At 62.6% G+C, this 113671-nt stretch carries 106 protein-coding genes, 1 tRNA gene, 2 rRNA genes and 2 pseudogenes (1 of these 111 running past the window's edge); 45 read left to right on the top strand and 66 right to left on the bottom strand.

Features of this window, described 5'->3' with window-relative positions; translation table 11 throughout:
• From AB3G45_RS08750 to AB3G45_RS08735, 4 genes are all read right to left on the bottom strand, one after another.
• On the bottom strand, positions 1 to 245 hold the 5' portion of the coding sequence (locus AB3G45_RS08750; RefSeq protein ID WP_367830177.1) for an ATP-binding cassette domain-containing protein. The gene continues 565 nt to the left of window position 1, outside the view; only the first 245 of its 810 coding nucleotides appear in the window; it begins with the start codon at positions 243 to 245; the stop codon falls past the left edge of the window.
• Complete coding sequence (locus AB3G45_RS08745) at positions 242 to 1105, bottom strand: ABC transporter permease (RefSeq protein ID WP_367830176.1); 864 nt, start codon at positions 1103 to 1105, stop codon at positions 242 to 244. Before AB3G45_RS08745 ends, AB3G45_RS08750 begins: the two co-directional genes overlap by 4 nt.
• Positions 1102 to 2055 (bottom strand): ABC transporter permease, encoded by a 954-nt coding sequence (locus tag AB3G45_RS08740; RefSeq protein ID WP_367830175.1) that lies wholly within the window; start codon positions 2053 to 2055, stop codon positions 1102 to 1104. Before AB3G45_RS08740 ends, AB3G45_RS08745 begins: the two co-directional genes overlap by 4 nt.
• A gap of 114 nt (positions 2056 to 2169) precedes the next feature.
• Positions 2170 to 2700, bottom strand: a complete 531-nt coding sequence (locus AB3G45_RS08735; protein ID WP_367830174.1) for a MarR family winged helix-turn-helix transcriptional regulator — start codon at positions 2698 to 2700, stop codon at positions 2170 to 2172.
• A gap of 200 nt (positions 2701 to 2900) precedes the next feature.
• Between AB3G45_RS08735 and AB3G45_RS08730 the strand changes: the two genes are divergently transcribed.
• Positions 2901 to 3302 (top strand): VOC family protein, encoded by a 402-nt coding sequence (locus AB3G45_RS08730; RefSeq protein WP_367830173.1) that lies wholly within the window; start codon positions 2901 to 2903, stop codon positions 3300 to 3302.
• Positions 3303 to 3405: 103 nt separating this feature from the next.
• Here AB3G45_RS08730 and AB3G45_RS08725 read toward each other — a convergent pair whose 3' ends face one another.
• Positions 3406 to 3987 carry a hypothetical protein gene (locus tag AB3G45_RS08725; RefSeq protein WP_367830172.1) on the bottom strand — a complete coding sequence of 194 codons (582 nt, stop codon included), beginning with the start codon at positions 3985 to 3987 and terminating at the stop codon, positions 3406 to 3408.
• Between the two features lie 468 nt (positions 3988 to 4455).
• Between AB3G45_RS08725 and AB3G45_RS08720 the strand changes: the two genes are divergently transcribed.
• Positions 4456 to 4626, top strand: a complete 171-nt coding sequence (locus tag AB3G45_RS08720) for a hypothetical protein (protein WP_367830171.1) — start codon at positions 4456 to 4458, stop codon at positions 4624 to 4626.
• Between the two features lie 5 nt (positions 4627 to 4631).
• Here the strand turns inward: AB3G45_RS08720 and AB3G45_RS08715 are convergent, their stop codons facing one another.
• Together AB3G45_RS08715 and AB3G45_RS08710 are read right to left on the bottom strand one after the other, a co-directional pair.
• Positions 4632 to 5948: a DUF4038 domain-containing protein gene (locus AB3G45_RS08715; RefSeq protein ID WP_367830170.1), complete on the bottom strand. Its 1317-nt coding sequence runs from the start codon at positions 5946 to 5948 to the stop codon at positions 4632 to 4634.
• Positions 5949 to 5972: 24 nt separating this feature from the next.
• Positions 5973 to 7169 (bottom strand): glycosyltransferase family 4 protein, encoded by a 1197-nt coding sequence (locus AB3G45_RS08710; RefSeq protein ID WP_367830169.1) that lies wholly within the window; start codon positions 7167 to 7169, stop codon positions 5973 to 5975.
• Between the two features lie 200 nt (positions 7170 to 7369).
• On the opposite strand from AB3G45_RS08710, the gene AB3G45_RS08705 reads away from it, so the two are divergent.
• The 3 genes from AB3G45_RS08705 to AB3G45_RS08695 are packed head-to-tail and all read left to right on the top strand — an operon-like array spanning position 7370 to position 11072.
• Positions 7370 to 8596, top strand: coding sequence for a polysaccharide pyruvyl transferase family protein (locus AB3G45_RS08705; RefSeq protein WP_367830168.1), 1227 nt, complete (start codon positions 7370 to 7372; stop codon positions 8594 to 8596).
• Between the two features lie 46 nt (positions 8597 to 8642).
• Positions 8643 to 10115, top strand: a complete 1473-nt coding sequence (locus AB3G45_RS08700) for an oligosaccharide flippase family protein (RefSeq protein ID WP_367833541.1) — start codon at positions 8643 to 8645, stop codon at positions 10113 to 10115.
• A gap of 3 nt (positions 10116 to 10118) precedes the next feature.
• Entirely contained in the window at positions 10119 to 11072 is a 954-nt protein-coding gene (locus AB3G45_RS08695; RefSeq protein WP_367830167.1) for a glycosyltransferase family 2 protein, read from the top strand.
• Positions 11073 to 11075: 3 nt separating this feature from the next.
• Here the strand turns inward: AB3G45_RS08695 and AB3G45_RS08690 are convergent, their stop codons facing one another.
• From AB3G45_RS08690 to AB3G45_RS08665, 6 genes are all read right to left on the bottom strand, one after another.
• Positions 11076 to 12311 (bottom strand): polysaccharide biosynthesis/export family protein, encoded by a 1236-nt coding sequence (locus AB3G45_RS08690; RefSeq protein WP_367833540.1) that lies wholly within the window; start codon positions 12309 to 12311, stop codon positions 11076 to 11078.
• A gap of 12 nt (positions 12312 to 12323) precedes the next feature.
• Complete coding sequence (locus AB3G45_RS08685) at positions 12324 to 14489, bottom strand: GumC family protein (protein WP_367830166.1); 2166 nt, start codon at positions 14487 to 14489, stop codon at positions 12324 to 12326.
• A gap of 24 nt (positions 14490 to 14513) precedes the next feature.
• Positions 14514 to 15311, bottom strand: a complete 798-nt coding sequence (locus tag AB3G45_RS08680) for a LuxR C-terminal-related transcriptional regulator (RefSeq protein ID WP_367830165.1) — start codon at positions 15309 to 15311, stop codon at positions 14514 to 14516.
• Positions 15312 to 15418: 107 nt separating this feature from the next.
• Positions 15419 to 16072, bottom strand: coding sequence for a PIG-L deacetylase family protein (locus tag AB3G45_RS08675; protein WP_367830164.1), 654 nt, complete (start codon positions 16070 to 16072; stop codon positions 15419 to 15421).
• Positions 16069 to 16878, bottom strand: coding sequence for a sugar phosphate nucleotidyltransferase (locus AB3G45_RS08670; protein ID WP_367830163.1), 810 nt, complete (start codon positions 16876 to 16878; stop codon positions 16069 to 16071). Before AB3G45_RS08670 ends, AB3G45_RS08675 begins: the two co-directional genes overlap by 4 nt.
• Complete coding sequence (locus tag AB3G45_RS08665) at positions 16875 to 18170, bottom strand: methyltransferase domain-containing protein (protein WP_367830162.1); 1296 nt, start codon at positions 18168 to 18170, stop codon at positions 16875 to 16877. Before AB3G45_RS08665 ends, AB3G45_RS08670 begins: the two co-directional genes overlap by 4 nt.
• A 285-nt stretch (positions 18171 to 18455) precedes the next feature.
• Between AB3G45_RS08665 and rfbC the strand changes: the two genes are divergently transcribed.
• A complete protein-coding gene (gene rfbC, locus AB3G45_RS08660; protein ID WP_367830161.1) occupies positions 18456 to 18980 on the top strand; it encodes a dTDP-4-dehydrorhamnose 3,5-epimerase in 525 nt (174 codons plus the stop codon).
• Between the two features lie 54 nt (positions 18981 to 19034).
• Here the strand turns inward: rfbC and AB3G45_RS08655 are convergent, their stop codons facing one another.
• The 6 genes from AB3G45_RS08655 to gmd form a co-directional block, all read right to left on the bottom strand.
• Positions 19035 to 20324 (bottom strand): DUF4910 domain-containing protein, encoded by a 1290-nt coding sequence (locus tag AB3G45_RS08655; protein ID WP_367830160.1) that lies wholly within the window; start codon positions 20322 to 20324, stop codon positions 19035 to 19037.
• A gap of 41 nt (positions 20325 to 20365) precedes the next feature.
• Positions 20366 to 21436: an NAD-dependent epimerase/dehydratase family protein gene (locus AB3G45_RS08650; protein WP_367830159.1), complete on the bottom strand. Its 1071-nt coding sequence runs from the start codon at positions 21434 to 21436 to the stop codon at positions 20366 to 20368.
• 127 nt (positions 21437 to 21563) lie between these two features.
• Positions 21564 to 22907, bottom strand: a complete 1344-nt coding sequence (locus tag AB3G45_RS08645; protein WP_367830158.1) for a glutamate-1-semialdehyde 2,1-aminomutase — start codon at positions 22905 to 22907, stop codon at positions 21564 to 21566.
• Positions 22908 to 23048: 141 nt separating this feature from the next.
• Positions 23049 to 23708, bottom strand: a complete 660-nt coding sequence (locus AB3G45_RS08640; protein ID WP_367830157.1) for a LuxR C-terminal-related transcriptional regulator — start codon at positions 23706 to 23708, stop codon at positions 23049 to 23051.
• 374 nt (positions 23709 to 24082) lie between these two features.
• On the bottom strand, positions 24083 to 25045 hold the full coding sequence (locus AB3G45_RS08635) for a GDP-L-fucose synthase family protein (protein WP_367833539.1): 963 nt from the start codon (positions 25043 to 25045) through the stop codon (positions 24083 to 24085).
• 10 nt (positions 25046 to 25055) lie between these two features.
• A complete protein-coding gene (gene gmd, locus AB3G45_RS08630) occupies positions 25056 to 26126 on the bottom strand; it encodes a GDP-mannose 4,6-dehydratase (protein WP_367830156.1) in 1071 nt (356 codons plus the stop codon).
• A 247-nt stretch (positions 26127 to 26373) separates the two neighbouring features.
• Here gmd and AB3G45_RS08625 point away from each other — a divergent pair, with 247 nt between their 5' ends.
• The 3 genes from AB3G45_RS08625 to AB3G45_RS08615 are packed head-to-tail and all read left to right on the top strand — an operon-like array spanning position 26374 to position 30046.
• Entirely contained in the window at positions 26374 to 27636 is a 1263-nt protein-coding gene (locus AB3G45_RS08625; protein WP_367830155.1) for a glycosyltransferase family 4 protein, read from the top strand.
• Positions 27633 to 28868, top strand: coding sequence for a glycosyltransferase family 4 protein (locus AB3G45_RS08620; protein ID WP_367830154.1), 1236 nt, complete (start codon positions 27633 to 27635; stop codon positions 28866 to 28868). Before AB3G45_RS08625 ends, AB3G45_RS08620 begins: the two co-directional genes overlap by 4 nt.
• The gene (locus AB3G45_RS08615) at positions 28865 to 30046 is read left to right on the top strand and encodes a glycosyltransferase (protein WP_367830153.1); all 1182 of its coding nucleotides are present in this window, start codon (positions 28865 to 28867) and stop codon (positions 30044 to 30046) included. Before AB3G45_RS08620 ends, AB3G45_RS08615 begins: the two co-directional genes overlap by 4 nt.
• Here AB3G45_RS08615 and AB3G45_RS08610 read toward each other — a convergent pair whose 3' ends face one another.
• The 3 genes from AB3G45_RS08610 to AB3G45_RS08600 all read right to left on the bottom strand — a co-directional run bounded on the left by AB3G45_RS08610 (position 30047) and on the right by AB3G45_RS08600 (position 32722).
• Positions 30047 to 30640: a putative colanic acid biosynthesis acetyltransferase gene (locus tag AB3G45_RS08610; protein WP_367830152.1), complete on the bottom strand. Its 594-nt coding sequence runs from the start codon at positions 30638 to 30640 to the stop codon at positions 30047 to 30049. It lies immediately after the preceding gene.
• Positions 30641 to 30805: 165 nt separating this feature from the next.
• A complete protein-coding gene (locus tag AB3G45_RS08605) occupies positions 30806 to 31639 on the bottom strand; it encodes a glycosyltransferase family 2 protein (RefSeq protein WP_367830151.1) in 834 nt (277 codons plus the stop codon).
• A 9-nt stretch (positions 31640 to 31648) separates the two neighbouring features.
• Positions 31649 to 32722, bottom strand: coding sequence for an MraY family glycosyltransferase (locus tag AB3G45_RS08600; protein ID WP_367830150.1), 1074 nt, complete (start codon positions 32720 to 32722; stop codon positions 31649 to 31651).
• A 292-nt stretch (positions 32723 to 33014) separates the two neighbouring features.
• Between AB3G45_RS08600 and AB3G45_RS08595 the strand changes: the two genes are divergently transcribed.
• The 3 genes from AB3G45_RS08595 (at position 33015) to AB3G45_RS08585 (ending at position 36416) form a co-directional block, all read left to right on the top strand.
• Positions 33015 to 33728 (top strand): class I SAM-dependent methyltransferase, encoded by a 714-nt coding sequence (locus AB3G45_RS08595; RefSeq protein WP_367830149.1) that lies wholly within the window; start codon positions 33015 to 33017, stop codon positions 33726 to 33728.
• A gap of 216 nt (positions 33729 to 33944) precedes the next feature.
• Positions 33945 to 35117, top strand: coding sequence for a calcium-binding protein (locus tag AB3G45_RS08590; protein WP_367830148.1), 1173 nt, complete (start codon positions 33945 to 33947; stop codon positions 35115 to 35117).
• Positions 35118 to 35324: 207 nt separating this feature from the next.
• Positions 35325 to 36416, top strand: coding sequence for a glycosyltransferase (locus AB3G45_RS08585; protein ID WP_367830147.1), 1092 nt, complete (start codon positions 35325 to 35327; stop codon positions 36414 to 36416).
• On the opposite strand, the gene AB3G45_RS08580 is transcribed toward AB3G45_RS08585, so the two are convergent.
• The gene (locus tag AB3G45_RS08580) at positions 36383 to 37663 is read right to left on the bottom strand and encodes an O-antigen polymerase (RefSeq protein WP_367830146.1); all 1281 of its coding nucleotides are present in this window, start codon (positions 37661 to 37663) and stop codon (positions 36383 to 36385) included. The genes AB3G45_RS08585 and AB3G45_RS08580 overlap by 34 nt on opposite strands.
• 201 nt (positions 37664 to 37864) lie before the next feature.
• Between AB3G45_RS08580 and AB3G45_RS08575 the strand changes: the two genes are divergently transcribed.
• The 7 genes from AB3G45_RS08575 (at position 37865) to AB3G45_RS08545 (ending at position 42654) form a co-directional block, all read left to right on the top strand.
• Positions 37865 to 39373: a PAS domain S-box protein gene (locus AB3G45_RS08575; protein ID WP_367830145.1), complete on the top strand. Its 1509-nt coding sequence runs from the start codon at positions 37865 to 37867 to the stop codon at positions 39371 to 39373.
• The gene (fixJ, locus tag AB3G45_RS08570; RefSeq protein WP_367830144.1) at positions 39363 to 39989 is read left to right on the top strand and encodes a response regulator FixJ; all 627 of its coding nucleotides are present in this window, start codon (positions 39363 to 39365) and stop codon (positions 39987 to 39989) included. The genes AB3G45_RS08575 and fixJ overlap by 11 nt, the downstream gene beginning before the upstream one ends.
• Before the next feature lie 199 nt (positions 39990 to 40188).
• Positions 40189 to 40506, top strand: coding sequence for a type II toxin-antitoxin system HigB family toxin (locus tag AB3G45_RS08565; protein ID WP_367830143.1), 318 nt, complete (start codon positions 40189 to 40191; stop codon positions 40504 to 40506).
• Positions 40496 to 40876: a type II toxin-antitoxin system HigA family antitoxin gene (locus AB3G45_RS08560; protein WP_367830142.1), complete on the top strand. Its 381-nt coding sequence runs from the start codon at positions 40496 to 40498 to the stop codon at positions 40874 to 40876. Before AB3G45_RS08565 ends, AB3G45_RS08560 begins: the two co-directional genes overlap by 11 nt.
• A gap of 16 nt (positions 40877 to 40892) precedes the next feature.
• Positions 40893 to 41255, top strand: a complete 363-nt coding sequence (locus AB3G45_RS08555) for a recombinase family protein (protein WP_367830141.1) — start codon at positions 40893 to 40895, stop codon at positions 41253 to 41255.
• On the top strand, positions 41153 to 42070 hold the full coding sequence (locus AB3G45_RS08550) for a recombinase family protein (RefSeq protein WP_367830140.1): 918 nt from the start codon (positions 41153 to 41155) through the stop codon (positions 42068 to 42070). Before AB3G45_RS08555 ends, AB3G45_RS08550 begins: the two co-directional genes overlap by 103 nt.
• Positions 42067 to 42654, top strand: coding sequence for a DNA resolvase (locus AB3G45_RS08545; RefSeq protein ID WP_367830139.1), 588 nt, complete (start codon positions 42067 to 42069; stop codon positions 42652 to 42654). Before AB3G45_RS08550 ends, AB3G45_RS08545 begins: the two co-directional genes overlap by 4 nt.
• A 118-nt stretch (positions 42655 to 42772) precedes the next feature.
• Here the strand turns inward: AB3G45_RS08545 and AB3G45_RS08540 are convergent, their stop codons facing one another.
• The 6 genes from AB3G45_RS08540 to AB3G45_RS08515 form a co-directional block, all read right to left on the bottom strand.
• On the bottom strand, positions 42773 to 43213 hold the full coding sequence (locus AB3G45_RS08540; protein WP_367830138.1) for a DUF6527 family protein: 441 nt from the start codon (positions 43211 to 43213) through the stop codon (positions 42773 to 42775).
• Complete coding sequence (locus AB3G45_RS08535) at positions 43213 to 44388, bottom strand: ThiF family adenylyltransferase (protein WP_367830137.1); 1176 nt, start codon at positions 44386 to 44388, stop codon at positions 43213 to 43215. The genes AB3G45_RS08540 and AB3G45_RS08535 overlap by 1 nt, the downstream gene beginning before the upstream one ends.
• Complete coding sequence (locus tag AB3G45_RS08530) at positions 44363 to 44803, bottom strand: multiubiquitin domain-containing protein (RefSeq protein WP_367833538.1); 441 nt, start codon at positions 44801 to 44803, stop codon at positions 44363 to 44365. The genes AB3G45_RS08535 and AB3G45_RS08530 overlap by 26 nt, the downstream gene beginning before the upstream one ends.
• Positions 44796 to 45608 carry an IS21-like element helper ATPase IstB gene (istB, locus tag AB3G45_RS08525; protein WP_367829797.1) on the bottom strand — a complete coding sequence of 271 codons (813 nt, stop codon included), beginning with the start codon at positions 45606 to 45608 and terminating at the stop codon, positions 44796 to 44798. The genes AB3G45_RS08530 and istB overlap by 8 nt, the downstream gene beginning before the upstream one ends.
• A complete protein-coding gene (istA, locus tag AB3G45_RS08520) occupies positions 45598 to 47124 on the bottom strand; it encodes an IS21 family transposase (protein ID WP_367829875.1) in 1527 nt (508 codons plus the stop codon). Before istA ends, istB begins: the two co-directional genes overlap by 11 nt.
• Before the next feature lie 89 nt (positions 47125 to 47213).
• Positions 47214 to 47405 (bottom strand): hypothetical protein, encoded by a 192-nt coding sequence (locus AB3G45_RS08515; protein ID WP_367830136.1) that lies wholly within the window; start codon positions 47403 to 47405, stop codon positions 47214 to 47216.
• Between the two features lie 100 nt (positions 47406 to 47505).
• Between AB3G45_RS08515 and AB3G45_RS08510 the strand changes: the two genes are divergently transcribed.
• Genes AB3G45_RS08510 through AB3G45_RS08500 form a run of 3 tightly spaced genes read left to right on the top strand, consistent with a single transcriptional unit; the run spans position 47506 to position 50878 of the window.
• Positions 47506 to 49071, top strand: a complete 1566-nt coding sequence (locus tag AB3G45_RS08510) for a recombinase family protein (protein ID WP_367830135.1) — start codon at positions 47506 to 47508, stop codon at positions 49069 to 49071.
• Entirely contained in the window at positions 49071 to 49979 is a 909-nt protein-coding gene (locus AB3G45_RS08505) for a plasmid partitioning protein RepB C-terminal domain-containing protein (RefSeq protein WP_367830134.1), read from the top strand. The genes AB3G45_RS08510 and AB3G45_RS08505 overlap by 1 nt, the downstream gene beginning before the upstream one ends.
• Positions 49979 to 50878 carry a plasmid partitioning protein RepB C-terminal domain-containing protein gene (locus tag AB3G45_RS08500; RefSeq protein ID WP_035219763.1) on the top strand — a complete coding sequence of 300 codons (900 nt, stop codon included), beginning with the start codon at positions 49979 to 49981 and terminating at the stop codon, positions 50876 to 50878. Before AB3G45_RS08505 ends, AB3G45_RS08500 begins: the two co-directional genes overlap by 1 nt.
• 459 nt (positions 50879 to 51337) lie before the next feature.
• On the opposite strand, the gene AB3G45_RS08495 is transcribed toward AB3G45_RS08500, so the two are convergent.
• Positions 51338 to 51562 carry a hypothetical protein gene (locus AB3G45_RS08495; protein ID WP_035219765.1) on the bottom strand — a complete coding sequence of 75 codons (225 nt, stop codon included), beginning with the start codon at positions 51560 to 51562 and terminating at the stop codon, positions 51338 to 51340.
• A gap of 36 nt (positions 51563 to 51598) precedes the next feature.
• Positions 51599 to 51787 (bottom strand): hypothetical protein, encoded by a 189-nt coding sequence (locus AB3G45_RS08490; RefSeq protein ID WP_035219767.1) that lies wholly within the window; start codon positions 51785 to 51787, stop codon positions 51599 to 51601.
• 534 nt (positions 51788 to 52321) lie between these two features.
• On the opposite strand from AB3G45_RS08490, the gene AB3G45_RS08485 reads away from it, so the two are divergent.
• The 9 genes from AB3G45_RS08485 (at position 52322) to AB3G45_RS08445 (ending at position 59103) form a co-directional block, all read left to right on the top strand.
• On the top strand, positions 52322 to 52675 hold the full coding sequence (locus AB3G45_RS08485) for a helix-turn-helix transcriptional regulator (RefSeq protein ID WP_160788093.1): 354 nt from the start codon (positions 52322 to 52324) through the stop codon (positions 52673 to 52675).
• Positions 52672 to 53088, top strand: a complete 417-nt coding sequence (locus AB3G45_RS08480; protein WP_229341985.1) for a GNAT family N-acetyltransferase — start codon at positions 52672 to 52674, stop codon at positions 53086 to 53088. The genes AB3G45_RS08485 and AB3G45_RS08480 overlap by 4 nt, the downstream gene beginning before the upstream one ends.
• A gap of 38 nt (positions 53089 to 53126) precedes the next feature.
• Entirely contained in the window at positions 53127 to 53654 is a 528-nt protein-coding gene (locus tag AB3G45_RS08475; RefSeq protein WP_367830133.1) for an arsenate reductase ArsC, read from the top strand.
• Positions 53654 to 54712, top strand: coding sequence for an ACR3 family arsenite efflux transporter (gene arsB, locus AB3G45_RS08470; protein WP_230809299.1), 1059 nt, complete (start codon positions 53654 to 53656; stop codon positions 54710 to 54712). The genes AB3G45_RS08475 and arsB overlap by 1 nt, the downstream gene beginning before the upstream one ends.
• 2 nt (positions 54713 to 54714) lie before the next feature.
• Positions 54715 to 55137: an arsenate reductase (glutaredoxin) gene (arsC, locus tag AB3G45_RS08465; RefSeq protein WP_035219779.1), complete on the top strand. Its 423-nt coding sequence runs from the start codon at positions 54715 to 54717 to the stop codon at positions 55135 to 55137.
• A complete protein-coding gene (gene arsH, locus AB3G45_RS08460; protein ID WP_035219897.1) occupies positions 55112 to 55840 on the top strand; it encodes an arsenical resistance protein ArsH in 729 nt (242 codons plus the stop codon). The genes arsC and arsH overlap by 26 nt, the downstream gene beginning before the upstream one ends.
• Positions 55841 to 56226: 386 nt before the next feature.
• A complete protein-coding gene (locus AB3G45_RS08455) occupies positions 56227 to 57156 on the top strand; it encodes a bifunctional enoyl-CoA hydratase/phosphate acetyltransferase (protein ID WP_367830132.1) in 930 nt (309 codons plus the stop codon).
• On the top strand, positions 57153 to 58268 hold the full coding sequence (locus tag AB3G45_RS08450; RefSeq protein ID WP_117371525.1) for an acetate/propionate family kinase: 1116 nt from the start codon (positions 57153 to 57155) through the stop codon (positions 58266 to 58268). Before AB3G45_RS08455 ends, AB3G45_RS08450 begins: the two co-directional genes overlap by 4 nt.
• A gap of 109 nt (positions 58269 to 58377) precedes the next feature.
• Positions 58378 to 59103: a universal stress protein gene (locus AB3G45_RS08445; protein ID WP_117371526.1), complete on the top strand. Its 726-nt coding sequence runs from the start codon at positions 58378 to 58380 to the stop codon at positions 59101 to 59103.
• A gap of 21 nt (positions 59104 to 59124) precedes the next feature.
• On the opposite strand, the pseudogene AB3G45_RS08440 reads toward AB3G45_RS08445, so the two are convergent.
• The 4 genes and pseudogenes from AB3G45_RS08440 to AB3G45_RS08425 form a co-directional block, all read right to left on the bottom strand.
• A pseudogene (locus AB3G45_RS08440) lies at positions 59125 to 60874 on the bottom strand (heavy metal translocating P-type ATPase).
• Positions 60814 to 61005, bottom strand: a pseudogene (locus tag AB3G45_RS08435) (VIT1/CCC1 transporter family protein); the annotation flags it as partial. The pseudogenes AB3G45_RS08435 and AB3G45_RS08440, both read right to left, overlap by 61 nt.
• 95 nt (positions 61006 to 61100) lie before the next feature.
• Complete coding sequence (locus AB3G45_RS08430) at positions 61101 to 61652, bottom strand: cytochrome b/b6 domain-containing protein (protein ID WP_367833537.1); 552 nt, start codon at positions 61650 to 61652, stop codon at positions 61101 to 61103.
• Entirely contained in the window at positions 61652 to 61930 is a 279-nt protein-coding gene (locus AB3G45_RS08425; RefSeq protein ID WP_035219788.1) for a PepSY domain-containing protein, read from the bottom strand. Before AB3G45_RS08425 ends, AB3G45_RS08430 begins: the two co-directional genes overlap by 1 nt.
• A 144-nt stretch (positions 61931 to 62074) precedes the next feature.
• On the opposite strand from AB3G45_RS08425, the gene AB3G45_RS08420 reads away from it, so the two are divergent.
• The 4 genes from AB3G45_RS08420 (at position 62075) to AB3G45_RS08405 (ending at position 65219) form a co-directional block, all read left to right on the top strand.
• On the top strand, positions 62075 to 62392 hold the full coding sequence (locus AB3G45_RS08420) for a PepSY domain-containing protein (protein WP_367830131.1): 318 nt from the start codon (positions 62075 to 62077) through the stop codon (positions 62390 to 62392).
• Positions 62392 to 63051: a response regulator transcription factor gene (locus tag AB3G45_RS08415; protein WP_117371557.1), complete on the top strand. Its 660-nt coding sequence runs from the start codon at positions 62392 to 62394 to the stop codon at positions 63049 to 63051. Before AB3G45_RS08420 ends, AB3G45_RS08415 begins: the two co-directional genes overlap by 1 nt.
• Positions 63048 to 64412, top strand: a complete 1365-nt coding sequence (locus AB3G45_RS08410) for a sensor histidine kinase (RefSeq protein WP_367830130.1) — start codon at positions 63048 to 63050, stop codon at positions 64410 to 64412. Before AB3G45_RS08415 ends, AB3G45_RS08410 begins: the two co-directional genes overlap by 4 nt.
• 120 nt (positions 64413 to 64532) lie before the next feature.
• Entirely contained in the window at positions 64533 to 65219 is a 687-nt protein-coding gene (locus AB3G45_RS08405; protein ID WP_035219792.1) for a YoaK family protein, read from the top strand.
• Between the two features lie 211 nt (positions 65220 to 65430).
• On the opposite strand, the gene AB3G45_RS08400 is transcribed toward AB3G45_RS08405, so the two are convergent.
• The 6 genes from AB3G45_RS08400 to AB3G45_RS08375 form a co-directional block, all read right to left on the bottom strand.
• On the bottom strand, positions 65431 to 65814 hold the full coding sequence (locus AB3G45_RS08400) for a hypothetical protein (RefSeq protein WP_051795987.1): 384 nt from the start codon (positions 65812 to 65814) through the stop codon (positions 65431 to 65433).
• A gap of 399 nt (positions 65815 to 66213) precedes the next feature.
• Positions 66214 to 67236 carry an FAD:protein FMN transferase gene (locus AB3G45_RS08395; protein ID WP_367830129.1) on the bottom strand — a complete coding sequence of 341 codons (1023 nt, stop codon included), beginning with the start codon at positions 67234 to 67236 and terminating at the stop codon, positions 66214 to 66216.
• The gene (locus tag AB3G45_RS08390) at positions 67217 to 69424 is read right to left on the bottom strand and encodes a PepSY domain-containing protein (RefSeq protein ID WP_367830128.1); all 2208 of its coding nucleotides are present in this window, start codon (positions 69422 to 69424) and stop codon (positions 67217 to 67219) included. Before AB3G45_RS08390 ends, AB3G45_RS08395 begins: the two co-directional genes overlap by 20 nt.
• 12 nt (positions 69425 to 69436) lie before the next feature.
• A complete protein-coding gene (locus tag AB3G45_RS08385; protein WP_023513012.1) occupies positions 69437 to 69904 on the bottom strand; it encodes a DUF2271 domain-containing protein in 468 nt (155 codons plus the stop codon).
• A 268-nt stretch (positions 69905 to 70172) separates the two neighbouring features.
• A complete protein-coding gene (locus AB3G45_RS08380) occupies positions 70173 to 70688 on the bottom strand; it encodes a cytochrome b (protein ID WP_023513013.1) in 516 nt (171 codons plus the stop codon).
• Between the two features lie 54 nt (positions 70689 to 70742).
• Positions 70743 to 71180, bottom strand: coding sequence for a PepSY domain-containing protein (locus AB3G45_RS08375; RefSeq protein WP_023513014.1), 438 nt, complete (start codon positions 71178 to 71180; stop codon positions 70743 to 70745).
• Between the two features lie 104 nt (positions 71181 to 71284).
• On the opposite strand from AB3G45_RS08375, the gene AB3G45_RS08370 reads away from it, so the two are divergent.
• The 3 genes from AB3G45_RS08370 to AB3G45_RS08360 are packed head-to-tail and all read left to right on the top strand — an operon-like array spanning position 71285 to position 74579.
• Complete coding sequence (locus AB3G45_RS08370; RefSeq protein WP_024271189.1) at positions 71285 to 71944, top strand: response regulator transcription factor; 660 nt, start codon at positions 71285 to 71287, stop codon at positions 71942 to 71944.
• On the top strand, positions 71941 to 73269 hold the full coding sequence (locus AB3G45_RS08365; protein WP_367830127.1) for an ATP-binding protein: 1329 nt from the start codon (positions 71941 to 71943) through the stop codon (positions 73267 to 73269). The genes AB3G45_RS08370 and AB3G45_RS08365 overlap by 4 nt, the downstream gene beginning before the upstream one ends.
• 44 nt (positions 73270 to 73313) lie before the next feature.
• Entirely contained in the window at positions 73314 to 74579 is a 1266-nt protein-coding gene (locus AB3G45_RS08360; protein ID WP_023513017.1) for an MgtC/SapB family protein, read from the top strand.
• Between the two features lie 158 nt (positions 74580 to 74737).
• Here AB3G45_RS08360 and AB3G45_RS08355 read toward each other — a convergent pair whose 3' ends face one another.
• The 13 genes from AB3G45_RS08355 to AB3G45_RS08295 all read right to left on the bottom strand — a co-directional run bounded on the left by AB3G45_RS08355 (position 74738) and on the right by AB3G45_RS08295 (position 88896).
• Positions 74738 to 74977, bottom strand: coding sequence for a YdcH family protein (locus AB3G45_RS08355; RefSeq protein ID WP_023513018.1), 240 nt, complete (start codon positions 74975 to 74977; stop codon positions 74738 to 74740).
• Positions 74978 to 75012: 35 nt separating this feature from the next.
• On the bottom strand, positions 75013 to 75414 hold the full coding sequence (locus AB3G45_RS08350; RefSeq protein WP_023513019.1) for a hypothetical protein: 402 nt from the start codon (positions 75412 to 75414) through the stop codon (positions 75013 to 75015).
• Between the two features lie 316 nt (positions 75415 to 75730).
• Complete coding sequence (locus AB3G45_RS08345) at positions 75731 to 77710, bottom strand: cation-translocating P-type ATPase (protein WP_023513020.1); 1980 nt, start codon at positions 77708 to 77710, stop codon at positions 75731 to 75733.
• A 2-nt stretch (positions 77711 to 77712) separates the two neighbouring features.
• On the bottom strand, positions 77713 to 78408 hold the full coding sequence (locus AB3G45_RS08340; RefSeq protein ID WP_023513021.1) for a VIT family protein: 696 nt from the start codon (positions 78406 to 78408) through the stop codon (positions 77713 to 77715).
• Between the two features lie 306 nt (positions 78409 to 78714).
• Complete coding sequence (locus AB3G45_RS08335; protein ID WP_023513022.1) at positions 78715 to 79032, bottom strand: PepSY domain-containing protein; 318 nt, start codon at positions 79030 to 79032, stop codon at positions 78715 to 78717.
• A gap of 139 nt (positions 79033 to 79171) precedes the next feature.
• Positions 79172 to 79888: an ABC transporter ATP-binding protein gene (locus AB3G45_RS08330; protein ID WP_024271190.1), complete on the bottom strand. Its 717-nt coding sequence runs from the start codon at positions 79886 to 79888 to the stop codon at positions 79172 to 79174.
• Between the two features lies 1 nt (position 79889).
• Positions 79890 to 81092, bottom strand: a complete 1203-nt coding sequence (locus AB3G45_RS08325) for an ABC transporter permease (protein ID WP_023513024.1) — start codon at positions 81090 to 81092, stop codon at positions 79890 to 79892.
• Entirely contained in the window at positions 81089 to 82282 is a 1194-nt protein-coding gene (locus AB3G45_RS08320; protein ID WP_023513025.1) for an efflux RND transporter periplasmic adaptor subunit, read from the bottom strand. Before AB3G45_RS08320 ends, AB3G45_RS08325 begins: the two co-directional genes overlap by 4 nt.
• A gap of 118 nt (positions 82283 to 82400) precedes the next feature.
• Entirely contained in the window at positions 82401 to 83006 is a 606-nt protein-coding gene (locus tag AB3G45_RS08315; RefSeq protein ID WP_023513026.1) for a TetR/AcrR family transcriptional regulator, read from the bottom strand.
• A gap of 78 nt (positions 83007 to 83084) precedes the next feature.
• Positions 83085 to 86285 (bottom strand): efflux RND transporter permease subunit, encoded by a 3201-nt coding sequence (locus tag AB3G45_RS08310; RefSeq protein WP_160787989.1) that lies wholly within the window; start codon positions 86283 to 86285, stop codon positions 83085 to 83087.
• The gene (locus AB3G45_RS08305; protein WP_210234715.1) at positions 86282 to 87295 is read right to left on the bottom strand and encodes an efflux RND transporter periplasmic adaptor subunit; all 1014 of its coding nucleotides are present in this window, start codon (positions 87293 to 87295) and stop codon (positions 86282 to 86284) included. Before AB3G45_RS08305 ends, AB3G45_RS08310 begins: the two co-directional genes overlap by 4 nt.
• A gap of 65 nt (positions 87296 to 87360) precedes the next feature.
• Positions 87361 to 87564 (bottom strand): DUF2892 domain-containing protein, encoded by a 204-nt coding sequence (locus AB3G45_RS08300; protein ID WP_050746441.1) that lies wholly within the window; start codon positions 87562 to 87564, stop codon positions 87361 to 87363.
• Positions 87565 to 87603: 39 nt separating this feature from the next.
• Entirely contained in the window at positions 87604 to 88896 is a 1293-nt protein-coding gene (locus tag AB3G45_RS08295) for an NAD(P)/FAD-dependent oxidoreductase (protein WP_160787990.1), read from the bottom strand.
• Between the two features lie 123 nt (positions 88897 to 89019).
• On the opposite strand from AB3G45_RS08295, the gene AB3G45_RS08290 reads away from it, so the two are divergent.
• Both AB3G45_RS08290 and AB3G45_RS08285 read left to right on the top strand, forming a co-directional pair.
• Positions 89020 to 89328 (top strand): helix-turn-helix transcriptional regulator, encoded by a 309-nt coding sequence (locus tag AB3G45_RS08290; protein WP_050746442.1) that lies wholly within the window; start codon positions 89020 to 89022, stop codon positions 89326 to 89328.
• A 19-nt stretch (positions 89329 to 89347) separates the two neighbouring features.
• A complete protein-coding gene (locus tag AB3G45_RS08285) occupies positions 89348 to 89749 on the top strand; it encodes an ArsR/SmtB family transcription factor (protein WP_367830126.1) in 402 nt (133 codons plus the stop codon).
• A gap of 327 nt (positions 89750 to 90076) precedes the next feature.
• On the opposite strand, the gene mgtA is transcribed toward AB3G45_RS08285, so the two are convergent.
• Both mgtA and AB3G45_RS08275 read right to left on the bottom strand, forming a co-directional pair.
• Positions 90077 to 92662, bottom strand: coding sequence for a magnesium-translocating P-type ATPase (gene mgtA / locus AB3G45_RS08280; RefSeq protein WP_367830125.1), 2586 nt, complete (start codon positions 92660 to 92662; stop codon positions 90077 to 90079).
• A 33-nt stretch (positions 92663 to 92695) separates the two neighbouring features.
• A complete protein-coding gene (locus tag AB3G45_RS08275; protein ID WP_117371534.1) occupies positions 92696 to 93517 on the bottom strand; it encodes a universal stress protein in 822 nt (273 codons plus the stop codon).
• A 140-nt stretch (positions 93518 to 93657) separates the two neighbouring features.
• On the opposite strand from AB3G45_RS08275, the gene AB3G45_RS08270 reads away from it, so the two are divergent.
• On the top strand, positions 93658 to 94236 hold the full coding sequence (locus AB3G45_RS08270; RefSeq protein WP_367830124.1) for an N-acetyltransferase family protein: 579 nt from the start codon (positions 93658 to 93660) through the stop codon (positions 94234 to 94236).
• A 15-nt stretch (positions 94237 to 94251) separates the two neighbouring features.
• Here the strand turns inward: AB3G45_RS08270 and AB3G45_RS08265 are convergent, their stop codons facing one another.
• The 7 genes from AB3G45_RS08265 to AB3G45_RS08235 all read right to left on the bottom strand — a co-directional run bounded on the left by AB3G45_RS08265 (position 94252) and on the right by AB3G45_RS08235 (position 104369).
• On the bottom strand, positions 94252 to 95610 hold the full coding sequence (locus tag AB3G45_RS08265; RefSeq protein ID WP_367830123.1) for an MBL fold metallo-hydrolase RNA specificity domain-containing protein: 1359 nt from the start codon (positions 95608 to 95610) through the stop codon (positions 94252 to 94254).
• Positions 95611 to 95647: 37 nt separating this feature from the next.
• On the bottom strand, positions 95648 to 98023 hold the full coding sequence (locus tag AB3G45_RS08260) for a phosphoketolase (RefSeq protein WP_367830122.1): 2376 nt from the start codon (positions 98021 to 98023) through the stop codon (positions 95648 to 95650).
• A 330-nt stretch (positions 98024 to 98353) separates the two neighbouring features.
• Positions 98354 to 99121 carry an ATP-dependent Zn protease gene (locus AB3G45_RS08255; protein ID WP_117371538.1) on the bottom strand — a complete coding sequence of 256 codons (768 nt, stop codon included), beginning with the start codon at positions 99119 to 99121 and terminating at the stop codon, positions 98354 to 98356.
• Complete coding sequence (locus tag AB3G45_RS08250) at positions 99118 to 101079, bottom strand: AAA family ATPase (RefSeq protein WP_367830121.1); 1962 nt, start codon at positions 101077 to 101079, stop codon at positions 99118 to 99120. The genes AB3G45_RS08255 and AB3G45_RS08250 overlap by 4 nt, the downstream gene beginning before the upstream one ends.
• Positions 101072 to 101578 (bottom strand): hypothetical protein, encoded by a 507-nt coding sequence (locus AB3G45_RS08245; protein WP_160787995.1) that lies wholly within the window; start codon positions 101576 to 101578, stop codon positions 101072 to 101074. Before AB3G45_RS08245 ends, AB3G45_RS08250 begins: the two co-directional genes overlap by 8 nt.
• Before the next feature lie 163 nt (positions 101579 to 101741).
• The gene (locus AB3G45_RS08240; protein ID WP_367830120.1) at positions 101742 to 102839 is read right to left on the bottom strand and encodes a hypothetical protein; all 1098 of its coding nucleotides are present in this window, start codon (positions 102837 to 102839) and stop codon (positions 101742 to 101744) included.
• A gap of 336 nt (positions 102840 to 103175) precedes the next feature.
• A complete protein-coding gene (locus AB3G45_RS08235) occupies positions 103176 to 104369 on the bottom strand; it encodes a hypothetical protein (protein ID WP_206366714.1) in 1194 nt (397 codons plus the stop codon).
• Positions 104370 to 105050: 681 nt separating this feature from the next.
• Between AB3G45_RS08235 and AB3G45_RS08230 the strand changes: the two genes are divergently transcribed.
• The 4 genes from AB3G45_RS08230 (at position 105051) to AB3G45_RS08215 (ending at position 109887) form a co-directional block, all read left to right on the top strand.
• A complete protein-coding gene (locus tag AB3G45_RS08230) occupies positions 105051 to 105386 on the top strand; it encodes a hypothetical protein (protein WP_117371542.1) in 336 nt (111 codons plus the stop codon).
• Positions 105387 to 105939: 553 nt separating this feature from the next.
• On the top strand, positions 105940 to 106935 hold the full coding sequence (locus tag AB3G45_RS08225) for a hypothetical protein (RefSeq protein ID WP_367830119.1): 996 nt from the start codon (positions 105940 to 105942) through the stop codon (positions 106933 to 106935).
• A 179-nt stretch (positions 106936 to 107114) separates the two neighbouring features.
• A complete protein-coding gene (locus AB3G45_RS08220; RefSeq protein WP_367830118.1) occupies positions 107115 to 107954 on the top strand; it encodes a recombinase family protein in 840 nt (279 codons plus the stop codon).
• 79 nt (positions 107955 to 108033) lie between these two features.
• Positions 108034 to 109887: a recombinase family protein gene (locus AB3G45_RS08215; protein ID WP_367833536.1), complete on the top strand. Its 1854-nt coding sequence runs from the start codon at positions 108034 to 108036 to the stop codon at positions 109885 to 109887.
• Here the strand turns inward: AB3G45_RS08215 and AB3G45_RS08210 are convergent.
• The 3 genes from AB3G45_RS08210 to AB3G45_RS08200 all read right to left on the bottom strand — a co-directional run bounded on the left by AB3G45_RS08210 (position 109844) and on the right by AB3G45_RS08200 (position 113187).
• A tRNA-Met gene (locus tag AB3G45_RS08210) sits at positions 109844 to 109920 on the bottom strand. The two genes, AB3G45_RS08215 and AB3G45_RS08210, sit on opposite strands and share 44 nt — an antisense overlap.
• A 107-nt stretch (positions 109921 to 110027) precedes the next feature.
• Positions 110028 to 110142 (bottom strand): 5S ribosomal RNA (rrf, locus tag AB3G45_RS08205).
• A gap of 247 nt (positions 110143 to 110389) precedes the next feature.
• Positions 110390 to 113187: ribosomal RNA gene (locus AB3G45_RS08200) — 23S ribosomal RNA — on the bottom strand.
• Between the last annotated feature and the right edge of the window lie 484 nt (positions 113188 to 113671).

The following is a 113671-nucleotide window of genomic DNA, read 5'->3' as shown; positions in this document are numbered from 1 at the left end:
AGCGGGACGAGATCGCGGTCCCGCGCGCCGACGACCTGGTGGCCGTCGAGCCGGACGGAGCCGGACACGCGCATCGTCTCCGGCAGGAGGCCGAGCACGGCGAGCGCCGTCAGCGACTTGCCGGAACCGGATTCGCCGATGAGCCCCACCCTTTCGCCCGCCGCAAGCGCGAAGGAGACGCCGGAGACCAGCACCCGCGCGGCGGTGCGGATCTCCAGGTTTTCGACGGACAGCAGCGCGGTCACCGGCTTCTCCTGCGGGTTGGGTCGGCGACGTCGCGCAGGCCGTCTGCAAAGAGGTTGAGGCCGATGACCAGCGAGACCAGCGCGAGGCCCGGGGCTATCGCCCCGAAGGGCGCGGTATAGACGGAGGCCTGCGCCTCCTGCAGCAGCCGGCCCCAGGAGGCATTCGGCGGCGGCGCACCGAGCCCGAGATAGGAGAGCGATGCCTCCGCAATGACCGCAAGCCCGAACTGCAGGGCGAAGTTGACGATCAGCATCTGCCAGATGTTCGGCAGGACATGGATGCGCACGATGCCCGGCCAGCCGGTTCCGGCGACCCGCGCGGCCGTGATGTAGTCCATCGCCAGCACCCGCTTGGACAGGATGCGCGTCAGGCGCGCGACGATGGCCGAGCCGGCGATGCCGATGGCAAGGATCGCCGTCGCAAGGCTCGCCCCGTCGCTGGAGGCGACGATCAGCATGGCGAGCAGCAATGTCGGGAAGGCGATGAGGATGTCGAGCCCGGCGGCCAGCACGTCGTCGAGCGTGCGTGCGGCGAAAGCGGCGAGCACCCCGATGGAGACGCCGATCAGCGCCCCCAGCGCCACCGCGCCGCAGCCGACGAGAAGGGCGATGCGCGAGCCGATCATGATCTGCGTCATGAGATCGCGGCCGAGCCGGTCGGTGCCGGCCCAATGGGCAAGCGACGGCCCTTCGAGCCGTCCGCCCGCCATGTCCCCCACCCCGTAGGGCGTCCACAAAAGGGAAAGCAGCGCGACGGCCACATGCAGGCCGACGAGCAACCCGCCCACCGCCAGCGGCCAGGGGAGCGACACTTTCTGCGCGCCGCCGCTATCGGTCGCCATCGTTCCCTGCCCGCTCATGCGCCGCCTCCCGCGACCCGGCCGCGCAGGCGCGGATCGACGAGCCTTTGCAGGAGATCAGCAGCAAAGCCGACCAGAAGAACCAGCAGCGTGGAAACGAAGAGCACGCCCTGTACGTTGGGATAGTCGCGCTGCTCGATGCCGAGCAGCAGCATGGAGCCGAGACCCGGCAGGGCGAACACCCGCTCCACCACCACCGCGCCCAGCAGCGTCGAGGCCAGTTCGATGCCGAGGATGGAGATGACCGGCACCGCGCCGTTGCGGATGCCGTGGCGCATGAGCGCCTCGGAGAAGGTGGCGCCGAGGGCGCGGGCGGTGCGCAGGTAGTCGCTGCCCAGCACGTCCTGCGTCGCCGAGCGCACATAGCGGATCAGCCCGGCGGACATGACGATGGCGATGGTGGCGACCGGCAGGACGAGGGTCTGCAAGGCCGCGCCCGGCGTCTGCCAGCCGCGCGAGGGGAAGCCGCCGGAGGGAAACAGCCTGAGGTTCACCGCGAAGACCGTGACCAGCAGGATGCCGATCCAGAACACCGGCACGGCGATGCCGAACTGGGAGACGACGGCGATCAGCCCGCCGTACCAGCGGTTCTGCCGCACGACGGAAAGAATGCCGAGCGGCACGGCAAGGGCGATGGCGACGGCGAAGGCCAGCAGCGTCAGCGGCACGGTGACGACGAGGCGCTTGCCGATCTCGGCCAGCACCGGCGCGCCGCTGACGAAGGAATTGCCGAGATCGAAGCGGGCAAGGCTACCGGCAAAGCGCAGGAACTGCTCAAGAAGCGGCAGGTCGGAACCGACCTGCTTGCGCGCGGCCTCGATCTGCGCGGCGTCAGCGCCGACGGAAACGAGCGCATTGGCGGGGTCGCCCGGCAGGAGGCGCAGCAGAACGAACAGGATGACGGCGGCAATGACGACCGACAGCACGAGAATGGCGGTGCGGCGAAGCATGTAGGAAAGGATGGTATCTAGCCCTCGTGGAGACGCCGATCGACCATAGTTCAGGCGACGTTTCAAGTCGAGCATCCGATCCCGGGATTGCCAGGCTGCACGCCGGTCCGGTCGCTAGGACCTGCCCTCGATGTCGACAAGCAGCTTCCTCAGAAGCCCGGCAAGCACGCTGCGCTCCGTCGCATCCAGGGCCTCGAGGAATGCGAAGCCGTTCGTCACATGCGCCCGGCAGGCCTCCTCGACGCGCGAGAAGCCGGCGTCGGTCAGGGCCACCAGCAGGCTGCGCCCGTCCTGCTCCGACTTCTCCCGGCGCACGAGCCCGGCCTTTTCGAGCCTGTCCAGCCGGTGGGTGAGACCGCCGGAGGAGATCATCAGCGACGTATATAGCTGCGTCGGCGTCAGGCGATAGGGTGGCCCCGAACGGCGCAGGGTGGCGATCACGTCGAACTCGCCGCGGTCGAGGCCGAACCGCGCAAATATCGCCTCCATGCTGATACGGTGCAGGTTCGTCAGGCGGGACGCCCTGCCCAGGATTCCCATCGGCTCCGTATCGACGTCGGGCAATTCACGCGCCCATTGCCCGCGCAGGCGATCGACATGGTCGCCCTCAGCCGGATTTTCGTGTTGCATCGTTCCTGCCGCCATGCCGGCCTCCTTCGCCCTGCTATCGCTCGTCCACACATCCTGTGCCGCAAACGAGATATCTCGACAAGAAGATATTTATCTTGACGAGAAGATAAATCCGACATATATATCTTCTCATCAAGACATCTCGTCCGACGGGCAATCCGCGAAGGAGCCCCGGACCGCAAGCCGATGCACAAGACATCCAATGGAGAGCCGCGATGACGAAGACGATCTACATAAACCTGCCGGTGAAGGACCTTGCCGCCGCGACCCGCTTCTACGAGGCGATCGGGTGCAAGAGAAACGAACAGTTCAGCGACCACCAGGCCTCGAGCATGGTCTGGTCCGACACCATTACGTTCCATTTGCTAGTCGACGACTATTTCGCCACCTTCACGCCGAAGACGGTCGCCGACGCCCGTGCGACGAGCGAGGTTCTGCTCGCCTTGTCCCGCGACAGCCGAGAGGATGTCGACGCCATCGCCACGACGGCCGCCGCCGCCGGCGGCAAGGCCGACATTCGCGAGCGCGTCGACATGGGCTGGCTCTACAACCGGGCCTTCGAGGATCCCGACGGCCACGTATTCGAGGCGGTATGGGCGGACATGAGCGCGGCATAACCGGAATATGCAAGACAGGCGGCCGTTCGCCGGGCATGTCCCGGCGGGCAGGCCGCCCGGGAGCGAAGGCTCCCCTGCTTCCTCTCCCATACTCTGCGAACCCTCAGCCTCGTTCGAGGTAGAGCTGGCATCTTTGCTGGGTCGATTTGCCGGTGATCGTGTTGCCGTCGACAGCGACGATATAATCGAACGTATTCGCCTTGGCGGTGACGATGGTGTAGGCGGTCGGGGTCTCTTCGGTCGGCATCGGGCTGATCTGCGCGTCATCGACACCGGTGGCGGCGCCGGAAAATTCCCATTTGCCCTTTCCGACCCGACCGAACTGTTCGCTGACGGAAAAGGTGATGGTGAACTGGCGTCGGCCGCAGGAAACGTTGCCCACCCAAACGCCCTTGAAGTCTGCCTTCTCCGCGGAGGTTTCCGGCGCCGCGCCCGCCTTCCGGAGGTCCGAAATCTCCCCTTCGAGTTCGCGGATGATGGCGCGCAGGCGCGCGATCTCCTTTTGCGCATCTTCCTGCAGGGTTCTGGGGACATCCGGGCCGCCGACCTCCTGTGCCATGGCGCCGGTGACGGCGGACAAGGCGGCGAAAATGGCGAAAAGACCAGCAAGGCGCATCGGCTTGCCCTCCAGCAGCGGCCAAGATTGACGCATCCGCGCCGGCAAGTCGATCCTCTCCGAAAGCATGAACCTACCTCCTAAAGCGAGCTTGTCTCCCGGTGGCATTGCGTTACCCTCAAGGGCAGTCGGGCACCGCGGATGGACCGGGCCCGCCCTATTGCAAAGGCCGGGATCGTATGCCCGGCCTTTCGCTTTTCACGTCGATAAACTTGCGCGTGTAAGCCATTCGGTGAGGATTGAGACCCTTTCAGCCGCGTTGCCTCACCGGGCCGGAACCCTACGATAGGAACCGTTCAGTGATCTGGCCCCGTCAGAAATTCGGCTGAGCAGAGCTGCACCGGCATCCCCAGGTCCCCATCCTTGCCGGCGCGGTGGAGACCCGGAGGCACCCCTGAACTCGCCTTCCGGGTCTCTGTGTATTCCTCCTACGCCCGCTTCCCCCAAGGTGGTACGCCGGGCGCCGCCTCTCCTCCTCTTGTTCGGCTTTCGAATCCGGCCGGAAGGTTCATCCTGTTGCGGATGGAGGTATCTCTCATGGAGAAGAAAAAGCAGCGCAAGACCGCCTGCCCGCATGAACAGGGCGCGACCGACGGGGCGATGGAAAAGGCCGACAAGGGCGCCGCGACGCTGGCGGACCTTTTTCTGCGCTACCGGCGCGAAGGCTGGAGCGACAGCGAGATCGAAATGGGCATAGCCGGCCAGTGACCGCCTCACCGACGCCCTCTCACGAGAAGGAGCCAGTCGCGGGCCCCCGAAGCGTTGTGCAGGGATGGGGGGTGTAGCGTCCGGTCGTCTGCACCCAGCGTGGCCGAAAGGCGGAGACGGCCGGTTGAAGGGTCGTACCATTCGACGATCGGGTCCACGGCCGTGATTTCGCGCCTGTCGATCTCCACGGACGTCGCATCGTAGAGATAGGCAACGGCAAAGGATCCATCCTCGGCAAGGGCGGAAATCGCCGTCGCCGTCGGCAACCCCTTCGCCCCGAAGGCGGTGGCGGGCCTGAGCCGCCACCAATCCAGATCAGCGAAAAGCCCTGCGAGATGGCCGATGCTTTGCGCGCCGTCACTCGCCAGCGCCTTCCGCCAGTCCGAGGGAGCGTCGAAAAGCCCCGGCCCGCTGAAATGCCAGACGGGATTGTTGCCGTAGACCTGCCCGCTCGCCCCGGAGAGCAGCGCGCCATAGGCCATCTTGCGAATTTCCGAGGCCCCGACGCCATGCTCGTTTTCATAACGGGATTCGATGAGGAAAAACGGCCGGCGCGGGCCGGAACGATAGCGCGCCAGCGTGGCCGTGGCCGTGTCCTCATAGGTATAGACGGTGTCGAGCTTCAGCCAGCCGGCATCGCCCCAAAAGACGTCCGTCACCGTGTCGCGAATGCCGTGCACCGTCTGGAGGGCGCCGGGGCTGGTCTCCTCGATCCCGGCCGCCAGCGCCTCGACCAGAGCTTTGTCCGGCGGATCATAATCGCCGCCCTGCACCCAAACGATATTCGGGTAGCGGGCAAACCGTTTGCCGAGATAACGACCATAGGCCTTGAGCGCGTCGGGCCCGGCAGCGGCCATTTCGCCATACCAGCCCTGCGGGCCGCCATTGGCGCCCATATAGGCCGGGACCAGCAGGACCAGCATGTCCGCCGCGAGGGCCTTGTCGAGGATACGTTCGGCCGCGGCAAAATAGCGATCGTTCGGTTTCGCGAAATTCCCCGGTTCGAGGAAGGGGGCGTCGCCTTCGATGTTGCGAGGGGCGTTGCGGGCGAATTGATGCTCGATCAGCGAGACCAGCAGCGTGTTGAACCCGCGCGCCTTCCGGTCGGCGATATAGAATTCCGCCTCGTCAGGCGAAAGCTCCGCGATCATCGACCAGGCAGAATCGCCGGTGATGAGGAATGGCTTTCCCGCATTGTCCTGGAGATACCGACCATCGGGCGCGATGGCGAGGGGAAAGCGCGAGCCCTGCCCGCCCGCGCTTCCCGGCAGAAGCAGACAGGCCAGGAGGCAGGCACTAAGGGCGAGGCGGACGGGATGCATGGCGTTCTCCTTCGGCGGATGGCGTCAGACCGGCAGCCGCTCGAGAACCAGGCGCAGCCAGTTCTTCACCGGACGGGGGAGATAGGTCCTGAGGCCCGGGCGCAGCCCCTGCGGCAGCGACCAGGCTTCGATCGGCAAAGCCGGCGCGGTGGGCGGCGGGTTCGCCGCCGTCCGGCGAAGCACCTCGGCATAACGCATCGCCATGCGCGCCACCGTGAAACTCCCCGCCACCTTTGCGCGGGCGGCAGCGGACAACCGGCTGAGGCGGGAGCGGTCACCGTCCAGCGCGCATAGCAGATCGGCCGCCTTCTTCCTGTCGCCGACCGGAAACAGCAGGCCATCGAAACCATCGTCCACGACCATGTCCGTGACGCCGCGAAGGGCGGAGGCGACCGGCACGCAGCCTCCTGCCATCGCCTCCACCAGCGCCATGGGCGATCCCTCATAGCGTGAGGGCATCAGGAAGATGTCGTGCCTCGCCATCAGCGCCGGCACCGCCCGGGGACCGACGGCACCCAGGAAAGTGATCCGCGGCGAGGCGGGCAGCACGGCTTGCAGGCGCGGAAGATCCGGGCCATGGCCGACGACCGTCAACGTTGCGGTATCCGGCGCGCGGGCGAGGATCTCGGGAAGCCAGAGCACGCCCTTGGACGAATCGTCGATGCGGCCGAGGAACAACAGGCGAAGTCCTTCCGTGCGTGCCGCGCGCTCCTCGCGCTGGAAATCGTCGAGCGAAACGGCGTTCGGGATGACATGAATGCGGCCGGCCGGAAAACCGTGGCGTTCGACAAGATCGTCACGCGCCCGCCGGCAGACGCAGATGGTCGCGTGCACATGCGGCGCTATCGCGCACGCGGCGGCATAGGTGCCGGGCGTGATCGTGTGCACGACCATGAAGCGCAGGATTTCCGGCGGCAGATAACGCACGATATTGGTCTGGACCCGATCGCTGAGCACATTGACGACGACCCCGTCGAACCCTTCCGCCAGAAGGATATCCGCAAGGCGGCGGACCATCTCCCGCTCGTCCGGAAAACTGGCCATATCGAGGCTGGTGCCCAGCGCCGCCTCCTCCGCCAGCGCCGGATCGAAAGCGCCAGCCTCGTGGCGGAGCCCGAGCCAGCGCAGGTCCACGTCATAAGGTGCTAATCCTCGGCGCAGTTGCCTGAAGACGGTATAGGTGCCGCCGAGATGCGGGAGGACGAAATAGGCAAGCTTCATGGCCACCTCCATTCCCCTGTTCTCAAGCCTCGGGGGCGGCTTTGGAATCCGCACCTTCGGGCCGCTGCAACCCTCTTTTGCAAAAGCCCCCCATCGCCCTACTCCTTCCGGATGAGGCCGGGGGACGAAGAGCGACGTTTTCCACCCTCTCTGCGGGCGCGATAATCCGGCCGCTATCGCGCTCCGGATGGGACCTACGGATGAAGATCGGCCTCTTGGGACAGTTCGGATCCGGAAACTCCGGCAATGACGGCTCGCTGGAAGCCATGGTCCGCTTTCTGCACCGGGCCCGCCCAGAAGCCGAACTGCTGTGCATCTGCTCCAATCCCGCGAAGGTCCGCAACGACTTCTCGCTCAGTGTCGTCAGCATCCGCGGAAAAACGCTCGAGCGCGCGACCCGCAGCAGCAGGCTCTGGCGTCTGCCGGCCAGGCTCGGCGGCATGATCTCGATCTTTCACGCGCTGGCGGGCACCGACATCCTCGTCATTCCCGGCACCGGCATCCTCGACGATTTCCAGGAAACGCCCTTCGGCTGGCCGTTCATCCTCTTCTGGTGGTGCCTTGCCGCCCGGCTGCGCGGCATCCGCATCGCCTTCGTCAGCATCGGCGCGGGGCCGATCCACAATGCGCTGAGCCGCCGCTTCCTGAAGGCGGCGGTGCAGATGGCGCAATACCGTTCCTATCGCGACGATTTTTCCCTGAACTATGTCAGGAACATGGGCGTCGACGTTTCGCGGGACCTGCGCTTTCCCGATCTTGCCTTCAGCCTGCGCACCCCCGTGCGCGATCCCGTCCGGGACCGCCGGCCGGTCCACGCAGCCATCGGCATCGGCGTCATGCTCTATCGCGGCTGGAAGCGCAACCAGGCGGACGGTGACGCGATCTATCGCACCTATATCGACAAGATCTCGACGGTCATCATCCGACTGCTGGAGGATGGACATCGGGTCCATCTGTTCATGGGCGACAAGGCGGACGAGAAGACACTCGACGACATCTGCAACGGCCTGCCGTCCCGCCCTGCGGGCGCAAGCCACGCCTTCGTCTCGGCTGCACGCACGGCCTCGCTGGAAGAGGTGATGGAGGAAGTGAAGAAAGTCGATGTCGCCATCGTCTCGCGCTACCACAACCTGCTCTGCTCGCTGAAGACCGGCCGACCGACCTTTTCGCTCGGCTATGCGCAGAAGAACGACGAACTGATGGCGGAATTCGGCCGCGGCGCCTTCTGCCAGCATATCGAGAATTTCGACGTCACCGTCCTCATCCGGCAGGTGCGCGACGCCCTTGCCGATCTGGACAGCGCCGGCGAGGCGATCGAGCGGCACAATGCATCGATCCGGCAGGCGCTCGCCCGGCAGGAGGAATTGCTGCTGTCAAACGTGTTGCAGGAACAGCCCCTCCGGCACCGCACGACGGTGAGAACATAAACCCGCCGGCAGGCCGGGCCTGCCGATACCAGAAAGCGTGACCCGCATGGTTCGCCGCGCCTATCTCATGGCCTCGCTCGAGCAATATCTCGCGCTCATCATCAGTTTCGCGGTGCTGGCATCCGTGGCGCGCATCCTGACGCCCGGCGAGATCGGCGAGGCCGTCACCGGCCTTGCCATCGCGGTGGTCGCCTTTTCCACGCGCGAATTCGTCACGGCGGAATTCCTCATCCAGCGCCACGCCATCGACCGGGCGGCGCTGAGCACGTCGCTGACGCTGCAGGTCCTCTGCAGCACCGTCGTCGCGCTCACTCTCGGCCTTGCCTCGGGCGTCATCGCCCGGTTCTACGGCACGCCCGATCTCTCGTTTTTCCTGCTGCTGGCGGCGATTGCAGGCCTCACCGAGGCGGTCGCCCAGCCCGTCGTCGCGATCCTGCGCCGCAACCTCAGTTTCGGCGCACTCGCGGGCATCCGTACCGGTGTTTCCCTGGTCAGCGGGGCGACGACCATCCTGCTTGCCGCCCTCGGCTTCGGGCCGATCAGCTTTGCCTGGGGCATGCTGGCGGGAGCGGTGATGCTCGCCGGTCTTTCCCTCACATTCTCGCCGGTGCCGATCCGCCAATTCCTTCGCCCAAACCTTACGCGCTGGCGCGAGGTGCTGGCCTTCGGCGTGTTCAAGGGCGCGGCGCTGATGGTGGAGCGCATCCAGGAGACCGTGCCGCAACTGATCCTCGGCCGGCTTACGTCGATGACATCCGTGGCGCTCTACAACCGGTCGAACGCGCTGTGCGGCGTGCCGGATCGCATCATCATGTCCGCCTTCTACAGCATGGCCTTTCCGGCGCTGGCAAACTCCGTGCGGGAAGGCCAGGACATCGAGAAAACGTATTTCGGCGTACTCGCCTATCTCTCCGTGCTCTACTGGCCGGCCGCGCTGATGGTCGGCCTCATGGCGCCCGAAATCGTGCTCATCGTGCTCGGCCCGCAATGGGAGGCAGCCGTTCCGGTCGTGCGCATCCTGTCGCTCTCGGCGGTCTTCTGGGTGCCGGCGATCGTCACCGGGCCGCTTCTGCTGGCACTGGGGCACAATCGCGATTCCTTCCTCGCCAGCCTGATTTCCCGGGTGCTTGCCGCCTCGATCCTCTGTGCCGCCAGCCTCTACGGGGTGATTGCCATGGCGCTCAGCCAATTCATCGCGTTGCCGCTGCAAATGGTCGTCGCCTTCGCCTTCGTGCACCGCCATGTGCCCTTCTCGTTTCGCGCCTTGATTTCGGCGCTGGCGCCGAGCGCCGTCGTCACGCTTTTCGCCCTCGCCGGCCCCATCGCGCTGCTGGCGCTGAACGAACAACCCCAGTCGGCTCTCCTCACCTTCGCCGCCTCGGCCGTTCTTTCCGCCATCGGCTGGCTCGCGGGCCTGCACATCACCCGTCACCCCTTCCTGGTCGAAACGCAGATCGCGTTCCGCCTCGGCCGCAACCGCTTCGATCAGCTCCGGCGGTTCCTCGCCGCGGGGGCGTAAGCCATGGTGAGCGTCGATATCGTCATCCCGAACTACAATTACGGCCGCTATCTCGAAGCCTGCGTGACGAGCGCCCTGTCGCAGGACGTCGAGACCCTGCGCGTCCTCATCGTCGACAATGCTTCGACGGACGACAGCGTGGCCGTCGCCCGCCGCCTTGCCGCCGCAGATTCGCGCGTGGAATTGCTGCTCCGGCCGGAAAACCTCGGTCCCCATGCTTCCTTCAATGCCGGCATCGACTGGGCCAGCGCCGATTATTTCCTCCTGCTCTTCGCCGATGACTTTCTGGTGCCGGGGGCGCTCCGGCGGGCGACCGCGGTCATGGAACGGGATCGGACGATCGCCTTCTGCTACGGCCGCGACGTGCCGATCCGCGATGACGCACCGCTGCCCGATCTCCCGGCACAGCCCGCCCTGCCGCCGATCACGCTCTCCTCGGGCCGGGCCTTCATCGAACGGTTCTGCGATCTCGGCGTCTTCCATATTCCCGGGCCGTCCATTCTCGTGCGCACCAGCGTGCAGCACCGCGCCGGCCATTACCGGCCATCGCTTCCCCATAGCGACGATTACGAACTCTGGCTGCGGCTCGCCATGCACGGCACCGTCGCCTCGCTCGATTGCGTGCAGGCCGGCATCCGCACCCATACGGAAAACCGCTCGAAGGATCTGTGGACGCATCAGAGCGTGAACCTCCAGCATACGGTCGCCGCGGCGGAGAGCTTTTTCCACCACGAAGGCCGCTGGCTCGACGGTGCCGAGGCGCTGCGCAAACGCGCAAGGCGGGGCATCGCCCAGCGCGCCTACTGGTCGGCCATCTCCCATGCGATGCGGGCAAATCCGGAGGCGTTCCGGTTGCTCGGGCTAGCCTTCCGGCTTTCGCCCGCGACGATCTTCCTGCCGCCGCTCGGCTACCTGTTGCGCCGGCGGGACCGCATGCCGCGTCTCATGCTGCGGTGACGGTTACCGACGCGCGATCGCTTCTTCCGCAAGCACGATGCTCACGCGCAGGATATCGCCCGCCAATACGGGGTCGGTCTGGCCGACCTCGACTTCCTGATATTTGCCATCGACAAGCCGGATGGCGGAGAAGCGGAAGGCGATCTGGCGGCTGCCGTCCTTCTTCTGCAGGGCGATCCCGGCTTCGGCCATGGACTGCACGGTATAGGCCAATTTGCGGCGCAGGCGCAGGATATCGATGTTCACCTCACGCAATTCGCTCGCCGCATCGCCGCGGCGCTGGCCGCGCAGGGAAACCAGCCGGCCGTCGATGACCGTCAGGTTCTGCCGCGCCCGCGCCAGGAACGAGCCGAATTCCAGGACGTCGCGATTGGTCGAGGAGATTTCCCGCTGTTTTTCGCGAAGCTGGGTTTTCGAGGTGAGGCCGCGCTCCACCATGGCGCTGGCGACCTTGACGTCCTCGTTGAGAAGGGCGAGTTCCCCGTCCCGCAGCTTGCCGCTCTTTTCCAGCGTGTCGATCTCCTCGACAAAGCCGACCCTTTGCTGCTCCAGGCTGTTCAACTCGGTCTCGACGGCCTCGCGCCTCAGTTCGTACAGCGTGCGCTCCGCCTCCACGACCTGCTGGACGATACGGGCATCGGGCGTGCCGATCTCGTCGCGCGCCACGTAGGAAAACGGCCGCCCGTCGAGTTCGGCCTCGAGCCGCGCCCGCTTGACGTCCTGAGCAAGGAGCTGCACGCCGAGATCGGCATATTCCTGCCGGAGGCTGGCAAGGCGCGTGGAGCCGCTTTCGCCCTCGGCGATCGCCTCCTTCTGCCCCCCGCCGAGCGCGAACAGTTCGAGCGCGATCATGCCGGGGCGGAATTCGTATTTTCCGGGCTTCTGGACCTCGCCGACGATATAGACCGGTGCATAGATCTCCACCGCCACGGCGACGGACAGGTTGGCGACATGCACCTTCAGCCCGTCGTCGATGACCTTGCGGATGTCCTCGATGCCCTTTCCGGCCACCGGAAGATTGCCGAGCAGCGGGTAGCCGATCGTCCCGTCTGCACCGACGGGGAAGGAGCCGCTGAGGCCATTGTCGCCATAGACGGTTATGCGCAGCACATCGCCGCTCGCCACCGGATATTCCCCGCCGCGCGCCTCGCCGGTCAGAGCAAGCAGCAGGGCGCCGAGGACGGCGGCGAACCGCAGCGTGCCGCGCCTCGGTCCGGCAGTGGGAATAGCCTGTTCCATCTGTTTCAAGCCTCACAATCCCGCAATCGACGGCATGTCGACGGATGCATCGCTTCGTTTCCTGCTTTCGTTCGCGGCGTAAAGATCCGCCGTCGTGCTCGCTCGCCGGTTCAGCGTGCTGCGCGCAGCCTCGTTGACCACGATGCCATCAACGGCGACGCCGGCCGCCGCCAGCTTGCGCAGCGCCGCGGTGGTCTGCAAAGGCTCACCTCCGGCGGGAATGACGAAGACCGTCGTGCCGACCAGCGCGGACACGAGCAACGCGCCCGATCCGCTCGACACCGCCACGCAATCGACGACGACGGCGTCGTAATTGCGCTTGAGCGTGGCGAGCAGCCGGGCAAAGGCCTCATGGCCGAGAACATGCTCGACAGGCCCTTCCGCCACGCCCGCGCAGACGAGATCGACGCCGGAGACATCGCAGCGCACGACATCGTCGAGCGACGTGCCGTCCCGCCCCGCAACGAGGTCGACGACGGTGCGGGCCGGCTGGATCGAAAATTCCCGCGCCACCGCCGGAGCGGAGAGGTTCGCCTCCAGCAGCACGGTGCGCAGGCCCGTCGCGGCCAGTGAGCGGGCAAGACAGGCGGCAATGAACGTCTTGCCCTCGCGCGGCCCGGCCGAGGTGACCGAAAGCGTCAGCACGCCGCCCGTGCGGGCGGACAGTCTCAGACGCCCCTGAAGATCGGCAACGGCATGGGCGACGGGCGCATGGCCCTGGCAGATCAGTTTGGCGATGCCCGAGCGCTGGTGCTGCGACAATTCCGGAATGCGCCCGATGATCGGAACACCCGCAGCTCCCTCGTCGGGATGCGAGCGACGCAGGAAGAGCGAACGCAGTTCGAGAAGGACAGTAACGAACAGCCCTGCGGCAAGACCGAACAGACCCCCGCCGAGCAGCCAGGCCGGGCCATCCGGGCTCGTGCGCGAGGAGGAAGGCATGGCCCGCGAAATGATCCGGGCCTCTGCCATGGCAATGCCGTCCTGCTCGATCGTCTGCTTGTAGCGGGCGAGATAGCTCTCGTAGATCGCGCGGTTGGCGCTCGCCTCGCGGTCGAGCTGGTCGGCCTGGACGATCGCCCCGTTGGCGGCGGACATCTCCTTCTGCATCTGCCTGAGGCTTGCTTCCAGCCCGGCCTGCTGACGCTTGGAGACCTCGATCTCGTTGCGCAGGCTTTCGACGATCTGCGACACCTCCATCGAAATCTGCGCCTGGATCGTTTCGAGCTGCGACGTCAGTTCGGGGATTTGCGGATTCTTCACCGCGCCGCTTTCGCTGATCGTCGCAAGCGCGCGCTTGAGGCGCGCTTCCTCCGTGCGCAATTGCTGGATCGCCGCCGAATTCAGGACTTCCGAAAGGGCAAGGCTGCTTTCGCCCTCGGAGACGTCGAGCGCGGTTTCGAGCCGTGCGGTGGCGCCGGCGACCTGCGCCCTGAGCTTTGCCAGTTCCGTATTGAGGCCGCCGATCTGCTGCGACAGCAGCGTCGTGCCGTCCGATTTGACGATGCCGGATTTCTCCCGGAAGGCCGTGGCCGCATGTTCGGAACGCTCCAGCTCGCTGCGCAGGCTGACGAGGCGTGTGCCGAGCCAGTCGCTGACATGCCGCGTCGCCGTCGTCTGCACATCCACCTGGTAGTCGATGTAAGCTTCCGCATAGGCATTGGCGACGACGGCGACGAAATCCGGATTGATGCCGGTGAACGAGATATAGATCGTATAGGACCGCCCGTCATTGTTGACGCGCACGCCCGACAGGAGCTGTTCGAGCAGGACGCGGTCATCGATGACCGGATGGGCCGTCGATTTCGCACCGGCGCCCGCCTCCCCCGCCAGGCCCAACCCTCTGGCGACATCCACGCCCGCCTTCCGAAGCTGCACCAGGACCTTTTCGCCCATGGAGCGCGAGGTCATGATGTCGATCTCGGTGCGCAGCGCCGGGCTTTCCTGCGGCAGAGGCGAGATGACCGATTCCGTCGGAAGCGCCTGGAACTTGCGCACGTCGAGCGCCAGAACCGCCTCCGAGACGTAGCGCGGCGTCTGGTCGAGATAGCCGACCGTCGCGGCGGCAAGGCCCGCCGCGACGCAGGCGAGGATCAGCCATTTGCGATTCAAGATAGCCGCTATCGCCCGAGGAACGGCAAGTTCCTCGGAGAAGCCCGGGTTCCCCGACACGATCATGACACACGTCCTGTTGCGGGGCGCTCAGGCCCGGCCGAGATGGCGCCCGGCGTCGGGCAGGAGTTCGCCGACCTTGCAGGCGACTTCCGTGCGGTTTGTGGCGCCAAGCTTCTTCATGATGTTGCGAATATGGACCTTGACGGTGCTTTCGCACAGATTGAGTTCGCGGGCGATCATCTTGTTCGCCTTGCCGCGACGCAGTGCCTCGGCCACGGCCGTCTGGCGCACCGTGAAGGCGGAGCGGACGGCCTTGCGAGCAACGAAGCCGCCAAGCAGCCCGCGCATCGCAAGAACGCTGCTCGCCGGCACGAACTGGCCGCCGGCAATCGCCAGCCCGATCGCCTCGATGCACACATCGACATCGACGGAACTGGGAATGAAACCCTGCACGCCGAGATCGATGGCCTGCAGAACGTGGTCGAGAGTCTGACTGTTGGAGAGCACCACGACCGGCACCGGTTCCAGCGTCGTCACCAATTGGGTGATCTCCTGCCGGATCGCGGAATCCGTGATGTCGGTGCTGCCGATATTGATCAGCGCGACACGCAGCGTGCCGAGTGTCGCCTTGCATTGTTGCCAGCTTGCAAGGCCGGAAAAAGTAAAGATGCTGATACCGATATGATGCGAAACAAGACTATTTGCGAGACATTCCCTGTCCAGATTCCGTTTGTCGAATATAGCCAGATAGTCATTTGCTGCGTACTTCAGAGGTGGATCTTCAACCCGCTCGTTCACGGCTTCCCGCCGTTCGACGCCGAGCGAGTTCCCCGATCGAAAGATATCGATTGACTGCCTCTCCAAAAGTGATCCGTCTTTCGCCATGACAACCCTCACTAATCCTGGTTCGAAATATTTGCCCTGCGCTGATGTACCTCCAGCATATTTTTTCAAGCTTTATTAGCGTTAACGTTTCAGATCGGCAAATCAATCTACATGATCGCCAGTTTTCTTACCGAGAACGCCTCCGCGAAGAACGAGGGCGAACGGCATTCCATTCCGCGGATACGGGCGAGCCCTCGGAAAACATCCGCATGAAACCAGTCCTTTGATCTCTGCGTCGCAAAATGCTCCATAAGCAGATCGATCTTCCGCTCGATCATTCCCGGCAGGAGCGGCACGTAGGTATTGCGTTCGCAAAGATCGCCGTCCCATTTCGGGATTTCGTATTCCAGCACGAAATGATCGCGAAAGACGTTCGTGGTCAGCGCATTCAGCTCGCGATGATCCTGATGGGCATCGAAGCGGCTGTGCGTGAAAATCACGTCCGGCTCCATCCGGCCGCGCAGGCCGAGGAGGAACTGCTTGATCTCCCGGCTCTGGCTGGGAAAATAGCTGTCCTCGAAAGCGCAGACCTCCACCATCGTGGCCGCCGCCCCCTTGAGGAAGGCCGCGGCCGACCGGCGCGTCTCGGCCGCCCGCTCGGATGTCCCGCTCATCACGCACCAGTGGACGTCGAGTTTCACGCCGGCTGCGACAAGCCCCAGGATCGTGCCGCCGGCACCGATCTCGATGTCGTCGGCATGGGCGCCGAGGCAAAGGATCTTCAACGGTTGCCCGGCCGGGGCCATCGAAAGCACTTTCATGAGCCGCCTACCCTTCGAAGGCTGGAAACCTGGCCGCCCGGCACACGGCGCACCCACGGCATCTCGCCGCGCTCGACCATTTCTTCCAGCATCTGCCAGTCGCGCAGCGTATCCATCGACCGCCAGAAGCCTTCATGCTTGTAGGCCATCAGCATGTCGTCCTTGATCAGCCGCGCGAAGGGTTCGAGCACCAGCTCCTCGCCTTCGCGCATGTAATCGAAGATCTCGCTGCGCATCAGGAAATAGCCGCCGTTGATCCAGATCTCCGACGTATCGGAGGAGCGGAACTCCACCACGCGGCCCGTTTCGTCGATATCGGCGAGATGATAGGTCAGCGGCGGCCTGACCGCGAGGAAGCAGGCGATCTTGCCGCTGGCCTCGAAGCGGGCGACCATGTCGTCAAGATCGACATCGGTCAGGCCGTCGCTGTAGTTGGCGAGGAACATTCGCTCACCCTTGACGTGCTCGCGCACGGCCCACAGGCGCTCACCGATATTACGCCAGATGCCTGTGTCAATCAGGGCGACGCGCCACTGCTCCTGGACCTCGCCAAGAAGCTCGACCCGCTCGCCCGAGACCACGCAGTCGGAGAAGGTTTGCGGGCGGCAGTTGAGGAAGAACCCCTTGATCACATCCGCCTTGTAGCCGAGGCAGAGTGTGAAATCGTCATGGCCGTAGGAGGCGTAGTACTGCATCACATGGCGCAGGATCGGCTGCGTGCCGAGCGGGATCATCGGTTTCGGGATGCTTTCGGAATATTCGCGGATGCGCGTTCCCCGGCCACCGCAGAAAAGCACGACTTTCATGACCAGGCCTCCGAGGGATCGACGATGCTGACATCGGGGATGGGGACGATGAATTTCGCACCCCAGTGGCCGACATGGCGCATCTGGGCGACGATCTCGTCCTTCAGGTTCCAGGGCAGGATGAGGATGTAATCCGGCTTGTGCCGGTCGATCGCGTCGACGGGCAGGATGGGAATGTGCATGCCCGGCGTGTAGCGGCCATGCTTGTACGGATTGCGGTCGACGGTGAAATCCAGGAAATCCGTGCCGATACCGCAATAGTTGAGCAGCGTGTTGCCCTTGCCTGGCGCGCCGTAGCCGCAGATCCGCCCGCCCCGCTCCTTCACGCCGATGAGGAAGGACAGAAGGTTGCGTTTGGCCTTCCGGGCCCTTTCGGCAAAGGACGTGTAGGCCTCCACGGTGTGCAGCCCGTCACGTCGCTCCCGCCCTAAAAGCTCGGCGACACGCGGGCTGATCACGCCGCGCGCGCCGGCATGGCTAAGATAGACCCGCAGCGAACCGCCATGGGTCGGCAGTTCCTCGACGTCGAACACCTCCAGGCCATGCAGCCGCGCGGCGATCTGCACCGTGATCAGCGAGAAATAGGAAAAATGCTCATGGTAGATCGTGTCGAACTGGTTATACGCCATCAGCGTCGCGACATGGGGAAACTCCAGCGTCACCACGCCGAGCGGCTTGAGGACACGCTTCATGCCGGCGATGAAATCGTTGAGGTCGGGCACCTGCGCCAACACATTGTTGCCGACGATCAGGTCCGCCGTCTCGCCGGCCGCCACCATATCGTCGGCCAGGCGCTGCCCGAAGAAGGCGACCCTGGTCGGCACGTCGCGGGCGATGGCGGCCTTGGCCACATTGGCGGCCGGCTCGATGCCGAGCACGGGAATGCCACGCGCGACGAAATGCTGAAGCAGGTAGCCGTCATTGCTGGCGACCTCCACGACGAAGCTGTCGCGGCCAAGGCCGAACCGGTCGATCATCTCTTCGCAGTAGCGTTTGGCATGCGCGACCCAACTCGTGGAGTAGGACGAGAAATAGGCATACTCCTCGAAGATGCTTTCGCGGCTGACATACTCCTCCAACTGGACGAGCATGCACTCTTCGCAGACGCGCACATGCAGCGGATAGTATTCCTCCATGCGGCCGAGTTCGCCTTCCTGACGAAAACTCTCGCACGGCGGCGACATGCCGAGATCAACGACAGTATGCCGCAGCGGCATTCCGCATAAACGGCAGGTCGGCTTTACGGAAAGATCGGGAGAATAAGCAAGCGAAGGACTGACCTGAGAGTTCATCTACCGTCTCCACAGTACAGTTCGTTCGGATCCTCACGAAGATCCGAGCAGGGATACTTTTGAAATTGAAATCGTCTCTTGGCCCATTGTCAGATTAGGCGAGCAATCCTACACTTACGATACTGCCATGCGAACACACCCCCTGTCTGAAAGGCGTAGCATTACGATATGGTGGTAAGCTCATCTTAACTAGAGACAACTTGGAAAGAAAAAATACATCGGAAGTAGCACTTGGCAGCACCGCCTCATACGGCAGGATAACCGCGAACGGAGAGGCGTTTTGTAATGCAATTCACCCGGACTGATCTCGAAGGCGTATGGTTGATCGAATGCTCGCCGATCGCGGACGAGCGCGGCTCCTTTGCGCGAACCTTTTGCTTCGACGAGATGGAGCGGCACGGGCTGGAAAGCCGATACGTGCAGCACAGCCTGTCGCGCTCGCGCCAGAAACACACGCTGCGCGGCCTGCATTTCCAGAGCGAGCCGCATGGCGAAGGGAAGCTGGTCTCCTGCCTTGCCGGCGCGATCTGGGACGTCGCCGTGGACCTCCGTCCGCAATCGAAAAACTATCTGCGCTGGACCGCCGCCGAACTCAGCGCGGAAAACATGCACCAACTCTATATACCCAAGGGCTTTGCGCATGGTTTCCTGTCGCTGACCGAGGATGCCGCGGTCGGCTACCTGATCTCGACGCGCTATGAGCCGGCGGCAAGCCGCGGCGTGCGCTATGACGATCCGAAGATCGGCATAACCTGGCCGGCTGAGCCGGCTGCGATATCGGAGAAAGACCGGAGCTGGCCGGCGCTTTAGAGTGTTCCCGCATTTCCGGATGCAAAACCGCTTCGCACTTTTGCTGGAAATACTTTAGGCCGCCTCGGCGAGCAATCCGCTCTCCTTCAGTCGCGCGGCGGCATGGGCGATATCGCGGAACGAAAGACCGGAACGGCGGGCGATATCGAGCAGGGAATGCTCGCCATCCGCCAGATTGAGGACCCAGAGATAGCCCATCGTGACGTCCGAGGTGACCGTATGTCCGCCGGTCGCCGAATAGAGCCCTCGCCGCCCGAGCTGCGGCTCTCCCTTTGGCGAAAGGTTGAGCGGCACCCAGTCCGACTCCAGGACATCGACGATATCGAGCATCATCCGAAAGGAGGAGGCAAGGTGTTCCGGCCGCACGAAATCGAGGTTGTCCGCCGAGGTGTGATATTGCGGGAAGGTGCCGAAGGCACTGCGTTGCAGGAGGCCGATGGGGAGGTTGAAGCCCGGCGAACAGAACTGCCGTTCGTCGTAGCCGTAGGGGCTGAAATCCACCATCGCCGCCCGCCGGCCGTCACAGCGTACAGCCTCCATGACGCGGTCGATCGTCGCATCGCCGCGCCGGCTGCGTTTGTAGACCGGCCCGCCGCCATCGCCGATGCAGGAAACGACGAGGCCATGGTCGACGCACCGAACCCTCTCCTCGTTCGCCGCAAGCCAGCAGAGCGCCCCGATCGTGCCGGGCGCGAAGAGGAAGCGGTAGCTGAACCGATTGCGCCGCTGCGACAAGGCTTTCGCCAGCATCGTCAGCACGGCGAGGCCCGAGCAATTGTCATTGGCAAGCGAGGGGTGGCAGATGTGGGCGGAGAACAGCACCTCGCGCTCCGTTTCCCCCGGCAGGAAGACCTCGCCATAGGCAAGCGCGCCATCACGCAATTCCGTGTCGATGAAGACGTCGTAGTCTTCGTCGGGAAGCGCCAGGTAGTCGCGATGCCTCAGGCAGAAACCCCAGTCGCGACGATAATAGCTCGTGCGATAGGGGATGAGGTCCGGCTGGTCCGGCAGCGTGTGCAGGTGGGGCTTCAGTTCCTCGAACGACAGGCGGCGCGAGACAGGCTCGCTATAGCTCACGAGGTGAAGGTTGCAGGCGGCAAAATCCGCGACCGTCCGGCCGCTTGCCGTGCGCAGGGTGGCACAGCGCACGCTCCATTCCTGCGGCACCGTCCAGTCGAAGACCTGCGTGCCCGTCGGCACCTCCCGCACCGCCATATCGATATGCTCGCGAAGAATGGCAAGGGTCTGGCGTACGCCCTCGCCGGTGATGCTGCGGCAGATCGGAAAAAGCCGGACGACGAGCGCAAGAAGCGCCCGGCCGGGATCGGCCGTATCGTCCGGCAAGGCTCCGGGGCAAAATCGTGTGGCCTCGTCCATGGATTGTCTCAGGCCCGCGCCGTCCGGGGCGCAACGGCGTCGGCAACCGCCGGACGCCACCTGAGATCCGCATCGATCGCGCCGGTCTCGAGGAGGTCTCGGATCTGGCCGATGCGCTGGTAGCGCGGCCCTTCGAATTCCGCGAGGCTGAGGCCGGCGCTGGAATAGGCCGCATAGAGCTGGCGTGCGCCGGCCACGACGTCCCATTGCGGGCGGAACGCCGGCAGCACGCGGGCGATCTTGCCGAAATCGACACGATAGGAGCGCGCATCCGGCCCCGCCTCCGCCGCATATTCCAGCCGGCAGCCGGGAACGATCCTTGCGACGACATCGGCGATTTCGCGGATCTGGTAATTGTGTGCGGTCTGGCCGACATTGAACGCCTCATTGAAGACGCTTTTCACCGGGGCTTCCAGCGCAGCGAGGAAGGCGCGGGAAATATCCTCGACATGCACGATCGGCCGCCAGGGCGTGCCGTCCGATTTGAGGAGGATCAGGCGCTGCGTCACCGCCCAGGCGACGAGATTGTTGAGGACGATGTCGAAGCGCAGCATCGGCGACAGGCCGTAGGCGGTCGCCGGCCGCAGGAAGATCGGGCAGAACCGGGCATCCGCAAGCTCGGCGATATCCGCTTCCGCCCGCACCTTGGAGATGCCATAGGCCGAGACCGGGTTGAGCGGCGCGTCCTCGTCGACGAGATCGGCGCCGGCGAGGCCGTAATTGCTGCAGGAGGAAGCGAGGAGGAAGCGCGAGACGCCCGCCTGCTTGGCCGCCTTCGCAACCCGCACGCTGCCCCGATGGTTGATGTCATAGGTGACTTCTGGATCGAGATTGCTCAACGGATCGTTGGACAGCGCGGCGAGATGGATGACCGCATCGAAACCGTCGAGGTCGCGCGGCGAGATATCGCGCACATCCTTCAGCATGGAAGGCACATCGAACATCGCCCCGCCGGGCGCATAGCCGCAACGGCGATAGAGCCGGCTGTCATAGCCATGCACGTCATGGCCGGCGCGCAAGAGGAAGGGCACCATCACGGCGCCGATATAGCCCTGATGTCCGGTCACAAGCACTTTCATGTCCAAATCCCCCATCCGGTGTGGCGAAAATGGTAGGCGCGGGGGGACGGGATCGCGATTGAGGACAAAGACGACATCCCCTGCCGGAACGGTGCAGCCGGCGCGGCGCCCTACGTCTTTCGGCCGATCAGGCCTCCGGCGCGGGGCCGTTGTAGCGCCGGAAGACGACCGCCGAAGGCCGCCCCACGAGGTAGCGCTCCACTCCGTCCTCCAGCGCCTGGCGATAGACGCGCAGCGCCCCGTCGAAGGCATCGACGGTCTGGTCGATATCGTCGTCGCCATGCGAATAGCTGACCACCAGCGAGGGAGCGAGCACGCCGCGCCGGATCGTTTCCTGCAACAGCAAGGTGCGGAACGCTTGCGAGGGGTTTCCCACCCTGTCCCGCGTCCCGTAGGACAGGCAGGCCGGGTGCCCGGCGACGTTGACGTGACGTTCCAGCCCATGGCGGGCGATGACCTGGCCGAGCCCCGCCTTCAGCCGCAGGCCCTGGCTGCGCAGATGATCGATGACGGGTTCCTGCGCATAGACGTGCATCGTCGCCACCGCCGCGGCCATGGCATGCGTCTCGGCGCCATGCGTCGTCGACAGCAGGAAGACCCGCGGCTTTTCCACCTGCTCGATACCGCCGAGCATCATGTATTCGCGCTTGCCGGCAAGCGCCGAAATGGCGAAGCCGTTGCCCAGCGCCTTGCCGAAGCAGGAAAGGTCGGGCTCGACACCGTAATGCGCCTGCGCCCCGCCACGCGCCCAGCGAAGGCCGGTGATCATCTCGTCGAGGATGAACAGCGCGCCGTTCTCCTGGCAGAGGTTCCGCAGGCCCTGGAGATAGCCGGGCGCGGGGTCGTCGCCGCGCGAGGCTTCGAGGATCAGCGCCGCAATAGTGCCGGGATGGCGGGCGAAAAGCGCGCGCGCATCGTCAAGATCGTTGTAGCGGAAGCCGAGCGTCAGGTCGCGCACGGCCTGCGGAATGCCGGCATTCATCTCCGTCGTGCCGATGAACCAGTCGTCTGTCGAGAAGAACGGATGATCGCTGCAGCGCGCGATGAAATCCCGGCCCGTCGCGGCGCGCGCAAGCCGCACCGCCCCGGAGGTCGCATCCGATCCGTCCTTGCAGAATTTCACCATGTCGGCGGTCGGTATCATGTCGAGGAAGGTCGAGGCGCATTCGACCTCGATATGGGAGGGCCGCGTGAAATTGCAGCCGAATTCGAGCTGCCGCATGACGGCATCGAGCACATGGCGATAGGCATGGCCGAGGCCGACCGCCCGGTTGCCCATGCCGTATTCGATATAGCCGTTGCCATCGACATCCCAGACGTGGCAGCCGTAGCCGTTGACGATGAAGCCGGGGGAAAGAACAGGATACTGGTCGTCGCCCTTGGCATAGGTATGGGCGCCACCCGGGATCATCGAATGCGCTAGATCGCGCAGCCTGTTCGAATTGTCGAAATTCTGGATGAACCCGGCCATTGGCTATCCCCCGCTCGGTTCTCAAGACCTATCACCGCCGGGGAAGCGCGCCATCGGGGCACTTGGGTTAGACGGACTGCCCGATAGGAGTAGACCTATTCTACTTCCGCAATTGCGGACAAAACCGCTTCGCACTCTGCTCTAGTTGAACAGTTCATTCAGCTTGAAGATAACCTCCGTCCGATTATGGACCTTCAGCTTCTTCATGATGTTTCGGATGTGTACCTTGACCGTGCTTTCCCTGAGAGCAAGCTCATAGGCGATGATCTTGTTGGCCTTGCCCAGCTTGAGCATGGAAATGACCTCCTCCTCGCGGCTGGTGAAGACTTCGGCGCGCTTGCGCTCCTGCTGGTCGGCGACGGACATCAGCCGGCGCAGTTCCGGCAGGCTTTCGGTGGAGATGAAGATGCCGCCGGACAGCGCCAGCGAAATCGCCTTCACGCAGACTGCGATGCCGACCGCCGAGGGGATGAACCCTTTGACACCGAGGTCGAGCGCCGTCAGCACCTGGCGCAGGTCGTGATTGTCGGAGAGGATGATGACCGGCAGCTCGGGAAATTTCGCCACCAGCAAACGGATGGATTCCTCGATCCCGGATTCGGTGAAATCATGGCTGCCGAGGCTGATCAGCAGCCCGCTCGAATGCCCGGAATATTTCGCCATCCACGCGTCGATGGAATTGAACAGCACGATCGTCATGTTGAGACCGTGCGAGACGAGGCTTTGCGAAAGGCATTCGCGATCCAGTGCCCGCTCATCGATGATATCGAGCACGGGCGCCCGGTTGAGCATTGGCTTCATGGCGACAGACGAGGGAAAAGCAGAGGACGGGGCCAACCCGTTCACACCTTTTCCGGCACCTGACCCGACTATTCCCCTGACATCAGTCACAGTGAAACTCCTGGTACACTACGCGCACGTCTGAATCTTCTCTAGTCGCCCGGGGCGAGCACATTCAAAAGCGTGTACAACGTCCAAGGGTGACATCAAAAAAAAGCAACCCGCCGGCATCGTCCGCCACTGCCAGCTCCGGGGCTTTCCATTCTCGACTATACACCAACAAAATGCACTCAAGACAGATTCGGAAAATACTTAAAGATCACGATACTCTATTTAAGGCAACAGTGCCTTTATCAAGGTTCCGTCGTTGCTGGATTGCAACAATCGACCACACCTTATGGATAATCATGTCGTCCCTGCACACTGCGGCTCGTGCGCTTCCAGCGGTCGTACAACTCCTCTATACCTGCTCTCAGTCCGATGCGGTGCGACCATCCCAGCGCATGGAGTCGTGTGCAATCGAGCAGTTTTCGCGGGGCACCGTCCGGCTTCAGCGCGTCGAAAACGATGTGGCCGCGAAAGTCGACGACGTCAGCGATGAGGAAGGCAAGCTCGCCGATCGTGATTTCCTCGCCGGAGCCGACATTGATCGGTTTCGGGCTTTCATATTGTTTCATCAGGAACACGCAGGCATCGGCGAGATCGTCGACATGCAGGAATTCCCGCCGGGGCGTACCCGTGCCCCAGACGACGACACTGTCGCGATGGGCAATCTTCGCGTCGTGCATCTTGCGGATGAGCGCCGGGATGACATGGGAATGATCGAGATCGAAATTGTCGTTCCGCCCATAGAGATTGGTCGGCATGACCGAGATGAAGCGGCTGCCGTACTCCTCCGCATAGGCGGCGGCGAGTTTGATGCCGGCAATCTTGGCGATGGCATAGGCCTCGTTCGTGGGTTCGAGGCTGCCGGTCAGAAGCGCGTCCTCGCGGATCGGCTGCTCGGCATGCTTGGGGTAGATGCAGCTCGAGCCGAGGCACATGAGCTTCTCGATACCGAGTTCCGATGCAGCCTTCAGGACGTTGACGAGGATCAGCACGTTCTCCACGAGGAATTCGGCGGGATAGCGCGCATTCGCTGCGATACCGCCGACCCGCGCGGCAGCGATGAACACGGCTTCCGGCCGCGCCTTGCGCATCCAGCTTTCCGTATCGGCCTGGGAGATGAGGTCGACCTCGCTGCGCGAGACGGTGAGGAGATCGCAGTTTTCCCCCTGCAGGCGGCGCATCAGCGCCGAGCCCACCATGCCGCGGTGTCCGGCGACCCAGACGCGCTTGCCACCGAGGTCATAGGGCATCATCGCTCCTTCATCCATGGAGGTCATTGCGGCCCCTCTCCCTCATCATGACATTGACATCCGACATCACCATTTCCGTCACGAGATCGCTGAAGGAGATGGTCGGGCTCCAGCCGAGCCGCGCCCGGGCCCTGGACGGATCGCCGAGCAGGAAATCCACCTCGGCGGGCCGGAAGTAGCGCGGATCGATCTCGACGAGGCACTGGCCGGTCCGGCGGTCGTAGCCGACCTCGCCGGCCCCTTCGCCGTCCCATTCGACGGTGCGCCCGACGACATCGAAGGCGCGTTCCACGAACTCCCGGACGGTATGGACCTCCCCCGTGGCCAGCACGTAATCGTCGGGCACCTCCTGCTGCAGGATGCGCCACATGCCCTCCACATAGTCCTTGGCATGGCCCCAGTCCCGTTTCGCATCGAGATTGCCGAGATAGAGCTTGTCCTGCATGCCCCATTCGATCGCCGCGACGGCGCGCGTGATCTTCCGTGTGACGAAGGTTTCGCCGCGCCGCGGGCTCTCGTGGTTGAACAGGATGCCGTTCGAGGCGTGATAGCCGTAGGCCTCGCGGTAATTGACCGTCATCCAATAGGCGTAGAGCTTTGCCGCGGCATAGGGGCTGCGCGGATGGAAGGGCGTATCCTCGCACTGCGCCGTTTCGCCCAGACCGCCGAACAACTCCGAGGTCGAGGCCTGATAGTAGCGGCAGCGCCCTTCGAACTTGAGGATGCGCATCGCCTCCAGGAGACGCAGCGTGCCGAGCGCATCGGTATTGGCGGTATATTCCGGCGTCTCGAAGCTCACCTGGACATGGCTCTGCGCGCCGAGATTGTAGATCTCGTCCGGCTGGACCTCCTGGATGACGCGGCACAGGTTGGTCGCGTCGGTCAGGTCGCCGAAATGCATCTGGAAGCGCACGCCGGGCGTGCGCGGATCGACATAGAGATGGTCGACGCGGGCGGTGTTGAAGGACGAGGACCGGCGTTTCAGGCCGTGCACATGGTATCCCTTTTCCAGCAGCAACTCCGTCAGATAGGAACCGTCCTGGCCGGTTACACCGATGATAAGGGCTGTCTTGTCGCTCATGGTTCGCGTCTCCCTCTGCATGCGACAGTCGGCGACGGGGCGCCGGACCACAAGGTGACCGTTCGAGCAAGGAGACCGGTTCGCCCTCCTCCGATCAGACCTCGTCGCGGGAATGAAAGCCGAACGGCTATGCACCCTCTCAGGAAGGCGTAGGGCGGATAGGGGACAGGCATGCTCCCTAGCGCCTTTGGAGAGCTTGCCGGATGCGCCACGGCTGGCAGGATCGTCTCCAAACAGGGGCGGCGCCATGCGAGTGATCTTCGTCAATCGCTACTTCCATCCGGACCAGTCGGCGACCAGCCGGATGGTATCCGCACTGGCCTTCGGTCTTGCGAAACACGGCACCGACGTCGAGGTCATCGCCAGCCGCACCCGGCACGACGATCCGGACAACCTGCTTCCCGGCATGGAAGCCTGCGCGGGCGTCAGGATCGCAAGGCTTGCCACCACCCGTTTCGGCCGCCACACCCTGCCGGGCCGCGCGCTCGACTACCTCTCCTTCCATGTCATGGCCTTCTTCTGGCTGCTCAGCCATGTCGGGCGCGGCGACATGGTGGTGGTCTGCACCGATCCGCCGCTGATTTCGCTCGGCTGCGGCCTGCCGGTCCGCCTGCGCGGCGGGCACATGGTCAACTGGATCATGGACCTTTTTCCCGAAACCGCGGTGGAACTCGGCCTTTTCCGCAAGATGCCGTTCCTCGGCCGGCTCGCCGCCACCCTGCGCGACCGGTCCATCGCCCGCTCCCGGCTCAGCATCTGCCCGACCGAAAAGATGGCGGATTTCTTGCGCACACGCGGCCTGCCGGCCGAACGCATCAAAGTGCTGCATCACTGGTCGGATGCCGCCGAGATCCACCCGGTCGCCAGGGACGAGAACCCTCTGCGCATCGCCTGGGGCTACGGCGGGAAATTCGTGGTCGGCTATTCCGGCAATTTCGGGCGGGCGCACGAATTCACCACGCTGATCGATGCCGCCACCTTGCTGAAAGACAGGACGGACATCGCCTTCCTGATGATCGGCGGCGGTTACAAGCTGGCCTCGGTCGAGGCCGCCGTGCGTGAGCGAAATCTTACCAATGTAACATTCAAGCCGCTTCAGCCGGCAGACCGCATCGCCGAAAGCCTCGGCGTACCGGACCTGCATGTCGTCTCGCTGCTTCCCCATCTCGAACATTGCATCATCCCGAGCAAGTTCTATGGCATCCTCGCCGCCGGCCGGCCGACGCTCTTCATCGGTTCCCCCAAGGGCGGCGTCGCCGCCGTCATCGACGCCCATGGCTGCGGCGTCACGGTGGAGATCGGAAAGGCCGGGCAGCTCGCCGAAACGATCTCGGCGCTTGCCGCAGCGCCGCAGCGCGTGGCGGCCATGGGCGTGGCGGCAAGGGCGGTGCTGGAGGCGGACTATGCCTATGAGCGCGCGCTCGCGAGCTGGCGCAGCCTGTTTCTCGCGCTTTCCGGTGGCGAGCCGCTGCCCGTCCGCCCGCGCCTCGTGGAACAGGAGCCGTCATGAACGAGACGATCGTCGTCAGCCAGCTCGGCGCCCGCATGCACTATGCCGTGCCGAAAATCCTGGCGCGGGAAGGCCGGCTCGGCCATTTCTTCACCGATATCTGCGGCACCAAGAGCTGGCCCGCCCTCCTGCAAAAGCTGCCGCCCGGCCTGTTGCCGCAGGCGGTCAAACGCCTTGCGGGACGGGTGCCGAGCGGCATCCCGTCCGAACTCATCACGGATTTCCCGCTGTTCGGCCTGCGCTCCGGCATCCGCCGCCTGCGCATCGAAAACGCCATCGAGGAGACCTCCCACGCCGTCTGGGCGGGCAGCCGGTTTTCCAGCCTCGTCGCCAGCCGCGGCTTTCACGATGCCGCCGGCCTCTACGCCTATAGTGGCGACGCGCTGGAACAGATGCGCATGGCCAAGAGCCAGGGCCTGTGGACCGCCGTCGAACAGATGATCGCACCGCGAACCGTGGTGGAATCGATCATGGCGGAGGAGATGCGACGCTTTCCCGACTGGGCCGGCCCGCCGGCGCACAATCCCTTTGCCGACATCTTCGCCGAGCGCGAGCGCGCCGAATGGCAGCTCGCCGATTGCATCGTGTGTCCCTCTGAGTTCGTGCGCGACCACGTCGTCAAGGAAGGCGGACCGGCAGAACGCTGCATCGTCGTGCCCTATGGCGTCGATACCGAGGAGCGGTTCGGTCCGGCGGGCCGCACGCCAGGGCCGCTTCGCGTCCTCACCGTTGGGGAAGTCGGCCTGCGCAAGGGCTCGCCCTATGTGCTGCAAGCCGCCGAACGGCTCGGCGCCAGTGCCCGCATCCGCATGGTCGGACCCGACCGCCTGCCGCCGCCGCTGCGCCGCAGGATGGGCCGCTCGGTCGAATTGCGGGGCATCGTGCCACGCCGGGAGATCGCCGCGGAATATCATTGGGCCGATGTCTTCCTGCTGCCCTCGCTCTGCGAAGGCTCGGCCACCGTCGTCTACGAGGCGCTGGCCGCAGGCCTGCCCGTTATCACCACCTACAGCACCGGCAGCGTGGTGCGCGACGGCGTGGAGGGCCTTGTCGTGCCCGAGCGCGATCCGCAGGCCATCGTCGAGGCCATCCGCCATCTCGCCGAAAACGAGGACCTTCGCACGCAGCTCTCCGAAAACGCCCGCCGCACCGCACGGGAGCATACGGTCGAAAAATACGGCCGCCGGCTTCTCGACGTGCTCGTCCGCCTCCATCCCGGCCGGACGCCATGAAGATCGTACACGTCATCACCACGATGGATCCGGACAAGGGCGGACCGCAGGCGGTGGTGATGCGTCTTGCCGCCGCGCAGGCCGATCTCGGCCATAGTGTCCATGTCGTCAGCCAGGTGGATAGCAACGTCGCCGCCCGCATGGTCGCGCTCGGCCGGTTCATTCCCGGCTTCGAGCAGATCCGCTGGCACCTGCTGCCGCCGCCGGGGCGCGTCGAGGCGATCCTCTGCCGCCGGGCCCGTCCCCTCATGGCGCACGTCTTCGCCGATGCCGACCAGCTTCACCTGCACGGCGTCTGGGAACCCATCCTCGCCTCGGCCGCATCGATCGCAAGGCGCATCGGCCTGCCCTACTGCGTGTGCCCCGCCGGCATGCTCGACACCTGGAGCCTTGCGCAAAAGCCCTGGAAGAAGAAGCTGGCGCTGGCGCTCGGCTGCCGGAAGATGCTCGACAACGCCGCCTTCATCCACGCATTGAACCGCGACGAGGTGGAGTTGATGCAGCCCGTCGGCCTGCATGCCCCCGCCGAGATCATCCCCAACGGCGTCTTCGTGGAAGAGTTCGAGCAGCTTCCCCCGCCCGATCCGTTTCTCGACCTGATCGCCCGGCCGCCCGGCCGGCGCTACGTGCTCTTCCTCTCGCGGCTGCACTACAAGAAGGGATTGGACCTCCTGGCCCATGCCTTCCGGCAGGTCGCGGAGGAATGCCCCGACGTCGACCTCGTCGTCGCCGGGCCGGATGGCGGCGCGGAAGACGATTTCCGCACGCTGGTGCGGCGCTTCGGACTGGAGAAACGCGTGCTGATGGTCGGCCCGCTCTATGGCGAGACGAAATTGCAGGCGCTGGTCGCCGCCGCCTGCTTCTGCCTGCCGAGCCGGCAGGAAGGGTTCAGCATCGCCATCACCGAAGCGCTTGCCTGCGGCACGCCCGTCGTCATCACCCATGCCTGCCATTTTCCGGAAGTGGCGGCCGCCGGCGCCGGCGCCGTCGTCACGCTGGAGCCCGCGGATATCGCGGGCGGCATGATCGGGATCTTGCGAAACCGCGGCATGGCCGAGACCATGGGGCGGAACGGCCGCCGGCTGGTCTTCGAGAACTACACCTGGCCGCGCATCGCCCGCCTGACGACCGGTCTCTACGAAGCCTATTCGCAGGCCGATCCGCACGCCGCGGCCTGATCAGGCGTCGCCGTCCTCATGCCGGCGGCCGGCGACGGCGCGGGCGGGATTGCCGACATAGACCGTCCAGGGCGCCAGCGGCTTTGCCGCCACGCCCCGCGCGCCCAGCACCGCCCCCTCGCCCACCACCGTCCCCGGACCGACGAAGGCTTCGGCGGCGATCCAACTCCTGCGTTTGAGAACGATCGGACGCGAGACCAGCGGAAACGCCGCGCGATGGATATCGTGCGTGCCGGTGCACAGATGCGCGCGCTGGGAAACGATCGCCAGCGCCTCCAGCGTGACAGGCGCCACATTGTAGCAGATCACGCCCGGTCCCATCGAGGCGTTCGCCCCCATGGTGAGGTTGCCCGGCCACCAGATGGTCGTGGTGCCGTGCACGACGGCCGTCGGATCCAGCTTGGCACCGAAGAGGCGCAGCAGGAGGTTTCGCCAGGGATGGAACGGCGAGGGCGTCCAGGCCGCCAGGCACCGCCAGGCGATAAGCCAGGCGAGCCGCATCAGCCGGAACCGCAACGCAAAGGTCGGTCCGCCGAGCAGTGGAGACGCGCGGGCCCTATCGTCGAAGCGGCGATCGTCATAGCGGGATTTCATGGGTGAACGCACCTCCTCAAAAAACCCGACCGTCGGGAGCCGAAGCCTCGTTCCTCCCACTCCCGACGGCGGCCATAGGAGGCGGACACCTCCCTTGACCTTGGAGCATTTCCAGCAAAAGTGCGAAGCGGTTTTGCGTCCGGAAATGCGGCAAAACGCTCTGGGTCAGACCGGAAGGCCGCTTTCCCGCCGCCGCAGTTCCTCGGTCTTGATGACGATCATGTATTCGTAGGCCGCCAGCAGCCGGCAATAGTGGTAGCCTTCCTTGCCGTCGAGGAAGCCGCCGCGCACGACATACATGTAGATGAAGCGGGCGGCCGGGCGGAACGGCAGGCGCATGGCGAGCTCCTTCAGCGCCCGGCGGCGCGTCTCCGGCACCCGACTCAGCACATTGCGCCATGGCACGCGTTTTTCGCGCAGGCTTGTCACCGTCTCGCGCGCCTCGGAGGAGGAGTAGCGATTGTGCTTCTCGTACCAGGCGGTCATGCCCTTGTTGAAGCTGTAATGGATGAAATGTGCGGTGACGCGCCCCTCGGGCCCGTCGGAAAAGCAGCGCGAATGCGCCTCGCGCTCGTAGCGCACGCGGTCGGGCCGTACCAGCCGGGTGATCCAGGTCGGGTAGAGGCTGCTGTGCTTGATCCAGCGGCCCATGAACATGTTCTTGTAGCGGATGCGGAACGAAGCCTCCGGCCGCGTCGGGTCACGCGCGATCGCCAGCATCTCGTCGCGCAGGTCCGGCGGAGTGATCTCATCGGCATCGGGCGTATAGACCCAGGCATATTTGTAGTCGATCTCCTTCAGTCCATAGGTCCGCTGGCCGGATTCCGTATCGTGCGCCCGCTGGTAGACCCGGGCGCCGGCGGCCCGGGCGATCTCCACCGTCCGGTCCGTGCTGTAGGAATCGAGCACCACGATATCGTCGCACCAATCCAGCGAGGCAAGGCAGGCGGGCAGGTTCTTTTCCTCGTTCAGCGTCATGATGAGCACGGAAATCGACATGGCATGCGCTCACAGATTGAGGTTGATCGAAGGCCGCGCGATACGATGGAGGCGATGGCGCGCGGAGGCTTCGACGGAAAGCACGAACCCCGTATGGCCGAACACGACGAAGACGAGGCCGACCGTCATCACCGAGGCCGGCAGGCCGGCCATGACGCCGAGATAGCCGACGCCGCCGCACAGGAACGACACGGCGATGATCGTGTAGCTCGCCGCAGCCGGCGAAAGACCTGCATCGATCAAGAGGTGATGCAGATGCCGCCGGTCGGCCGACATGGGGCTTCGATGGTCGAGCAGGCGGCGCACCATCAGGCTCAGCGTATCGACGACCGGCACGACGACCAGCCACAGGAGGATCGGGAACGGCACCCCTTCTGCCCCATCCGAAAGGCGCAGGATCAGATAGGCGATGACCGCCCCGAGCGTCGTACTGCCGGCATCGCCGAGATAGACCGATGCCTTGGCGCACCAGGGGCTGCGCGCATTGAAGATCAGGAAGCCGCCGATTGCCGCAACCAGCATGGTGACGGGATAGACGAGCCCTTCCTCGCCGAGATGAAGCGCGAGCAGAACGATCCAGATCAGCGTGGCGGCGGCGCTGCCGCCGGCAAGGCCGTCCACGCCGTCCAACATGTTCCAGGCATTGACCAGCCCGACGATGAAGGTAGTGGAGAGAATGAAGAGGCCAACCGCCCCGCCGATCGCCTCTGTCGGCAGGAGATCGCCGAGAGCAAGTTGCTCGAGCCCCTCCGTGAGAATGAGGGCAAGTGCGATCAGCACCTGCGCAAGGAAGCGGGCACGCGCCGGCAGGGCAAATCGGTCGTCGGCTATGCCAAGACCGATGATCAGGACAACCGCCATCCAGAAACCGGGCCCGAGGCTCATCGGGCTGCCGAAAAGCGTGATGCCGGCAAAGGACAGGAAGATTGCGATGCCACCGCAAAGCGGTATGGCGCCTTCGTGGATCTTGCGATGATCGGGAAGATCGATCAGGCGCAAGGGAACCGCCAGCCGGCGCAGGAAAACGACAAGAAAGGCACTCAAGGCAAGGGAGGCTGAACTCTCAAGCAGCAGGAAAACCATCGGATCCCCCTCATTGCGACCATAACCCTTGGTCGCCACGATTTTTGGCCGGAAACAAGCATAGCGAGAGAGCGCGGGCGCTGAACATTTGGGCAAAGGGGGAAGGAAAGCATGCAAAACGCGCGAAGAAACCCGGCCGCCTCCTCCCGTCTACCCCCGTTTTCCACGCGCTCTCCGCCTTTTGGGCGAAGCCGGCGCCTGGATGGACGATACGGCGTAGGCCTGCCGCCCGGTCCCGCTGCATCCAATGGACAACTTGGCCCGTCCCGACCGGCGAAAGCATGCTCCGCGCATGGAAACGATCGAGAGCCAACGCACCTTCTGGAACATGTGGAACGCCGAAAACCGCGAGGCGAGCGTCGGCGAGATATCGCGTCGCCAGGCCGAGATCGTTCTCGACTGGCTGGGCGGCTTGCGCCGCAACGGTCTCGACATCATCGAAGTCGGCTGCGGCACGGGCTGGCTGTGTCCACACCTTGCCCGCTTCGGCCGGGTTACCGGAACGGATCTTTCCGATGACGTACTGCGGCGGGCGCAGGCCCGCTGGCCGCATATCCGTTTCGTCGCCGGCGATTTTGCCGCCCTGCCGCTCGCCGCGGAAGCCTATGACGTCGTGGTGAGCCTGGAGGTGCTGTCGCATATCGCGGACCAGCGGGCCTTCATTGCGCAGATCGCAAACCTTTTGAAGCCGGGCGGCCTCCTGCTGCTCGCCACGCAGAACAGGCCGGTCCTTGCCGGGCACTGCCGTATTCCGCCTCCCCAACCCGGCCAGTTGCGCAACTGGGTGGACCGGCATGAGCTGCAGGAATTGCTCGAAACCCGCTTCCACGTCGAACGCCTCGTCTCCGCCAGCCCCGTCGCCCACAAGGGCCTGCGACGCCTTCTCACCGGCCAACGGCTGAACAACGCCTTGCGAGGCATCGCCGGCACCCGCTGGCGCGATGTCATGGAACGTCACGACTGGGGCTGGACGCTGATGGCAATGGCCCGCAAGCCTGCACGTTGAGATGCCGGATAACGAGATGGTCTGCCGTCTCCGAACCAACACGCCTGCGCCTCTCGCACCAAGGCTCATCCAGTCGACTGTTCCCTGACGTCATACCTCCATCAATAGCATTAGAGTACTTCAAAGAGTTACATCGCTTACCCACTTATTCAATTGACCAAAATCAAAGAAAATTCTGAATTATTTCCAGTTACTAAGTAGTAACAGGAGGAACAGATGCCGACCTTTACAAGCGAAATTATCGGCTTTGCCGACGCAGGCGACTCCCGCAACAAGGTCATTGTCGATACGATCATCAATACACCCACGGCCACCGTCGGCGATGCAACCGTTTCGTTGGATTTCATCGGCGACTTCGGCGACCTGCATGGCATCGAAGCAAACGAGTGGTTCAGCGTGTCCATCGAAGGATATGCGCTGGGCGGACAGTTCCAGGCTCTCGAGTATCAGCCGACAACGGTTCCGTTCACCATAGCGGCCGTCGACTGGGCCGCCATTATTGCCGACGGAAAAATAGAAGTGACCTATACGATGGGTCCGGAAGTCGACAATCTTGCCGCCGCCGCCGAAGAGCTTATCCGGCTTGCCTTCACCTGGGATACGCCTGTCATCCACCATCCCCCATCAAAGCCCGATCCTCTCTTGTTGACCGGCACTTCCGGTAACGACGTTTTGCCTGGAACCGCCGGCGAGGACATTATTGACGGGGGAGATGGAAACGACATTCTTTTCGCCCGCGGCTCCAACGACACGGTGAAAGGCGGCCTAGGCGCCGACAAGATCGGTGGGGGAGATGGAAACGACAACCTGCAGGGCGACGAAGGGAACGACATAGTGTTCGGCGGCGACGGCGAGGACGAGATCCATGGCGGAGCGGGCAATGACGCCATTTTTGGCGGCTCCGGCAATGACGTCATCTACGGGGATGAAGGTGATGACAACGCCTGGGGTGGCGGTGGCAACGACCAGCTTAAAGGCGCCGGTGGAAACGACATGCTCGGCGGCCGCGACGGGAACGACAGTCTCTCCGGCGGAGCCGGCAAGGATGTGCTCTACGGGGGCGTCGGCAATGACCGACTTTTCGGCGATGAAGGCAGGGATATCCTCTTCGGCGGCGCGGGAAGAGATATTCTGAGCGGCGGCACGGGCAGCGACAGTCTCTCCGGCGGGGCGGGTGTTGATACCTTCATCTTCGCAGCAGGGGATGGCAACGACGTCATTACCGACTTCGAGGTCGGTATAGATCGCATCGAGCTCAGCGGGCAGACTTATAGCGTCTCGGCGAATGCGGACGGTTTCGCACTGCTGACGCTATCCGGTGGCGGCACGGTCCTTCTCGAAGGCATCATCATGGCAAACCTGACTGACGACTGGTTCCTATCAGCCTGACCCCATGGCCTCCGTGATGTTGGCGATGAACGAGGCAACGTTCCCGCGTTGCCTCGTCGCACGGCGGAACCGAACGAGGCTTTGCCATGTGGGTGAATGTAGCAGCAACGCAAAGAGCATAAGGCCCTATCCGAAAGGATGCGTCAAAGCCGCCGCGCAACGGCCATAGGATGCAGAAGAGGCGGCGCACCGACGGGCGGGGGCACAATGCGGATCGTCAACATCATGCAATGCACGGAACTCGGCGGCATGGAGCAATCCTCCTTCCGGCTCATGGCCGGGCTGCAGGGTCGAGGACACCGATGCTCCGTCGTTTCCCTCACGCCGCTGGGAAAACTCTCCCCGTATCTGGAGGCGGAGGGCATTGCGGCGCTCGGTCTTTCCTATCGCGGCAAACTCGGCTGGCGCAGCTTTCCCGATCTCCGGCGCGCCTTGAGAAAAGAAAGCGCGGATGCCCTGATCATGACCGGCAGCAACCTCCTTGCCATGCTCGCCCTCGGGCGTCTTGCGGCGGGCAGAAGGCTCCTGGCCATGCACTTCCACCACGGCGTCCGTCCGGCCTGGCAATGGCGCCTGTTCTATCGAATAGCCTGTCGTCGCTTCGACGCGATCAGCTATCCCTCGGATTTCGTTCGCACGGAGGCGGAGGACATCGCCCCCTTCGCTTCTCCCCTCTGCCACACCGTCCGCAACCCTCTCGCCGCCCCCGTACCGCCCGACCAAGCACAAAAGCAGCACGCACGCAAGGCCCTCGGATTACCCGCCGATGTGCCGCTTGTCGGCAATGCCGGTTGGCTTATCCCGCGAAAACGGTTCGACGTCTTCCTCGACGTCGCCGCCGGCGTGGCGAAGGCAATGCCGTCCGCAAAATTCGCGATCGCCGGAACCGGCCCGCAAGAAGATCGCCTGAGAGCGCATGCCGAGAATCTGGGCATCGCCGACCGGGTGATCTGGCTCGGCTGGGTGGAGGACATGCAGAATTTCCACCTGAGCCTCGACACGCTTCTCTTCAACTCGGATTGGGATGCCTGGGGCAACACGGCCGTCGAAGCCATGTCCTTCGGCGTGCCGGTCGTCGCCTCGGTGCTGAATGGCGGCCTCAAGGAAATCATCGACCAGCCGGCCTACGGCACGCTTCTCGATACCCACGACATCCCCCGCCTCACCGGTGCCGTGCTCACCCAGCTTCAAGGACGCGGCGGCCACACGGGCGCGAACGGCCGAAAACGCTCGATCGACATGAGCGATCCGATGCATATCGTGGATCAGGTTGAGATGCTGCTCAGGCTCGCCTGCTGAGGATGCCCCTCGTCACGCGCCCGAATGCGCGCGAAAAGGAGGCCCGGTACCATGAAGAACGAGATATGCACCCAGGCGATGACGATCTCGTTGGTGAAATGCGTCACCACCAGCATAGCCGGCATGACGGAGAGCATGTACAGCAGTTGCATGACGGTATTGCCACGCATCGCACGAGTATAAATACCCGCGAGCAGGGCTGCGACCAAAGCAAATTTCAAACAGCCAAAATAGGAGAATGACGAAAAGGCATCCATCATTCCCGTCGGTGTGGTGCCCGGCGCGGGTTTATAATCGATCGAATATTGCAATGGAGTGCGGATATAAAGGGAATCCTTGTACGCAGAGCCGATCAACTGCGCCGGGACATAGGAATGAACAAGCGTGTTCCAGTGCGTCACGCCGAAATCATAGGCATTGTTTTCGGAGACATAGGAAAGCGAAAAGGCGAGATTGCGGAATTCCGGACCGCCCTCCTTGAGCAGCTTGTGCCAGTTTTCCGCCGGGTTGATGTTGAGAACCGCCTGCCAGTCCGGCCGCCCGCCACCGTAGTAGGTAGCGTTGCGATATTCCCCGGCGGTCAGCAGGCCAATGACGGTAAAAAACAGGCTCGCGGCAACGACGAAGCGGGGCACGACGTAGCGCCGCTGAAACCACAGCGCGAGAGCGACCATCAAGGCCAGCTCTGCGGCGTCGCCGCGGCGCCCGGCGATCACGATGCGGTCGAAATAGAACACTCCGTCGAACAGGATGATCCAAAGTGCCATCCACGAACGACGGCGCGCAAAACAGAGAAGCGCGATCGCCAGCCCATAGGTGAGCAGCTTGGCGAAGAAGAGATAAGCGACCGCGGTGCCGGTCAGGAAGCCGCGCAGGCGCTGGTCGTCGTCGAGCTGGCCGAACTTATGGAAGAAATACGCGCCGGTCAGCGACAGCACGGCCGAATAGACAAGCAACCGCCCCTCGCTGAATGAAGGATCCCAACGGGTTCCGGACTGCCGACCGAGCGCCCAGCCGACCGCACACATCACGAGGCACAGCCAGGAAAAGAACACCGCCCGCGTCAAGGCGCCGTCCTGCGGCATGAAACGGTCGTCGATGAGACCGGGAATCTGCGGCAGGACGAAGGTCAGGAACATGGCCGCAGCAAGAAACGGAAAGCTGTAGAACCCGCCACGCCGCCAAAATCCGCCGGCCAGAAGGATCAGCGACGTCAACAGAAGAAGCACAGTGCAGATCCATACCATGGGCGGACCTCCGGCCGTTGGCATGGACATGATTGCGGGAAGACCGGGCCTGCACAACGCAGCCGTTCGACGTAGCGCCTATATTCCACGCCCCCAGTTAGAACATCTCCACCTTCCTTTCATGTCCGGTCGGCTGTATCTTTGAAACCGGTCAAACCTGTCCTCCCGATGACGCCCGGGTTGGCGTCGCGATGGAAAGCCATGCCGGTGCGCGATATACCCGGATTCCAGGGACGCCTCCTTCAGGCGATCTTTTCACGCCGCTTCGAAGGAACGGCCGGGTACAGATTGGCGCTGCTATCGGTGGCGAGCATTTTCGGCGTCCGCTGGCTGCTTCACGGCGTGCTGGGCAACACCGTGACGTTCATTCTCTTCATTCCCGTCATACTCATCGCCGCAATATTGGGCGGCATGGGGCCAGGTCTTCTCGCTCTCACGCTTTCAATCGTAGGTGCGACCTTTATCGCCGGCCCCAACGGGACAATCTGGCTTCAGGTCGGGGTCTTCGCTCTGGTCGGGCTGGCGATCACATGGATGGGCGAGATGCTGCACCACGCGCGCCGGGCCCTTGACCGAACGGAAAGGGCGCTCAGGATACGCGAAGCGCATCTTCGGTCGATTCTCGACACCGTGCCCGACGCGACTGTCGTCATCGACGAACAGGGGCTGATCACCTCCTTCAGCGCCGCGGCCGTGCGGCAGTTCGGCTACACGGAATCCGAGGTGATCGGCCACAATGTCAACATGCTCATGCCCGAGCCTTATCATCGCGAGCACGAAGGATACATCGAGCGTTATGTCACGACCGGCGAGAAGCGAATCATCGAGATCGACCGCGTGGTCGTGGGCCTGCGCAAGGACGGTTCCACCTTTCCCATGAAGCTCGCGGTGGGGGAGGTTCGGTCGGGTGGTGGCCGGTTCTTCACCGGTTTCGTTCACGACCTGACAGAACGCGAGAAGTCCGAGGTACGGTTGCGGGGAATCCAGAACGAGTTGGCACGGCTCGCGCGCCTCAACGAGCTGGGAGAGATGGCCTCCACACTAGCGCATGAGCTCAATCAGCCCCTCGCGGCCATTGCGAACTATTCGCAGGGCTGCGTCCGGCTGCTGGAGAGCATGGCGGAGGCGCCGGCCGCCCAAATGCGGGAAGCCCTGGAGGATACCGCAAGGCAATCGCTGCGCGCCGGGGAAATCATCCGCCGTCTACGCGAATTCGTCACCCGCGGCGAGACGGAGAAAGCCCCCCATGATTTGCGAAAGCTGATCGAAGAAGCCGGCGCGCTCGCGCTTTTGGGCTCCAAGGAACTCGGTGTCCGATCAGTTTTCGCTTTTTCGCCTGGTACCAAAGAAGTGCTTGTCGACCGCATCCAGATTCAGCAGGTTCTCATCAATCTGATGCGCAACGCCATCGAAGCCATGCGCGATGGCGAGCGCCGAGAACTCATAGTGCGCACGCTGCCGGATGGCCCCGATCAAGTAATCGTCGAAGTCGAGGATACGGGACCGGGCATCTCCGACGAGATCGCAGCCCGCCTGTTCCAGCCCTTCGTCACCAGCAAGGCAAGCGGCATGGGCATAGGGCTATCAATATCCAAACGTATCGTGGAGGCCCATCGGGGCGGTATTTCGGCGCGCCGCAACGAGAATGGGGGGACGACGTTCCGGTTCTCGTTGCCGATCGCCGGGCAAGGGGAGAAGCATGAAGCCTGACAGCTATGTCGTGCATATCGTCGACGATGAAGAACCGGCCCGCAAGTCACTGGCCTTTCTTCTCAGCATATCCGGTTTTACCGTGCGGGTGCACGAATCCGCCACAAGCTTTCTCGCTGCCGCGCCAACGCTTGCCAACGTCTGCCTGGTAACAGACCTGCGCATGCCCGATATGAGCGCCATCGAACTGCTGGAAAAGCTTGGAGCAATCGGCGTCCTCCCCCCGACGGTCATCATCACGGGGCACGGCGATGTGCCCATGGCGGTATCGGCGATGAAGGCCGGCGCGGTCGATTTCATCGAGAAGCCGTTCGAGGACCAGACCCTGATTGATGCAATCACACGGGCCGCAAGCCGGCTGGAGGGCACGATCGAAGTCTCCGCCGACGATAGACTGTTGCGCGCGCGTCTGGACAGCCTTTCGGATCGCGAGCGTCAGGTTCTGTCCGCAGTGGTTTCAGGCCTGCCCAACAAGACGATCGCCTACGATCTCGACATCAGCCGGCGGACAGTAGAGGTTCATCGCGCCAACATCATGTCGAAGATGCAGGCCAAAAGCCTGGCGGAACTCGTCCGCATGGCCATCGTCCTCAAGGTCGCCAGCGCTCGTCACTGAGACCTGCCGCAGGGCAATCCAACTCGTTCGGTTACCATTGCCTTCGGATCTGGGGCGGTTCAAAACGTGGCAGGAACCAGTGCAAGGGACTGTAAGCGAATATCGCCTTCCAATCGTGTCGATCCCGGTAGGGCAAATGTTCAGCGGGATATTTTCATAAGCAATTGATCCCAATGCGGGATCACGATAAGGTTATTTAATGAGAATTATTGCCCGTCGGACCTTGCGGGAGTTTATCGAAAGCCTTGCGGGGCAGAAAGATCAACCCGCCGCAAAGGCAGCACTCGATGCCTGGTTCGATGAAGTCAGCAAGGCGGAATGGGCAAGCTCCGCCGATGTGAAGCGGCTCTATGCGAGTATCGTCAGTTCGGAGCGGATCGTCTTCAACATCAAGGGCAACGATTATCGCCTCGTGATGGCGGTCGATTTCGAGAAAGGCATCGTCTGGATCAAGTGGATCGGCACACACAAGGCATATGACAGGATTGACGCAACAGAGGTGAAGCATGGCGATTGATCTGAAGCCCATTCGCACCGAAACGGATTATGAGGCCGCACTTGCCGAAGTCGAACACCTGTGGAGCGCCAAGAGCGGCACGCCGGACGGTGACCGCCTCGATGTGCTGGCAACGCTGATCGAAGTCTATGAGGCGAAGCATTGTCCGATGGACCCACCGGACCCGATCGAGGCGATCAAGTTCCGGATGGAGCAGCAGGGGTTGACCCGCAAGGACCTCGAACCGATTTTCGGCACCCGGAACCGCACATCGGAAATCCTCAATCGCAGGCGCGGCCTGTCTATCGAGATGATCCGGCAATTGCATGATCGTCTCGGAATATCGGCGGATGTCTTGATCCGGCCAAGCCGTCTCGAAAAGGCCGCCTGACGCGAAAGGACAGCGGATGACTCGCGTTGCGATCTACGCTCGCTATTCCTCCGACAATCAGAGCGAAGCCTCGATCGAGGATCAGTTCCGCATTTGCCGTGAGCAGGCGAAACGCGACAGGTGGAGGATGGTCGGAACCTATAAGGATGCGGGCATTTCTGGCATAAGCATGATCTTGCGGTCGGGCATCCAGTCGCTACTGCAGGACGCTCAGACGGGCCAGTTCGACGTAGTCCTTGCCGAGGGCTGGACCGTATCTCGCGCGACCAGGCCGACGTGGCGACCCCGTTCAAGCATCTCAAGTTCGCCGGCGTTCCGATCGTTACGCTGGCTGAAGGGGAAATCAGCGAACTGCATGCCGGCCTCAAGGGCACGATGAACGCGCTGCTCCTCAAAGACCTTGCCGACAAGACGCGACGCGACCTGCGCGGTCGTGTCGGGGACGGCAAATCCGGCGGTGGCCTCTGCTGCGGCTACAAGGTCATCAAGAAGCTGGACGGACGCGGCGAGCTCGTCCACGGTGACCGGGAGATTGACGAACAGCAGGCCGAAATAGTCCGTCGTGTCCTTCGGGAATTTGCCACCGGCATCAGCCCGCGCACCATTGCCAAGGCGCTGAATGATGAAGGCATTCCCGGCCCGGAAGGCAAGCTGTGGAATGACACGACGATCTGCGGCAATCCGAAGCGCGGCACTGGCATCGTCAACAACGAGCTTTATATCGGCAAGCTGATATGGAACCGGCTCCGCTACATCAAAGACCCTTCGACCGTAAAGCGCGCCTCCCGGCTCAATCCGGAATCGGAATGGATCGTCGAGGACGTTCCAGAACTGCGCATCGTTGGCGACGAACTCTGGCAGGCCGTGCGCGCCCGTCGAGGCGAGATCGCCGAGAAGCTCACGAAGGTCACCGGAGCCGTGCGCGCACACCAAAAAAAGAACCGGCTGAACGGAGCGCGGCGGCCTAAGTCGCTGCTGTCGGGATTGGTGTTCTGCGGCGGCTGCGGTGGCCTCTACTCTCTTGGCAGCGCCAACCGTTTCACCTGCTCGAACCACATCCGCAAGGGTTCTTGCTCAAACAGCCGCACGATCCCGCGCGGGGAGCTGGAGCAAGAGGTATTGGCTGGCCTCAAGGACCGCATGACGTCGCCAGAGATCGCGGACGAAGCGATGCGCCCTATGCGGAATACGTGAACCGGCAGAACCGGGAGCGCCGCTCCAATAGAGGGACGTGGAAGGCGGAACTCAAGAAAGTCCAAAAGCAAATCGCGGAGATCGTTGAAGCGATTGCCGATGGCATGTACCACCCGTCGATGAAAGAGAAGATGACGGTTTTGGAGGCTCGCAAAACCGAATTGACGGCTCTCCTTGTCGATGTTCCTGACGACGTTCCCGACCTGCTGCCGAGCGCTTCGGCGATCTATGCTAAGAAGGTTGCGAAACTGACGGAAGCGCTGAACAACCCCGAAGAGCAGGTACAGGCGGCGGAAGCCCTGCGGATGCTGATCGAGAAGATCGTACTCACGCCAAGTCCGAACCGTGGTGAGATCGATGCGCTTTTGTACGGCGAGCTCAGTCAAATTCTGAATTGGGTCGAGCGTAAAGCCATTGGAAAGACTTCGAAAACGAGAAAACCCGCCGCAAGTGCGACGGGTTTGTTAGAATCAGTGGTTGCAGGAGGGCGAGTTCAACCGGGACTTCACTTCGAGCCAAAACGGCTCAGAAGCGCTGGTTGCGGGGGCCTGACTGCACGGAGACTTGTAAATTCAGCTAGATAGCTCCCGCATTGGCGACAACTATTTCCGCCCATATAACATACCCAGCAGCAAGTGGGCAGCCGCACCGTCGATGCCGGATGATGCGGCTGAGTTGGAGATGCACTCTGCATCACACCGCTCAAAGACCGAGCCAGTCCTTAAAGCGATCAATGAAGCCCTTCCTCTTTCCTGGAACCTTGGGTGGCGCAGAAGAAGTGGCGGGCGGCGCGGTATTGACCTGACCGTAGTATCTCTGCTTCGCGCCACGGTCACGACGACGTTCTGCCTCGATTTGTTCATCGCTCCACGCGCCGGCTTCGATGACGTTACCGCGCCTTATGATGTAGTGTGATCGACACCGCAAGGTCCAGCTACCAACGGAAGGGCTGAGCGAAATAGTTTCTCCGTCGAAGTCCATGTGCCAGTCAGTCGGAGTGAACGGCGTGACAACCTCTTCGCCGCACCCGCAGCAGCAGCTATGGGCCGCCGTCGCGTATTCCATCGAAATGTAGAGTATTCCGGGCTCCAACTTGTCCGGAATGAGAGAGTTGAAGCGGTGCTTGAGACGTCTATGGAACATTACGACCGGTCCTCGTTGAGCAGCATGTTGCCATCCGTCGTAAACGTGCTGTGGTGTTCATTCTCTAGGTCGCGGTAAAAGCCGCGCAGTTTCTTCCACTTCATGACAGCTAAGGCTGCATTGAGCATGTTGAGGTCGGCGACCTGAATGTTAGTGGCATAGACGGCATCGGCCGGCGCGCTATGGAAGGAGATACGCCCATTGTGAACGTGATCGCGCTTGGCAGGCGTGCTGGCGGTGACGCGGAGAATGCCACCGAGCGAGCCATCAACCAGTTCGAGGCCCATCCCGACGTCGATGAACGAGACGCCCATCGCCTCGAGCTTAGCCACCACTGCTCGCTTTGCATCGCCTGCATCCATCGAGAGAAAGGCGAAGGTGATGCCATCCAGCAAATACACGTTGCTTGCGCCGAGGTCGACGACATGAGGGACGATCCCCCTATGCATATGTGAGTAGATCGAGGCGAAATATTCCACCTTCGGCGCTGCCGCCCGCAATTGGTCTATCGAAGGTGCTCCAGGCGCACGGAATGCGTTATGCTGCAGGAAGGTGTCGCCATCGAACAGGTGAATCTGATCAACGGGCGTCTTTGCCGTTTGATCCAGGATGTAGCCCCCGGTTCCGCCGAGCCCAATGATGCCTATCTTTTCGCCTTCCAGGCGTTCGGTGAGGGCACCGATACCGGCACGATCTGAGGCGGTCTCGGTATAGTGGAATGGCGAGACCGCCTGATCTTCGGGAACCTGGAAAACCCGCGGGCTCAGGCCCGGCTGCAGAACCGCTGCAGGGCCGGCGACGATGTTCGCGTACGCGGTCATCTTCTTATGGTAGTCCGAGTACCCTTCGGCCGGCTTGCTGGAAAAGGCGTGACGTGATGTTAGACCGTGCCCCAATTCCGACGTCACACTCTGATGCATGATCGCGGAAATGGGGCGGCCATCGGCGTGGCACGGATACTCACCATCGAAAAACATCACGTGCGTGTCGGGGCGATGGGTCCGGTCCCCAGCCATGGTAAGGCTGGAGATCAACTTGCCCATTTTCACCTGGCGGGAAGCGTTGACGTAGGGCACCTGGTGCATGACCAGGTAACCCCCGCGCTGCTCCACGACATAGCCTTCGTCGCGAAGCTGCTTGAGATCGGGGTTAAGACTGAACGGTGCGGGTGACATTGAATATTGTCCCTTTCTTGACCGTTACGACACCGCCGATGCCCAGCTCACCTTGATGGGGCTTGGACTTCGCATGGCGATAAGTCATGGAGAACACTACGTTGGCTTCCGGGGCACCCGGAAAGGCCAGTTGCACGATCTGCTCGAAAGTCACGTCCGGCCCGTCGACAATGCGTGGGCGGGCATTGACGATGATCTCAATCTGAGAACGCGGCTTGGGAGCAGTAATGAAGTGCTCGATGCCAAGCTCGTCGAGGTCGACGAGATCTTCGGGCTCGATCAACCGGTCGGTGCCACCCGGTACCTCAAGGAAAACAGCTTCGTCAGCACCGGGTTCCGCGAGGGCGTAGAGTGTTGATTGCCACTGAGAACTGACCCGGCGTTTCCACCGAGAATTGACCCGCCTGTTAGGTATGTTTCGGGTCTGCGGTCGTGGTCAAGTTCCTCGTTTTCTCCTTTGTCGTTTTGGTGTCGTGCGCAGAGCTGTTCTTGAAGCGGAAGCTGTCGTTTCCGGTTTCAAGGATGTGGCAATGATGGGTAAGCCGATCGAGCAATGCCGTGGTCATCTTGGCATCACCGAAGACGCTGGCCCATTCGCTGAAGCTGAGGTTCGTCGTGATGATGACGCTGGTTCGCTCGTAGAGTTTGCTGAGCAGGTGGAACAGCATCGCACCGCCCGACGCGCTGAACGGCAAGTAACCGAGCTCATCGAGGATGACGAGATCGGAGTGGACGAGCCGATTGGCGATCTGGCCGGACCGTCCTTGCGCCTTTTCCTGTTCCAGCGCGTTGACCAGCTCGACCGTCGAGAAGAACCGGACCCGCTTATGGTGGTGCTCAATGGCCTGGACACCGATCGCCGTAGCAATGTGCGTCTTGCCCGTGCCGGGACCGCCGACCAGGACGATGTTGTTGGCATCGTCGAGGAAGCCGCAGCCATGGAGTTGCTGCACGAGCGCCTCGTTAATCTCGCTGCTGGCGAAGTCGAAGCCGTTCAGATCACGATAGGCTGGAAAGCGTGCTGTCTTGAGCTGATAGGCCGTCGATCGGACCTCTCGTTCGGCCGTTTCCGCCTTGAGAAGCTGGGACAGGATCGGAATGGCCCCCTCGAACGCCGGCGATCCTTGCTCGGTTAGTTCGCCGACAGCTTGTGCCATGCCGTGCATCTTCAGTTGCCGCAGCATAATAACGATTGCGCCGCTTGCTGGATTATGACGCATGGCGAGCCTCCGTCTTTCTCAGGGCATCGTATCGTTCGACATTGGCCTGAGGCTCGTTGATGAGCGTCAGGGCTTGCGGCGCATTGATGGTCGGCGGCGTGAAGGATTTGCCGTCGACAAGTCGATGCAGCAGGTTCAGCACATGCGTCTTGGTCGGAACGCCGGACTTCAGCGCCATTTCGACTGCCGACAGGACGGCCTGTTCATCGTGCTGAAGGACGAGCGCCAGGATATCGACCATCTCCCGGTCTCCGCTTGGCTTCTTGAGCAGATATTGCTGCAAGGTCCGGAATGCATCGGGGAGCTCGGCGAACGGTGCGCCATTGCGAAGCGCACCAGGCTTTCGCTGCACCACCGCCAGATAATGCCGCCAGTCGTAGATCGTCTGCCCTGGCCTGTCGTGGGAGCGGTCAATGACGCGACGATGCTCGCAAACGATTTGTCCTTCTGCGGCGACCACAATACGGTCTGGGTAAACCCGTAGGCTCACCGGCCGATTGGCGAAGGATGCCGGGACGCTGTAGCGATTACGCTCCAGATGCACGAGGCAGGTCGGAGAAACACGCTTGGTGTATTCGACAAACCCATCGAAAGGTCTGGAAACAGGCATAAGCGCGGGTACTTCCTCCGCCCAGATGTCGGCAATGGTGCCGCGCATCTGACCGTGGGGCGTCTTGGCCCAGAACTCCTTGCAACGCTGCTCAAGCCAATCGTTCAGGGCCTCCAGTGATGGAAAGCGCGGGATCGGTTGAAAGAAGCGATGACGCGCATCCTGCACGTTCTTCTCGACTTGTCCCTTCTCCCAGCCGGAAGCCGGATTGCAGAACTCGGGTTCGAACAGGTAGTGGCTGGCCATCGCCTGGAAGCGGACATTGACGTCACGCTCTTTGCCGTGGCCGACCTTGTCGATCGCGGTGCGCATGTTGTCGTAAATGCCACGTCCCGGGATACCTCCGAACACGCGGAATGCATGATTGTGGGCATCGAACAGCATCTCGTGCGTCTGCAGGAGATAGGCCCGCACGATGAAGGCCCGGCTGTAGCTCAGCTTCGTGTGCGCCACCTGCAGCTTGGTGCGCTCATTGCCGATGATCGCCCAGTCCTCTGACCAGTCGAACTGGAAGGCTTCGCCGGGGTCGAACGCCAGGGGCACATATGTCCCGCGGCCGGTCGTCTGCTGTTCCCGCTGTCGATCATCACGCCATTCCCGAGCAAATGCTGCCACGCGATTGTAGGACCCCTCGTAGCCGAGGCTCACCAGATCGGCGTGCAACTGCTTCATCGTCCGCTTCTGCTTGCGGCCCTTTTTGGATTCCGTCTTCAGCCAGGCCGACAAGCGATCCGCAAATGGATCAAGCTTGCTCGGCCGCTCAGGGACCTTGAACTTCGGCTCCACGCCGTCCAGGCGCAGGTATTTGCGGATGGTATTCCGGGATAGGCCGGTCCTGCGGCAAATCTCCCGGATCGATAGTTCTTCTCGAAAATGCCAGCGTCGGATCACGCTCAATAACGCCATGTCGATCACTCCATAGCCCCCGCTGAAAACATGCGAGGGAAGGTTGGAACATGGGTCAATTCTCAATGGAAATATCAGGCCACGCCGGGTCAGTTCTCAGTGGCAATCAACAAGTTCAGCACCGTTCTGTCCGACGCGCCCGTCCAATTCCCCACAGCGATCGCAAAGTCCGGCCTTCCCATACTTTCCTGCTTCAACGCAACACTGATGACTTCAGGATAGTTGAAGCGTGTCCGGCGACCTTTTCCATCCCGGATATTATTTCCGTTTTTCTGCAACATCCTTCCAAACGGCTCCCATAAGTTGAAGACGTCGAAAGATTAGGTGACCGGTAGTTACAAACATCCGCATGGACCTGATCGTGTTGCTTCAGGGGCGTGCATGATTGGACTGATCGATAATACATCCGCCGTTTCGGCAAGCGCTCCGATACGCGCAGCCCAGTATCTTCGGATGTCGACCGAGCATCAGCGCTATTCCACTGAGAATCAGGCAGGCGCGATTCAGGACTATGCTGCGAAAAACAATATCGAGATCGTGCGCACATATTCCGACGAGGGCATCAGTGGCCTTACATTTGAAGGTAGGCCGGGCATCAGGAAGATGATTTCCGATGTGGAAAGCGGCAACGCCGATTACGAACTGATCCTCGTCTACGACGTGAGCCGCTGGGGTCGCTTCCAGGACCTCGATGAAGGCATCTATTATATGCACCATTGCAAGAAAGCCGGCGTCCGCGTGGAGTTCTGCGGAGAGCGGTTTCAGAACGGTGGCGACATCGGTTCGAAAATCCAGCTTCTCGTATCGAACAGTTCTGCGAGCGACTATAGCCGGGTACTTTCAACGAAAGTGCATATGGGGCAAACGACCCTTATCAAAAAAGGTTTCCGGCAAGGGGGACCGGCAGGATTTGGTTTGCGCCGGCTTCTCGTGGATGACTCCGGCAATGCGAAGTTCCAGCTTCGTCGCCTCGAACACAAGAGTATCCAGACGGACCGAGTGGTTCTCGTACCAGGACCACCTGAAGAGATCACCGTTGTCAGGCGCATCTATGCGGACTTCATCGAACGCGGCTTGACCGAACAGCAGATCGCAAACCGCCTGAACTGGGAAGGAATTCACACCGACCTCGAACGCCCCTGGACGCGCAGTACCGTTCGCCAGGTTCTCACCAACGAAAAATACATTGGCAACAACGTCTGGAACCGGCGATCTTTCAAGCTCAAGACCAAGCGCGTGCAAAACGATCCTGCACTTTGGGTCAGGGCCGATGGCGTGTTCGAATCAATCATTGATCCGAAGCTTTTCAATGCGGCGCAGAAAATTATCGCTACCAGGTCGCACCGGCCCGACAACGAGGAGATGTTGAACGCGCTGCAACGCGTACTGCAGCGCCACGGCTACCTCTCCGGGCTGATCATCGATGAGGCGGATAGTTGTCCCTCCGCCGGCGCCTATCAAAGCCGTTTCGGCAGCCTGCTACGGACGTATAAACTCATCGGATATCAGCCGGATCGCGACTATCGCTATGTCGATATCAATCGCCGTCTCCGCCAACAGTATCCCGACATAATAACGAGCGTCATCTCGCGAGTGCACGAAACAGGCGCGAGGGTCAGAAATGATGGCGCCAGCTCCATGTTCATCGTGAACGAGGAAATCCGCGCGTCGCTGGTCTTGAGCCGCTGCCACATTAGCACAGCCGGCCGAAAGCGGTGGTTCATTCGCTTCGATACCAGCCTCTGTGCGGACATTACCATCGCCGCAAGAATGGAACCGGAGGAAGCCTGTATCAAGGATTTCTACATCCTGCCTGCGCTCGACTGTTCCGGCGAGAAGCTACGCCTCTTCGAAAACAACGCCAGCGAACTTGACGTTTACCGGTTCGACACCCTCGACGCCCTGTACCACCTCGTCAAGCGCACTAGGATCAAGGATATCATCTGATGGCAACACGTCCGACAGAGCATCATGCTGGCCACGCACAGCAGATCGTTTCCATTCCCATTGATAGAATACGCATTCTCAATCCCCGGGCGAGAAGCAAGAAAACCTTCGCCGGCGTCGTCGAAAGTATCGCCACTGTGGGACTGAAACGCCCGATCACGGTTGCGGAAGCCGGCATGGATGAACAGGGGCAGCGATACGAGCTCATATGCGGCCAAGGCCGGATAGAGGCCTTCAAGGCGCTCGGCGAGACCCATATTCCAGCGATGATTATAGCTGCTCCTGAAACGGACCGCTATCTGATGAGTCTCGTCGAAAACCTGGCCCGCCGGCAGCACTCCAGCCAGGATCTCCTGAACGCCGTTCAGGTGCTTTCAGACCGGGGATACACCAATGTGCAGATAGGCCAGAAAACCGGGCTGGATCCGAGCTACATCCAGGGAATCCTCCAGTTGCTGCGAGCAGGAGAAGAGCGCCTCATAACCGCCGTTGAAAAAGGATGGCTGCCGCTTTCCCTGGCCGTCGAAATCGCTCGATCCAGCGAGGCCGACGTCCAGATCGCTATGATGGAAGCCTACGAAACTGGAACTCTAAAGGGGGACCAGCTTCTGAAAGTCCGGCGGCTGATCGATAAACGCAAGGCGTTCGGTCAAAAATACCAAAAGGTGATTCAGCGCAACGAGAAGCCCATGACGGCAGCAAGACTCGCGCAGACCTTCCAGGAGGAAGTTCGGCGCCAGCGCCTCGCCATCCAGAAAGCGGATGTAGCGGAGCAGCGGTTGCTCTTTGTCGTCTCCGCCATGCGCAAGCTGCATTCGGAGGAGCATTTTCGGACGCTGTTGCGAGCGGAGGGGATCGTCGATATGCCCAAGCCGCTCGCCGATCGTATTTCCGGAGGGAAAAACTGATGAGCCGCTCCACCTTCGAACAGCATACCATTACGGTGCTTGTAAACGACATTCTGCCGACGCGCACATTGTCACCCAGTCTGCGGTACTCCTCAAAGTTCAAGACGATTCTCGCGTCGATACAGGAAGTTGGCATCATAGAGCCGCTGGCGGTGTTTCCCGAAAAGGGCGGGAAAGATGGGGGCAGAAAATACATTCTTCTCGACGGCCATGTGCGGCTCGAATGCCTGAAGGTTCTTGGCGCCACGCATGCCGTTTGTCTTCTTTCGAAAGACGACGAAGGCTTCACGTTCAACCGGCAGGTCAATCGGCTGAGTGCTGTGCAGGAGCACCGCATGATCATGCAGGCAATAGCCAAAAAGGTTCCTGCGGAACGCATAGCCAAAGCCCTGAGCGTGAATGTGGAGCGTATCCGCGAACGCCAGCGCATGCTGGACGGTATCGCGCCCGAGGTGGTGGAATTGCTAAAGGACAGGCTGGCGGCGCGCGGCGTGTTCCCTATCCTGCGCAAGATGAAGCCAATGAGGCAGATCGAAGCCGCCGAAATGATGATCGCGGCAAATCGCTTTACAATCACCTATGCCACTATGATCCTCTCGGCGACACGCCCTGATCTTCTTCTGGAGCCGAAGAAGCCTAAGCCGATAGAGGCCTCTGCGGAAGACATTGCCCGCATGGAGCGGGAGATGGAAAGGCTCTATCACGACTATCGAACCGTTCAGGATACGCTTGGCGACACGATGCTCGTCCTCGTCGTTGCCAAAGGTTACGTTTCCCGCCTGCTAAGAAATGACGCCGTTGTGGACTATCTCCTGCGATACCATGCCGATTTGGCGGGAGAGCTCGAAAAGGTCATGGAAGCGATCAAGGCGGACGCCATGTCCTTCGAAAGAGAATGACTGCTTGAAAACATCTTCTTTCGCGGGGTTTGCTGAACTGTTTCAGATCAAAGACGGCACAACTATCAGGCACCCTGGATGGCGAGGGCATGCACGCTAGTCGGACAAACACTCATGCCCTCGCCAGCGCCCTGCCTCGACGATGACGAAATCGCCATCCGTGAAAGGTGTGCGTGGAGCTGCTCCTGAACGGCGCGGCAAGCCAGTCATGACTGCGGTTCTCCTTAGGGGCAGCAATGATCGGCCACCATTGTTTTGGCCGGAGAGTGTCGACGCGCCGCCCACAGAAACAGTGAACGATGATATCGGCGATGCCTTCGTATCGGTCGGCTGTGTCTCAGGCCCTCTGCTCTTTCGTGCAGGAAATGCTCTCGGTTTTTTCATGGCACCCCCTACCGACACACCGGCCGTAGTACACGTAGTACAATAGACACCGTTGAGCACGCCCGCTTAGCGCGCCTAGCTGCGCTTTCTCAGCGGCATCCTGACGATTTCTGCAGACAGAATATCCGGTTTCATCTTGTCACCGGGTGCGCCGTCGATCTCCTCACAGGTGATCGCTTTCCTCATTTGCTCGACCCCAGACCAAGTCGGTGGCGGCGTGAATATCCCGAGCAATTCCGCACGCAGGCCGTCACCGCGTTGCGTGGTGATGGAATGCAGGCTTTGCAGTAAGGTTACCATGGTTCTTCCCTCCGTTGCCATTCGACGTCCGCCTCTTCAGACTGCGTTGATGTGTCTCAGCGCTGTAGAGTGCCCCCAGATGCGATAGCGCGACGGGTCGCCCTTTGGATCGTCGAGGGGATCAACGTCCGGAAACAGCTCGCGCTCCAGCAAGGTCTGCTCGATCCTCTCTGGGTTCAGAATGCGCTCGAGATCATCTAGCTGCGACGCGGCCCACTCGACCATTCGCCTCAACGCGGGACGCGACTTTTCATCCGCTGGGCTGTTGTAGGCGCTGATCCAGCGCTTCAGTTCGTCTGATCCGCGTTATGCATCGACGAGTTGCCCGAGCAGCGCCAACCGCTGACTCTCTCGCTGGCGGCGTGCCGCCGCCAATTGCTGCCGGCGGCCGAGACCCTGCGGATCGAAGATGTCTGGATCGGCCATTTGCAACTCCATCGGCACTATTGCCGACAACAATACGACTGCCGAACAGACGTGCGCCCTCCGAATATTGCTTTCAAATCGAAAACAGCCAGATGGCAAAACCGATGGCTCTTATTTCGATTTGAAAGCAAGGACCGGAGAGAGACGCACCGCATCGACTTCTATGTTCGACCGACGCCGAACCTGGAAGGAAAAGACGATGCGTGAGACTATTCGCTTTGCATGGGGGATCAGCTCCCTTGGCGACTTTGTGGTCGCCATGTCCGAGAAGGGTACACGACGTTAATCTCCGCCCGCGATTGACAATCTCAATATATCCGATAATCTGGATATATGGATAACAACACAGCAATTGCGGCGCTCGGCGCCTTGGCACAGACCACGCGACTGGAGACCTTCCGCCTTCTTGTCCGGCACGAACCCGACGGCATCCCGGCCGGTGAGCTCGCCCGCCTCATCGACGTACCGCAAAACACCATGTCGGCGCATCTCGCAACGCTTTCGCGGGCAGGCTTGGTGACGAGCGAGCGGCAGAGGCGGTCGATCATCTACCGGGCAAACCTCAACGGCCTGCGTGAGCTGACGCTATTCCTCCTGAAAGACTGCTGTGGCGGATCGACGGAGCTTTGCGCCCCGCTCATCGCCGAGTTGACGCCCTGCTGCGCCCCGGAGGCGAAGCTGTCATGAGCGCGATCAGGTTGGAGCGGATTGAGGGCAACGACGCTGACCTCAAGGCAGCCTTGACGGACGCGCATCTGCCAACTGATGACATCGAGGATCACGGCCGCACCTTCTTCAGGGCGCAGTCATCGGATGGCAGGGCTGTCGGTTTCATCGGTGTCGAGCGCTGCGGCGACGATTTTCTCCTCCGTTCGGTCGTCGTGCTTCCCGATCATCGAGGGCAAGGACTGGGGAGCGCTTTGGTCGAGCGGGCGGTGGCGGGTCTCGACCATGCCGGCGACGTCTTCCTTGCCACGACGAGTGCAGCACCGTTCTTCACGCGCATCGGATTTCTGAAGTCCAGCGGAACAGCGTTCCCGCAGCCGTGCTGGCGACCCGCCAGCTTTCCTCCATCTGCCCATCATCGGCGACCATCATGAGGCTTATCAAGCCGCCGACCTAACCACGGACCACGACCATGACCGATAAGACCTACAACGTGCTGTTCCTCTGCACGGGCAATTCCGCTCGTTCTATTCTCGCCGAATCCATCCTCAACAAGGAGGGCGGCGGACGATTCAAAGCCTTCTCCGCCGGCAGCCAGCCGAAGGGTGAGGTCAATCCGCATGCCCTGAAGGAACTGGAGGCGCTCGGCTATCCCTCGACGGGTTTCTCGTCGAAGAGCTGGGACGTGTTCGCAGAACCCGGCGCACCGCAGATGGATTTCATCTTCACCGTCTGCGACAGCGCCGCCGGCGAAGCCTGCCCGGTCTGGATCGGCCATCCGATGACCGCCCATTGGGGTGTGGAGGACCCTGCTGCCGCTGTGGGCTCGGACGTCGAGATCCAGCGTGCCTTCGCTCAGGCCGCACGTTTCCTCAAGAACCGGATCGCGGCCTTCGTCAACCTGCCGCTGGCCTCCATCGATCACATGGCGCTTGAGACGAAGCTTCGCCAGATCGGCGCGATGGAAGGCGCGACGTCGCCGCAGGGAAAGTCCGCCTGATGTCCACGTTCGAGCGCTATCTGACCATCTGGGTGTTCCTGTGCATCGTCGCCGGTATGGCCCTCGGCCATTTCATGCCCGGCCTCTTCCAGATCGTCGGCGCGACCGAGATCGCCAAGGTGAACATCCCCGTCGCGATCCTGATCTGGCTGATGATCATCCCGATGTTGCTGAAGATCGATTTCCGGTCTCTCGCGCAGGTTGGCACTTACTGGCGCGGCATCGGCGTCACGCTGATCATCAACTGGGCCGTCAAGCCGTTCTCCATGGCGCTGCTCGGCTGGCTGTTCATCGGCTGGCTATTCCGCCCCTACCTGCCTGCCGACCAGATCGACTCCTATATTGCCGGCCTGATCATCCTGGCCGCGGCGCCCTGCACGGCCATGGTGTTCGTCTGGAGCAACCTGACGCGCGGTGAGCCGCTGTTCACGCTGTCGCAGGTGGCGTTGAACGATGCCATCATGGTCGTCGCCTTCGCGCCGACTGTCGGCCTGCTGCTCGGCCTCTCCGCCATCACCGTGCCGTGGGATACGCTCGTTCTTTCCGTCGCCCTCTATATCGTCGTGCCCGTTATTATCGCGCAGATCATCCGCCGCCGGCTCACGGTTGACGGTACGACGCGGGCACTGGACGGCGTGCTTGCAAGATTGCAGCCGGTCTCGCTGGTGGCGCTGCTCGCGACGCTGGTTCTGCTCTTCGCCTTCCAGGGCGAGCAGATCATCGCCCAGCCCGCCGTCATCGGCTTGCTCGCCGTGCCGATCCTGATCCAAGTCTATTTGAACTCCGGGCTCGCTTATCTGCTCAATCGGATGACCGGCGAGCGGCATTGCGTTGCCGGGCCATCGGCTCTGATCGGCGCCAGCAATTTCTTCGAACTCGCGGTTGCCGCCGCCATCAGCCTGTTCGGCTTCCAGTCCGGCGCGGCACTCGCCACCGTCGTCGGCGTTCTCATCGAGGTTCCGGTCATGCTCTCGGTCGTCTGGATCGTGAACCGTTCGAAGGACTGGTACGAGGCCGCCCCCGCTGTTTCCAGAACCACCGCCACCGAAAAGCACTGACCATGGACGCGACCATCTATCACAACCCCGCCTGCGGGACGTCCCGCAACACGCTGGCGCTGATCCGCGCTGCCGGCATCGAACCTGTTGTCATCGAGTATTTGCAGCAGCCGCCGACGCGCGAGCAGCTTGCGACGATGATCGCGGACGCTGGCTTGAACGTTCGGGAAGCTATTCGCGAGAAAGGCACGCCTTATGCCGAACTCGGTCTGGACAACCCAGACCTGACTGACGAGCAGTTGCTCGACGCGATGATCGCAACGCCGATCCTGATCAATCGCCCCTTCGTCGTGACACCGCTCGGCACCCGGCTCGCCCGCCCGTCTGAAGCGGTACTCGACATTCTGCCCGACACCTTCAAGGAGCCGTTCTTCAAGGAGGACGGTGAACAGGTTCTCGATCAGGAAGGAAAGCGCATTGCCTGACACATTTCCCGCATTGCAGGGCGATCACCTGCACTCGACCGATCTCGACGCCCTGCGTCCGGCATTCTCGACGCACAGGCCGCGCATCCTGATCCTCTACGGTTCGTTGCGCGAGATATCCTATAGCCGCCTGCTCGCATTCGAGGCCCGCCGGCTGCTCGAACGGCTCGGATGTGAGGTTCGCATGTTTGACCCGAGGGGTCTGCCGCTGCCTGACGAAGCGCCGGTAAGTCATCCGAAAGTGCAAGAATTGCGCGATCTTTCGCAATGGTCGGAAGGGCAGGTCTGGGTGAGCCCGGAACGCCATGGCGCGATGACCGGCATCATGAAGTCCCAGATCGACTGGATTCCACTCTCGGTCGGATCGGTCCGGCCGACGCAGGGCAAAACCCTCGCCGTCATGGAGGTCTCGGGCGGCAGCCAGTCCTTCAATGCCGTGAACCAGATGCGCATTCTCGGCCGCTGGATGCGGATGGTCACCATCCCGAACCAATCCTCGGTCGCCAAAGCCTATCAGGAGTTCGACGCCGATGGCCGGATGAAGCCCTCGTCCTACTACGACCGGGTGGTGGATGTCTGTGAGGAGCTGGTGAAGTTCACCGTCCTCACGCGCGACGCCTCCGCCTACCTCACCGACCGCTACAGTGAGCGCAAGGAACAGGCGGCCGAGCTTGAGAAGCGTGTATCGTTGCGGTCGATTTGAAGGGCTTCGCTCATGTCGGATGCGCGAACGTCATGCCTCGTGCCACAGCCAGAATGCTGACCGAAGCCTGCGCTTGCAAAACTTGACGTTGGAATCCGTCGATCGGGAGACGCAAGTGCCATCACATACATGCCGGTGTGCCCGCCGACCAACAGCCGTTGCGGTCAATACGGCCCGTTAGCCCCCACCAACGGAACCATCAAAATCCAAGCGCCCATGGTTGCAATCGCTTCTTATCCAGAGCCCGGGCACGGTTCATCCGCCAAATACCAGAATGGCGCGGCGCGACAGGGGTAGAACACCTCTTGCCTCCATTGGGACCATCGTGAAGATTACCGTTCCTACGCAGGGTTTGCTCTTTCCATAGAGTTCCAGGGAAACATTCCATGAGCCGACAGACAGATGCGATCCTCACCCTTTGCCGTGCGCTGCCGCCCACCCGTATCGCGATCGTGCATCCGGTAAAGGCCAATGTCATTGCCGCCAGCTTCGAGGCGGTGCAGGAAGATCTGGTAACGCCGGTGCTCATCGGCCCGGCGGCGCGGATAACCGACGCGGCCAGAGAGGCCGGGGTCGATATCGCGGGGTGGGAGATCGTCGATACCGAGCACAGCCATGCGGCGGCGGCCAAGGCGGCGGAACTGGCCGCGAGCGGCCATGTGGGTGCCATCATGAAGGGTTCGCTGCATACGGACGAGCTTCTGGGCGAGATCGTGAAGGCCGGCGCGGGGCTGCGCACGGAGCGGCGCATCTCGCACTGCTACCTCATGAGCATCGCATCCTATCCGAAACCGTTCATGATCACCGATGCCGCCGTCAACATCCTGCCCGATCTCGCGGTGAAGGCGGATATCGTCCAGAACGCGGTCGATCTCTGGCGCGTGGTGTTCGGCGAGGCGCGCGCGCCGAAGGTCGCCGCTCTCGCGGCGGTGGAAACGGTCAATCCCAAGATGCAGGCGACCCTCGACGCCGCAGCACTCTGCAAGATGGCGGACCGCCGGCAGATCACCGGCTGCCTGATCGACGGGCCGCTTGCCTTCGACAATGCGATCAGCCCGCAGGCAGCACGGGAGAAGGGCATAGAATCGGCCGTCGCCGGCGATGCTGACATCCTTCTCGTTCCCGATATCGAGGCCGGCAACATGCTGGCGAAGCAGCTCACGTTTCTTGGCAGCGCTGAGGCGGCCGGCATCGTGCTGGGCGCCCGCGTCCCCATCGTTCTGACAAGCCGGGCCGACGACCAGCGCACGCGCCTCCTGTCCTGCGCGCTTGCCTGCCTCCTCGCGGATGCCCGCGCCAAGGGCCGCATCAAATGACTGACGTCCTGCTCGTTCTCAATACCGGTTCGTCGAGCCTGAAATTCGAAGTTTTCGGCTATGAGGCACTCGACAAGCTCGCCAAGGGCAAGGTCACCGGCATCGGCACCGAGGCCAGGCTGAGCGCGACGGTCGTGGCAAGCGATGTCCATGTCGACAGGGCGCTTGCAGCGAACGACCACGAGACCGCCATGGCCGCGGTGATCGACCTCATCGACCGATACGACGACGCATGGCGCATGGTGGCGACGGTACACCGGATCGTGCATGGCGGCGCCGATTTCGTCGCGCCTGTCGTCGTCACGCCCGGGATTCTCGATCGGCTTGCGGCGCTGGCGCCCCTCGCGCCATTGCACCAGCCCTACAATCTCGCGGGCATCGCGGCGTCGGACCGCCTGTCGGACGCCCCGGACATCGCCTGTTTCGATACCGCCTTCCACGCCGGCCATGCACCGCTCTTCCAGGTCTTCGCCGTCGATGCGACGCTGCGGGATCGGGGCATCCGCCGCTACGGATTCCACGGCCTGTCCTACGAGTGGATTGCCCGCGTGCTCGCAAGTGAACACCCCGATCTTGCGCGCGGCCGGGTCGTGGTCGGGCATCTCGGCAATGGCGCAAGCCTGTGTGCCCTGAAGGACGGCGCAAGCGTCGACACGACCATGGGCATGACCGCGCTCGACGGTCTGCCGATGGGGAGCCGCACCGGTGCGATCGATCCCGGCGCGGTCACCTACATGCTGCGCAATCTCGGCATGGGCATCGACGATGTGGAACATGCGCTCTACGAGCGCTCCGGCCTGAAGGGCCTGTCCGGCCTCAGCAACGACGTGAAGGCCCTGCTCGAAAGCGCGGATCCGCGCGCCGGCTTCGCCCTCGACTATTTTGCCCTGAAGGTAGCGCAGTTCGCGGCCATGATGGCAGTGTCCATGGGTGGACTCGACGCCGTCGTCTTCACGGGGGGCGTCGGGGAAAATGCGGGACCGGTTCGCGATGCGATCCTCGCCCGGCTGGAATTCCTGCGGCCGTTCCGGACCTTGATCGTCCCGGCGAACGAGGAACGCATGCTTGCGATCCACGGCAAGGCATTGCTGGAGGCAGGACGGGGCGGCTGATCCGGTCCTCGATGGCGAGGCCCCGCGCAACACTTGACCAGGATCAATATATGCCGCGTTATCGGCGCTATGCTTCCGACCGCTTGCCTGGAACGGAAGGAATGTACGCGTGTTTTATCAATCCATTCTCGTCAATCTCGATATCGAGCGGCCGGTCGAGCCGATCACGGAGGCCGCGGTCGATCTGGCGTCTCGCTCGGGTGCTCGGCTCATAGGGCTTTGCGCCGCCGGAACGCTCGCAGAGCGCATGGAGGAGGCTCGCGCCACGTTCCTCCATCTGGCGGCAAACAGGATCGAGGCGGAATGGCGCGGCGAAACGATGGCGCCGACCGAGGCGGTCGTGGCGGCCGCCCGTGTCGCCGATCTGGTGCTGATGGCGGCCGGAGACCGCGCGGACCCGGCGACCGTCGTCCTGCGTGCCGGCCGGCCTCTTCTGGTGGTCGGGAGCGACTGCGACACGATTGCGACACGAAAGATCGTCATCGGCTGGAAGGACACCCGCGAGGCCCGCCGCGCGATTGCGGATGCGCTTCCCCTGCTCTCGGTCGCCTATGACGTCGCCGTCGTCTCCGTTTCCCCGGAGCCCGCGCCGGCCGAGAGGCAGAGCCTCTCCGATATCGTTTCCTATCTCGCCCGGCACAATGTGAAGGCCAGGCCGCAGATGATCAAAAGCGCCGACGAAACGATCGGCTTTCTGCAATTCGTCGACGAAAGCGACGCCGATATCGTCGTCACCGGCGCCTATGGTCATAGCCGCCTGCGGGAATGGGTGTTCGGCGGAATCACGGGCCTGCTTCTCGAAGAGAACACGCGCACCCGCTTTCTTTCCTGTTGATCCGCGGAACGCGACCGGCGCCTACACCGGCGTGTCGGCCGACGACGTGGCCGCAACCGGTGGCGACGTCTCCAACCCATCCTCCGGCGCACGGACGGATGCGGCCCTGTCCACTGGCCGCCGGATCGGATCCGACAACAGCGGAAGCCGTTGAGGACCACGAGCACGGTCCCGCCTTCATGTCCGACCACCGCCAGCGGCAGAGGCAGAGGCAGAGGCAGATCGAAGAACAACCCGCCCGTTACCAGCACCAGCATGGCGCCGATCGCGACGACGAGGTTCTGCCGGATGATCGCGGCGGTCCGGCGCGCCAGATGCTGCGCATCGGCCAGCTTCTTCATGTCTTCCGACAAGAGGGCGACATCGGCGGCCTGAAGGGCGACCTCCGAGCCGGCCGCGCCCATGGCGATGCCGACATCGGCGCGGGCAAGAGCGGCCGCGTCATTGACACCGTCGCCGACGAAGGCCACGGTGCCGCCACCCGCCAGTTCCCCCACATGACGCACCTTGTCTTGCGGCAGCATTTCGGCATGAATCTCGTCGGGAGCAAGGCCGAGCAGCGCGCCGATCCGCAAGGCCACCGGCCGGCGGTCTCCGGTCATCATGACGATGCGGCACACGCCGCCGGCCCGCAGCGCGGCGAGCGCCGGGGCCGAGCTCGCCCTCGCCTCGTCCGCCACGCCGACGGCGCCGAGAACGGTCGGTCCACGTCCCAGATAGACGACGGTCTCGGCGCTGTCGGTCAGTTCCCGAAGCCGGGCGTGGTCGACGGACGCCCCCATGTCCCGAACGAGATGAAGATTGCCGGCCCAGAGGACACCAAGCGCATCCGACCCGACGATCCCTGCGCTTGGGCGCGCGCTGACATCCACGACATGCGCCGGCGCGATGCCACGTGCAGCCGCCTCCCGGCGTATGGCCGCCGCGACATGATGCTCGGAATGGGCTTCGAGCCCGGCGAGCAACGACAGGAAGCCGCATTCGTCCGCGTCCAGCGCGACGATCCGCGTCACGGCCGCCCGGCCGTTGGTGAGGGTGCCGGTCTTGTCGAAGGCGAAGATATCGACGGCGGCCAGTGTTTCGAGCGCGCCGCCGAGAGCGCAGACAGGATCGCTGCAGGCACCGATATGACGATCGCACAGGGGCTGGCCGCGACCAGCAGCGTCGCGGCCCGATAGAGCGCCTGCTCCCAATCGCGCTCCACCCCGTAGAAAACGGCGAAGGCTAGAGCGGCGCCGAGGAGCACCGCGACGATATAGCGCTGTCCGAACCAGGCGCTGAAACGCTCGGAGGGGGCCTTGGCCTCCTGGGCTTCCGTGACCAGCCGGATCATGCGGGCGATCGTGCTGTCGCCGATCGTTCTTGCGACCGCCACTTCCAGAATGCCGTCCAGATTGACGGTGGCCTCGAACACCTGCTGGCCCGGCTCTTTGGAAACGGGCATGGATTCACCGGTGATATTGGCCTCGTCGATACCGCCGCGTCCCTGCAGGATGACGCCATCGGCCGGCACGCGGGCGCCGGGCCGCAGGATCACGACATCCCCGACGACAAGCTCCGCTGCGGGAACCTCCAGCACCGAGCCATCGGCCTGCCAGCGGAACGCCGTTTCGGGACGAAGCGCCATCAGCGCCTCGACGGCGCGGCGCGCACGGCCGAGCGCCTGGTGCTCAAGCGTCGTCGACACGCTGAACAGCGTCAACAGCACCGCGCCATCGACATCGCGCCGGCCACCAGCCCGGCGACACCGGCGACGAGGATTTCCTGCGATGCAGCGGTCGCCGCCGCGACACCGACGATGAGGCTCGACGTCGAGATCAGCCCGTCATTGGCACCCAGCACCGCCGCGCGGAGCCAGCCGATACGTTCGATGAGTTGGCTTTCCCTGTGGACGGCGCGCATGGCATCTCCGATTTCAGCAGATCGGCTGTGGTTACACGACTTCAGGCAATGGATTTAGAATTATTCTAAATGTATGCCATAGAGACGGCAGCACATCAATCTTCGCGGCGCTTTCTTCCCGTCACCATGGCGCGAACGAGGTTTTCCCGGTGCTCGACGCTGGCTAGAACAACGCCGGCGATATGCAGGGCGACCAGCCCGATGGTCGAATAGACAAGGGCCTTATGGACATCCTCCACCCAGCCGACACCCCAATAGGCATCCGTGGTCATCATATAGCCGGTGGTCACGATGCCGGACACCGCCGCGAGCAACAGAACGACCATGGCGCCCCCCGCCGGATTGTGGCCGAGATACCGCTTGGCGCGGAAGGCGAGGCTGTCACGGAGGAACGCGAGAATCGTCGTAGGGGCATAGAGGAAATTGGCGAAGCGGGCGTGATGCGGCCCCAGCAGCCCCCAGACCAGGCGCAAGGCGATCAGCCCGGCGATGGCATAGCCGGAGAGGATATGGGCCTTCTTCCATTCGTCGCCGGTGACGAAGGAGAAAACGAAGAGGCAGACCAGCGACCAGTGAAAGACCCGCACGAGCGGGTCCCACACCTTGACGCTTTCCCCCGCCCCGCTGGTTAGGGAGAGTGGCGCCATCATTCCGCTCCTTCCGAGCCGACCGGCTCGCCGGTCTGCGGATTGAAGATCGTCTCGACCTTGGCGCCCTTGGCATCGATCGCATAGACTTCGTAGCAGCCGTTCTCGACCTTTATCCGCCGGACGTCGAGGCCCATCGCCTTGGCCTTGTCCTTCATGGCATCCTCGGTCATCCATTTGTCCTTCGGCACGTCGCAGCTCTTGCCCTCATCTTCGGCACGGGCCGCACCGGCGGCAAAAAGGCCGAGAAGGGCGGTTGCGAGAAGGATTGTCTTCATGGAATTTCTCCTTGTGGCCGGCCGGAGCACCCTGCCCCGACGCTGGACGCACCATAGGCAGCCGTGGCTGAGCGATGGCTGACGGGAAATGTCAGCAAAATTTCAGCCTCGCCGTGCTAGGCTTCGAACATGCGTGTGCTCTTCATGTCCGTCATCACCCTTTCCCTTGCCGGGCTCCTTTCGGCCGGCGCAATCGCTCATGCAGACGATGAGGGGGACGACGCGGACGGACGCACCCTCGACGCCGTTCAGGAGGCGGTCGAGAAGGGCGCGATCAAACCGTTTTCCGAGTTGCGCGACATCGTCAGCCGGCGTTTCCGGGGCGATATCGTCCGCGTGGAACCACGCCGGAAGCACGGGATCTTCCTCTACAAATTCAAGGTTCTGTCGCCCGAAGGGCAGCTCGTCGAAATAGAGATCGACGCAGCGAGCGGCACGATCCTCGAAGTCGAGAACGAATGATGCGCATCCTGCTCGTTGAAGACGACCGGCTGATCGCCCGCGATCTCATCGCCCATCTGGAGCGGGCGGGCTATGTCGTGGACCATGCCCGCGACGGCGAAGACGGCTGGTATCGCGGCGACAGCGAGGATTTCGCCGCCGCCATCCTCGATCTCGGCCTCCCCTCCATGGATGGCATGACGATCCTGAAACGCTGGCGCAAGGACGGGCGCCGCTTCCCCGTCCTCATCCTGACGGCGCGCGGCAATTGGGAAGAGCGCGTGGAAGGCATCGATGCCGGGGCGGACGACTATCTCGCCAAGCCCTTCCAGATCGCGGAAGTCCTCGCCCGCCTGCGCGCTATCCTGCGCCGCTATGCCGGCGAGCCGAGCCCCGTCCTCAGCGCCGGCGGCCTACACCTGGACCCGCGCGTCAAATCGGTGACGCTTGGGGACCGGCCGGTCGACCTGACGCCGCTCGAATATCGCTGCCTGCACCATCTGCTCCAGAACCGCGAGCGCCATGTCAGCCAGCAGGAACTGACCGAGCAGCTCTACGCCCAGGATTTCGACCGCGACAGCAATTCGGTGGAGGTGCTGATCGGCCGGCTGCGGCGCAAGCTGGGCAAGGCTTTCATCGAGACGCGCCGCGGCTACGGCTACCGGATCGCCGCCGCATGAGATGGCCAACCTCCATTCGCAGCCGCCTCCTGCTGATTTCCGCGTTGACCGTGAGCCTCGCGCTGACACTGACCGTCACCTTGCTGGTCTCGCTCTTCTCCAGCAACATCCGCAACCGCATCGATGCGGAGCTGACCAGCCATATCAACACGCTGGCCGGCGCGCTGTCCTTTGCCGCCGACGGCACGCTCCAGCGCCCGGAAAGCCCGCTCGACCAGCGCTTCGCCACGCCCTATGGCGGGCTTTACTGGCAGATCGTCGACGATGCGCGGGGGCAGACCGTCCGCTCGCTGTCGCTGTTCGACACGGCCCTTGCCCTGCCCATGGACAGGCACGCCGAGGGCACGGTTCATCGCTACCTGCTGCCCGGCCCGGCCGGAAGTTCATTGATCGTCCTCGAGCGGCTCGTGCAGGTCGCTGCACCGGAGGGGAAACGCGCGCTGCGCATCGCGGTCGCCATCGACGCGCAAACGCTGGAGGAGGCCGGAGCCGCCTTCATCCGCGACATCCTGCCGGCCGTCGCCGGGCTCGGCGTCTTCCTCGTCGTCGCGTCGATCCTGCAGCTCACCCTCGGGCTGCGGCCGCTGGCGGCGCTGAACGAAGGGATCGTGCGCATCCGCGAGCGGCGTGCCAACCAGTTGACCGGCGCCTATCCCAGTGAATTCCAGAGCACCGTGGCGGCAGTCAATGCGCTTCTGGATACGCAGGAAGCGATGATGGGCAAGGCGAGGAAGCGCGCGGCCGACCTCGCCCACGGCCTGCGCACGCCGCTGACGGTGCTCTCGAACGATGTCCTCACTCTGCGCGACAAGGGTGAGGCGGCCATGGCGGACGAACTGGAGCACCTGGCGTCCGTCATGCGTAATCATGTGGAACGGGAACTGGCGCTTGCCCGCATCGCCGCCAGCGCGGACCTGCGCCGCTCGGACGCCGACGTAGCCATGATCGTCGGCGAACTTGTGCGCATCCTCAAGCGCTCCCCTTCCGGCGAGCGGCTGCGGTTCGAGATCGACGGCCCAAACACCGAGACCGTGCCCATGGACCCAGCCGACTTTCGCGAACTCATCGGCAACCTGCTCGAAAATGCCGTCAAATGGGCGACGGCCGAAATTCGCGTGCGCTGGAAGCGCAACGAAGACGGCCTGCGTCTGACGATCTCGGACGACGGTCCGGGCGTGCCGGAGCAAGAACTCGGCAATCTCACCCGCCGCGGCTGGCGTCTTGACATGGCATCCCCCGGCTCTGGCCTCGGTCTCTCCATCGTTCGTGAAATCGTCGATGTCTATCGCATCGGTTTTATGCTGCGGAACAGAAAGGCCGATAGCGGGCTGGAAGCCGAGCTTCTGTTCGCTCATACATGATGCAAACCGTCACGCAGATGGACGCCCCCCATCGACTCTCGCGCTTCGGCGTTGCATCCTGCCCTACAGAAACGACACGCGGTTCGTTCCCCACCGCATCCATAGCAATGTAAAATCGAAATGCTCATCCAAGAAGGCGACAAGAGGACTCCGGCAACAGACCTGATGCTGGCTTCAATTCTGGCGTTCGTCGCAGGCGGCGTGAACAGTGCCGGTTACCTTGGCTACCGCTATTTCTCAGCCAACATGACCGGCAATGTCTCGATGGCCTCCGATTTCCTCGCAGTCTCCCGGTCCGACCTGGCACTGGGATTCCTGACGATCGTCGTGATGTTCATCCTTGGTGCCTTCATCGCCTCGTGTCTCATCGAAGTCGGCAAGCGGCAGCTACGTCGTAACATCTACGCCCTCACATTGATCGTCGAAGCCGCGCTTCTGATGCTTGTCGGGCTTTTCATCACCCTGAGCGCACGCTCCCCGAATGGTGTGCTGGTGGTGGGCCTGTTGAGCCTGACCATGGGATTGCAGAATGCGGCATCGACGCGGATTTCCGGCAGTCGCGTAAGAACGACCCACGTTTCGGGTGTAGCAACCGATATCGGGGTGGGCATCGCCATGCTTCTGGGAAACAATTCCAGCTCCGACAGGCTGGCCATCGTGCTGCGCTTGAAACTCCACCTCGTCACGATTGTCTTCTTCGCACTCGGTGGCGTATTTGGCGTTCTTGGATACCAGCACCTCGGGGGATTATCCTTCTGCGCTTTGGCGATGCCTCTACTCCTGCTAAGCATCAGATATCTCCGGTAATGCAGATGGAGAAATGCTGCCCGCTCTGCCGGACGGCGCGCACTTGCAAATTGAGCAGACTGTCGGCTTTGAAGTGTCACAACTTTAGACTGAAGGACCATAATAAAGGCGCAAATATACCTCTACCCCAGCCGGATACCGGCCAGCACCGACACATCGCCATAGCAACCGTCGACTATCCCAAGAACACAATTCAAATCCGAATCTACTGTTATTCTGGCCCACGATCACCGTATTTGAGCAGCCCCTTCACCGCCTCGCCATCCAAAGCCTGCGCATCGAACAGCGCCGTGGTGAGCGCGTCGAGCTTGTCGCGGTTCTCACTGATGATTTCGACCGCCCTCGCAAATGCCCTTTCCAATCCCGCATGGATGCGGGCTGCGAGATCGGGATTACCGTCGAGCACGGCGGTCGGGTCCTTGTCATCGCGGTAGAGCAGCGGCTGAATCGCACCGAAGCCGAGGGAACGCTCCATGGCGAGCGCCATCTTCGTTGCCCTGGCGAGACCGCTTTCGTCCGAACCAGCGGACCCGGCGGACACCTTGCCGACCACGATCTGCTGGGCGGCGCGCCCCGCCATGAGCATGGCAAGCATGTCCTTACGGTACCCCCAGCGTATCAGCATTTGCCTAAACCCGCAATCTTCCAACCTATCGGTCCCACCAATTGTGGGTTGCTATGATCCGGGCCGACTTCATGGCCTGAGTAAAGTCGTAGGAGCTACGGCGGTTAAGAAATTCCTACATTAAGCAACCTGTGATGAAATAAACAGCAGAGAGATCAGAAATTAAACTTGATAAATTTCAAAAGGTTAAGCGTGCAAATCCGCGCCTCTCACGTTCTGGCGCATTCTCCACATCAACTGTCGCGATATGAAATCTTGGGTTGAATGGAATTTGGAAGCCGATACGGGGTCCCGTTACAACGTCGATTGACAAGAATAGCTGGCCAAAGTCCAGCCACCACCAGGAGGCACGGCCATTTTCCGGTCCTGTCAGTCCGAATTGTGCGATTGCTTCAAACTTTGCCCATAAACCTCAGGAACCCTTCGACAGGTCTCCCGGCCTGCCGAAAAAAGAAGTCCTGTCGCTATCGGCCGGACTCCGCCCGAGGCGTCTCGCAGAAGAAACAGCACGTCTAGGCCAAGGTGCTGGGCAAGCTCGGTCCCGGACGTCGGACCGAGAACCGTCAACGCGGTCGCCCAGGCATCGGCTTCAGCGCAGGTTCGCGCGACGACCGTGACCGAAGCGGGCGACGACAGTAGCGGCGCACCGCGGCGCGGATTCATGGTGTGCGAGAGACGGCGACCGTTCACGACAGTCCAATGCCGGTAATCGCCAGAGGTGGCGACCGCAGCCTCCTGCAAGGCGAGGACGGAGTGCGGCACTCGACGGGCCGCGTCGGGACCTTCTACGGCAATGTTCCACGGTTCACCATCGGGGCGCAGACCGAGCGCCCTCATCTCGCCGTCAATTCCCACGAGGCCGGAAGTTATGCCGAAGCGCCCGAGGATCGCGACCAGCCGGTCGACGCCATATCCCTTGGCAATGCCGTTGAGGTCGATCGTGATCGGCGCGCGCTTGCGCACCGCCGCGCGAACAGGATCGAGCTCGAGCGCCACATGGGCGGGTTGGCGCGATGTCGCGAGTGCCTTCCGGATCAGGGCCCGGTCGGCCGCTTGCGGGCCAAAACCCCAGGCAACGACCGCATCGCCCACGCCGATATCGAAAGCTCCGCCCGACGCACGGCCGATTTCGAGCGCAAGATGCAGAACGTCTGCGAGACGCGCCGGCACATCGATCCAGTCGCCGACGGGACCGGCGTTCAACCTCATCAGAGCGCTGTCGGGCTTCCAGGTGGACATCTGCGCGTCCACCTCGTCCATTTCCGCCTGAAGAGCGTGTCGAACCGGCTCCGGATCGAACCCTGCCTCCGTGTAGAACAGCGCGGACCAGCGCGTTCCCATGGTCGGTCCGTTGAGCGCGTGCCTCATCGGATCAGTAGACGTCTTCGACATAGCGTCCCTCCGCCTTGAGCAGGGCCGGCGTCAACCCTACCGGCGCGAGAATCTCGGCAAGCGCCGCCGAAACGCCGACGGCCATATCCCGCCCACCACAGACCATGATGCGCGCGCCGCTGCGGATCAGGGCTGCGATCTGGGCGGCATCCTCAAGAAGAGCGTGCTGGACATAGCGCGGCATCCGCCCGCGCGAGCAGGCCCCGACGAGCCGGTGAAGGCGCCCTTCGCGATGCCAGCGCGTCAGTTCGTCCTTGTAGAGGAAATCGCTGGCAGGATGACGCATTCCGAAGAACAGGTGGATCGGACGGCGACGCGCATTGGCGCGCACGAAGCCCGCCAGCGGCCCTATCCCTGTTCCAGCTCCGATCAGGATCAACGGTATCCTGCTCCTGCCGGCATGGAAGCCGGGATTGGTTCGGATGAATGCGCGAACGGCACATCCTGGCTCCAGATTGAAGAGCTGCCCGGAACAGAGCCCCGCCGGATGCTTCTTCACGACGATCTCGATGAAGCCATCGCGCCGTCCCGAAGCCAGCGAGTAGAACCGTGGAACGGACGAGCCCTCGGGCAGCACGCCGAGAAGATCGCCTGCCGAATATCGACCGAAGCCACGCCCGGCCAACCGATGCCAGAACGGGACTTTGGGCAGCACGAACCGCAGGATCACTGTCGGAGCTTGCACCTCCGCGCCGTATTCGCGTCGCGAAACGAGGGTCAATGGGGAGGCCGCCAGCAAGGCTGGCCGATGGACAAGCTCCAGCCCGATCCCTATTGCCTCGCCCAGCGATCGTCCCCAACGGGCAAAATCCTGCGGCGACTGCCGGTCGACGGTTTCGTATGGGATGAGCGTGCTCCACCCTCGCGCCTCGGCGGCCCTCGCAACGACCTGGGCAAAAGCGCAGTAGGCCGGGAAGCTGCGGTCACCGAAGCCGAGCACGGCGATCGGAATGGTTGGCTCTACCGGCAGGGTTTGCAGGCGATCGAGAAACCCCCGCGCCGAAGCGGGCGCATCGCCATCGCCATAGGTTGCCGCAAGAATGAGAACGCGCCGGGCATGCCGGTAGCGTTCAGGATCGAATGACGACATCGGCGCGGTGTGAACCGCCTGCCCGAGCTTCGTCAGCGCGGCGTGCAGTGTCGCAGCGAAGCTCCATGTGCTGCCGCTCTCGCTGCCGACAAGCAGGATCGTTTCCGCACGTCCAGCCGTTACATTGCCGTGAATCCGTGGCCGCCCGCGCCGACCCGCCAGCCACAGGATGAGGCCGGTGCCCGCCATCGCCGGCACGCCGAGCGCCATCATGCCGAGCACGAGGCCCAAGGTGGCCGCGCCTCGACCGGTATGCAGCATATAGATAGTCTCCGAGAGACGCTGCCATCCGGTCAGGTCGCTCCAGGCCAGCAGCACGCCGGTGCCCTGATCCAGATAGCCCGTGCCGCGATCCGTCTTCAGCGTGAAGACATCCGTCGCATCGGCCAGATCGGGAAACGCCAGGCTGCGCAGTTCGGTGACCGGTGTCCGTTTCAGCAGATCCATATGCGATGCGGCCATGCCGGTCCGGCCGCTCGCCTCGATGTGGGCGACGGGAGATGTGGCCGCGTCGGGAAGGAGATCGAATGTCGACGCCGTCATCCACAATGCGGTGGCCGAGGACAAGACGAGGCCTGCGACGGCGACGCGCGCGATCTCGACATGCAATCTTCCGGCGAGCGGCCCGCGTATCGGCGCGAACCATCGCCGCCAGCCGCCGGCCCTGCGGGCGACGAGCATAGTGCCGGACACAGCCAAGACCAGCATGGCGGCAGCGCCCACTGCCGCTGCGATACGCCCGCCGTCACCGAGAAAGAGCGACCGGTGCAGACCGGTAAGCCACTGCTCGACGGCATTCGGATCGCTGGAGGCGACACCCAGCCCTGTTGCGGGATCGATGATGGCGGCCTGAGGCGCCCCACCCTCAAACCAGTAGGCGGTGATCTTGCCGGAGGGCGCGCGACGTATCTGTTCTATTTGAGGGTGGATGGCGAGGATACGTCCGGCCAGCGTCCCGACGGAAAGCCCTGCCTCGGCCTGCGGGGCGGACAACCGTTCGGCGGCGGGAAACAGCGAGAGTGCTGCACCGCTAAGGCTCAAGACCAGCAGAAAAAGAGCGGCCAGAAGGCCTGGCCAGCGATGGATGACACGGATCATGTCGTCCACCGCCTAGAAGGAGTAGGCAACGGTCGAGACGTAGCGTCGACCGCGAACGGTCGTCTTCGTGCCCGCAGTGGTCAGGGGAACGGCGACCTCGTTGGGGCTGTCACGCATGTCCTCCACGGCTGCGTCGACATGCAGCGTGTAACCTGCGTCGAAAAGCGCATCGGCAAGGTCGAGCGAGATCTCCAGCGTGCGCCCCGCACCGACGCTAGCGCCGGTAATGCCGTCGATACCGGCGCGGCCGCCAGTGGCGCGATACCAGCCCGATAGATGCTCGTAATATTTGGACTTGCCGCCAGCGACCCAGAGCGTGCCGGCATATTTGCCCTGGGGATCGGTGACGTAGAGCGCGAGATAGGCGCCGTCGCCGCCATAGTTGGTCAGCGTTGTGGTCAATGTCACCGGCCGGGCCATGGCGAGGCCAGGGAACGTGAGGGCGGTTGTCATGGCGAGAGCTGCGAGAAGCGATTTCATGTCGGCTTGCCTTCTGCGAGGAAACGGTGTCCGGGTCGTCGCAGAGCGCCGACCCGTCCTCGTCACTGTGGCGAAGCCGCCTGAGGGCTGCCTGACGGCCATCGGGATTTTCCGTCAGCACTTCGTCAGGAAACATCGGACACGGTCAGGTCCGCAGCAGATGCAGGAGCGACCGGCCTGTCGGCAGGCCAGCCGCGAAAGCTCCGGGGACTGAACAAGACGGCAGCCAGCCACGCTCCGCTCAGGCGCGTGGCTGGCTGCCGCTGCGTTAGCGCGGAGACATCCGCTGCAACGTCCCGTCGCGCAGGACGTACTGGTGCCAGACCGCCATCGCGGCATGCAGTCCGGCAAGGTAGAGGATGATCGTGCCGGCATTCTCATGAATGTCCGCGATCAGGCCCGGTGCGCCCTGCACCCGCTCGGTGATCGCCGGAAGCTGGAAGCCGAAGAAAGAAACGGGAACACCGAGGCGCGACGCCGCGTACCAACCGCTCAACGGCAGGGCAATGAGGAACAGATACAACAGCACATGTCCGGCTTTGACGGCAAGGGCGAGACGGCCATTGGACTGCGGCGCGTCCGGGGTTCCGCCCGCAAGGCGCAGGATCAAGCGCGGAAGCACCAGGACGAGCACGGCCAACCCGAACGAGAAATGCAGCAAGGGCGGGTTTTCGGCCATATGACGGCCTCCCGTCGAGGTCAGCCAGGCCCCGAGGATCAGCAGGGCTGTCAGCCAGTGGATGACGATCATGCTTCTGGAATAACGGGCCGGATCATGAGGCATGGCGGGATCTCCTTGCGACGGTCGCAGCGCTTGAGCGATAGCGAGATGGGATTGCTACTTGATGGTGGTCTTGGGCCGCACGGTCGTCCCGAGCAGGGTGTTGGAGGATGTTCCGCCTACGGTGTCGTTCTGCGAGGCTGGCGGCCGCTGACGCCTCGATCCGTGACGGTCGTCATCGCGATCCCTGTGCCGGAACTTGACGATTTCGAGGGTTTCCGGATCGACCTTGGCCTTGAAAGCCAGGCCATTCCGGTCGGTTCCCCGGATTTCGTAACAGCCGTCATCGATCTTGATCCTGGCAACGGTCCAGCCTTGACTGGCGGCCATTGTTTCGACCGCTTCCCGCGGCTTCCATCGATCCATCGAGACATGGCAATCGTCGTCGTCAGCCTTGGCGATACCGGGACCGGAAAACGCCAGAACGAGGATCGCGGCCAGCAAATGTTTCATCGTTTCATTGTTCCTGATCAACGCGCTTTCGGGGGGAACCATGGCACGCTCTCCTGACGAACGCCTGAAGCAGCGATGGGGCGGTCTTCAGCAAACCGACAGCATCGGACGCTAGGCAGGAGGATGGCGAGACGGGTGACCCTGGGATGAGAGTTCTACTGATCGAAGACGATGCTATTCTCGGAAAGGCCGTGCGCGAGCAGGTTGCCGCCCTCCACTCGGTGGACTGGGTGACACGGCTCGATGCGGCGCGCGAACATCTCCAAAGCGCGGCATACGATCTCATCCTGCTCGATCTGATGCTCCCGGACGGATTGGGCATCGCCTTTCTCAAAAAGCTTCGAGCCGAGGGCAGCGTGACGCCGGTCATCATCCTGACGGCGCTCGACCAGATCTCCGACCGCATCGCGGGCCTCGATGCCGGCGCCGACGACTACATGATCAAGCCGTTCGATCTGTCGGAACTCTCCTCGCGGCTGAATGCGGTGGCGCGGCGATACAGCGGCAACCCGAATCCTCTCATCGAGATCGGCGACCTGCGCATCGATCTCGCCGCCCGGACCGTGATGCACGGCGCGCGCCCTGTTGAGCTTACCGGTCGCGAATGGGCGCTGTTCGAAGCATTTCTGCAGCGGCCCGGCATCGCGATGACCAAGGCGCAGCTCGAAGATCGGCTCTATGCATTCGGCGCAGAGGTCGAGAGCAATACGATCGAGGTTCACGTCAGCAGACTGCGCAAGAAGCTCGGCCACGGCGCGATCGATACGGTGCGGGGCATCGGGTATCGTCTTGGAACGGCAAGATGAAGCGGCCCAGGAGCCTGCAAAGGCGGCTCTCGCTATGGCTGGGGCTAGGGCTAACGGTGTTATGGGCACTTGCCGCGGTCGTGACCGCGCAGATGCTGCGCCACGAAATGGACGAGGTGTTCGACAGCGCCCTCGAAGAGACGGCGCAACGCATCCTGCCGCTTGCGGCGATCGAGATCATCGGCCGCGATGCCGACGACACCGAACAGCGCGTTGCCACGCTCCGCCAGCACGACGAGTATTTCACCTATGTCGTGCGCGATGCCGCGGGCAAGGTTCTGCTGCGATCGCACAGCGCCGATCTCGCGGCATTCCCGCCGTTTTCCGGAATGGGCTTTGCCACGACGCCGACGCACCGCCTCTACTCCGACGCGACCCTCCAGCAGAATCTGACCATCACCATCGCGGAGCCCCTGTCGCATCGCCGGATGACCGCCGGGCGACTGTTGCTCGGGCTGAGCCTGCCGCTGGCCGTCATTGTCCCGCTCGGCTTGATCGGCATCTGGGTCATTGTCCGGCTGTCCATGACCCCGGTTCGGACCTTCCGCTCGCAGATCGAGGCGCGCGGCGGCGGTGATTTGACACCCATCGACGCGGAGGACCTGCCCTCGGAGATCGGCCCCGTCGCCAAAGCGGTCAACCACCTCCTGGACCGATTGACGCGTACCTTGCAGGCCGAGCGCAGCCTGGCGGCCAAATCGGCCCATGAGCTGCGGACACCGGTGGCTGCTGCACTGGCGCAGGCGCAGCGCATGATCGCGCAAGCGCCGGACGACGCCACGCGCGAGCGCGCCGAGGATATGCAGACCGCCTTGCGGCGCCTTTCCCGCCTCACCGAGAAACTCATGCAACTGGCGAGAGCCGAGGGCGGACGCCTTCTCGCCGAGGCGCCGGTCGAGATCGGCGCCATCCTGCGGATGGTTGTGAGCGAATTCGACGGGCAGGCCGAGACTGCAGGGCGCATCGACCTGACACTGCCAGACGCGCCGGTATTCGCAAGCATCGACGCCGACGCCTTCGCCATCCTGGCCCGGAACCTGATCGAAAACGCCCTCAAGCATGGCGTGCGGGACGAACCGGTCGCCGTCACCTTGTCGGCAGACGGCTGTCTGCGCGTCACGAACGCCGGCCCGGTCGTGCCTTCCGCAGTGCTTGCGCGGCTGAGCGAGCCCTTCGAGCGCGGTCAGGCTCTGGTGCGGGGGGCCGGCCTGGGGCTCGCCATCGCCCGGACCATTGCTGCCGGAACAAATGGACGGATAGAACTCCAATCTCCCGCAAGCGGCAGGATTGACGGGTTTGAGGCAAGGTTCTTCATAGACAAATGATCATCGACATCGACGCCAGATGCTGAAAGGCAACTCGGGAGACCATGGACACTGACGCCCTGCTCAGCCGCCTTGCGGTATCGCTTTCGATCGGTCTGCTGATCGGCCTGGAGCGTGGATGGCGTACCCGCAACGAGGAAGACCATCTGCGCGCGGCAGGTCTACGAACGTTCGCGCTGACCGGTCTCACCGGCGGCATTACCGGCGCCCTGGCCCGGCAGTTCGACTCTGGCCTCGTGATCGGTCTTGTTTTCCTCGGGTTCACCGCGGCATTCGCCTCCTACCACTGGCTCGAAGCGCGGGCCGAGCGAAATTACAGCGCGACATCCGTCGTCGCCGGCATAGCCACGTTCCTGCTGGGAACGCTTGCCGTCGTCGGCGACCTTGCAGCCGCCATCGCCGGGGCTGTTGCCACGGCTGTGCTGCTTGCCCTGCGCGAGCCGTTGCATCGTTGGGTCGCGTCGCTGAGCTGGAATGAGATCCGGTCGGGCCTGACGCTTCTGGCAATGACCTTTCTCATGCTGCCGATCCTGCCGAACAGGCCGGTCGATCCCTGGGGCACCGTCAATCCATATGAGATCTGGTTGCTGACCATCCTGATCGCCGCGGTCTCCTTCGCCGGCTACGTCGCCGTCCGCGTGTTCGGGGACCGGCTTGGCGTTCTGATGACGGCGATCGCGGGCGGGCTCGCCTCTTCGACAGCGACGACCTTGACGCTGGCAAGGCTTGCCCGCCGGCACCCCGAGTCCAGCACGCTGCTTTCCTGTGGCGTGCTTCTTTCCGGCTTGACCATGATCATCCGCGTTGCAGTCGTGGCGACGGCCTTGAACCCAAGCTTGCTTCCGCATCTCAAATGGCCATTGCTCATCGGCGGTGGCGTGCTCGCCATCGGCGCCGGGCTCCTGCTGCTACAAAGTCGCGGCTCCTCCGAACAGCCGGAACTTACGATCACCAACCCGCTGGAATTGGCGCCTGCCCTGAAAATGGGGACACTCATCACCGTGGTCATGGTGGTGTCGCATCTGCTTCAGCAGTCGTTCGGGAATGCGGGCGTTCTGGTGACCGCCGCCGCTTCGGGCATCGCCGATGTGGATGCGATTTCGATCTCCATGGCCCGCCTGGCGTCGCATTCGATCGAGCCCGGTCTTGCGGCAGATGCGATCCTGATCGCCGTGGCCATGAATACACTTGTCAAAGCCGTGATGGCGGCATGGGTCGGAGGCTCAAGGATCGGCGGGCCCGTCAGCGCCCTTAGCGTGCTCGGCCTTGCGGCCGGCATGGCAGCGTCTCTGTATCTTGGCCGTTCGTGAATTGAGGGGGAGATTGCGGCCGGGCATGCGGCCACACTCGGGCCTTGATGGGTCGGTCTGGTCGGCTGTAAGCGATGGTTTCGGGGAGAGTGGTGTCGCTGATCTCCCCGAAATCGGGTAATGCAAGCGGGGCAGCAAAACGCGGCCTCGCAGTCCCCTCACGCGTTGCGGAGCGATGCCACGATCTTGTCTTTTAACATCAGCCGCTGGCGGCGCAGATCGGCCTCGGCTGCTTCGGAAATGGCGTCGAGACGTGTCTCGGACCGATGAATCTTGTCGTTCACCGCGTCATATTCCGTCAAAACATGCGCAAACTCCGGGCTTTTCGCCTTCAGGGCATGAATGGCGTCCATCTGGTCTGGGAATTCGTCGCCAAGAGTGTGAGGTGTATTCGACAAGGTTCTTTCTCCTTTTCTGCAATTTCGCCCCGGCGTCAGGGCTTTTCGACGCGCGCGACCTGATAGGTGACAAACGCGCCTTCCCGCCCGACCGAGATGTATTCGCCAAGACGGAAGCACTCCTCGCCCAGGCGGAAACCGATCTCGTCGTCCCGATCACCCGGCTCGTAATCGAAATACCACTGCCCGCCGGGCTTGCGCCGCAACAGCCCGATGCGGGCCGTCTTACCGTCCCGAAAATATCGGACGCGACAGGCGTCGCGAGATTTCTTCCATTCCAGCGGATCAAGGAATCCTTCGTGGTTGAGCGGAACCAGAAGATCATAGCCTTCTTCCCGATCTCCCTCCGGATGGTCTTTGCCGCGAGCGAGAACCAACCGCACGTGGTGGAAACTTGAGGGTAGTTCTTGTGCCTTGACCACGATCCGATCCTTCATTTCCCCCCCTGATACACCATTGGCAAAGGAACGTTCTTGATCTGGCGCAAGTGAGACGAGGCATGTGTTATCCGATGCCGGCGACTATCCGGAACGGTCGAGATGGGCCTGCGTCAGGATGACCGCGCCGATCGCCGCAGGCTGAACCGGAAGCTTCTCCCAGTTAAGCTCGCGCAGGTTCTTGAGCCCCTGGAACAGCCCGCAGTCGATAAGGATGCGGTGGCGCGCCGAGCGATGTCAAAGTCAGCATCGGTGTCCCTTTGCGGTTTTTAGGACAGGGAAGGTCCGGCTGCCGCCCAATCAGCACTGGGTCCAATCATGGTGTGGTGGGCGAGGTCGCCCGCGATCCGGACGTGCTGCCCGTTTGATCCTGGAACTCATATTGACGAGAATGGTGGAGATAGCCGTCGGTGGCGCGGATTCGGTCCGACAGGAGGCGTAGGCCATTCAGCACGACCAGAACGGTGCCGCCTTCGTGTCCGATCACCGCGAGCGGAAGCGGCAGGTCGAAGAACAGGCCGCCGGTCACAAGTACCAGCATGGCGCCGATCGCGAGGACGAGATTCTGTCGGATGATGACGGCCGTCCGCCGTGCAAGCCGGTGCGCATCGGCCAGCTTCTTCATGTCTTCCGACAGCAGGGCGACGTCGGCGGCCTGCAGTGCGACGTCCGACCCCGCCGCGCCCATGGCGATGCCGACGTCGGCGCGAGCCAATGCGGCGGCATCGTTGACGCCATCGCCGACGAAAGCGACCTTGCCATCACGCGCGAGGTCGCCGACCTGGAGCACCTTGTCCTGCGGCAGCATCTCGGCATGAACCTCGCCGGGCGCAAGGCCAAGTTCCGTACCGATGCGCAAGGCCACCGGCCTGCGGTCGCCGGTCATCATCACGATGCGGTTGACGCCACCGGCGCGAAGCGCGGCCAGCGCCGGGGCTGAGCTGGCTCTTGCTTCGTCCGCAACACTGACCGCCCCCAGAACGGTCGCACCGCGCCCAAGATAGACCACGGTCTGAGAACTGTCGGCGAGTTCACGGAACGCCGGATCATCGACGGAGGCGCCCATGTCCTCGACGAGGTGAGCGTTGCCGGCCCATATCGGGCCGAAGGAATCGTAGCCGACGATGCCGGCGCTCGGATGCGACGTAACGTCCACGACCGCCACCGGCTCAACGCCATGAACCAGGGCCTCACGACGGATGGCGGCAGCGATGTGATGCTCGGAATGCGCTTCCAGCCCGGCAAGGAGCGAAAGGAAACGGCGATCCTCACCATCCAGGGCGACAATGCGCGTAACCTCTGCACGTCCATTGGTCAGGGTCCCGGTCTTGTCGAACGCGAAGGTATCGACAGCGGCGAGCGTTTCGAGCGCACCGCCCCCCTTGAACAGCACGCCGCCTCGCGCCGCGGCGGAGAGCGCCGACAGGATCGCTGCCGGGACTGAGATGACGATCGCGCAGGGACTGGCGGCGACCAGGAGTGTCGCGGCCTTGTAGAGGGCCTGTTCCCAGTCGCGGCCAAGCCAATAGAAGACCGCAAGGGCCAGAGCGGAGCCCAGCAGGACACCGACCGTATAACGCTGGCCGAACCACGCGCTGAAGCGCTCGGACGGCGCCTTCGCTTCCTGCGCCTCGGTGACGAGCTGGATCATGCGCGCGATCGTGCTGTCGCCGACCGTCCTGGTGACGGTCACGTCAAGGACCCCGTCAAGATTGACGGTCGCCTCGAAAACCTGCTCGCCCGGTTCCTTGGAGACCGGCATCGACTCACCGGTGATATTGGCTTCGTCGATTCCGCCACGGCCATGCAGGATCACACCGTCGGTCGGCACGCGTGCGCCCGGACGCAGCACCACCACATCGCCGACGGCAAGCTCCGCAGCAGGAACCTCCACCGTGGTCCCGTCCTCTCCTTTGCGGAAAGCCGTCTCCGGCCGGAGCGCCATGAGCGCCTCAACAGCCCTGCGCGCGCGTCCCAATGCCTGGTGCTCAAGCGTGGTCGACACGCTGAACAACGTCAGCAACACCGCGCCTTCGAACGGCGCCCCGACGATCGCCGCCGCCACGGCCGCGACGACCATCAGAAGATCGATGTCGAGGATATGATCGCGCCACAACGCCGTCAGGGCGCTCCAGGTGGCGGGAAGCCCTCCGGCCAAATAGACCATCGCCAGACCGGGAGATCTTAGAATGGAAAGGCCTTCCGCCGGCGGCCAGGTCCCGGCGACGGCCAGCATCATCCCGAGGACCGCAATTGCCGACATGACGGTCTGGAAATCGAGCGACAGACGTTTCATCGTCACACCGCCCGGCCGATCACGGAGCCGATCAATGCGGTCGAGGCCATCGCGACAGCGCCCCAGAACACCACCCGGATAGTCGGTTTCCAGATGCTGGCGCCGCCCGCCCGTGCCCCGATTGCGCCGAGGATGGCAAGACCGATGAGGCAAGCAAGGGACACGGTCCATGCAGCCGTTCCGGCCGGCGCAAGCAGGGCGACGATCAACGGCAAAGCCGCACCCGCCGCAAACGTGACCGCCGAGGTCAGCGCAGCTTGAACCGGTCTTGCCATCACATGGCTCGCCAATCCGAGTTCATCCCGCGCATGGGCTTCGAAGGCATCCTTCGCCATCATCTGTTCGGCGACCTGCCGGGCCAGCTCTGGGGCCACGCCGCGCTGCTCGTAGATTGCCGCGAGTTCGGCCAACTCGGCCTCCGGCTGCGTCGCCAGCTCGTGCCGTTCCCGCGCCATGTCGGCTTCCTCGGTATCGGCCTGCGAACTGACCGACACATATTCGCCCGCCGCCATCGACATCGCCCCGGCCACCAGACCGGCAACACCGGCAACAAGGATCTCATGCGAGGCGTTGGTCGCCGCGGCGACACCGACGATCAGGCTCGACGTCGAGATCAACCCGTCATTGGCACCCAGTACAGCCGCCCGAAGCCAGCCTATCCGTTCGATGAGATGATTTTCCTTGTGAAGGGCGCGCATGAATGGTGCTCCGAGCAGTGATTGTGTGTGCAGCGGGATGATGCTGCGTCGACGCAACCTCATTCCGTGATGGAAGGAAAACGCAGAAAAATGTTCAGTTTAGAATTATTCTAACTAAAGGACTAATTCAAGATACAACCGGCCTTTGGAACCTCACTAGCCAACCACACGGTCTACGGCCATTGGGCGATCACCGGATCCCGGCAGGTCTGCGATCAAGACCAAGATCGCTCGCCCGCCGGACGACCCGGTGTCACCCACAGATAGACAGCTTCGAGGCTAAGCCTACTCGCAAGGCAACCATCGCTAGTCCAATTCCGTCTCCGGCGACGTACCGATGGTACTGCCATCGCCGAAGCGCTTGACGCTGCCATCGACGACCTCGAGCGTTGCGGGATCGATCTTCACCTTGAGGACGTTCCCGCTGGTGTCAGTGACCCGAAGTTCGTAGCAGCCATCGTCGATCTTCATCTTGTCGATGGTCCATCCGAAGTCGCCCGCAAGCTTCCCGAGAGCTTCGAAGGATTGCCTCTTCTGAGGCGGAACGTCGCACGCCTCTCCAGCAAACGCAGCCGTTGCCGGAAGCACCGCGAGCAATGCAAGCACTGCCAATGTCTTTCTCATGATTTCTTCTCCTGGGCTGTGTTGTCGATGGAGGAAATCATGCACAGAGGGACTGACGGGCTACTGAAGATCGGCAGAAATTGCCGTCAGCTTCCGGTCAGCAAACACCGCCATCGTTGCAGCGGAAAGATAATCGTTCTCACGGGCCCGTTTCGAAGCCGCGCCCTTCGCCTGCTTCTTCGTGGGTGACCCCGTCGCGGATGTGGTAGATGCGCCTGAAGGTGGGGATGATCTTTTCGTCGTGCGTGACGACGATGATCGCCGTTCCGAATTTCACGGCCATGTCGTTGAGGATCCGGATCACGGTCAACGCGCGCACACTGTCGAGCGGGGCGGTCGGCTCGTCGGCAAGAATGACAGGCGGCCGGTTGACCAATCCGCGCGCGATGGCAACGCGCTGTTGCTCGCCGCCGGAGAGCTGCGATGGCATCGCATCGGCTCGGTGCTCGACATCGAGTGCTTTTAGAAGCTCTCGCGCGCGTTGGCGTGATTCATGATTTGGGATGCCGGCAAGCATGGGAAGCAGGGCGACATTGTCGGTCACGTCCAAAAAGGGAATGAGGTAAGGCGCCTGGAAGACAAAACCGATCTTGTCGCGCCTCAACGCACGCAGATCGCGGATCTTCCATCCATCGTCATAGATCAGCTCGTCACCAAGGGTCATCCGCCCACCGCTCGGGTCGATGACCGCCCCCAGAGCTTTGAGTAAGGTACTCTTCCCAGAACCCGACGGTCCAATCAAACCGACGACCTCGCCGGGCGCGACCCGCATATTGACGTCTTTGAGGGCATCGACGGCGGTGGAGCCGCTGCCATATCGCTTGCGGATTTTCTCGATCAGTATCCCGCCGCCCATCTCAGCCACCGATCGCCTCGGCGGGGTCGACCTTCAACGCCATCCGGATCGCGACGATGCTGGCGAGCGCGCATATGGCGATGACAACGATAACGCCGATGATCGTATCGGCGGAAAGAAGAAGGACGAATTTCGGAAACAACGGCGCTGCAAAGGTCGCCGTGATCTTGCCAACGACGAAGCCGATCAGCCCGAGCACGATTGCCTGCTGCAGGATCATGGATGCGATCGTGCGATTGCGGGTACCGATCAGCTTCAGCACAGCGATCTCGCGTATCTTGTCCATTGTCAGTGTGTAGATGATGAAGGCGACGATCGCTGCGCTGACAACGGCCAGGATCGCGAGGAACATGCCGATCTGCTTGGCCGAGGTGGCGATCAGCTTACCGACCAGAATCTCCTCCATCTGCGGGCGGGTGTAGACCGTCAGTCGCTTCCACCTCGCGATGTCTGTCGCGATCCGGTCCTGGTCGTATCCCGGTTTGGTGCGCACCAGAACGGCGTTTACATAAGGGTTGCTGTTTTGCGAGGCGATGATGGCGTCCAGCAAGCCGGGAACGCCCGGCCGATTGAACTCGGGATTCTCGCTAGTGCGCCGGCGCTGACGGACAATGGAGTCGTTGTCCTTGAGGAATTGCGCTTCCTGCGCGTCCTTCAGCGGGATGAAGACCATCGGGTCGCCGCCCGACGACACCGTCCGTCGCGTCAAACCCACAACGGTAAAATGGTTCCTTCGGACAACGATCCTGTCTCCCAGAGAAAAACCAGTGGCGACATCGGCAACCGCCTCGTAGTGGCTGCGCGTGATGTGCCGCCCGGCGACAAGGAAGGGCGGTCGGCCAGGTGTCGCCATGTCCCCTGGCGCAACGCCCACCACCATGGATCGCACGTCGGAGGTTCCTTTGCGGACCTGCATTGTAAGATAAGTCACGTTGGCGGCTCGCTCGACACCGGGGATCGCCAGGATCATGCGGTAAATGTCATCGTTGATGCTCGAGGACTCGGCGTATGGACCGAGCGTGTTCTGCTGGACAACCCACATATCGGCGCCACTATTGTCGAGCAGCACCTTGCCGTCATCGACCATCCCCCGATAGACGCCTGCCATGGTGAAGGTCACACCGATCAGCAGACCCAGACCGACACCCGTGAAGACAAACTTCCCCCAGGAATGCAAAATGTCGCGTCCGGCAAGACTGATCATTTGAGGAGCTCCGCCGGATTGTCAGCGACACGAATGCGGCTCGTGCTGAGCAATTTCGAGGCGCTGTAGACGACAATCTCGTCGCCAATTTTCAGACCCTTCGTGATCTGCACGGTTCCTTCCAGGTCGGCAGCCCCCAGTTGGACAACCGTAAACCGGATCTTCCCACCTTCGATCTTCCAGACACCCAACTTGCCGCCGAGGTTCTGGACCGCGGCATTCGGAATGGTCGGCGAGGCGGCGATCTCGGGCAGGGCGACCGATACTTCGGCCAACTCGCCAATTGAGGGCAGCGGCACGGGAAGCGTGTCGAAGTTCACCTTTGCAAGATTTTCTTCCGTCACCGCATCCGCAAGGACTTCCACCCGCGCAACGCTTCCCGGTAATCCCTCGCCGGCGCGTGAGCGCAGCGCGATCGTGGCGGGCAAATCCTGCCGCAAGCCCGTGGCGGCAATCTGATCGAACCTGGCATTGATCCAGAGATTTTTTGGATCAATCATTTCCACGACCGATTGGCCTGCGACCACGGTCGTTCCCGGTTCTGCTTTTCTTGCGGAAACGACACCGTCTACCGGCGCAAGCAGAACCAGGTTCTCCCGCTGCTTGACCAGACCGTCACGGTCGGCGCGGTTACGATGGAGATCCTGCTGCGAAGCGAGAAGATTGGACTGAGCGGCCGAGAGAGCGGCCTGCGCCACCTCGCTCTCTTGCCGCTTCGTTTCGACTGCGACCTCACTCACGGCGCGGGTCTTCCAGAGTTCTTCATACCGCTTCGCCTGAGCAAGTGCGTAATCCTTGCGCGTCCTGGTATCGACCACCTGCGCTTCGGCGACTTTGATCGACGCTTCCGCTCGGCCGATCGCCGCTTCAAGTGCCGCGATGCGGGCATCAAGGTCTACCGGGTCCATTTCGGCCAGGGTCTGGCCGGATCGAACCTGATCACCCACATCAACAAGAATCCTGCCGATACGTCCCGCGCTGGTGGGGCCGATCTTGTAGGAGAAACGCGCTTCGACAGTGCCAATGCCGAACAACGCCGGTGAAATCGAACGGGCCTCGACGACGGCAGTCGTAACGGACACCGGCGCGAGAGGGCCGGAGCGCAGGACCACATAGCCAAACAAGGCCGCGGTCACAGCTCCAACGCCAATGAGCAACAGTGTGCGGCGCTGCAATGAAGGCAGTTTCATCGACCTGCCTCCAGGCAAATCTGCGTCATTGAATGATCTGCGATGGGGGTGACGCGCCTCGCTGACGTCGTCTTGATCGAGCGAACGGGAGATTTCGTCGCCGAGGAATGCCGATCGATCATCTCGGCACCTCGACAGCGCGCCGATACAACGCAAAAACACCTGGGGCGATTGCACGTATCTGCGCAACATCGCCAACTAGCAGGGATTGCATGACAAGACCCTGGATCGCCCCGATGAAGAGCGCTACGGCGGCCTTGTCATCCAGCGTGTCGGCGAATTCACCCTGCTCCTTGCCGTCCGCGATGAGCCGCCCGAGACGCTCGCCGTAGCGTTGGATCAAAGTATGCGCCATTCGCTTGGCAAGGGTCTGCTCCGCGCGCTGCAGTTCGCCGAACAGCATCCTGGGCACACCGGGATGTTCCATGATGAACTCGATATGCGCGAAGAATGCCGCTTCCAGTGCGTCAATCGGAGAGGACGTCGCGGACGTGGCCTTGTCGATGCGCGCCAGAAGGCGCTCCGCTACCCACTCCATAACCGCCTGAAGAATGGCGTCCTTCGATGGGAAGTGCCTGAACAAGGCGCCTTGTGTCACACCCATGCGCTGCGCGATCGCTCCGGTCGTAATGTCCGCAGGGTTTTGTTCGGCCGCCAGATCGATGACGGTCTCGACGGTCACCCTGCGTCGTTCTGGAGCTGAGAGGTTGGTCGAGCGCGGCATCAGCGGTTACCCCAAAGATAGTAATTAATTACTATCTTACAATTTAGACCATTTTTCAAGAGGCTATGCAAGCGCCGATCATTTCAGCGCCACATAGATCGCCGGAATGACGAGCACCGTGAGAAGCGTCGAGGAGACGAGACCGAACAGCAGCGCGATGGCGAGCCCCTGGAAAATCGGGTCGGTCAGGATCACGCCCGCGCCGATCATCGCGGCGAGCGCGGTCAGCAGGATCGGCTTGAAGCGGACGGAGCCGGCCTCAAGCAGTACATCGACCATTGGCCTGCCCTGCCCCCCGGAATGGCGGATGAAATCCACCAGCAGGATCGAATTGCGCACGATGATGCCGGCAAGCGCGATGAACCCGATCATCGAGGTTGCCGTGAACGGCGCCGCGAACAGCCAATGCCCGAGCATGATGCCGATGAAGGTGAGCGGGATCGGCGTCAGGATGACCAGCGGAAGCTTGAACGAGCCGAACTGCGCGACCACAAGGATATAGATGCCGAGGATCGCCACCATGAACGCCGCGCCCATGTCGCGGAAAGTAACCCAAGTCACCTCCCACTCGCCATCCCAGAGCAGGATCGGGCGGGTTTCGTCATCGGGCTGACCGTGGAGCGCGATCACCGGCTTCGGAACATTGCCCCAATCCGCCTTGGAAATCGCATCGTTCACGGCGAGCATGCCGTAGATCGGCGCTTCGTAAGCGCCGGCAAGCTCTGCCATGACCATCTCCGCCGCCCGGCCATTGTGCCGGAAGACAGGATACGATGCCGGCTGCTCGGAGACCGACACGACGTCGCCGAGTTCGACGACACCAAGGCCCGCCGGCAGCGCGTTGGCCGGGACCGGCGTGGTGAGCGCGCGTTCGTCGATCACCTTCTCACCCTTCGGCAGGGCGATGCGGATCGGGATCGGCTGACGGCCGCCGCCGCGATGCGAATAGCCGACCGTGGTGCCGCCATAGAGATAACGCAACGTGTCATAGACGTCGGACTGCTCGACCCGATAATAATCGAGATTGTCCTGGTCGATCGCGACACGCATACGCTGCGGCTGATTGTGGTAGCTGTCGTCGACGTCAACGATGAAGGGCACGCTCTTGAAGGCCTCGCGAACCTTTCCGGCGACGGCACGGCGCGTCTCGGCGTCCGGTCCGTATATCTCAGCCAGCAGCGTCCCCAGCACAGGCGGGCCAGGCGGCGGTTCCACCACTTTCGCCACTGTTCCCTGCGGCAGCGCAAGGCCCTCGAGGCGCTTGCGAATATCAAGGGCGATCGCATGGCTCGCGCGGCCGCGCGAGCCTTTGGGCAGAAGGTTGACGACGATATCGCCCTGCTGCGGTTCGGCGCGCAGATAATAGTGCCGCACCAATCCATTGAAGTCGAAAGGTGACGCTGTTCCGGCATAGGTCTGGAAGGATACGATCTCCGGCATGTCGCCCAGCCGCTCCACCATTTGCTGCAATGTCCGGTCCGTATCCTCGACCGAAGAGCCCTTGGGCAGGTCGACGATCACTTGAAGGTTGGTCTTGTTGTCGAAGGGCAGCAGCTTGACGGTGACGTGCTTGGTGTAGAGAAGGCCAAGCGACGCGATCGTGGCCATGCCGACGACCAGCAGGAACGCCCAGGCCCGGGCGCGGCTCCGCAGGACAGGCCGCGCGACCATCGCGTAAATTCTGCCGAGACGCCCTCCATCGGCCGCGGCATGAGCGTGTCCGCGCACTGCCTCCTTCCGGCCGAGCTTCATCATCAGCCAGGGCGTAAGGATCACCGCGACGAAGAAAGAGAACAGCATCGCTGCCGAGGCGTTCGCCGGGATCGGGCTCATATAGGGTCCCATCATCCCCGACACGAACAACATCGGAAGGAGCGCAGCCACGACGGTCAGCGTGGCGACGATGGTCGGGTTGCCGACCTCGGCAACGGCGTCGACAGCGGCCGCGCTGCGCGATCGGCCGTCCTGCATGGCCCAGTGGCGGGCGATGTTCTCGATGACGACGATGGCGTCGTCGACCAGGATGCCGATCGAAAAGATCAGGGCGAACAGGCTGACACGGTTCAGCGTATAGCCCATGAGCCAGGACGCGAAGAGCGTGAGCAGGATGGTGATCGGAATGACGACCGCGACCACCATCGCCTCGCGCAAGCCGATGGCAATGGCGACCAGGAAGACGATCGAGACGGTTGCGAGCCCAAGATGGAACAGGAGCTCGTTCGCCTTCTCGTTGGCGGTCTCGCCGTAATCGCGCGTGACCGTCATCTCGACATCCTTCGGAAAGATCTGGCCGCGGGTCTGCTCCAGACGCTTTACGATATCATCGGCAATGACCACGGCATTGGTGCCTGGCCTCTTGGCGATCGCAAGAGAAACCGCCGGAACCCTTTGCAGCCCATCTGCTGTCGAACGGACATCGGTGACACGGGCCTCCGCCGGCGAGGTGGCAAGGACCGTTTTTGCGACATCGCGCACATAGACGGGCCTGCCGTCGCGCGCGGTGAGAAGGATGTTGCCAATTTCGGAGAGCTCCTGCAGCGTCTGCCCGGCAACAATCGCGCGCTGCTGGCCGCCTTCGCGCACCGTGCCGACGCGGAAGGAACGGTTTGCCCCCTCGATCTTGGCGGCGAGTTGCTGAAGGGTGATGCCATAGAGCGAGAGCTTTTCCGGATCTGGCTCGACCTCGAACTGCTCGGGCTGCTCGCCAGCGATATAGGTGAGGCCGATATCAGGCAGCTTGGCGACCTCGACCTGCAGCTCGCGCGCCAGCCTTGTCAGCCCGTTGGCGGTCCAGTGCCCGGCGCTCTTCTGTGTTGGCCGCAGCGTAACGACGACGATCGCCACATCGTCGATCCCGCGTCCTACGATCAGCGGATCGGGAATGCCGACGGGGATGCGGTCCATGTTCGCCCGGACCTTCTCATGCACCCGCAGGATCGCGGCATCGGCATTGGTGCCGACCTTAAACCGCGCCGTGACGAGCGCACCATCATCCTCGGTCTGGGAATAGACGTGTTCGACGCCGTCGATCGCTTTGACGATGGTCTCGAGCGGTTCGGTTACGAGCTTGACCGCATCCTCGGTCTTCAAGCCGTTCGCCTGTACGCGGATATCGACCATCGGCACCGAGATCTGCGGCTCCTCCTCGCGCGGCAACGATACCAGTGCAACCAGCCCCAGGACGAAGGCGGCCAGCAAGAAGAGCGGCGTTAGCGGCGAGCCGATGAAGGCACGGGTCAAGCCACCGGCCAGACCGAGATTAAGTCTTGGCGGCGTCATGGCAGCACGATCCGATCGCCGTCATGAAGGCCGGTGAGGATTTCGATGCGGGGCTGGCCGTTATCTTCGAAACGCTCGCCGATGATGACAGCCACATCGATCGCGCCCCCTATTCCAGCGACACGTACGTAGTCGATCCCATGCAGCGTCCGCACCGCTTCCGGCGGCACAGCAAGCACGGAGCGCTTGCCCACCGGGATCGATACGAGGGTCCTCTCATTGACGAAATAATCGCCGATGCCGGCGACCTCGACATCGGCGGTGACACGTCCATCGACGATTTCTGGGTAGACCTTGACGATCCGACCCGGAAGCCTCGTTTCGGATTGATCCGGCGACCGTTTCAGGCCGCGCTCGCCGACTGTGACATTTGCTCCCTGCACGATATCGGCCGCATGGCGCTCCGGCAGAGAAAGACGCAGATAGTAGGGGCCGGGAGCAATGCGCGCGATCTCCTCGCCCGGCAGGACGACCGAGCCGAGCGTCACCGGCACGGTCAGGACACGGCCTGTGGCAGGCGCGACAACGGTGCCTTCCCGAGTGCTTTGTTCGATAACGGTCTTGTCGGCCCGAGCCGCCACCACCTGATTGGTCGCCACCTCGAACTGCATTCTGGCCTGATCGAGGCTGGCTTGCGTACCGGCGCCGCTTGCCCTCAATTGCTGCGCCCGCTCGAGTTGCAATTTGGTATTGTCGAGTTGGGAACTGAGAGCATCGATTTTGGCCTGGGCGGCGTCGAGTTGGAGCGAGAGCTTGTCATCGACGATGACAGCGATGGCGTCGCCTTCCTTGACCTCGTCCCCCTGGCTGACGCGCAGTTCGCGCACCGAGCCGCCGGTGCGAACCCGCGCCGGCAGCACGATACGGCTCTCGACCTGCCCGAACACAGCCTTCATGTTCGGAACAGTCGTCGTTTTCACGATGAAGTCGGCTGCGTATGCGCCATGGCTCGTAAAAGCCACGAGCAGGGCGAGCATTGCCGCGCGAGGGTAAGGGGTCGGACGATACATGAAGGGATTGCTTCCAAAGAAGACCGGCGTTCCACGCGACGGTCGTTAAAAAGAAAACCTGACGGCTATTTGAACGCGACACCCGCCGGACAGCCGAGCTTCCTGAACAGGATCGCCGCAGGGCAAAACCCGGTGAGCGACGATTGGATCAGATTGAAACCGACGAAGACGTTCAGCAGATACCACCATGGTGAGACATAGAAGCCGAGCGCGAGGGACAGCAGGACCATGCAGCCGGCAAACATCAATACGGCGCGATCGATCGTCATTTTGAATACTCCAGTGTGTTTGAAACCGAGGGGTGTGACCTACTCGGCGGTTTCGATGCGGATATCCTTCAGCTTCCCGACGCCCAGCATGTTGAGCACGAGATTTTCGTAGAACGTGTCGGCCTTGCCCTGCCGCACCTTGAGCAGGAAGTATTTCTCAAACCCGATCTTGGCGGCATGGACCCATTTGCCGCGTGACGCCCAGTTCACGTTGCGCGGGGGAATTTGCGGCTGCGCGACGAAGGCAATGCCATCATCGCCAAAATCGGCGAGACAGACCGCGTTCCAGGTCGCGACGGCCCTTGGCTCCTCACCCTTCAGCAGAGCGGCAATATTTTCGGCCGTCGCTGTCACCATGGATTCGATCATGAAGCCGGTCTTCGGCACGCCGACCGCGAGCGGGCTCTTGCCGACCGGCGGAATGGCAACGCAGACCCCGATGCCGAAGACATTCGGGAAAGCCGGATTGCGCTGGTGCTTGTCTATGACGACGAAACCGCGCGGATTGGTCAGCCCTTCTATACCAGCGATCGCCGGCACACCGCGGAAGGCCGGCAGCATCATCGAGAAGGCGAAGGGCAGTTCGTGGGTTGCCTTGACGGTGCCATCGTCGTGGACCTCTTCGGCGATCAGCTTGCCAGGCTCGACCGTCGTCGTCCGGGCATTGGTGATCCACTTGATATGACGTTCGCGCAAGGCGCTTTCGAGCAGCCCCTTGGTGTCGCCAACGCCATCAAGCCCGAGATGGCCGATATAGGGCTCGGGCGTGACGAAGGTTATCGGAACCTGATCCCGCACCCGCGCATTGCGCAGCGCCGTGTCGAGGATGAAGGCATACTCGTAGGCCGGACCGTAGCAGGAGGCGCCTTGCACAGCTCCAACGACGATGGGACCGGGCCGTTTCACCAGTGCGTCGAATGCGGTCTTCGCTTGGGTCGCATGGCCGATCTGGCAGATGGATTGGGTATGAGCATCGGGTCCCAGGCCCGGCACCTCATCGAAGGCAAGGGCGGGGCCGGTAGCAATGATCAGGAAGTCATAATCGAGAAGGGAGCCGTCATTGAGTTCGACGCGGTTTTGCGCGGGCTGGACCCGACGTGCTCCCTCGGGCCTGAGTGCGATTCCATGCTGCTTCAGAACGGGAACGAGATCGACGGTTATGTCCTGCGGCTGCCGCCAGCCAACCGCGACCCATGGATTGGAAGGAACGAAGGAATAGCTGGAGCCGAGATTGACGACGGTCAGGCGATCTTCACGCCGGAGCTTGCGTTTCATCTCATAGGCCATGATGATTCCACCGAGGCCTGCGCCGAGAATGACAATATGAGTCATGGCTTTCGCTCCGCTGTTTCTATGATGGGTCTGCCCACTTCTGGTTGCCGGAGGCCATTCAATTCAGACGCTTCCAGGCTTTATGGCTTGCATCTAACATTCAAAGGTTTTAAATTCAAGAGTATGAATGTAGAGGAAATGATACCGGCCGCCGAAAAGGCCGCCGAATTGATGCGCAGTCTGTCGCACCCCCAGCGGCTGCTCGTTCTGTGCGCGCTGGTCGATGGTGAACGATCGGTCGCCGAACTGCGACAAGGACTGGCAATCGAACAAGTGCCGATGTCGCAACAACTTATGCGGTTGAGAGCGGACGGGCTGGTCGAGGCGCGGCGCGAGGGAACGACTGTCTATTACTCGATTGTCCGACCGGAAATCCTGACTGTCGTGCAGGCTTTGCACGACGCGTTCTGCCCGCCGAACAGAGGCAAGTAGCCGCGAAACGGTCGTGCGAATGGAGGAAATGATGGTGGAGCAGCGAACGGCAACCCAGTTCGAGAAAAGCGATCCCGGCACGCCGGATCGACCATCCTTCCTTCCAGACCTTCGACGCATTTGCCTTGCGCTGCCGAACAAGGATGAAGCTGCGGCTTTCCTGAAACTACTCGCAAACGACAAGCGCTTGCTCATTCTTGACTACCTGCTGACAGGTGATGAGCGCTCGGTAGAAGAAATCGGGATCGACCTCGATATCAGGCAACCATCGCTCTCGCAGCATCTGGCGAAACTTCGTAACGCGGGATTCGTTCGCCCGCGTCGCGATGGGCGACATATCCTTTACAGTATTCCTGACGATCCTTCGATCGTGCGCTCTTTGAGAGGCATTGATCAATTGCTGCGACAGAAACATCAATGATAGCCAGTGGCATTCGAAACAGGCCGCACGGCTACCCTTTACCCATTTGGCGCCCACGTCTTTTCAAGTTTCAAGCCCCCGCAAACGGCAGAATTGATGAGTTTGAAGCGTGCCGCCACGACCTTGATCCCCGTCAATGTGGAGGGAGGGTGACCGGCATTTTCTGGGGTCCCTGCCCGAGCCCGTCACCGGTAAACAACCTTCGGCAGAAGGCAGCGCCCAACTGATTCAAGATCGGGATGGCCGGCTATGGTGAGGATCCAGCGCGGCATGGCGATCTCCTTTACGGATATCATCAACCATTGCCGCGCACATGCCTTATGCGGGTCAAAGACTACGCTTTGCGTTGCCATGGTGGCGCTCGTGCGCGAAGAACCAGTGCTTTGCCGTTTCCGAAGCCGCCAGGTAGGCAAACGTGATCGTGACCAGGCCACCAAGAACCGGTGAAGGCAATGCAACGAAGCCAAACCAGCCCACACCCGGCAAATAGGGAATTGCAAGTGCGAGGAGCCCGATGACCAGTGTCAGACCGGAGAGCAACTTGCTCGGCCGACTGCGCCAGAAGGAGACCCGGGTACGCACGACCAATACGATAGCAAGCTGCGTAATCAGCGATTCGACAAACCAGCCCGTCTGGAAGAGTTCAGCCGTTGCCCTCGCGACAAACAGCAGGAAGGCGAAGGTCACGAAGTCAAAGAGTGAACTGACCAGCCCGAAGGTCACCATGAAGCGGCGCACGAAGGCGATGTCCCAGCGCCGGGGCGTTCGCACCTGATCGGGATCGACATTGTCGGTGGCGATGGCGAGCGAGGGCATGTCCGCCAGGAAATTGTTGAGCAGGATCTGCGGCGCGAGCAGCGGCAAGAACGGAAGGGCAAGCGAAGCGAAGGCCATCGAGACCATGTTGCCGAAATTCGCACTGGTGGTGATGGAGATGTATTTCATCGTGTTGGCGAAGGTTTTCCGGCCATCATCGACCCCGCGCAGCAACACGCCGAGGTCGCGTTGCAGCAGGATCATGTCGGCGGCCTCGCGCGCCACGTCCACCGCGCCGTCCACGGAAATGCCGACATCGGCCTCGTGCAGGGCGGGCGCGTCGTTGATGCCGTCGCCGAGATAGCCGACCACGTGACCGTGCCCGCGCAACGCCGCGATGATGCGCTCCTTCTGGTTCGGGTCGATCTCGGCGAAGATGTCGTTCTGCGTGACGCGGCGGACGAGCGCCTCCTTGGTCAGGCTGTGCACCTCCTCTCCCGTCAGGATGCGGCGATGCGGCAGGCCGACGATCTCGGCCAGATGGGCGGCGACATGGCGGTTGTCGCCGGTGATGACCTTCACCCTGATGCCGCGCACGGCGATGGCCTTCAGCGTTTCCGCCATGCCCGCCTTGGGCGGATCGAGGAAGAGCAGGAAGCCGGCAAAGGCAAGCCCCGCCTCGTCCTCGGCTCGATAGGCATCCTTCCGCGCAAAACGCTGCACGGCGAGCCCGAGCACGCGATAGCCCTTCCCGCTCCAGGCTCGCACCGTCTCGTCGATCCTGGCAGCCTGCACCTCGTCAAGGGGAACAGTCGCGCCGGCCTCCATCACGGACGAGCAGGCGGCGACGACGGTCTGCACCGCCCCCTTGCAGATCACGAGATCCTCCGCCTCGCCCGGCCGGCGGACGACGACCGAAAGCCTCTTGCGAATGAAGTCGTAGGGGATCTCGTCCGCCTTGATATAGCCGGCAAGGTCGTCTTCCGGCCGCTTACCGGCGGCGATGGCCTCGTCGAGCGGGTTCGCCATACCGGTCTGGAGGGTAGCGTTGAGGAGTGCCCAGAGCCGCACCTCCTGCGCCTCGGCCCCGGCAACGTCGAGGCAGGCGTCGAGATGGATGACGCCCTCGGTGAGGGTGCCGGTCTTGTCCGTGCACAGGATGTCCATACTGCCGAGATTCTCGATGGCCTCCAGCCGGCGCACGATGACGCCGTTCGCCGCCATGGTACGGGCGCCCCTCGCCAGCGTCACGCTGATGATCGCCGGCAGCAGCTCCGGCGTCAGCCCCACGGCGAGCGCCAGCGAGAACAGCAGCGAATCCACCGCCGGCCGGTGCAGCAGAAGATTGGCGAAGAAGACGAGGATGACGATGACCAGCATGATCCTCGTCATGAGATAGCCGAAGCGGCGGATGCCCCGCGCGAACTCCGTCTCCGGCGCGACATGCGCGATGGCCGCGGCGATGGCCGCGAATTCCGTCTGCCCGCCCGTCTTCACCACGGCCATCGTCGCCGTCCCGCTGCGCACGGAAGTGCCGGTGAAGGCCGTGTTCGTGCGTTGGCTGACCGTCGCCGCCGGCGGGCACACGCCTGCAGTCTTGACCACCGGAAAGGTCTCGCCCGTCAGCGCAGCCTCACTGACATTGAGCTCGCGCGTCTCCAGAAAAATGCCGTCGGCCGGGATAAGATTTCCCGCCGAGAGCCGGACGATATCGCCGGGCACGACCTCCTCGACAGAGATCGACGTCTCCCTGCCGTCGCGCAACACGAGGACCTTGCGCCCGATGCGCGCGGTCAGAGCCTCCATCGCACGCGAGGCGCCATATTCCTGCGTGAAGGAGAGGATGCAGCTCGCCAGCACGATGACGGCGATGATCGCCGCCTCGCTTCCCTCCCCGACAACGGCCGAGACGCCCGCCGCGAAGATGAGGATCAGCACCAGCGGGCTGCGGAACTGACGCAGGAAAGCCGCGATGGCCGAGGCGCCGCGCCGTGCGTGGATCGCGTTGTCGCCGAAGGCGGCAAGACGCGCCGTCGCCTCGTCCGAAGAAAGGCCGTCCGCGCGGCTTTCCAGCCCGGTGAGAAGCGTGTCGGCGGGGATAGACCAATACGCGGCATCCACGGTCTTCGGTGAGAACGTTTCCGGCTGCATATGCATGTCTCCGCTCCTGGCCGCCCCGATTGATGTCTGTCAGTTCGACATGAAGCGGTTGAGCCGGATCTCGTCGAGCAGCGAGCGCGTCACGCCGCCGAAGGCCCATTCCCTCAAACGGCTGTGTCCATAGGCGCCGGATACGACGAGATCAGCGTCGTGCCTGTCGATCAATTCGACCAGGCTTTCGCTTTCCCGGTGGCTCTCCACGGTCTCGCTGCGCGACGCAACGCCGTGCCGCGCGAGGAACGAGACCACGTCGGCGATGCCCTCGCGGGCCCATTGGTCGATCGTGGAGGCGACGGTGGCGACGACGACGTCGTTTGCATCCTGAAGCAGCGGCACGGCATCGAACACCGCCCGCCGCGCCTCCTTCGTGTCTTTCCAGGCGACGACGACCTTGCGGCCGACGCGCTGCTCCGTGCCGGCCCCCACCACCAGGAGCGGCCGGCCCGCCTGCAGGGCGACGCTTCCCGGATCAGCGGCGCGCGCCCGGTCGCCCGTCGTCGCCCCGCGCCGTGCCTGGGTAACGATGAGATCTGCCGTCCGCGCCATCTGCACGAGCGCATAGGTCGGTCCTTCCGTGGCCTGGCGCCATCCGGTCTCGACCGCGCCGGCGACCAGCCTCTCGAATTCGGCACGCAACTCCTTGAAGCGGCGCTCGTCGTCTTCCCGCATCTGCTGCATCACTTCGGTGGCGAGCGCCACGCCTTCGGGGCCCGTCACCGGCAGGTAGGCGTCGGCGGCGCAAAAGCCGATCAGGCGGGCGCCGGAGCGCTGCGCCAGCTCGCTCGCCGCCTTGACCACCGGCTCGGCCGGCCCGTCGATATCCAGGTTCACGAGAATGGATTTGTAGCTCATGGGACTGTTCCTCCGTCCTGTCTGTCGCGGCAAAGGATAGCCCCGCCGGGGGACGGCGCCTTGACGCGGATCAAGGCCCGGTCGCGGCGGCGGGCGCACAATGATAGTATCGATCCAGACCCTTGCGAAGGAGAACCGCGATGACGGATCCTCATCATGACCAGCCGGAGCGGGCGGACGCCTCCGCCGCGCTAGAAGCCGCCGACCTCTGGCGCTGCGATCTGGTGACGCGTAGCGGGCTCGTGCTGCGCATTCGCCCGGTCCGCCCCGAGGACGAGGCGGCGCTCGGCGATTTCTTCGCCCGTCTGGCGCCCGCGGACCTGCGCTTCCGTTTCCTCGGCGGCGTGCGCGAGGTGAGCCATGAGCGCCTCGTCGCGATGACGCGGGTCGATCACCGCGCGACCGAGCACTTCCTCGCCTTCGCCGAGGACAGCGGGACCATCATCGCGGCGGCGATGGTCGCCTGCGACCCGTCGACGAAAAAGGCCGAGGTGGCGATCTCGGTACGCGCGGAGGACAAGCACAAGGGCGTCGCCTGGGAAATGCTGCGCCATGCGGCCCGCTACGCGCAGGCTCGCGGCGCCGAGGCGCTGGAATCGCTGGAAAGCCGCGAGAACCGCGAGGCCATCGAGCTGGAACGCGAACAGGGCTTCCTCGCCGTTCCCTATCCCGACGATCCGACGCTCATCCTGATCCGCAAGGACCTCCGCCTCGCCTGAGCCGGGCCTTGCGGCTCACAGCTCGAATTCCTGGTCGAGACGTGGCACCACGCTTTCCCACCCGAGCTCCCGCCCGATGCGGATGCGCAGCGCCTCTGAGGCTTCCGGCTCACCGTGCACGATGAAGACCTTGCGCGGCGGGCGCGGGCAGGTGGAGAGCCAGCGCATCAGCTCGCCGGCATCGGCATGGGCCGAGAGCATGTCGAGATGCGCCACCTCCGCATTGACCGGCACCCAGGAGCCGTGGATCTTCAGTTCCCTCGCCCCGTCCTGAAGCGCGCGCCCGCGCGTGCCCGCGGCCTGGAAGCCGGCGAGCAGGATCGTGTTGCGCGCATCGGGCGCAAAGGCTTTCAGATGATGCAGCACGCGCCCGCCCGTCGTCATGCCAGAGGCGGAGATGACGATCTTGGGGAAGCGGCTGGCGCTGATCGCCTTCGACGCCTCGACGTCTCCGGTGCAGCGGGCGATGGAGAAGACGTCCCTGCAGGTCTTCGCGTCGAGGCGGTGGTCCGGCAGGTGCCGACCCATGAGCCCGGTCGCCTCGATGGCCATGGGACTGTCGAGGAACAGCGGGATCTCGCCGAGATGCCCCGCCCGCTTCAGCTTCCAAAAATAGTAGAGCAGTTCCTGCGCGCGGCCGACCGCAAAGGCCGGGATGACGAGCGTACCGCCGCGCGCGATGGTCCGCTCGGCGACCACCCGCAGCGCCTCGGCCGGGTCGCTCCTGTCGTGGATGCGGTTGCCGTAGGTGGATTCGACGAGGATATAGTCGGCCTCCACGGTAGGGGCGGGATCGGGCATCAGCGGATCGCCGTAGCGGCCGATATCGCCGGAAAAGACGATCTTTCGGTCACCCCACTCCAGTTCCACCCATGCCGCGCCGAGAATATGGCCGGCGGGATGGAAGCGGAACGACGCATCCCCGCCAAGCCGCACTCTCTGACCGAACTCGGCGGTCGAGAAATGCTCCACCGCCCGCTGCGCATCCCCGACGCCATAGAGCGGCAAAGCCGGCTGGTGCCGCGACAGCTTGTGCCGGTTGAGGAATTCGGCGTCCTTCTCCTGAAGATGGCCGCTGTCCATCAGGATCAGTTCGGCGACGTCGCGAGTGGCGGGCGTCGCATGGACCTTGCCGCGATAACCCTCGCGCACGAGGCGCGGCAGGTATCCGCAATGGTCGAGATGTGCATGGGTGAGGATCACCGCGTCGATGTCGCGCGGCGCCACCGTCAAGGGCGCCCAGTTGAGCTCGCGCAGGTTCTTCAGGCCCTGGAACAGGCCGCAATCGACAAGGATACGGTGCTCGCCGAGACGGAGGAGATGCTTGGAGCCGGTGACGGTCCCGGCACCGCCGAGCGATTTCAATGACAGCATGTCCTGCCTCCCCTTCCCCGATGTGCTCCTCGATCCGCTAAGGCGCTTCCGGCCGCGGATAGGGCCACTTCCAGTCGCGGATCTCGGGCATGTCCTCGCCGTGCTCGCGCACATAGGCATGGTGCGCGTCAAGCTTCGCCTCCAGCGCGGCGATGAGGCCGGGCCGGCGCGCGGCAAGGGTCGGCAGGCGCTCTATGGCCTCCATGGCAAGATGGTAGCGGTCGAGCCGGTTCATCACGGCCATATCGAAGGGCGTGGTCGTCGTGCCCTCCTCGATGAAGCCCCTGACGTGGAAATTCGGATGGTTGGTGCGTTTGTAGACCAGCCGGTGGATGAGATAGGGATAGCCGTGATGGGCGAAGACCACGGGCCGGTCGCGGGTGAAAATCCGGTCGAAGGCCGCATCGTCGATGCCGTGCGGGTGATGCTGCGGCGATTGCAGCGCCATCAGGTCCACGACGTTGACGACGCGGATGCGAAGGCCCGGCACCGCCTGGCGGAGCAGGTCGACCGCCGCGAGCGTCTCCATGGTCGGCACGTCGCCGGCCGCCGCCATCACTACGTCGGGTTCGAGCCCGCCTTCCGTGCCCGCCCAGTCCCAGATGCCGAGCCCGGCCTCGCAATGGCGGGTAGCCTCGTCCATCGCCAGCCATTGCGGCGCCGGCTGCTTGCCGGCCACGATGACGTTGATGCGGTTCCATGTCCGCAGGCAATGGTCGCCGACCCATAGCAGCGTGTTGGCGTCCGGCGGCAGGTAGACGCGCACGATATCCGCCCCCTTGTTGGCGACGAGGTCGATGAAGCCGGGGTCCTGATGGGAAAAGCCATTGTGGTCCTGCCGCCAGACATGGGAGGTGAGCAGGTAATTGAGCGAGGAGACGGGGCTGCGCCAGGGCAGCTCGCGCGCCACCTTCAGCCATTTCGCATGCTGGTTGAACATCGAATCGACGATGTGGATGAAGGCCTCGTAGCAGGAGAAGAAGCCGTGCCGGCCGGTAAGCAGATAACCCTCCAGCCAACCCTGGCACAGATGCTCGCTGAGCACTTCCATGACGCGGCCTTCCGGCGCGAGGTGGTCGTCCGTCTGCAGCGTCTTGGCCATCCACACCCGGTCCGTCGCCTCGAAGACGCTGGAGAGCCGGTTGGAGGCCGTCTCGTCCGGCCCGAAGACGCGGAAGTTGCGATCCGCCGCGTTCAGCTGGATCACGTCGCGCAGGTAGTCGCCGAGGATCTTCGTCGCCTGTGCCTCGACCGCGCCGGGCCGCTCCACGGCGACCGCATAGGCGCCGATATCGGGCGTGCGCAGCTCCTTGCGAAGGACGCCGCCATTGGCGTGCGGACTGGCGCCCATGCGGCGCGCGCCCGTGGGTGCCAGCGCCCGCAGCTCCGGCTTCAGGCGGCCATCCGCATCGAAGAGGTCTTCGGGATCGTAGCTGCGCATCCAGGCTTCGAGGATGTCGCGGTGGGCGGCGTTGGTGCGGCACTCGGAGACGGGCACCTGATGGGAGCGCCAATGGTTTTCCACCATCTTGCCGTCCACCTCCTTCGGCCCCGTCCAGCCCTTGGGGCTGCGCAGCACGATCATCGGCCAGCGCGGCCGGCGGGCGGGCTCGTCCTTCACCGCGGCGCGGATGGCCGCGATGCGGTCGAAGGCGGCGTCGAGCGCGGCCGCCATGGCCCTGTGCATCGCCTGCGGCTCATGCCCCTCCACGAAGATCGGGTCGTAGCCGTAGCCGGTGAAGAGATGGGCCAGCTCCTCGTCCGGCAGGCGCGCCAGCACGGTCGGGTTGGCGATCTTGTAGCCGTTGAGATGGAGGATCGGCAGCACCGTGCCGTCGCTGACGGGGCTGAGGAACTTGTTGGAATGCCAGGCGGCGGCGAGCGGGCCGGTCTCGGCCTCGCCATCCCCCACCACGCAGGCGACGACGAGGCCCGGATTGTCGAAGGCCGCGCCATAGGCATGCACCAGCGCATAGCCGAGTTCGCCGCCCTCATGGATGGAGCCGGGCGTTTCGGGGGCCGCGTGGCTCGGAATGCCGCCGGGGAAGGAGAACTGCCGGAACAGCGCCTTCAGCCCCGCCTCATCCTCGCCGATCTCGGGATAGACCTGCGAATAGGTGCCTTCCAGATAGGTATTGGCCACCATGCCCGGCCCGCCGTGGCCGGGGCCGCAGATATAGAGGACATCGGCGTCGCGCGCCCGGATGATGCGGTTGAGATGGGCATAGATGAAGTTGAGGCCCGGCGTCGTGCCCCAGTGGCCGAGAAGGCGCGGCTTCACATGCTCCGCCTTCAAAGGCTCGCGGAGCAGCGGATTGTCCATCAGGTAGATCTGGCCCACCGAAAGATAGTTGGCCGCCCGCCAGTAGCGGTCGATCAGCGCGAGGTCTTCGAGGTCAGGATCATTCGCCATGCATTCTCTCCCTGCGGCCGGATCGAAAAGGCCGACGTTCGCATTCGAGGAGATTGCGCAAATAGGCCTAATGGTCCCTGAGCAACCACGACGCCGCGTCCGACCAAGGCCGATACAAGGTCATGCGGAGCGAACTCCTGTCTTCCGTCCGATATGGTCTCACCCTAGACGTTTTCGCGCAATGGATCTTGATTTAGCTCAACGAACGGCGAGACTCGCCAAAACGTCCTCTGTCCAAGCGCGCCGCCTTACCCCGTTTGATGGCAAACTGACGTTGACTCAACATCGGAGCAATCACCGACGGCAATCGATGCTCGCCCGAATCACAGTCTACACGGAAGGCGGTCGATCACCGTCTTTGAGGAGGCGTCTTACGGCCTCGCCATCCAAAGCCTGCGCATCGAACAGCGCGTTGGTGAGCGCATCAAGCTTATCGCGGTTCTCATTGACAATCTCGACCGCCCTCGCAAATGCCTTTTCCAAGCGCGCATGGATGCGGGCTGCGAGATCGGGATTAGCATCGAGCACGGCGGTCGGGTCCTTATCATCGCGGTAGAGCAGCGGCTGGGTCGCCCCGAAGCCGAGGGACCGCTCCATGGCGAGCGCCATCTTCGTGGCCCGTGCCAGATCGCTGTCATCGGAGCCACCCGATCCGGCGGACACCTTGCCGACGACGATCTGCTCGGCGGCGCGCCCCGCCATGAGCATGGCGAGCATGTCCTCACGGTAGCCCAGCGTATCGCTGCCGGATGCGGTGAATCCGAGCTGGCTGTAGCCGCCGCCTCCGGGCGCATCGATGTTGAGCCCATGGATCGGCCCCAACCTCAAGGCATGATGTACGACTGCGTGACCAGACTCATGGATGGCGAAGCGCCAGCGCAAATCATACGGCACCTGCGGCCGGTCCATCCGGATACCATCCTCGAGATCTTCATACCGGATCGACCGCTTTTCGCGGCGGGCCTTCAGCCGCGCCTGGCGAACGATCCGCTCGATATCGGCGCCGGTCAGCCCCATCGCCCTCGTTGCCAGCCGCTTCAGAAGGGACACGGCCGCTTCAAGCGTACCCGGTTCAATGTGCTTCGATGTCATTGTCATGTCGCGGCTCCTTCCCGAGCGTCCCTCAAGGTGTGTTCGTCGCTGTCCCGATCGGCCTGGATGTTGGGTGCTTCTGCCTCGTCGGCACTCATCCCCGCGGCCTCGGAACCCACCTCATCGGCCTTGGTCTCATCCGACGCCTTTCCATCGACCAGCGATGCGAGATCATCGCCGAGATGGTGAGCGAAGATTTCCGTGAGCGTGGCGATATCCGGCAAGGAGATCTCGATATGCGTCTCCAGGCGTCCGGAGCGTTTCAGCGCATCATCGATCTCCTGGGGCCGGTTCGTCGCGCCGACGATGATCAACCCCTCGCTCTTGACCGCCCCGTCCAACAACTCGAGCGCCTTGTTAACGATGGTGTTCCAATAGTCGGCATATTCCCGTTCGGCCGGCTGCCGCTTGCCGATGCCATCGATCTCGTCGATGAACAGGATCGCCGGCGCCATGGCCCGGGCCTCGACGAAGGTCTTGCTCATCCGGTCGATGACGTCGTTGAGATGCCCGCCCTGCAGCCAAGTCGATACGGATGTGACGACCAGCGGAATCTGCAGGCTGTTGCAAAGCGCCCGAGCAAAAGTCGTCTTTCCGGTCCCGGGCGGTCCATGGAGCAGAAGTTTGGTGCTCATGTCCGACCAGGCGAGAGCGCCCGCCCTGTGATCGGCCAGATCAGCCTTCAGATCCAGCGCCCAGGTCTTGGCCTTGCCGTAACCGGCGAGCGTCTCGACCACGAGCGACGGACGATCGTTTTCTCCCGGTCCCCATGGCTCCGGCTGGATGACCTCGGCGCCTGACAGCTTGTCGCGTTTCCATCCACCGCCGCTATCTTTTCCGGATGAGGACTTCTCCGACGATTTCGCATCCTGCTTCGACTTCGATGATTTGCCAGCGCCTTTGGATGCCGGTTCGTCGTCATCATCGTCATCCTCCCGAGCGGCAACACGATTGCGCTCGGTGAGGGACGCCAGCACGGCAATGACCTGGGATGCGCTGCGCCCCGGCCGGAACGCCAGCACGACATCATCGATCGTCAGGTAATGCGCGTCGTAGGCCGTCGACCATTGCTCCAGCGCCGTGATACCGTTGGCACCATGCATCGCCTCCACCATGGCACTGAGGAAGGGATAGTCCAGCCTGCCTGCCGCAAGGCCGATGTCGGCGGCAATGGCGATGTCGGACGGGATGGCCTCCGCCTTCTCGCTGATCGCAACGACAGGATAGTCACGCGTCGTCGCATTCACCAGCCGGCGCCGAAGCGTGGCGCCGGCGATGCGCGCGATGCTATGTCCGAGGAACTGAATGTACGTACGGCCTGCACCCTCGGGTCCGGCAAAGGTGCCGTCATCATAGACGTATTCTCCATCGATGCCGCTCAAGGCGCCGCCCGGCACGAAGCCCGGTGTCTCGATGAGGCGGCGCATGGCCTGCTCAAAGCCGACGATCGGCCCATGCAGCGCGACGACAGGCGCCGACATGGCGGCAGCACGGACGATCCTGGCAAGCGGCACACGACCGTTCTCGATCGCACGGGCCAGCACGAGGGCCGCGACGATGTTGCTGATCAGCGGCGCCTTGCCCGCCCGCCCGACCAGACCGACGGCATAGGCACGGCGTTTGTGATCGATTGCCGCGACATGATCGCTGGCTGTCACTTGACCGAGCCGGTAGAGAGACGGCAGGAAAGATGTCGGCGACTTACCTTCAGTCGTTACAATGTCGGACTGCTGAGGCGGCGGCAGAAGGTAGCCGCCGAAGTTCCGACGAACCCACGCCACGTCGCGGTCGTGGTCTCCGGAAAGAGACGCGGTTTCGAAGGCTGGCGAGTAGCGCCGCAGAACGTGCCCGCCCACTTCGACGATTTTCAACGACAAGAGGCCATTGAGATGGGCGTTGCGCTGGGCTTCGCGCCGGGCGATGCGTTCGAGGCGACGCAGGAACAGGCGGGACAGCTTATTCATCGATCCGCCCCTCCGTCATCGCGGCAATAATTGCCGTTTTGCCGCTGGGCGGTTGCCCCTTGGTCGGCCATCGCTTCTTCAGACTGCCCGGTCTTGCCTGGCGACGCTCCCGGATCAGGCGGCGAAGAGGACGGGGCTTGGCCGAACCCGGACTGCCCGCATCCGGCTGAGTCGAGACCGCCAGATCGCGATTACGGCTGGAAAGCCAGTCGAGCAGCAGGCGGCAGGCCGGGTTGCCTGTATCGGCATGGGTCTGCAATCGGCCGATGACCGTATCCGGTACGAGGCCGGTCAAGCCCGTACCCTGCCGGACATGGCCGAGCGCCAGGCCGATCAGATGCGCGGGATCGTCGCCGGTCGGGCGGCCAGCACCGTATCCGAGATAGCGCAGGACAGTGCCGTGCGCACGATGGCAGACGAGGTTCTGGGACGTCGAGGACGGCGGGATCGCCTCGCAGCGGATGCGTGGCGGCACATCCGGATTGATGTCGGAAGTCATGGGAACTCCTTGACCGGACCACATTCGGGCCCAGCGCTCATAAGAAGAACAGGATGGGAAAGCTGCGGCCTTGACGCGAGGGATCACCACGCGACACCTGACGACAATCGTCAGGGCGTGGCGGTCAGGCCATCAGGCAGTAGCGAGCAATGTGCGACGGGGCTCAGTGCCTGGCAGGGCGCCGGGCAAAGCCGATCCGGATGAAGGCCGGTGTCGGCTCATCCTCATCGGACCCATCATCGAAGCCCCGTTCGTCGCGATCGTGATCATCATCGTATGAGCGCGCCGCCTGGTCTTCTTCGTAAGTCCGGCTCGGCCCGTTGAGATTGATCCGCGAGCACATGGGTGCAGGCGCGACGATCGTATTCGGCGCGAAGACAGGCTGCTCCATGTCGCCGAGCGCCTTGCGCGCCTCCGCCTCGAGAAGCTGCTGCACCCGGATGGCGAAGCGCTGGCGCAGTTCGGCCATGCAGGCGGCAACGCCGTCGATCTCCAAGAGGTCATCGAGTTCGGACAGCGCCCAGACACCACTGGCATGATCGCTCGGGCGGCTGGCGCCATCGACGATCGCGACTTCGACCGCATCCACCATCAGCCGCTTCTGGTTCTTGTAGAGCCAGTCCGGCAGGACCATGGCCGAGGCCATCATTTTGAGCTTCAGCTCCTCGAGACGGCTCGTGTCGCCATAGGATGCGAGCGACCGTTTGACGTCGAGGATGTAGGCCGTGTGCCGGGCGCGGTTCACGACGATCAGGTCCGGCGTGTAGCTGCCCTTCGCCGGTGCCTCGCAATCGAGTTTGATGCCGTCGAGGCTCGACCAATCATTCCCGGCAACAGCCTCCACCGCGGCCTTTACCAGCGGCAACTTCAGTGACTGGGTCAGGACGATGATGCTCGGGTTCGCTTTCGCCAGACGCTCGACCGCATGCTCCAGCAGCTTGCCTTCCCTGAAGGACACTGCCCGGACGAGCGAGGCGATGTTGACGTAGTGACCGAGGATCTCGTCCTCGGCCGGCTCGCCGTCGGCGATCGCGGCAATCGCACGATCAATGAGCAGATCGAGATCGACTTCGACATCGGCAAAGCGGACGAGATGCGGGTGACGGCGCAGCACTGCCGGTCCGCAACCCGCAGCCAGAACCGCATTGCGGCCGAAGCCGAACGGGCGCGGGCGGGACCCGGAAGCTGCGGCAGCTTCGGCCGCGTCGATCATGGAACGGAGAACTTCCCCATAAGGGACAGAAACGGTATTCGTGCTCATAGCCCGATTCCTTCTTACCAAGGTTGACGGTCAGGCCCTTGTCGATGTTGGCGCATCGGCTTGGGCCGCTTTGTTCCGGCCATCCGGAACAGCCGCAACCTGGCAGGACCGGCGCTCGGGCTCAAGGACCCCGGGGCCAAAAAATGAGAACGGGACCGGAACAAGGTTAACGCCGGGCTCACGGTCGCTTCGATCTGGCCATCCGCTGAGGCTCGAACGCCTGCCCGCGGCCAAAACATCTCGAGGCCGAAGCCGGGCAAGACAAAGGGCCGACAAGCGGCCCTTGAAGGTTTGGCTGGAAGGCCGACCGATCGACCTTCCAGCATGTCGAGAGCTTTACGCGGTCAGTTGCGGTGCGGATGCGCCTTCATCCAGGAGCGTTTCGCCCAAACCGTCTGCCGCCTCGTCGGCTGCCAGCGGCGGGACCGCCACGACCTGCTTGCGGACCTTGGATGTTTCGCGGCTGACGACCATCAGCCCGCCTGTCGCCTGCTCAAGCGCTTCGCCGAACCGCTCCGTGAAGCGATCCAGATCGATCTCGACCGAGGCTTCGGCCTGATCCTTGCCCTGCTCTGCTTCCGCTTCAGGGGTCAACTCGACCACATCGTCGACGGCGACCATCTTTTCTACCGATTGGGCCAGCGGCCATTTCGGCTTGCGCTCCTTCGAGATCGCCCATTCGAGGACCGGCAAGACCTCATCGCGAAGCCAACCGGGCAATTCCTTGGACTTCGGCCAGGTATCGAAGAGCCCAAGCTTCTGCAGCGTTTCGTTCACCACCGCCCACTCGGTCTTCTTCGGAAACTGGGTCGAGCGCGGATGGCGGCGCAGGTCGCTGTCCGGTTCCACGAACTGCGCCAGGCTTTCAAGTTCCATACGCGCGACACGGGCAAGATCTTCAACCTCCCTGGCCAGCGCCTCCTTGATCACCCGCTTCTGGTCCAGCGCCGCCTTGATGGCCTGCACAATGACCTCGATATGGACGATGAACAGTTTCACGCCGTCGCGGATCTTGACCGCGATCAGCGCCTTCAGGCCGGTCACACCCCCTGCTCCATGGAGGTCACCCCGGGCAGTCTTGTCCTTGGCCTCATCGCCATCGCCCAGGATGGTTTTCACATCGAGCACACGGAGACGGCCATGCTCCTCGCCATGGGCGATCGCATCGCGGATCTTCTCATGCGGCGCGTGCGCCAGATGGAACATGACAGTCGGGCTGGCCGACAGGTCGACCAGATCATCCCGGTATTCGCCGAGATTGCGCGCGACGGACATATAGGCCCTCGCAGTGCGGGCGGCCAAGCTGCACCGCCTCTTGACCCATTTGTCGAAGAGACCGTCGGCGAGCAGACCAGAAGCGGAAACAAGATGCTCCCCGAGCAGGAAGCTCTGCTCGGTCGTGCGGCGGCCGAGATCAGAGATATTCCCGGCAGCGATTTCGAGCTGGTCACGAAGAACCGCATCCGCGATCCCGAGCTTTTCATAGTGATGGGCGAAGGCGGAAGGCAGGACAAACTTGGATGCACTCACGATAAAACCTCACTGGTTACTGATAATATACGTTCGACACAAACATCGAACACACATATGGTCACCGCAACATCAGTAATTGTCAAATCGGCCATCAAGTGACACCCAAGTAAAGCCTCATTATTTACTTTCATATATACAATTAATATTTCAATTATTTCTCAAATTAACCATATTCCAGCATCACAAAATTATTTTCTACTTTTATTGATACTTAATCACCGTTTCTCCCGGATTCAGACCGCAATCAGTCGCTTCAGGCCTCGGACAAACACTTCCGTTAACAGGGCGTGGCAGGAACCGCCGCCTGGCGCGGAAAGCCCGATACGGCGGCAGTTGAGCGATATCCGGCGAAGCAGACAATCTGGCAGGCATCGTCTCAATGTGCCGGTATGTCATCTCAGCGTGCCCGCACATCGAGACAAATTGCGCATTTTTGATTCCGGTTTCCGGATTTCCGATTCAGAGCTGTGAAGCTTTGATTCCGCAAACGCCGTTTCGTCTCCGCACGTCATCTCGATCTAGCTCGACGTGCCCGCAGGCCATCTCAAGTTGCGCATCCGCGATTCCGAACCGTGGATTTCCGATTCACGAGCCGGGATTTCTGATTCCAGCACAAGCGGCGTTGCCGGTAAGGCGCTGGTCTGGCAAGGAGGCCGCAGGGCATATGGGAGTGGCATCATGGCCAGAAAGTCAGAAGAGGACCGCAATCGCGAGCAGCGCGAACGTCAGCAAAAGCTGCGTGACGCCGATCGCAAGGCAAGGCGTCCTAACCGGGACGATATTGCCCGCACGGCGCTCTTCATGACGATTTCCAGCATGGCGGCCAGGGACGCGAAAGAGGTGCTGGAGGATTTTCAGGACCGGGTGGTCAGGATGCTTGTAGAGCAGGGATTTGACGAGCGGGAGTCCGACATCGTCTTCGAGGAACTCGTCGCCAAGTATCGCACAGGCGACTGGCCGTTTCGTCGCAAGGTCCACCTTCTCCATCCCGAGGATCCCGATCGGGACGCTTGAGGCGGCGTCGGCCCGCTCTGCGCCGATCTCGACCTTTCCATCAATAGGTGCCGGTCAACGCCTGACGGCGTTTGCAGGTTCTGACACGTTTCCCCCCCGTTACTTCATAAAACGCCGTTCGATTCTGAATCGGATTTCCAGAGGTTTCACGCGCTGGGCCTGATGCTGATCGGCTTGTGCGATCGGCGCCTCACTTCAGATGTCGGCTCTAAACCGTTGCATTTTCGCAACACCAAACCGAATCGAGTGGTTACCAGTGCGTAAGTGCCGATCGCCGCTCCGGAGCAAGTCTCGACTTTTCAACGAGATGGCGTGTCCCATTTTGAGAATGCCCCCTGAATTCACTCAAATTACCTCAACGATTACAGATACTTGCTAAAAGATAACGCCTGTGATTAGTGGCAGGCAGCGATGTTCAACCCAGGCCAGTCCAAGGAACGGAAGGAGGCGCCCATGTTCGATTACCGTCATGTTGATGGCGCCATTATGCCGCCGTCAGGAGACCTTGTGTGCCGGACACCCACCTCGGGGTTCTGCACCGGCCGCATGCGCGATGACGCCCTGCGCGCGGATCTTCGTCGACGACGACGAAGATCTGCTCACGAAAGGAGTCATCATGTCGCATACCCCTACCCCTCCCTCGCAGGAAGAGACCTCCAAGCGCGCGCGCTCTGAGGGCGATCGCCAGAACAATGTTCTGGCGTTCCCCTTCGACAAGACGAGTGCTGCCCGCAGCATTCAGGCGGAACTCGCTCGGCGCGCAAGTGCTCCGGTAAAACCGGCGGCGACCAAACCCCTACCCGATGTCGGAGCGATCAAGACCCGCTACCTTCACGACGTCGTCAAGGATACCAGGTCCCGCCTGTATGACGGACTGTGCGTCATCGCGTCCATCGCCGGCGTGACCGTGTCTCAGGCCGCCGATGCGATCCGCCAGGTGCGGTACGGCGCGCGCTGGCTCGACTTCTCGTACACACCGCCTGTCAAATGGGTGAGTGCTCACGAGATCGAGCAGGCCCTGCGCCTGGTCGGATATGTGGGAAAGTGGCGCTACGTTCCCGACCGGCCGACGCTTGCTGCCTACCTGAATGGTCGCACCGGAATGGAGCGTGACTACCCTTGCGTCGTGTCTCTCAGCACGCACTGCGTTGCCGTGAGCGGCGGTGTCTTCTGTGATGTCTTCAGCGGCGGAGTCGTCGTCGACATCGATGACGCCGAAGGTCGCCGCAAGAGGGTCGGCCGCGTTCTGGTGCTGACCGAGCGGATCGCGCCCTCGGCGATCGCCACCAGGGACCCGGCGCCGAAGAAGGCGGGTGAGAACGGCAAGGCGATCCGCCTTTTGCGCGAGGCAATCAAGGCTGAGACGGGAGCAACCCGTATCAGGCTCACCCCGAACGAGGTCTTCGTGACCGGCCCGGCCGAAGCCGGCTGGCACTGGCTGGGCAATCGCGACAGTATCGAGGACCAGATCCTCATGCCGCGACCCGACAACCGTCTCGCCGGCAATACCGGGGCAGCCGCGGCCTACCGCGCCGTAATGGGTTACTAGCCGCGTCCGTGCGGCCGGCGTGACCGCGGCAATTATTGCCGCGCGCAATCACCCTCGGCGCCGCCCCATCACGCACCACCGCCAGACCATGAAGGACTGGCGGCTGGCGCGGGCTCCCAAGCGATCCGCGCCAGGCTAACATGTCCCCCAAAATCATTTCTCAAGCTCCAGGAGCCCCCATGACAAAGAAAGTCCTGCTCTACCTCCGCAACTCGGCCGATACGCTGCACACCGCCTGCGCCGATTCGCAGCGTTATTATGCCGAGACCTTCATCCGGAAGAACGGCTGGAAACTGGAACTGACCTGCCGTGACGAAGACATCGGCGGGGTCGTGTTTACCGCACAGCCCGGCATCCACAAGCTCCTCGAAGAGGTCGATATCGGATCGATCGATATCGTCCTGTGCCATACGCTGGACCGCTTGTGCTCGCGCTTTGCCGTCGCGGAACGGCTGCTGCATGAACTCGAAGCGAAAGGCATCGAAGTCTGGGCCGCCGATCCCGGTGTGCGGATCAAGGCCGCAGATCTCATCGACCACTACTACAACAACCCCGACGGAACGCTCGCACGAGGGCGCCGTCGTTCGCCGATGCCCGATGACCTCTATGAGGCCGAGCACCTTGTACCGCTGCCCTACGGCTACCGCTACACCGGAGCCCACAATGCCGATGGGACGTATATTTTCGGGTTCAGGGTTCTCGAACACGAGACCGCCGCAGTCGTCCTGCGGATTTTCCAGATGTATGCCGACGGAATGTCGCCGGCAAAAATCGCCGACGCCCTGAACGCTCAAGGCATTCCCGGCCCCCACGGTAGGATGTGGCGTGACGCCACCATCCGCGGCGGCCGCGATCGGCGAACCGGCATCCTCAATGACGAGATCTATATCGGCCGGTCCTGGGTACCGGGCCGTGAGTACGATTTCGCGCCTGCCTTGCGAATCGTCGGCGACGAACTCTGGAGGCGCGTGAAGCTGCGCCAGGATTTCGCCTGCCGGCGTGCTGCGGCATCGCCGTAACGCCCTCGCCGAGACATCAGACTGGCCGGCGCTGCCGGCCAGTGTTCCCCACGATATTGTTTGAGATGGAATTCAGACCGTGACCAAGAACGTCCTGTTTTATGCCCGCTACTCCACCGACCGCCAGCACGAAGTGTCGATCGAAACGCAGATCGAGCTGGGCGAAGCCTTCGTCAAGCAGAAGGGCTGGAAACTGGTCGCCACCTATTCCGATGCCGCGGTCAGCGGCACGAGCTATCAACTCCGCCCTGGCATCCAGAGCCTGATGGCGCATGTGAAGCGCGAGCGCATTGATGTCGTGCTTTGCGTCACGGTCGACCGCCTGTCGCGCGACATCGAGCACAGCGCCAAGATCCTCAAGGAACTGCGCTACCGCGACGCCGACATCTGGACCGTCCATGCCGGCACGCCGGTCACCGATCTTGAGATGGCGCTCAGAGCCGCACTCAGCCATGAACTGGTTGAGCAGATCCGTTACCGCACCCGCGAAGGCATGAAGACCGCCGTGAAGAAGGGCAAGGCGTCGACCTGCCTCGCTTACGGCTACAAGCTGTCGCAGCAGCGCGATGCCAATGGTGACCGCATCCGGGGTCTGCGGGATATCGAACCGGTCAAGGCGGAAGTCGTTCGCCGCATCTATCAGCTCTATGCCGACGGGATGTCTCCGCGCGACATCGCGCACCTCCTCAACAATGAAGGCGTCCCCGGCCCGCGCGGCCGCAAGTGGCGCGATACGGCGATCCGCGGCCATGTCCGCCGTGGCAGCGGCATTCTCAACAACGAGAGCTATATCGGCCGCATCGTCTGGAACAGGCGCCAGTACCGCAAAAATCCGGAGACCGAACGACGAACCGCCCGTGCCAACGACGCCACCGAGTGGGTATTCAAGGACGTCCCGGAGATGCGCATCGTATCGGATGAGCTGTGGCAGCGCGTCAAGGAGCGGCAGAGGCAAGTGGGCGAGCTGTTCGATTTCGGGCAGAGCAACCGGCTCAATGCGACGCACCGGCCGGAGTATCTTCTGAGCGGCATGCTCGAATGCGCGGAATGCGGCGGTCCCTACGCCATTTCGGGCAAGGATCGTTATAGCTGTACGAACCGGAAGAAGCGCCTGCCGATCGACGACCTCGGCGGCGCCTGCTGCGGCAACAGCAAGACGATCACCCGCCACGAACTGGAAGAGCGTGTCCTCAACTGCATTCCGGCCGCCTTCTACTCGCTCGACATCTTCGACCGGATTTCGCAGAAGATGGTCGCGCACGAGGTGAGCAAGCTGGAGAGCGCTCCCTCCCGGAAGAACCAGTTGACCGCCGAGCTTGCGACCATCAAGTCGCAGCAGGCAAGCCTGATGCAGCAGATCCGGGACCGGCATGCCGAAGGCCGGCCGCGTCTTGCGATCCTCGACGACCACCTGGATGAGCTGGAAGTCAATCGTGAGAGGCTGGTCATGGAACTTTCCGCGGCCGAAGAGCCCGCTGCGGAAGGTTTTCAGGAGAAGATCGCCAGGCTGAAGGCGCAGTTCAATGCGGCCAACACCGAGATCGCCATCCGCAAGCTTCTCTTCCTCGCCCGCAACAATGCCGACGAACAGGCCAAGCGCCGGCTGATGCCGATCGTGCGGGACCTGATCCAGACGGTCGTCATCGGCAAGACGCCGGGTCACCAGCCGGCATCCCTGCAGGTCCATGGCGACATCGCCAATATCATGGCCTCGATGGATGTGATCGACATCATGCAGCAGCAGTTCGTCGCCGCCGCCCAGAACGATCTGATGGCCCGTATTGCTTCGGGTGAGATCGACACGGAGCACAAAAAGAAAAAGCTCCTCGAGGCTTACGCCGAGGAGCTTTTGCGCAAATATCCCGAATGGGAGAATTTGCAAGTCTCAGTGGTTGCGGGGGCAGGATTTGAACCTGCGGCCTTCAGGTTATGAGCCTGACGAGCTACCGGGCTGCTCCACCCCGCGTTATTGTTTTGTTTTTGCTTATCACGCAAAAGGGCCGCTTTGAGGGCGGCCCGCTTTCGGCTTGGGCCGACGTTTGTTTGGAGAAGATTGTTGATTGCCTTTAGCAGACCTGGCAGCGACCTACTCTCCCGCGTCTTGAGACGAAGTACCATTGGCGCTGGGGCGTTTCACGGCCGTGTTCGGAATGGGAACGGGTGCGGCCACCCCGCCATGACCACCAGGTCGGCTAAGGGCAATCAATTGAGAAGCTGGTAGAAGGCAGAGCCTTCGTTTGTCTTAATTTTGTGAACACGTCTTGTTTGACCTTGCCAGACGCCTTCGGCCGGGGGCCGCAAGCGCAGAGCGCGTCGCCAATCGTCTGGCGCGCCGTCCGCAGGGCAGCGATCGTGAGATCGCGGTGCGCCCGTGAGGACATAAGATCGGCATCATCAGTGCAGCGATGCTGCGCTGATGAGCATGAACAATGAGAACGATCAAGCCAATCGAGCTATTAGTACCGGTAAGCTTCACACATTGCTGCGCTTCCACACCCGGCCTATCAACGTGGTCGTCTTCCACGGCTCTCAAGGGAATACTCGTTTTCAGGTTGGTTTCCCGCTTAGATGCCTTCAGCGGTTATCCATTCCATATATAGCTACCCTGCTATGCCCTTGGCAGGACAACAGGTCCACCAGAGATATGTCCATCCCGGTCCTCTCGTACTAGGGACAGATCCTGTCAATATTCCTACACCCACGGCAGATAGGGACCGAACTGTCTCACGACGTTCTGAACCCAGCTCACGTACCGCTTTAATTGGCGAACAGCCAAACCCTTGGGACCTGCTCCAGCCCCAGGATGCGATGAGCCGACATCGAGGTGCCAAACAACCCCGTCGATATGGACTCTTGGGGGTCATCAGCCTGTTATCCCCGGCGTACCTTTTATCCGTTGAGCGATGGCCCTTCCACGCGGGACCACCGGATCACTATGACCGACTTTCGTCTCTGCTCGACTTGTCAGTCTCGCAGTCAGGCGGGCTTATGCCATTGCACTCGACGACCGATTTCCGACCGGTCTGAGCCCACCATCGCGCGCCTCCGTTACTCTTTCGGAGGCGACCGCCCCAGTCAAACTACCCACCATACACTGTCCCGGACCCGGATGACGGGCCGCGGTTAGACATCCATGACGATAAGGGTGGTATTTCAAGGATGGCTCCACGCAAACTGGCGTCCGCGCTTCAAAGCCTACCACCTATCCTACACATGCCGACACGAATGCCAGTGTAAAGCTATAGTAAAGGTGCACGGGGTCTTTCCGTCTAACCGCAGGAACCCCGCATCTTCACGGGGAATTCAATTTCACTGAGTCTCTGCTGGAGACAGCGGGGAAGTCGTTACGCCATTCGTGCAGGTCGGAACTTACCCGACAAGGAATTTCGCTACCTTAGGACCGTTATAGTTACGGCCGCCGTTTACTGGGGCTTCGATTCAAAGCTTGCACCTCTCCTCTTAACCTTCCAGCACCGGGCAGGCGTCAGACCCTATACGTCGTCTTGCGACTTCGCAGAGCCCTGTGTTTTTGATAAACAGTCGCTACCCCCTGGTCTGTGCCACCCCACTCCACTTGCGTAAAATGGGGTCACGCTTCTTCCGAAGTTACGCGTGCAATTTGCCGAGTTCCTTCAGCAGAGTTCTCTCAAGCGCCTTGGTATGCTCTACCTGACCACCTGTGTCGGTTTCGGGTACGGTCTATACGGTGGAGCTATTTCCTGGAACCTCTTCGCCGCACAACCAATCCAATAAGGATGTACGACATACGAGATCCGTCACTACCACCAGGCCCACGAATATTAACGTGGTTCCCATCGACTACGCGTGTCCGCCTCGTCTTAGGGGCCGGCTAACCCTGCTCAGATTAACTTTAAGCAGGAACCCTTGGTCTTTCGGCGAGAGGGTCTCTCACCCTCTTTATCGTTACTCATGTCAACATTCGCACTTCCGATACCTCCAGGGCTCCTCACGGATACCCCTTCGCAGGCTTACGGAACGCTCCGCTACCACTTGCAGTAAACTGCAAATCCTCAGCTTCGGTGCATGGCTTTAGCCCCGTTACATTTTCGGCGCAAAGACCCTTATTTAGACCAGTGAGCTGTTACGCTTTCTTTAAATGATGGCTGCTTCTAAGCCAACATCCTGGTTGTTTTGGGATCCTCACATCCTTTCCCACTTAGCCATGACTTGGGGACCTTAGCTGGAGGTCAGGGTTGTTGCCCTTTTCACGACGGACGTTAGCACCCGCCGTGTGTCTGCCGACTAGTACTCCTCGGTATTCGGAGTTTGGTTAGGATCAGTAAGACGGTGAGTCCCCATAGCCCATCCAGTGCTCTACCCCCGAGGGTATTCGGTCGACGCTCTACCTAAATAGATTTCGCGGAGAACCAGCTATCTCCGAGTTTGATTGGCCTTTCACCCCTAGCCACAAGTCATCCCGATCTATTGCAACAGATATGGGTTCGGTCCTCCAGTTGGTGTTACCCAACCTTCAACCTGCTCATGGCTAGATCACTCGGTTTCGGGTCTAATGCGTCGAACTGAACGCCCTGTTCAGACTCGCTTTCGCTGCGCCTACACCTACCGGCTTAAGCTTGCTCGACACACTAAGTCGTTGACCCATTATACAAAAGGTACGCTGTCAGGCTTGCGCCCTCCAACTGCTTGTAGGCAACCGGTTTCAGGTTCTATTTCACTCCCCTTGTCGGGGTGCTTTTCACCTTTCCCTCACGGTACTTGTTCGCTATCGGTCATGCACGAGTACTTAGGCTTGGAGAGTGGTCTCCCCATGTTCAGACAGGATTTCACGTGTCCCGCCCTACTCAAGGACAATGCCTGTTCTACGTGTACGGGGCTATCACCCGCTGAGGCCGGACTTTCCATTCCGTTCCACTTTATTCAGCATTGCCACTGGCCTGGTCCGCGTTCGCTCGCCACTACTTACGGAGTCTCGGTTGATGTCCTTTCCTGCAGGTACTTAGATGTTTCAGTTCCCTGCGTTCGCTTCTTACCCCTATGTATTCAGGATAAGATACCTTATTTCAATGCTTGGAAACCTAAGCCGTACCGAAGTACAACTTAAATTCTCCAAGCATTTAAGGTGGGTTTCCCCATTCGGAAATCCATGGATCAAAGCTTATTCGCAGCTCCCCACGGCTTATCGCAGCGTATCACGTCCTTCATCGCCTGTGCATGCCAAGGCATCCACCAATTGCCCTTACGACACTTAATCGTTCTCATTGTCTATGCTCACCATCTATTGGATTTGGAATTCCTTGCCCCTTCGCTTGCGCTCAGGGGGTTCCAAATCTGACCATACGGACAAGCCGCATGTGCCAGACCCAAAGATCGGGCTACCTTTTACAACCCAATCCGATCAATGATGCCATCGACGTGTTCGACAGACCGCTTTATTGGAGCTACGCCGAGCAGCTCGCTTGCAGCCTGTCATTAAGACCAGCTTCTCGAGATCAAATCCGGTACCGTGCGGTTAGACAACAGTAATCCGATCACCCGTCAGAAGCAGCACAAGGCTGCCAACAACGAACGATCTAGAGCGACAAGCTTCCTTCCTCCTCCAATCCCTCACCAATCTCCGGCCGGCTAGGCCATCGAAAGGTTCACCGGGAAAGGTCTCGGACGCCTTGGGTCAAAAACCCAAAACACCTGGAAGCCTCCAGATCAATCTTCTCTTCACAATGTATGCAGAACAGGCG

Source organism: Shinella sp. S4-D37, assembly GCF_040812195.1.
Taxonomy (GTDB): Bacteria; Pseudomonadota; Alphaproteobacteria; order Rhizobiales; family Rhizobiaceae; genus Shinella.
The sequence above is the reverse complement of the archived record's forward strand: the minus strand, read 5'-3'. Positions and strand labels throughout refer to the sequence as shown.

Bases quoted from the DNA above. Each gene is read 5' to 3' on its own strand.
- AB3G45_RS08745 (WP_367830176.1), bottom strand. From the start codon at position 1,105: ATGAGCGGGCAGGGAACGATGGCGACCGATAGCGGCGGCGCGCAGAAA.
- AB3G45_RS08740 (WP_367830175.1), bottom strand. From the start codon at position 2,055: ATGCTTCGCCGCACCGCCATTCTCGTGCTGTCGGTCGTCATTGCCGCC.
- AB3G45_RS08735 (WP_367830174.1), bottom strand. From the start codon at position 2,700: ATGGCGGCAGGAACGATGCAACACGAAAATCCGGCTGAGGGCGACCAT.
- AB3G45_RS08730 (WP_367830173.1), top strand. From the start codon at position 2,901: ATGACGAAGACGATCTACATAAACCTGCCGGTGAAGGACCTTGCCGCC.
- AB3G45_RS08725 (WP_367830172.1), bottom strand. From the start codon at position 3,987: ATGCTTTCGGAGAGGATCGACTTGCCGGCGCGGATGCGTCAATCTTGG.
- AB3G45_RS08720 (WP_367830171.1), top strand. From the start codon at position 4,456: ATGGAGAAGAAAAAGCAGCGCAAGACCGCCTGCCCGCATGAACAGGGC.
- AB3G45_RS08715 (WP_367830170.1), bottom strand. From the start codon at position 5,948: ATGCATCCCGTCCGCCTCGCCCTTAGTGCCTGCCTCCTGGCCTGTCTG.
- AB3G45_RS08710 (WP_367830169.1), bottom strand. From the start codon at position 7,169: ATGAAGCTTGCCTATTTCGTCCTCCCGCATCTCGGCGGCACCTATACC.
- AB3G45_RS08705 (WP_367830168.1), top strand. From the start codon at position 7,370: ATGAAGATCGGCCTCTTGGGACAGTTCGGATCCGGAAACTCCGGCAAT.
- AB3G45_RS08700 (WP_367833541.1), top strand. From the start codon at position 8,643: ATGGTTCGCCGCGCCTATCTCATGGCCTCGCTCGAGCAATATCTCGCG.
- AB3G45_RS08695 (WP_367830167.1), top strand. From the start codon at position 10,119: ATGGTGAGCGTCGATATCGTCATCCCGAACTACAATTACGGCCGCTAT.
- AB3G45_RS08690 (WP_367833540.1), bottom strand. From the start codon at position 12,311: ATGGAACAGGCTATTCCCACTGCCGGACCGAGGCGCGGCACGCTGCGG.
- AB3G45_RS08685 (WP_367830166.1), bottom strand. From the start codon at position 14,489: ATGATCGTGTCGGGGAACCCGGGCTTCTCCGAGGAACTTGCCGTTCCT.
- AB3G45_RS08680 (WP_367830165.1), bottom strand. From the start codon at position 15,311: ATGGCGAAAGACGGATCACTTTTGGAGAGGCAGTCAATCGATATCTTT.
- AB3G45_RS08675 (WP_367830164.1), bottom strand. From the start codon at position 16,072: ATGAAAGTGCTTTCGATGGCCCCGGCCGGGCAACCGTTGAAGATCCTT.
- AB3G45_RS08670 (WP_367830163.1), bottom strand. From the start codon at position 16,878: ATGAAAGTCGTGCTTTTCTGCGGTGGCCGGGGAACGCGCATCCGCGAA.
- AB3G45_RS08665 (WP_367830162.1), bottom strand. From the start codon at position 18,170: ATGAACTCTCAGGTCAGTCCTTCGCTTGCTTATTCTCCCGATCTTTCC.
- rfbC (WP_367830161.1), top strand. From the start codon at position 18,456: ATGCAATTCACCCGGACTGATCTCGAAGGCGTATGGTTGATCGAATGC.
- AB3G45_RS08650 (WP_367830159.1), bottom strand. From the start codon at position 21,436: ATGAAAGTGCTTGTGACCGGACATCAGGGCTATATCGGCGCCGTGATG.
- AB3G45_RS08645 (WP_367830158.1), bottom strand. From the start codon at position 22,907: ATGGCCGGGTTCATCCAGAATTTCGACAATTCGAACAGGCTGCGCGAT.
- AB3G45_RS08640 (WP_367830157.1), bottom strand. From the start codon at position 23,708: ATGAAGCCAATGCTCAACCGGGCGCCCGTGCTCGATATCATCGATGAG.
- AB3G45_RS08635 (WP_367833539.1), bottom strand. From the start codon at position 25,045: ATGCCCTATGACCTCGGTGGCAAGCGCGTCTGGGTCGCCGGACACCGC.
- gmd (WP_367830156.1), bottom strand. From the start codon at position 26,126: ATGAGCGACAAGACAGCCCTTATCATCGGTGTAACCGGCCAGGACGGT.
- AB3G45_RS08625 (WP_367830155.1), top strand. From the start codon at position 26,374: ATGCGAGTGATCTTCGTCAATCGCTACTTCCATCCGGACCAGTCGGCG.
- AB3G45_RS08620 (WP_367830154.1), top strand. From the start codon at position 27,633: ATGAACGAGACGATCGTCGTCAGCCAGCTCGGCGCCCGCATGCACTAT.
- AB3G45_RS08615 (WP_367830153.1), top strand. From the start codon at position 28,865: ATGAAGATCGTACACGTCATCACCACGATGGATCCGGACAAGGGCGGA.
- AB3G45_RS08610 (WP_367830152.1), bottom strand. From the start codon at position 30,640: ATGAAATCCCGCTATGACGATCGCCGCTTCGACGATAGGGCCCGCGCG.
- AB3G45_RS08605 (WP_367830151.1), bottom strand. From the start codon at position 31,639: ATGTCGATTTCCGTGCTCATCATGACGCTGAACGAGGAAAAGAACCTG.
- AB3G45_RS08600 (WP_367830150.1), bottom strand. From the start codon at position 32,722: ATGGTTTTCCTGCTGCTTGAGAGTTCAGCCTCCCTTGCCTTGAGTGCC.
- AB3G45_RS08595 (WP_367830149.1), top strand. From the start codon at position 33,015: ATGGAAACGATCGAGAGCCAACGCACCTTCTGGAACATGTGGAACGCC.
- AB3G45_RS08590 (WP_367830148.1), top strand. From the start codon at position 33,945: ATGCCGACCTTTACAAGCGAAATTATCGGCTTTGCCGACGCAGGCGAC.
- AB3G45_RS08585 (WP_367830147.1), top strand. From the start codon at position 35,325: ATGCGGATCGTCAACATCATGCAATGCACGGAACTCGGCGGCATGGAG.
- AB3G45_RS08580 (WP_367830146.1), bottom strand. From the start codon at position 37,663: ATGGTATGGATCTGCACTGTGCTTCTTCTGTTGACGTCGCTGATCCTT.
- AB3G45_RS08575 (WP_367830145.1), top strand. From the start codon at position 37,865: ATGCCGGTGCGCGATATACCCGGATTCCAGGGACGCCTCCTTCAGGCG.
- fixJ (WP_367830144.1), top strand. From the start codon at position 39,363: ATGAAGCCTGACAGCTATGTCGTGCATATCGTCGACGATGAAGAACCG.
- AB3G45_RS08565 (WP_367830143.1), top strand. From the start codon at position 40,189: ATGAGAATTATTGCCCGTCGGACCTTGCGGGAGTTTATCGAAAGCCTT.
- AB3G45_RS08560 (WP_367830142.1), top strand. From the start codon at position 40,496: ATGGCGATTGATCTGAAGCCCATTCGCACCGAAACGGATTATGAGGCC.
- AB3G45_RS08555 (WP_367830141.1), top strand. From the start codon at position 40,893: ATGACTCGCGTTGCGATCTACGCTCGCTATTCCTCCGACAATCAGAGC.
- AB3G45_RS08540 (WP_367830138.1), bottom strand. From the start codon at position 43,213: ATGTTCCATAGACGTCTCAAGCACCGCTTCAACTCTCTCATTCCGGAC.
- AB3G45_RS08535 (WP_367830137.1), bottom strand. From the start codon at position 44,388: ATGTCACCCGCACCGTTCAGTCTTAACCCCGATCTCAAGCAGCTTCGC.
- istB (WP_367829797.1), bottom strand. From the start codon at position 45,608: ATGCGTCATAATCCAGCAAGCGGCGCAATCGTTATTATGCTGCGGCAA.
- istA (WP_367829875.1), bottom strand. From the start codon at position 47,124: ATGGCGTTATTGAGCGTGATCCGACGCTGGCATTTTCGAGAAGAACTA.
- AB3G45_RS08515 (WP_367830136.1), bottom strand. From the start codon at position 47,405: ATGTTGCAGAAAAACGGAAATAATATCCGGGATGGAAAAGGTCGCCGG.
- AB3G45_RS08510 (WP_367830135.1), top strand. From the start codon at position 47,506: ATGATTGGACTGATCGATAATACATCCGCCGTTTCGGCAAGCGCTCCG.
- AB3G45_RS08505 (WP_367830134.1), top strand. From the start codon at position 49,071: ATGGCAACACGTCCGACAGAGCATCATGCTGGCCACGCACAGCAGATC.
- AB3G45_RS08500 (WP_035219763.1), top strand. From the start codon at position 49,979: ATGAGCCGCTCCACCTTCGAACAGCATACCATTACGGTGCTTGTAAAC.
- AB3G45_RS08495 (WP_035219765.1), bottom strand. From the start codon at position 51,562: ATGGTAACCTTACTGCAAAGCCTGCATTCCATCACCACGCAACGCGGT.
- AB3G45_RS08490 (WP_035219767.1), bottom strand. From the start codon at position 51,787: ATGGTCGAGTGGGCCGCGTCGCAGCTAGATGATCTCGAGCGCATTCTG.
- AB3G45_RS08485 (WP_160788093.1), top strand. From the start codon at position 52,322: ATGGATAACAACACAGCAATTGCGGCGCTCGGCGCCTTGGCACAGACC.
- AB3G45_RS08480 (WP_229341985.1), top strand. From the start codon at position 52,672: ATGAGCGCGATCAGGTTGGAGCGGATTGAGGGCAACGACGCTGACCTC.
- AB3G45_RS08475 (WP_367830133.1), top strand. From the start codon at position 53,127: ATGACCGATAAGACCTACAACGTGCTGTTCCTCTGCACGGGCAATTCC.
- arsB (WP_230809299.1), top strand. From the start codon at position 53,654: ATGTCCACGTTCGAGCGCTATCTGACCATCTGGGTGTTCCTGTGCATC.
- arsC (WP_035219779.1), top strand. From the start codon at position 54,715: ATGGACGCGACCATCTATCACAACCCCGCCTGCGGGACGTCCCGCAAC.
- AB3G45_RS08455 (WP_367830132.1), top strand. From the start codon at position 56,227: ATGAGCCGACAGACAGATGCGATCCTCACCCTTTGCCGTGCGCTGCCG.
- AB3G45_RS08450 (WP_117371525.1), top strand. From the start codon at position 57,153: ATGACTGACGTCCTGCTCGTTCTCAATACCGGTTCGTCGAGCCTGAAA.
- AB3G45_RS08430 (WP_367833537.1), bottom strand. From the start codon at position 61,652: ATGGCGCCACTCTCCCTAACCAGCGGGGCGGGGGAAAGCGTCAAGGTG.
- AB3G45_RS08425 (WP_035219788.1), bottom strand. From the start codon at position 61,930: ATGAAGACAATCCTTCTCGCAACCGCCCTTCTCGGCCTTTTTGCCGCC.
- AB3G45_RS08420 (WP_367830131.1), top strand. From the start codon at position 62,075: ATGTCCGTCATCACCCTTTCCCTTGCCGGGCTCCTTTCGGCCGGCGCA.
- AB3G45_RS08415 (WP_117371557.1), top strand. From the start codon at position 62,392: ATGCGCATCCTGCTCGTTGAAGACGACCGGCTGATCGCCCGCGATCTC.
- AB3G45_RS08410 (WP_367830130.1), top strand. From the start codon at position 63,048: ATGAGATGGCCAACCTCCATTCGCAGCCGCCTCCTGCTGATTTCCGCG.
- AB3G45_RS08405 (WP_035219792.1), top strand. From the start codon at position 64,533: ATGCTCATCCAAGAAGGCGACAAGAGGACTCCGGCAACAGACCTGATG.
- AB3G45_RS08400 (WP_051795987.1), bottom strand. From the start codon at position 65,814: ATGCTTGCCATGCTCATGGCGGGGCGCGCCGCCCAGCAGATCGTGGTC.
- AB3G45_RS08395 (WP_367830129.1), bottom strand. From the start codon at position 67,236: ATGTCGAAGACGTCTACTGATCCGATGAGGCACGCGCTCAACGGACCG.
- AB3G45_RS08390 (WP_367830128.1), bottom strand. From the start codon at position 69,424: ATGATCCGTGTCATCCATCGCTGGCCAGGCCTTCTGGCCGCTCTTTTT.
- AB3G45_RS08385 (WP_023513012.1), bottom strand. From the start codon at position 69,904: ATGAAATCGCTTCTCGCAGCTCTCGCCATGACAACCGCCCTCACGTTC.
- AB3G45_RS08380 (WP_023513013.1), bottom strand. From the start codon at position 70,688: ATGCCTCATGATCCGGCCCGTTATTCCAGAAGCATGATCGTCATCCAC.
- AB3G45_RS08375 (WP_023513014.1), bottom strand. From the start codon at position 71,180: ATGGTTCCCCCCGAAAGCGCGTTGATCAGGAACAATGAAACGATGAAA.
- AB3G45_RS08370 (WP_024271189.1), top strand. From the start codon at position 71,285: ATGAGAGTTCTACTGATCGAAGACGATGCTATTCTCGGAAAGGCCGTG.
- AB3G45_RS08365 (WP_367830127.1), top strand. From the start codon at position 71,941: ATGAAGCGGCCCAGGAGCCTGCAAAGGCGGCTCTCGCTATGGCTGGGG.
- AB3G45_RS08360 (WP_023513017.1), top strand. From the start codon at position 73,314: ATGGACACTGACGCCCTGCTCAGCCGCCTTGCGGTATCGCTTTCGATC.
- AB3G45_RS08350 (WP_023513019.1), bottom strand. From the start codon at position 75,414: ATGAAGGATCGGATCGTGGTCAAGGCACAAGAACTACCCTCAAGTTTC.
- AB3G45_RS08345 (WP_023513020.1), bottom strand. From the start codon at position 77,710: ATGAAACGTCTGTCGCTCGATTTCCAGACCGTCATGTCGGCAATTGCG.
- AB3G45_RS08340 (WP_023513021.1), bottom strand. From the start codon at position 78,408: ATGCGCGCCCTTCACAAGGAAAATCATCTCATCGAACGGATAGGCTGG.
- AB3G45_RS08335 (WP_023513022.1), bottom strand. From the start codon at position 79,032: ATGAGAAAGACATTGGCAGTGCTTGCATTGCTCGCGGTGCTTCCGGCA.
- AB3G45_RS08330 (WP_024271190.1), bottom strand. From the start codon at position 79,888: ATGGGCGGCGGGATACTGATCGAGAAAATCCGCAAGCGATATGGCAGC.
- AB3G45_RS08325 (WP_023513024.1), bottom strand. From the start codon at position 81,092: ATGATCAGTCTTGCCGGACGCGACATTTTGCATTCCTGGGGGAAGTTT.
- AB3G45_RS08320 (WP_023513025.1), bottom strand. From the start codon at position 82,282: ATGAAACTGCCTTCATTGCAGCGCCGCACACTGTTGCTCATTGGCGTT.
- AB3G45_RS08315 (WP_023513026.1), bottom strand. From the start codon at position 83,006: ATGCCGCGCTCGACCAACCTCTCAGCTCCAGAACGACGCAGGGTGACC.
- AB3G45_RS08310 (WP_160787989.1), bottom strand. From the start codon at position 86,285: ATGACGCCGCCAAGACTTAATCTCGGTCTGGCCGGTGGCTTGACCCGT.
- AB3G45_RS08305 (WP_210234715.1), bottom strand. From the start codon at position 87,295: ATGTATCGTCCGACCCCTTACCCTCGCGCGGCAATGCTCGCCCTGCTC.
- AB3G45_RS08300 (WP_050746441.1), bottom strand. From the start codon at position 87,564: ATGACGATCGATCGCGCCGTATTGATGTTTGCCGGCTGCATGGTCCTG.
- AB3G45_RS08295 (WP_160787990.1), bottom strand. From the start codon at position 88,896: ATGACTCATATTGTCATTCTCGGCGCAGGCCTCGGTGGAATCATCATG.
- AB3G45_RS08290 (WP_050746442.1), top strand. From the start codon at position 89,020: ATGAATGTAGAGGAAATGATACCGGCCGCCGAAAAGGCCGCCGAATTG.
- AB3G45_RS08285 (WP_367830126.1), top strand. From the start codon at position 89,348: ATGGAGGAAATGATGGTGGAGCAGCGAACGGCAACCCAGTTCGAGAAA.
- mgtA (WP_367830125.1), bottom strand. From the start codon at position 92,662: ATGCATATGCAGCCGGAAACGTTCTCACCGAAGACCGTGGATGCCGCG.
- AB3G45_RS08275 (WP_117371534.1), bottom strand. From the start codon at position 93,517: ATGAGCTACAAATCCATTCTCGTGAACCTGGATATCGACGGGCCGGCC.
- AB3G45_RS08270 (WP_367830124.1), top strand. From the start codon at position 93,658: ATGACGGATCCTCATCATGACCAGCCGGAGCGGGCGGACGCCTCCGCC.
- AB3G45_RS08265 (WP_367830123.1), bottom strand. From the start codon at position 95,610: ATGCTGTCATTGAAATCGCTCGGCGGTGCCGGGACCGTCACCGGCTCC.
- AB3G45_RS08260 (WP_367830122.1), bottom strand. From the start codon at position 98,023: ATGGCGAATGATCCTGACCTCGAAGACCTCGCGCTGATCGACCGCTAC.
- AB3G45_RS08255 (WP_117371538.1), bottom strand. From the start codon at position 99,121: ATGACAATGACATCGAAGCACATTGAACCGGGTACGCTTGAAGCGGCC.
- AB3G45_RS08250 (WP_367830121.1), bottom strand. From the start codon at position 101,079: ATGAATAAGCTGTCCCGCCTGTTCCTGCGTCGCCTCGAACGCATCGCC.
- AB3G45_RS08245 (WP_160787995.1), bottom strand. From the start codon at position 101,578: ATGACTTCCGACATCAATCCGGATGTGCCGCCACGCATCCGCTGCGAG.
- AB3G45_RS08240 (WP_367830120.1), bottom strand. From the start codon at position 102,839: ATGAGCACGAATACCGTTTCTGTCCCTTATGGGGAAGTTCTCCGTTCC.
- AB3G45_RS08230 (WP_117371542.1), top strand. From the start codon at position 105,051: ATGGCCAGAAAGTCAGAAGAGGACCGCAATCGCGAGCAGCGCGAACGT.
- AB3G45_RS08225 (WP_367830119.1), top strand. From the start codon at position 105,940: ATGACGCCCTGCGCGCGGATCTTCGTCGACGACGACGAAGATCTGCTC.
- AB3G45_RS08220 (WP_367830118.1), top strand. From the start codon at position 107,115: ATGACAAAGAAAGTCCTGCTCTACCTCCGCAACTCGGCCGATACGCTG.